The organism is Pseudomonas sp. Fl5BN2, assembly GCF_009908205.1.
Taxonomy (GTDB): domain Bacteria; phylum Pseudomonadota; class Gammaproteobacteria; order Pseudomonadales; family Pseudomonadaceae; genus Aquipseudomonas.
Window position 1 is genome coordinate 57,392 of the sequence record NZ_JAAARL010000007.1, and the last position, 114,379, is coordinate 171,770.

Consider the following 114,379-nt stretch of genomic DNA (forward strand, 5'->3'; position numbering starts at 1 on the left):
GAATCGACGGGGTGTCGTCGATCAACAGAATGCGGCGGTTGCTCAGCTCTTCCATCATTGGCCCTCGGCGCTGATCAGCGGAATGTCCAGGGTAAAGGTGGCGCCCAGGCCCGGTCCGTCACTGTGCACGCTCAGCTGTCCGTCCATTTCCATGGCGGCCAGGGCGCAACTGTGCAGGCCGAAGCCGTGCCCGTCCTTGCGGGTGGTGAAACCGTGGGCAAAGATTCGCGTCAGGTTTTCTGCGGCAATGCCTTCGCCTTCGTCCTTGACGCTGATGCGTAGGGTCTCGCCGTCCACTACCCGGGCGCTCAGGGTCAGGGTCCGTGGGTGATCATCGAGCCCGGACATGGCGTATTTGGCGTTGCTGATCAGGTTGATCAGGATCAGCAGCATGCGGTGCTTGTCGCCCATGACTGCAGGCACTGCGGCGTAGTCCCGGACCACGGTGACTTGATGCCGGGTCAGGGCCCCGGAATTCATCCGCAGGGCATCGTCGATCAACTCGGCGACCTTCAGCGGTTCGACCAGGCGCGACGCCCCGGCATAGGACTGCTGGGTGGCGACGATCTCCTTGATGTGGTCGACGCTGCGGCTCAGTTGGGCCAGCTCTTCGCTCATGCCTTGCTGCTCGCTGGCGATGGCCTGCACCAGCTGGTTGAAGTAACCGGGAAGCAGCTTGCCCTTTTCGTCCTCGCTGAAGAAACGCCCCAGGTCGCTGCCGTGCTGGTTGACCAGTTGCATCGCCTTGCCCAGGCCCAGGGCTTTGCTGGTACGCAGTGTGCGGCTCAGCAGCTCGCTGGAAATGTTGACGCTGTTGAGCACGTTGCCAACGTTGTGCAGCACGTTGGTGGCGATTTCCGCCATCCCGGCCTGACGCGCCGCGTCCAGCAGTTCGCTCTGCACCTCCTTGAGTTCCCGGGTGCGCTCCTCGACCCGCTGCTCCAGGTGTTCATTGGCGCTTTGCAGGGCGGTGTTGACTCGCTGGATGACCGCATAACTGCGCACCAGCCTGACCACCAGGTAGAGGATCAGCAGCACCAGCAACACCGAGAACAGCAGCAGGTACTGGTGCGCCTTCTGGTCTTGCAGGTCGGTCTGGAGCTGGTCCTGGTTGAGCAACTGGGTGATGGCGTCCAGGCGCCCGGCGATCGGGATCGAGGTGATCCGCTCCAGCAGGTCATTGACCACCGGCTGTTCGCGCAGAATCACCGAGACATGGTTGCTGAGAATCTCCACCGGCTGGTGCAGCGGTTCGGGCAGACGCTCCTTGTTGATCGCGAGCTTGTTCAGCCCCAGCAGGATGTCCGCGGCCTTGTCGTCGGTGGAAACCTGGGCGAACTCCAGGCTGCTGAGCAGCAGGTCGTAGGTATCGATGGCGATGTTCTGCTGCGCCAGTCGCTGTTCATCGTCGAGGCTGGCCAACCGCAGTTGGATGTCGTCTTCGGCGGTGGGCAGGAACGCCAGGGAGTTGCGCAGTATGGAGTTGTGGGACTTGAAGCGCTCCACCAGCCCGGCCTTTTCCTGCAGCGCCTCGAGGAATGCCTGATGGCTCGCCTGCCAGGCCGCCGGATCGCTGTGGTCCTGTTTCGAGGCCCGATCGAAGCGGCTCCAGAGCTCATTGATCTGCTGCACCGGGATCACCAGCGGATCGTAGTTGTGGGTGATGGCGATACGTGCCTTGAGCACCTCGGTTTCCCATTGGGCGTTGAGTTGCTTGATGTGGCCGATCAGGTCCCGTGACAGGGCGTAGTTCGAGGTCTGGCCGATCATCGTCTTCAAATACACAAACGCCAGCGCCATCACCAGGCCCAGGGTCAGCAGCGTTGCGGGCAAGCGGCGCGGCAGCTTCATAGGGGCGGGTCCTGCTGTTCGCCCGTAAGGGTCTTGAGAAACTTGACGATCAGGCTGGTATCCAGGGGGTTGGGCAGACGTCCCAGTTGATACTTGAACATCACCTCCACTGCCTGCTCCAGGGTCTGCGCCGAGCCGTCGTGGAAGTACGGGGCGGTGAGCGCAACGTTGCGCAGGCTGGGGACCTTGAAGACATTGCGGTCCTGCTCGTCGCCAGTGATCAGGAAACGCCCGAGGTCGGCCTCGGTGGGGTTGCCCCGGGCCGTGAAGTAATCGCCCATCACTCCGAACTTCTGGAACATGTTGCCGCCGATGTTGACCCCCTGGTGGCAGGCGATGCAGCCGTAGTCCTTGAACCGCTGGTAGCCGTGTTTTTCATCCAGGCTGAGGACCTCGGTGTTGCCTTGCAGGTATTGGTCGAACCGCGAATTGCTGCTCAGCAGGGTCTTTTCGTAGGAGGCCAGGGCGTTCTGCACATTGGCTGTAGTGACGCCATCCGGGTACAGCTCGCCGAAGGACTGGCGGTAGGTGGTGTCGTCACTCAGGGTGCGGAGCAGGTTGGGCCAGTTGTTGCCCATCTCGATGGGGCTCTGCACCACGCTATCGATCTGCGCCTCAAGCGTTTCGGCGCGGCCGTCCCAGAACTGGCGAAAGTTCAGCGCGGCGTTGAACACACTGGGCGCATTGACCCGGGTCGGCTGCCCGAGGAACCCCGGCGAAGTTGCGCGGCCATCGGCGCCGCCCTTGTCCAGTTGATGACAACTGGCGCAGGACAGGCTGCTGTTCAACGACAAGCGCGGCTCATTGAACAGCCGCCGGCCCAGCTCGACCTTTTTGGGATCGAGGGTGGGCGGCGCGGGCAAGGGCTTGAGCGGTTCATCCAGTGCCTCACCGTGGGCGTGCAGGCCAGTACCCAGCAAGGTACTGAGCAGCAGGCAGTTCAGTGCGCGCAGCAGGTGCTTGCGATACTCACGGGTGGCGCTCATGGCCGTGCACCGGACGGGGAGGCGGTCTGTGCACTGAGCAGCCGGGCGAATTCCTCGGCGGGCAGGGCCTTGCTGAAGTAGTAACCCTGGCCTTCCTCACAGCCCTGATGCTGCAGGAATGTCAGTTGTTCCGGGGTTTCCACCCCTTCGGCGATGATACTCAGGTGCAGGCTGCGACCGAGGTTGATGATGGCGCTGACCAGCGCCGCGTCCTTGTGGTCATGGCTCACTCCCTGGACAAAGGACTGGTCGATCTTCAGTACGTCCACGGGAAACTTGCGCAGATAGCTCAGGCTCGAATAGCCGGTGCCAAAATCGTCGATGGCCAGGCGTACTCCCAGGGTCTTGATGGCCTGCAAGATGGCGAGGGTGGCTTCGACGTTCTGCATCAGCACGCCTTCGGTGATTTCCAGCTCCAGTAAGGCGGGGTCCAGGGCGCTGTCACGGAGCGTTGCCTGCAGTTGCTGGAGCAATTGTGGCTGTCTGAAGTCGCTGGCCGAGAGATTCACCGACAGGCGAATGGGTGTCAGGCCGGCGTCCTGCCAGGCCCGGGACTGGCGAGTGGCCTCACCCAGCACCCACTGGCTGATGGCGGTGATCAGGCCGCTGTCTTCGGCCACGGGAATGAACTGCGCGGGGCTGATCCAGCCCTGCTGCGGGTTGTGCCAGCGAATCAACGCCTCGGCGCCCACCACCTGGCCCGAGGCCAGGTGGATTTTCGGCTGGTAGTGCAGGCAAAACTCCTGGCGTTCCAGGGCCTGGCGAATGCCCGATTCCAGGTGTTGCTGTTCCCGGGCCTGGTGGCTCATGTCTTCGGTGAAGAAACCGTAGCTGCCCGGTGCCTGGTCCTTGCTGTTGCGCATGGCCATCTCGGCCTTCTTGATCAGCGACAGGGCATCCTGGCCATCCTCGGGGTACAGACTGATGCCCAGGCTGGCGGTGACCCGCAGGTCGTGCCCGGCGATGTCATGGGGCTGGCCCAGCTTCACCAGGAGTTTTTGCGCGACGACCCGTATCTGGGGCGGTGGGTGCAGGTCATGCACCAGCACCACGAACTCGTCGGAGCCGTAGCGGAACACCGAGTCGGATTCACGCATGCTGTGCTGCAGGCGCTGGGCAATTGCCTTGAGCAGCTCATCGCCCGCCGGGTAACCCAGGGCATTGTTGATCCGCTTGAAGCGGTCCAGGCCGATGAACATCACCGCCACTTGCTTGTCATGGCGTCGGGCCTGGGCCATGGCCTGGTCCAGGCGGTCGCCCAGCAGGGTGCTCGACGGCAGCCCGGTCAACAGGTCGTAGTGCAACAGGTGGGAGACCTTGAGCAGCTCAGCGACTCGATCCTCGATGGTCTGCTGCAGCTCGTTGAGCTTCTGCCGGGCGTCCTGGGCCATCTGCCATTTCCAGGTCAGGGCGTTGGCCATCTGGCGGATTTCCAGGCTGTCGAAAGGCTTTTTCAGGATCAGCAACTGGTCGCCAAACACCAGGCGCTCGGCCATGTCCTCCCAGGAATAGTCGGAGTAGGCGGTGCACAGGGCGATCTGCAGGTCCGGGTCGGCCTGCCACAGGCGTTCGATGGTTTCCAGGCCGTCCCAGCCGGGAGGCATGCGCAGGTCGATGAATGCCATGGCGTAGGGCAGGCCCTGGGCCAGGGCCGATTCGACCTTGGCCAGGGCTTCGCGGCCCTGAAACGCCGAGTCCAGGCTAAAGGTTTGGGCGGCCTGGGTCGGGGCACTGCCGAACAGCTGCTGTTCGGCGAGACCCAGGGCCAAGTCCTGGCGGGGCGCGAGAATCTTCTGGAAGTCGTCATGGATCGAGGGGCTGTCGTCGACGATCAGCACCCGTCGGTTGACCCGCTCAGACAGCGAGCCAGAGGCCTCTTGCGATCTTTTCTGTGCGTCGCAGCCAGCGTCCATAGACCTTCCCTAGTGCTCTGAGCTTGCGTTCAACGCTGTCAGCATAGTCATTGCTAGAGCTCCCCAGAGGCGTTTTTTTTCAGTGCAGGTGGCCGGGTGAAAATAAAAAATCCATCTAGGATTGTCTGGGAAATCCCGCAGTTGCCGAGCGGCCTGTGAGATCCGTCGAGGAAACGCTGTGTCGCCCAGGGAGAAGCTGCATGGAAGATTCGCCACTGCCCGAGTCCGGCCCACGCGCCAGCCTGTTGCTGGTGGATGACGAAGAGTCGATTCTCAGCAGCCTGAAGCGCCTGTTGCGCAGCCAGCCCTATGAGGTGCTGCTGGCCAATAGCGGCGCCAGGGCCCTGGAGATTCTCGCCGAGCGTCCCGTGGACCTGGTCATGAGTGATGCACGCATGCCCAGCATGGATGGCGCCACCTTGCTCGCCCGCGTGCGTGAGGGCTACCCGACCACCCGGCGGATTCTGCTCACCGGGTATGCCGACCTGGAGACCATCGTCAAGGCGGTCAACGAAGGGCAGATCCACCAGTACCTGAGCAAGCCCTGGAATGACGAGGAGCTGCTGCTGATCCTGCGCCAGGTGCTGGAGCACCAGCAGGCGGAGCGTGAGCTCAAGCGCTTGCAGCAGCTGGTCCTGGAGCAGAATCGCCAGCTCAAGGCGAGCAATGTCGGCCTGGAGCAGCGCGTGACCTCGCGCACCGCAGAGTTGCAGCAGACCGCAGATATGCTGGACCTGGCCTACGACGAGCTCAAACACAGTTATGTAACGGCCACCGAGGTGTTTTCACTGCTGGCCAACCTGCGGCTGCCGACGGACAAACAGACCAACCGCAAGGTCATCGACCTGGTGCGTGTCTGTTGCATCAGCCATGGCCTGGACGAAGCCTCCAGCCGCGACCTGGCCATGGCCGCGGCGTTGTACAACATCGGCAAGCTGAGCTGGAGCGATGCCATGCTCAACTCCCCGGCGGACTTGTTGCATCACCTGGAGCGTGATCGCTACCGCGCCTATCCGAAGCAGAGCGAGTCGCTGCTGATGTCCCTGGAGCCCATGCAGGACGCCGCGCGCCTGATCCTCCATCACCAGGAACGCTGGGACGGCAGTGGTTTTCCCGACCACCTCAAGGGCGAGGCCATTCCCTGGGGGGCAAGGTTGCTCAAGCTGGCGGTGGACTTCATCGAGCTGCAGTGCGGGTTGATCCTGGAGCGGCGGATGAACAGCGACGAGGCTTTGCTGTTCATTCGCAAATACGCCGGCCGGTTGTATGACCCTGAGCTGGTGGAGGACTTTGTTCGGAGCTGCGCGGCCTATCTCAGCGATGTCAGCGTCGACGACCCGACGGTCAAGGTACTGGGGACCCGGGAACTGCAGGACGGGATGGTCCTGTCGCGCAATCTGAATGCCGACAACGGCATGTTGCTGCTCAATGCCGGCAAGGTACTCAATGAACCCCTGGTGCAGAAACTCATCGCTTTCGAAGCCATGGAGGGCGCCAAGTACAGCATCTTTGTCCGGGTGCCCGAGGTCGGTGGGGCTAGCCCCGGTATTCCCGGTGGTTGATCGCAACGCTTGATCTGTGGCGCGTTGAACGTCATCTTTTGCCTTCTGCCGGGTGGTCGTGGTGACGCGCGGAGATCACAGCGCCCGACCTGGGCCAGGCCGCGGTGGATTTTCCGGGAGCAATGCGATGGATCTGGCAACCCTTTTTCTCTATATCGTCACGGTGAGTGCGGTCATGATCACCCCGGGGCCGTCGATGCTGCTGGCCTTGAACAACGGCGCGAGCCACGGCCTGCGAGTGGCGGGCTGGGGGATTGCCGGGGCGGCGTTGTCCGACCTGCTGCTGATCGGCGCCGTGGGGTGTGGGCTGGGGGCGTTGCTGCAGGCCTCGGAGCCGCTGTTCGTGGTGGTCAAGAGCTGCGGCGCGGTGTATCTGCTGTACCTCGCCTGGTGCCTGTGGCGTGCCCCGACCCAGGCCCTGGCACGCTCGCTCAACGCTGCCTCGGGCAGCTCCGGGCGCTCGGCCTTTCGCCGGGCGTTGCTGGTGGGGTTGTCGAATCCCAAGGGGTTGTTGTTTTTCTCGGCCTTCGTGCCGCAGTTCGTGCGTCCGCAACAGCCTGTGGCAGAGCAGTACCTGATCCTCGCGCTGGTCAGTGCCCTGGTGGACTGCGTAATGATGAGCCTCTACGCCGTCGGTGGGCGGCGCGCCATGGCGACGTTTTCCGCCCGGGTCATGGGCTGGATCAATCGCAGTTGCGCCGGCCTGCTGGCGCTGTTGGCGGTGGGGGTTGGCCTGTATCGGCGTAGCGATAACCCTGCGCTCTAGGCGGTTCGCTGGTATTTTGTCGCCCCCCCGGCACCTGGCCGGTTTTCCGGGGACGCCATGGCGCCCTTGTCATGTTCCTGCAACGCTCCGCTGCCAAGAAGGTGAGGCTATGTTCAATCCGCTCCACCCCGATGGCGGGGCCAGGACGCTTCGATTCCCCAAGGAGAATTCACGATGAAACAGTTTTTTGCCCTGATGGCGGCCCTGGTGCTGACCCTGGGGATGGTGGGCATCAGCGACGCGCGCCAGCCCAAGCAACAGCGCGACTCGGTAGCAGGAACCTTCGACTATTACCTACTGACCCTGTCCTGGTCGCCGACCTTCTGCCTGATGCACCCGGAGAACCAGCAGTGCACGGGCAAGGGCTACGGTTTTGTCCTGCACGGCCTGTGGCCGCAGTACGCCAAGGGCGGCTGGCCGGAGTCGTGCCCGCCACTGACGCCGCTGAGCCGGGAAGAACGCGCCAAGGGCCTGACCCTGTTCCCCACGGAAAAGCTGCTCAACCACGAATGGACCAAGCATGGCACCTGCAGCGGCCTGGGCGGCATGGGCTACCTGGATGCGGCGGACAAGTCCCTGGCCAAGGTACAGATTCCCGAGGCGCTGCAGCCATCGACGCAGGTGCGCTACTTCGAGGCCTCGGCGATTGCCCAGCAGTTTCGCCAGAGCAATCCGGGGATTGCCGAAAATGGCATTGCCATTCTCTGCAGCGGTCCCGAGCTTTCCGAAGTACGGGTGTGCCTGACCAAGGACCTGGACTTTGGTGCCTGCGGCAAAGGTGTGAAGGACCAGTGCCGCGCGGGCCAGATTCGCGTACCGCCGATTCGCTGAGGGCGTCTTCGCCGGCCAATCGACTGCTGCCGCAGGGCAACTGCAGGCGTTGGCTGGCGGCAAACCGGACCACGCCCGATCGCCGCCAGTAGCAGGGTCTACAGGCTGGCGAGCAGGTTCTGCAGGCGCTCGGCGGTTGCTTGGCCGCAATCCTGCATCGGTGCCCGCAACTGCGGCTCGATCAGCCCTTGATGGGCCAGCAGCGCTTTCACCGGTGCCGGATTGGGCTCGGCGAACAGGGCCTGGATCATCGGCACCAGTTGCAGGAAGGTCGCCCTGGCCGCGTGCAGTTGTTGTGCCTGAACCTGTTGCAGCAGTTGCACGAACCGCTCAGGGCGAATATGCGCCGAGGCCGCAATGGCTCCGCAAGCCCCCAGGCACAAGGCGCTGAACAGCTGCAGATCCTCGCCACAGAGTACTTCCACGTCGCCACTGGCCAGCAGCGCCAGGGTGTTCTCCAGGTTGCCGCCGCAATCCTTGACCGCCTTGATCCGTGGATGGCGGACGATGTTGAGCAAGGTGCTTTGCTGCAGGGTGACCCCGGTGCGGTAGGGAATGTCGTAGACGATGATGGGCACGCTGGAGGCATCGGCGACGCTGTGGAAGAAGCTTTCCAGGGCTGCCTGCGAAGGCCGGATGTAGTAGGGCGCAGGCACCAGCAGGGCCGCCACCGGGCGTTTGAGAATCTGCTGCTGCAGGCTCAGCAATGACTTCAGGTGGTTGCCCGCCAGCCCCATGATCACCCGCCCGGCAGGTGCTGTTTCCAGTACCGCATCGAGTACTGCCAGCTGCTCGTCCTTGTCCAGGGCGGCGGCTTCACCGGTGGTACCGCAGACCACCAGCCCGGCCACGCCACTGTCCAGCAGGTGGCTGCTCAGACGCCGCAGGGCGGCAAAGTCGATGGCGCCGTCGGCGAAGGGGGTGACGATGGGGACCCAGATACCTTGAAACGATGACATGCGTGTTCTCCTGATGGTTGACCGTCGGGTCACGTCAGAAGAGTAGAAGGGCAATCAGCAAAGGGAGGGTGTCCGTAGCGCCTGAGGTCCTGTCAGCTCATCTGACGGGACACAGCGCCCCGGTCACATGAGCGACTGTTTCTTCGATTTAGAGCTGCAAGCCACCCACGCCTCGGCCTTGGCAGACAAGCCAAGGGCGCGAAAGTCGAAGTCAAGGGTGTGGGGCATGGTCAAGACAAGCTCTGAAATCAGGCGCTCAGTTTTAAGAGCCAGCGTGATGTTTGTCAATCCTCGAACACCGCGAATTCGGCGCGCATCCTGCCGTTGTGCTTGGCCCGGTACAGCAGCTTGTCGACCTGCTCGACAAACTCCAGGGCCTTGGCGCCCTCAAGGGCCAGGGTGGTGCCGACCCCAAGGCTCAGGGTCAGCCAGCGGGACACCGTCGAATGTTGGTGGTCGATTTGTTGCTGGCGAATCAACTGCAGGCATTTGTTGGCCACCAGCCGGGCCGACAGCGCGTCGGTCTCCGGCAGCAGCCAGACAAACTCTTCGCCGCCAATGCGGGCAATGAAGTCCCGGGGGCGGTTGGCGGCCAGGGACAGGGTCTGGGCCACCAGGCGCAAGGCTTCATCGCCCTGGAGGTGGCCGTAGTGGTCGTTGTACTGCTTGAAATAGTCGATATCGAGAATGATCAGGCTCAGGGGCAGTTGGCTACGCTGGGCGCTGTTCCATTCGCGTTCGAGCATGGTGTCGAACATCCGCCGGTTGGCAATCGCGGTCAGGCCGTCCTGGAATGAATACTCTTCCAGTTGCTTCTGCAGGCGCACCAGGTGCTCTTCGGTCTGCTTGCGCTCACTGATGTCGAACATGAAGCCGACCAGCGCCTCGACCTCGCCGTCCTTGCGCACCACGTGCACCACATCGCGAATCCACACGTAGTCGCCGTCTTTGGTCAGCGCCCGGTAGTCGGCTTCGTGGTCGACCCCGGCCCGGGACTGCGAGACGCAGAACTCCACCACGTACTCGCGATCGTCCGGGTGCATGCGGCTCACCCAGTCGTCGACGCTGGCCCAACTGTCCGGGGTCCAGCCCAGCAGGTGTTCAATCTGCGGACCGATGTAGCTGAAGGTCATGGTCTTCCAGTCGATGCGCCAGGGAATGGCCTTGGTCGATTCGAGCAGGGTCTTGTACACGTCGTGATTGGGTTCAGCAGGGAGGTTGGCAGAATTCAACACAGTCAGAGCCTCGGCGGAAGAAAAACTGCCGCAGCATGGCGGTGACGGCTAATGAGAATCAAGGGGGGCTGGGGGGCAGATGATGGATGGCTTGGCCGCCGCCGGATTTTACGCCTCGGGCCAGCGATATCGGGTTGCGGGAAGGCCCTGGGCGACGATGGACGCCGGACTGACGTCGGCGAGCAGGGCGCGCCAGAACGCGCCTGCAGGCAGGTTGGCGTCGAAGTGGGTCAACTGCCATGGGCCGCTTGTGCTGGCGAGAAGTTGCTGCGCCACCCGCCGGCCGAAGCCCTGGCGGCGAAAGCGCCGGGCAATGAACAGGTAGCCCAGGTTGCAGCGCGTCGGGCTGTCGCATTGCTGATGGTCGACGACGGCAAAACCGGCCAGTTCGCCATCCACCAGGATCAGCCAGGGCCGAGTAGCGGGGTCGCGCCAGTAGTCGTCCAAGGCCTGGATCGGGTACAGCCCCTGGGCTCCGAGCTTCAGCACCAGCCACTGGCTGAGCTCATAGAGATAGAACTGCATGAGGTTGTCCAGGCAGGGCCAGTCGTCGCGAGCCGCCGGGCGCAGTTCGAGGTGCTTCATCCGCGGGCGTCCTGGGCAACACTGGCCAAGGCCAGCGCCGCGGCATGATCGTCGGCGCTCAGGCGGTACAACAGGCTGGGGGGCAGGCCCGGAAAATCATCCAATTGGCCGTCGAGGGTCAGCCCCAGGCGTTCCAGGACGCGTCTTGACGGCAGGTTGTCGGGGCGCACCAGGCCGGTGATCCGTGGTGCATGCAAGTCTTCGAAGGCCAGTCGCAGGGCGGCCTGGGCCATTTCGCCGGCGTAGCCTTGGCCCCAGGCAGCGGGGCTGAAGCGCAGGTACAGGTTCAGCCCCGGCTCATGGCCGAAATAGGCCTGCATGATGCCGCCGAAACCAATGATTTGTTGCGGCCGGGCCAGCAAGGTAATCGCCCAGTAGCCGAAGCCGTGGCGCTGCCAGTGGTCGATCCAGGTGTGCAGCTTGTCGGCGCTGGCAGCGTCGCTGGCCGGGCCATGAGGGTTGAAACGGTTGGTCTGCGGATCGCCATGGATGGCGCAGACTTGTGGCAGGTCGGCCAGGGTCGGTGCGCGCAACAGCAGGCGGGCGGTTTGGGTGCTGGGAGCAGGCATGGGCAAGGCTCTTTGGCAAAGGCGCTGGGGCAGGATGGGGGTGTTTCACCCGCTGCTGGGGTGATGCCGGATTGGCCGCCAGGCGGCCTGCGCGACCCAGAGAAGGTAGGTGATGACGCGGTGCTTTTCCATCGCTGGCGCGCCGGATGAGGCCAGGCGGCAGAAAGAATATTTCTCAATCACTACCGGGTCTGTCTTTGGTTGTCAGGCTAAGTATTGATCCAGGTCATTAAAGTTTGATCTAGAGTCACTGAAGTCCGAAACACCAATGAATATTCGATGCCCGTATTAATTGTCGTATCTAGACTCGATTCGGCTGGACGCTGAGTGCTTGTTTGTCTGGGCTCGCAAGTTCCAGGAAAGTTCTGCAGGTGCGCAGAAGCAGTCTTCGGGTAATCGCAGGATGCGCAAGTTGCTATTTGATAATGACTGGCAATTCATTACTTTCCTGCGAGGTTTTTCCGATGAAAAACAATCTCCCGGTGACTCAGCGTGAGCGGGTGTTTCCTATTGAGCAACGGCTTATCTCCGCGACCGACATTCGCGGCAAGATTACTTATTGCAACGATGAGTTCGTCGCGGTCAGTGGCTTCAGTCGTGAAGAGCTGATTGGCAGCCCACACAACACGGTGCGCCATCCGGACATGCCCGAAGCGGTGTTCGCCCACATGTGGTCCTACCTCAAGGATGGCAAGAGCTGGATGGGCATTATCAAAAACCGCTGCAACAACGGCGATCACTACTGGGTCAACGCTTATGTCACGCCGATATTCAGCCAGGGCGTGATCGCCGGTTATGAGTCGGTGCGGGTCAAGCCCGAGCGTGAACAGGTGGAGCGGGCCGGCGAGCTGTATCAGCGCCTGCGCGGCAATAACCCGGCGTTGCCCTGGGGCCGCCGGCTGGCCACCGCCAGGAGCTGGGTCCTGCCGCCGCTGCTGGCCCTGGTCGCCACCCTCGGTGGCTATTGGCTGGGTGGCCCCTGGGCCGCGCTGGGTGCCTTGATCCCAAGTGTTGCGGCGTTGCAGGGTTACGCCGTCTATCGCGCACGGCAGATGCTGAGGCGGATCAGTTCGGTGTCCCTGGGCAGTTTTGACAGTGAGTTGATTGCCCGCACCTATACCGATGAACACGGCCCGGTGGCGCAGCTGCAGATGATCCTGATCAGCGAGTCGGCGAAAATCCGTACCGCCCTCAGCCGCCTGGGAGATTACGCCAACCAGGCGGCCGGCCTGGCTTCCACCAGCAAGAAACTGTCCGCCCAGGCGGAGTCGGCGCTGGGCCGGCAACGGGACGAAGCAGACATGGCGGCCACCGCGATGAACCAGATGGCCGCGTCGATTTCCCAGGTCTCGGTGCATATTCATGACACCGCTTCGGCCGCTGACCAGGTCAACAACCTGACCCAGGTGGGCTCCGATGAAGCCCGGAAAACCCGCGCGGTGATCGAAAAGCTGGCTGCCACCGTGGACGCGGTCAGCCAGTCGGTGGAGGGCTTGGCCGAGGAAACCCAGTCGATCCAGCAGGCAGCGAACATGATCCGCTCGATCGCCGAGCAGACCAACCTGCTGGCCCTCAATGCGGCGATCGAGGCCGCCCGCGCCGGCGAGCAGGGCCGTGGTTTTGCGGTGGTGGCCGATGAAGTGCGGGCGCTGGCCTCCAAGACCCAGGAGTCCACCATGAGCATCCAGCGGATCATCCTCGCCCTGCAGGAAGTGGCCAGCCAGGCGGTGGCGGTGGCGCGCCAGGGCAGTGTCGAGGCGCGTTCCGGGGTGGCCCAGGTCATCAGCACCCAACAAGCCCTGGAGGGCATCAACTCGGCGGTGGAGCGCATTCACCAGATGAGCCAGCAAATGGCTGCCGCTTCGGAGCAGCAAGCCCATGTGGCCGAGGAGATTTCCGAGCAGATCACCAACATTGCCCGGGTCTCGGATCAGAACGCGGAAATCGCCGTGCACACATCTACGGTCGGTGGCGATCTTGAGTCCACCGCACTGGAACTTAATGCACTGGTCACGCGGTTTAATAGTTGATCGCCAATGGCAATAAGCATCTTTTATTCAATAGCTGATTGATCTTTTTCAGTTCCGTCGAAGTCGCCTGTGCGGTGTGCAATTGAAGTTGTCAGTAATCGTGCAGGGTGGGTTGTGTAGAATTATCTGGAATGACTGTTATTGCGTTTTAACTGAAATCAGTTGATTGCATTAATGTGTTGAGCTTCGCAGAACTCTTTAAAAGCTCGAAGTTGAATCGGCAGCCCATGTTCGATGAACTAGTGTGTGGCGTTGAGCTCGTCTCAAGTGCATCGATTCGAGACTTGGTCGGGCTCCCCGGCATCCATTGCGAGATCGCCAAGAGAGTGGCAAGGGCGTGCCAGCAGCATTGCGATCTGAGTCACTTGCAGCACCCGGGGTTCTGCCCGAGCCGAGGGTAGTTTTCTGCAATACGCACCACCCACGCTTGCCTAACCTGTCCTGCGGTTGATCCCACCCAGACAGGAGAGGCAAATGATGAGCGTAGTGTTTTCCATGGCGGCCTTTGCCCTGGCAGCGTCGATTACCCCGGGACCGGTGAACATCGTGGCCCTGGGCAGCGGTGCGCGGTTTGGTTTCAAGGCCAGCTTGCGACATGTCGGCGGGGCCACCCTGGGTTTCACCCTGCTGCTGGTCCTGACCGGGTTGGGGCTGCATGAACTGTTGCGGCAGTGGCCGTTCCTGAGCCAGGGCATTCGTCTGTTCGGCGTGGCCTTCCTGCTGTTCATGGCCTGGAAACTGGCCAGTGACGATGGCCGCTTGGATGCCGATGACGAGGCGCGGGCGCCGTCGGCCTGGTCTGGCGCGCTGATGCAATGGCTCAACCCCAAGGCCTGGTTGGCCTGCGTGGCCGGTATGGGGGCCTTCGCGGGTGACGGTGAGGTGCATCGGGTGTGGTTGTTCGCCGGGGTGTACTTCGTCATCTGCTACTTGTCGATTGCCAGCTGGGCCTATGCTGGCGGTTTTCTGCGGCACTGCCTGAGCAACCCGCCAGGCATGCGTCTGTTCAACCGCAGCATGGCGCTGTTGCTGGTTGCCAGTGCGGCCTATCTGCTCATTTGAACGGCAGGTTTCAGCTGTCGCTTGCTGCCTTGAGGCTTGCCGTTCGCGGCTGCCGCCGGTATTGCCCTGGCGTGGCTGCCAGGTGTTGTTTGAAGGCCCGCTGGAAATGCGCCTGATCGGCGAAGCCGGCCTCCAGCGCCACCTCGGCGATCGGCGCGCCGTTGCGCAGGCGGGCCTGGGCAAACTGCACCCGTTGATTGATCAGGTACGCGTGGGGCGGCATGCCGAACTGCTGCTTGAAGGCACGGATCAGGTACGACGCCGAGAGTTGCGCGGCCTGGCAGATATCCTCCAGCGTTAGCGGCGCAGTGCAGTGCTGGCGGATGTACAGAGCCGCCCGCTGAAGTTTGTCATTGCTGATCCGCGGCGCGGGTTGCGCGGGGTTCAGGTGCTGTTGCAGGTCACTGAAGAACACCACCGTGCAGCTGTGTTTGTGCAGGATCTCGGCCTGTTCGTCCACCAGGACCTGGTACAGCTGCTCGAGTTCGGCGAACAGCTGTGGGTCGTGGCTGTGGGTGGTGTCGAAGGGGCGAAACTCCTGCTCTGGGCTGAAGCCCAGTTCGTGCTGCAAACGGGTCAGCCAGGGCGTGTCGACATAGAGCATGCGATAGGCCCAGGGCTGGTCGTCGATGGGGTTGCAGGCATGCACCACGCCGGGGTTCATCAGCACCACGGTGCCGGCGTCGACCCGCCACTGCGATTGTCCGCTCAGGTAGGTGCTGTGGCCGGCAGTGATGCAGCCAATGGAGAACTGGTCATGGGCGTGACGGCTGTAGCAGACCTGGCGCCCGTCGGCGATGGAGCGGGCCTCAATGAACGGCAAGGCCGGGTCACGCCAGAACCGGTGTGCCTGGTCGGTGGGCAGTGCGGGTTTCATCCTTGGGTTTCCATCGTTGCGGGGCTGGCGTGAGTGTATTAGCTGTTACCGTCGAAGGCTCGCGGTAGATGGTTTGTGCCAAAGGAAAGGGACTGGAGGCGTTGCATGGCGTCGGTTCTCAGCGGGTAGAGCGAGCGGTGGAGCGGGGTGGCGAGCCTGGGTGTGAATGGGAACTGGGCGCGGTTAACGCAAAAAGCCCGCGGACCCTGCAAATCATATTGATTCAAGCCTGCGCCGGGTGCTGCCAGCAGCCTGTCGCTCGGCAACGTCGTTCAGCTCTGCAGTGCCCGGGACGATAAAACACCGGGGCGTACTGTATTCAGTGCTTGCTGGCAGGGGTTTCTTCAGTGGTATCTTCGCTTGCATCCCATCGCCATGGCCGGACGCGGCAACGCCATTGCCATGATTCGATAGGGACCGTCTGCGAGATATCGGCGTGCAGTGGCAGAGGGGTAAGGCTGATGCGGCAACTGGGGTACAAGCTGTTTTTCACCCACCGCCTGGCGCTCCTGGCGGGCGCCGAGTCATTGCGCTCGATTCGCGAGGGCCTGCTCTGGCTATTGCCTTGCCTGCTGGTCTCGGCGGTGTTCCTGATCTTTGCTCAATGTGCCCAGGCCCTGGGCGCCCCCAGTACCCTGGTGGAGCTGCTGACCGGCCTGCATACCCGGATCAGTTCGATCATTCCCTTGCTGGTGGCGGCTTCGATCGGCTACATGCTGGCGGTCCAGCACCGGCTACCGCAGTTGCCGGTGGCCTTTCTCTGCCTGTCCCATGTGGTGATCGCCATCTACCTGATGCGCGATTACCCGTTGGCCTCGGCGACCTTCGTCCTGTTCATTGCCATTGCCTCGCCCCTGATCAATGTCCCGGCCATGGCCTGGCTGCACCGTCGGCGCTGGACTCGGCTGGTGGACGAGGGCTTGGTGGGGCACAACCTCAAGGGCACCATCAACATGGTGTTGCCGGGGCTCCTGACGTCCGTGGTGCTGGTGTGCATGCTGCAATTGCTGCTGCAGATCCATGACTTCGCCTACATCCAGCGGCCGATGGAAATCAGTCGCCTGGAAAATCCCTATCTGAACGCGATACTCCTCACCTCCACCAACTCGCTCCTGTGGTTCTTCGGCATTCACGGCACCTACGCGATGCAACCGTTGATGGATGTGATGGATCAGGCGGTGGCGCTGAATGCCGCGGACCAGGCTGCCGGGCAACCGCTGCGGTTTGCCCTCAACAGTGGCCTGCTGGGCTGTTTCGCGTTTATTGGAGGCTCCGGCGGCTCCCTGGCACTGGTGCTGGCGATCCTCGGTTTTTCCAAGAGTCGTTCCATGCGTCTGCTGGCCCTGGCGAGCCTGGGGTTGTCGCTGTTCAACGTCAATGAGCTGCTGCTGTTCGGACTGCCGATCATCCTCAACCCGCGCCTGCTGGTGCCATTCCTGCTGGTGCCGATGGTCAATGTCTGCCTGGCGCTGACGGTGGTGCAACTGGGCTGGGTAAGCCCGGCGCTGGTCAGCGTGCCCTTCACTGCGCCGGTACTGCTCAATGCCTACCTCAGCACCCAGGGCGACTGGGGTGCGGTGGTCCTGCAACTGGTGCTGCTGGGGATCGGTGCGCTGATCTACATGCCCTATGTGCGCAGCATCCAGCGCCAGGGCGAACGCTCCGACCAGGTCTACCTGAAGACCTTCGACACCACCTTCCGTGGCTTGGAGGAGCGCGGCCGGTTGTTCGAGCTGGACCCGGTGGTGGCCTCCTACAAACAGGCGGCCCAGCAATCCTTGCAGCTGGCGCGCATCCAGCAATTGAGCGAGTACGACTTTCACCTGGAATACCAGCCCCAGGTGGCCAAGGGCAGTGGGTTGTGCACTGGCTGCGAGGCATTGATCCGTGCCAGGGACCGTGAGGGCAAGGTGCAGTCGCCCTGGGAGCTGCTGCAATGGCTGGGGCAGGCCAGGATGATGCCCGAGGTGGATTTCTGGGTGGCCTCCCAGGCGGTGCGCCAGCACCTGGCCTGGAGCAGGATCGGCTTTGAGTTGCCGATCACCATCAATATCTCCAGCGCCACCCTGGCCTCGGCGGAGCATGGCCAGCGGCTGCTGGAGATTCTCGCCCGAGCCCGGGGCCAAGTCTCGGTGGAGATCACCGAGGACGCCCTGGTCGGCGACGCGTTGCTGACCCAGCAGTGGATCGGCAAGCTGCATGCCCTCGGCGCCCGGGTCTACATCGATGATTTCGGTACCGGTTTCTCTGCCTTGAGCTACCTGCATCAGTTCCCGGTGGACGGGATCAAGATCGATCGCAGTTTTGTCCTGGCACAACGCGAACCCAAGGGCGCCCAGGTGTTGAATGGCCTGCTGCGTTTTTGCGAGACCCTCAAGCTCAAGGTGGTCGTGGAAGGCGTGGAAACCCGCGAGCAGCTGGAATTTCTGCAGTCCACCTCGGAGCTGATCATCCAGGGCTGGTACTTCAGCAAATCCTTGCCGGGGGAGCAGATTCCCGGTTTTGTCAGTCAGCGGGCACGTAACGCCATGGCCGCCAACGAAGACTGAATCGGGCCTGGCGGGGCCGCAGGTTGCCAGGTCCGTCAGGCTGCGTGCCCCGAATCTCATCGTTTGAAGTCCTATTGACTCTTTTGCGAGTCATTATGACTTTGCCTGCATGTAGTCGTAATGACTCATTTCTGTGCGAGTGCCCGGTTTTCCGGGGGCATTGTCCTGGCATGAAAAGTGATTGTTCTACTGGGCCACTGACTGGCCAAGGAGCCCTGACGATGATTCGCTACTGCAATTGGCCGCTGCCTGTGCCGCGTTTGGCTCAATGTCCTGGGGGAGTCTGCTTGTGACTGTGTCTGAACGTTGGCGGCAATGGGCCGCGCAACCGCTGTGGAGCCTGGGCTTCCGGCCGTTTTTCCTCGCTGGCGCCGGGTTCGCCTGCATTGCCCTGGCGGGCTGGGGCCTGTGGCTGCACGGTTGGACCCGCTGGGAACCGGTTGCCGGAATGCTGGCATGGCACCGTCACGAGATGCTGTTCGGTTTCGCCGTGGCGATCATTGCCGGTTTCCTGCTGACCGCAGTGGCCAACTGGACCGGGCGCCCGGGCCTCAGCCGTACGCCGTTGATTCTGTTGTGGCTGGTTTGGCTGCTGGCACGGCTGGCCTGGTGGCTGCCGATGCCGCCGGCGCTGTTTGTGCTGCTGCAACTGGCGTTCATGCCGTTGCTGGCCGCAGTGGTGGGGCATGAGTTGTGGCGTGCCGGCAAACGTGAAAACTACCCCATGGTGCTGGTGCTGGGATTGCTCGCGGTGTTTCAGGCGCTGGTGATGTGGGGGCTGTTGGGGCAGCACGAGATCTGGCAGCGGCGTGGAGAGTTGGGGGCGCTGTGGCTGGTGGCGACCCTGATGACGGTGATCGGCGGGCGGGTGATTCCGTTTTTCATCCAGCGCGGCCTCAATCTGCCGCCGACCCCTGCGGCGTCGCCCTGGCCAACCCGAGTGCTGTTGATCGGCAGCTTGCTGGCGGCGTTGTCCATGGCCGTCGGCGGCGGTGACGCGCCACGGCTCTGGCTGATGCCTTTGTTTGCCTTGCTGGCGGCCCTGCATTGCTGGCGCTTGTGGCGTTGGCACCAGCCGGGGCTGTGGCGCTTGCCGTTGCTCTGGTCGTTGTACCTGGCGTACCTGTGGCTGGCGCTGGCGACCCTGGGCATGGCGCTCTGGCACCTGGGCTGGCCGCTGCCGCAGAGCCTGGTGACCCATGCCCTGGCAGTGGGCGGCTTGAGCGGGTTGGTGCTGGGCATGGTGGCTCGGGTCAGCCTCGGTCACAGTGGCCGGCCGCTGCAGGTGTCGCGGAGCATGGCGGGTGGTTTTGCGCTGCTGTTCCTGGGGGCTTTGTGTCGGGTCCTGCTGGTGCCGTTCAGTAGCCTGGGGTTGGGGCTTTCGGCACTGCTGGGCGCGTTGGCATTCGCGGTATTCGTTGGCGGCTACGCCCGCATCCTGTTGACGGCGCGGGTCTGAAATTTTCAGTCGTCTGCTGGCCTCCGGACCACATCGTTACCTGCGGGGGGAGCGGTCAAATTGGACTAAGCTTGCGTTCTCAACCGCGAATGGAGTCAGCGATGTTGTATCCAAGCAAACCCAATAATGAGGCCCTGAGGATTCAGACCCTGCGGGAGCTGAACGTCCTCGATACCTCGCCTGAGGAGCGCTTCGACCGCCTGACCCGGCTGGCCAAGCGTCTGTTCAACGTACCCATCGCCCTGGTCAGCCTGGTGGATGCCGAGCGTCAATGGTTCAAGTCCTGCGCGGGCCTGGAGGCCAGCGAAACACCACGGGACATTTCCTTCTGCGGCCACGCGATTCTCGGCGACCAGATCCTCACCGTCTGCGACGCCGAGCTGGATGAGCGTTTCCATGACAACCCGCTGGTGGTGGGTGAACCGGGGATCCGCTTCTACGCCGGTTGCCCGCTGACCGTGCCCAATGGCAGCAAGCTCGGTACCTTGTGCCTGATCGATCTCAAGCCCCGGGACCTGGATGATGAGGACCGTGCGCTGTTGCGGGACCTGGCCCGCATGGCTGAGCAGGAGCTGGCGGCAGTGCAGATGGCCAGCATGGATGAGCTGACCCTGCTGTCCAATCGCCGTGGGTTCGAGGCCCTGGCCCGGCATGCCCTGGGCGTGTGCAAGCGGCTGGAGAAACCGGCGACCCTGCTGTTTTTCGACCTCAACGATTTCAAGCAGATCAACGACACCTACGGTCATGCCGAAGGCGATGCGGCACTCAAGACCTTTGCCGACGTGCTGCGCATCGCCTTTCGCGAGAGCGACGTGATCGGACGCCTGGGCGGGGACGAATTCGTGGCGCTGCTGACTGCCGCCGATCATCTCGAGACTTCGGGGATCGTGAGCCGCCTCGGGGAAATTCTCGATGAGCGTAATGCCACCCTCAAGCGTGGCTATGACATTCGCTTCAGCGTGGGGCAGATCGAATACGACCCGGAGCGCCACGCCGGTATCGAAGAACTGCTGGCCGATGCCGACAAGGCCATGTACCTGCACAAGCAGGCACTGAAGAAAGCCCACTAGGCTTGGGGCGCGAGTCCTTTGCCGACTAATGTGACAGTCGCTTGCCCAGGGCCTGGCCCAGGCTTCATGCCAGGCTGGGCACCTTGGCGCGACGGTTGATGCCTGCGTTGATCAGCAAGCCAACACTGCTCAGGAGCACAAAGCTGATGGCCAGGGTCAACTGCAGGCCATAAGGGCTGAGGTTGACCAGGGCGCTGATCAGCCCGCCGCTGATAAAGATCAGGGTATTGCCCACCGAGGCCGATGTGCCGGCGTAGTCGGCAAACACCTCCATGGCCCTGGAGGTGGCCGCCGGGCGCGCGATGGTGGTGCCTGCGGTGCAGATGATCATGGGTACCAGCACTGTTGCCGGGGTCAGGCCGTACTGGCTCGACAGCAACGCCATGCTCAGCCCGGCGAAGAGAATCAGGTACAGCCCGGTGACGATCTGCGTGGTGGATTGCAGGCGTTTGTTCAGCACCCCCGCGAGGGTGCCGCCCAGGACATAGGCCGCACCATAGAGCAGCAGCATCAGTGAAAACTCATAGCTGCTCATCTGCAGCTGCTCGATGAATATCAGCGGCGAGACCACGATAAAGGAGAAGTGGCAGGCAAACACGATGGCGCAAATGAGCCAGTAGGCCATGAAGCTGAAGTGACTGCAGAGCTGTCGGTAGGCCTTGAAGATCTGGATGCGCTGCGAGGTGAGAGGGACGGGTGGGTTGTCCAGCGATACCAGGGCCCTGAAGAACGCCAGCGCGGCAATGGCACTGAACAGATAGAAGCTGCCTGGCCAGTCCAGCCACTCCTGCAACAGTGTGCCGGCCAGCGGTGAGACGGAAATGCACACCCCACTGGCCGTCACCATGAGGATTCGCAGGCGCTCGCGCTGCTTGCCGATGAACAGGTCCTGGACCAGCGCCTGGGACAGCACGAAACAGCCACAACCCAGCGCCTGGACCAGCCTAAACAGCAGGAAACAAGAGTAGTCCGTGGCCCAGGCGCAGCCCAATGCGCCGACTGTCGAGACCAGCATGCCGGCCAGCAGCAGGCTCTTGCGGCCGAGAGCATCGGACAAGGGGCCAATCAGCAATTGCGAGAGGGAAATGCCGACGGCAAACAGACTGACGGACAAGGCGATGTCCGACGTTGTGGTGCCGAAGTGCCGAGACAAGGAAGGGAAGGAGGGCAGCAGGACGTCAATCGGGAATACACCCAGCATGACCATGGTCATCAGCAGTACCACGGCAGCGAACTTGCTGGTCGCGGGTTGGCAATCCTTTGCTTCAGGCATCGCTAAGTCCTGATTGGTTGAACGTCACGCGGTGGGCATCGCGCTCAAAAAAGCCGCGGCACTTCATCCTTGCACCGGGCCGGGTTTTTGCACCCGCAAGGCCTTGGGCGGTGCCAGCACTGCCCAAGGCCAGCCAGCGAGGGTTACTCTTCGAGGTTGCCCATGGCGGTGGTGTTGAAGCCGCCGTCAACGTACATGATCTCGCCGCTGATGCCGGATGCCAGGTCCGAGCAGAGGAAGGCGCCGGCGTTGCCGACCTCTTCGATGGTGACGTTGCGCCGCAGCGGGGTTTGCGCTTCGTTGGCTGCCAGCATCTTGCGGAAGTTCTTGATCCCCGAGGCGGCCAGGGTGCGGATCGGCCCGGCGGAGACGGCGTTGACCCGGGTGCCTTCAGGGCCCAGGGAGCCGGCCAGGTAGCGCACGCCAGCTTCCAGGGAGGCCTTGGCCATGCCCATCACGTTGTAGTTGGGCATGGTGCGCTCGGCGCCCAGGTAGGACAGGGTCAGCAGGCTGCCGTTGCGGCCCTTCATCAGCTCGCGACCGGCCTTGGCCAGGGCCACGAAGCTGTAGGCGCTGATGTCGTGGGCAATGCGAAAGCCCTCACGGGTGGTGGCGTCGGTGAAGTCGCCTTCGAGCTGGTCGCCGGGAGCAAAACCCACGGAGTGGACGATGCAGTCCAGGCCGTCCCATTGTTTTCCGAGTTCAGTGAAGACCTGGGCGATCTGCTCGTCGCTGGCCACATCGCAAGGGAAGCACAGTTCGGGGCTTGAGCCCCAGCCTGTGGCGAACTCTTCGACCCGGCCCTTGAGTTTGTCGTTCTGATAAGTGAAGACCAGCTCGGCGCCTTCACGGTGCATGGCGGCGGCAATGCCGGAGGCGATCGACAGCTTGCTGGCGACACCGACGATCAGCACACGCTTCCCAGCGAGAAAACCCATAGGTTGCTACTCCTGTTGCAGATTATTCGGCGCTTGCCGGAGCCAGGAAGGCGGCTTCCAGCAATTGCCGTGTGTATGGATGTTGTGGGACGGCAAAGATACTGCGCGCGTCACCCTGTTCCACCACCTGGCCGTGCTTGATCACCATCAACTGGTGGCTCAGGGCCTTGACCACCGCCAGGTCATGGCTGATGAACAAGTAGGTCAGGTTGTATTTGCTCTGCAGCCTGCGCAGCAGTTCCACCACCTGGCGTTGTACGGTGCGATCCAGGGCCGAGGTCGGCTCGTCCAGCAGGATCAGCCGCGGCTTGAGCACCAGGGCTCGGGCGATGGCGATGCGCTGGCGTTGGCCACCGGAAAACTCATGGGGATAGCGGTGCCGGGTTTCCGGGTCCAGTCCCACTTCCTTGAGCGCTTCGATGATCGCGTGTTCCTGCTCCTGTTCGCTGCCTATCTTGTGGATGCGCAAGCCTTCGCCCACGATCTGGCTCACGCTCATGCGCGGGCTGAGGCTGCCATAGGGGTCCTGGAATACCACCTGCATTTCCCGCCGCAGCGGCCGTACCTGTTGCTGGGTCAGGGCATCCAGCTGCTGGCCTTCGAAACGAATCCCACCCTGGCTGGCGATCAACCGCAGGATCGCCAGGCCCAGGGTCGACTTGCCCGAGCCGCTTTCACCGACGATGCCCAGGGTCTGGCCCTGGGGCAGGCTGAAGTGGATGCCGTCCACGGCCTTGACGTGATCCACGGTGCTGCGCAGCAGGCCTTTCTTGATCGGGAACCAGACCTTGAGGTTGTCCACTTCCAGCAGCGGCGGGCCGATTTCATTGGTCGCGGGCAGGCCGCTGGGCTCCGCCGCCAGCAGTTCCCGGGTATAGGGATGCTGCGGCGCACGGAACAGATCTTCACAGGCCGCCTGTTCGACGATGCAACCCTTCTGCATGACGCAGACCCGGTGGGCAATGCGCCGCACCAGATTCAGGTCGTGGCTGATCAGCAGCAGCGCCATGCCCAGGCGCGCCTGCAGCTCCTTGAGCAGCTCGAGGATCTTCAACTGCACGGTGACGTCCAGGGCCGTGGTCGGCTCGTCGGCGATCAGCAGCTCTGGCTCGTTGGCCAGGGCCATGGCGATCATCACCCGTTGCCGCTGGCCGCCGGACAGCTCGTGGGGCAGGGCCTTGAGGCGCTTGTGCGGCTCGGGAATGCCCACCAGCTCCAGCAGTTCCAGGGTGCGTTGGGTGGCGACCTTGCCGCTCAAACCCTTGTGGATGCCCAGAACTTCGTTGATCTGCTTCTCGATCGAGTGCAGTGGGTTCAGCGAGGTCATGGGTTCCTGGAAGATCATCGCGATGCGGTTGCCGCGAATATGCCGCAGGCTCTTCTCGCTCAGGGTCAGCAGGTCATGTCCGGAGTAGTTGATGACGCCGGACGGATGTTGGGCCAGGGGGTAGGGCAACAGGCGCAGGATCGAGTGCGCGGTCACCGATTTGCCGGAGCCGCTTTCACCCACCAGGGCCAGGGTTTCACCGCGTTTGATGTCGAAGCTGATGCCTTCCACCACCCGCTGGCGGTGCTCGCCGGCCACGAACTCGACCGCCAGGTCGCGGACTTCGATCAGGTTGTCCTGGGTCATGTCATTTCCTCGGGTCGAAGGCATCGCGGGCGGACTCGCCGATGAACACCAGCAGGCTGAGCATCAGCGCCAGCACGGCAAACGCGCTCATGCCCAGCCACGGCGCCTGCAGGTTGGATTTGCCCTGGGCCACCAGTTCTCCCAGGGAGGGCGCGCCCGGGGGCAGGCCGAAACCGAGGAAGTCCAGGGCGGTCAGGGTGCCAATGGCGCCAGTGAGGATGAAGGGCATGAAGGTCATGGTGGAGACCATGGCGTTGGGCAGGATGTGGCGAAACATGATGGCGCCGTTCTGCATGCCCAGGGCCCTGGCCGCACGCACGTACTCCAGGTTGCGCCCACGCAGGAACTCGGCGCGCACCACGTCCACCAGGCTCATCCAGGAGAACAGCAGCATGATCCCCAGCAGCCACCAGAAGTTTGGCTGGACGAAGCTGGCGAGGATGATCAGCAGGTAGAGCACCGGCAGCCCGGACCAGATCTCCAGGAAACGCTGGCCCACCAGGTCCACCCAACCGCCGTAGAAACCCTGTAGCGCCCCGGCGATGACGCCGATGATGGAACTGAGGATGGTCAGGGTCAGGGCGAACAGCACCGACACGCGAAAGCCGTAGATCACCCGCGCCAGGACATCGCGGCCCTGGTCGTCGGTGCCCAGCAGGTTGTCCGCCGAGGGCGGTGCCGGCGCTGGTACGCGCAGGTCGTAGTTGATGCTCTGGTAGCTGAAGGGAATCGGCGCCCAGAGCACCCAGGCGTCCTTCTGCGCCAGCAACTCGCGGATGTAGGGGCTCTTGTAGTTGGCTTCCAGGGGGAACTCGCCGCCGAAGGTGGTTTCCGGATAGCGCTTGAGCGCCGGGAAGTACCAGCCGCCTTCGTAGTGCACCACCAGCGGCTTGTCGTTGGCGATCAGCTCGGCGCCCAGGCTCAGGATGAACAGCACCAGGAACAGCCACAGCGACCACCAGCCGCGCTTGTTGGCCTTGAAGCGCTCGAAGCGCCGGCGATTGAGGGGGGACAGGTTCATCTCAATGCTCCCGGCTGTCGAAGTCGATGCGTGGGTCCACCAGGGTGTAGGTCAGGTCGCCGATCAGCTTCACCACCAGCCCCAGCAGGGTGAAGATGAACAGCGTGCCGAACACCACCGGGTAGTCGCGGTTGATCGCCGCTTCGAAGCTCATCAGGCCCAGGCCGTCGAGGGAGAAGATCACTTCCACCAGCAGGGAGCCGGTGAAGAAGATACCGATGAAGGCCGAGGGGAAACCGGCGATCACCAGCAGCATGGCGTTGCGGAACACATGGCCGTAGAGCACCCGGCGCTGGGTCAGGCCCTTGGCCTTGGCGGTGACCACGTATTGCTTGTTGATCTCGTCGAGGAAGCTGTTCTTGGTCAGCAGGGTCATGGTGGCGAAGTGGCCGATCACCAGGGCGGTGACCGGCAGCGCCAGGTGCCAGAAGTAATCGAGGATCTTGCGGCCCCAGCTCAGCTGGTCGAAGTCGTTGGAGGTCAGGCCGCGCAAGGGGAACCAGTTGAAGTAGCTGCCGCCGGCGAACACCACGATCAGCAGGATGGCGAACAGGAAGGCCGGGATCGCGTAACCGACAATGATCGCCGAGCTGGTCCAGACGTCGAAGTGGCTGCCATGGCGGGTGGCCTTGGCGATCCCCAGGGGGATCGACACCAGGTACATGATCAGGGTGCTCCACAACCCCAGGGAGATCGACACCGGGAATTTTTCCTTGATCAGGTCCACCACCTTGGCGTCACGGAAGAAGCTGTTGCCGAAATCCAGGGTGGCGTAGTTCTTGATCATGATCCACAGGCGTTCCGGCGCCGACTTGTCGAAGCCGTACATGTGCTCGATTTCCTTGATCAGGGCCGGGTCCAGGCCCTGGGCGCCGCGGTAGCTGGAGCCGGCCACCGAGACTTCGGCGCCACCGCCGGCGATGCGGCTGGTGGCGCCTTCGAAACCCTCGAGCTTGGCGATCATCTGTTCCACCGGGCCACCGGGGGCGGCCTGGATGATCACGAAGTTGATCAGCAGGATGCCCAGCAGGGTGGGGATGATCAGCAGCAGGCGGCGAACGATATAGGCCAGCATCTCAATACACCGTTTCGGCCGGGGCCGCCTGGTTGTCCGCAGCCGGATCCACGGCCGGCTTGGCGCCGGGCTTGATCCACCAGGTGTTGATGCCGATGTCGTATTTGGGCGCGACTTGCGGGTGGCCGATATGGTCCCAGTAGGCTACGCGCCAGGTCTTGATGTGCCAGTTGGGGATCACGTAGTAGCCCCATTGCAGGACTCGGTCCAGGGCGCGGGCGTGGGCTACCAGGCTCGTGCGCGAGTCGGCGTTGATCAGGCTTTCCACCAGGCTGTCGATGGCCGGGTCCTTGAGGCCGATGTAGTTGCGGCTACCGGGCTTGTCGGCGCTGGAGGACATCCAGAACTCTCGTTGCTCGTTACCCGGGGAGTTGGATTGCGGGAAGCTGCCGACGATCATGTCGAAGTCCCGCGAGCGCACCCGGGTGATGTATTGGGACACGTCGACCCGACGGATCACCAGATCGATCCCCAGGTCGCTGAGGTTGCGCTTGAACGGCAGCAGTACGCGTTCGAACTCGGTCTGGGCCAGGAGGAACTCGATCACCAGCGGTTTGCCCTGGGCGTCCACCATCTTGTCGTCGACGATGTGCCAGCCGGCTTCCTGCAGCAACTGGTAGGCGCGCCGCTGCTGGGCGCGGATCATGCCGCTGCCGTCGCACACCGAGGGGGAGAATGCCTCGTTGAACACCTGTTGGGGAATCTTCTCTCGCAGCGGTTCGAGGATGGCCAGCTCCTCAGGCCCCGGCAGGCCGGTGGCGGCCATTTCCGAGTTCTCGAAGTAGCTGCGGGTACGGGTGTAGGCCCCGTTGAACAGCTGCTTGTTGCTCCACTCGAAGTCCAGCAGCAGGCTCAGGGCATGGCGCACCCGCACATCCTGGAACATCGGGCGCCGGGTGTTGAAGACAAAACCCTGCATGCCGGTGGGGTTGCCGTTGGCGATCTGTTCCTTGATCAGTCGGCCCTGGGCCACGGCGGGGGTGTTGTAGGCGTTGGCCCAGTTCTTCGCACTCATTTCCAGCCAGTAGTCGAACTGGCCGGCCTTGAGGGCTTCCAGGGCCACCGTGTTATCGCGGTAGTAGTCGCTGGTAATGGTGTCGAAGTTGTAGAAACCGCGATTGACCGGCAGGTCCTTGGCCCAGTAGTCCTTGACCCGCTCGTAGCGGATCGAGCGCCCGGCCTTGACCTCGCTCACCCGGTAGGGGCCGCTGCCCAGGGGCACTTCCAGGTTGCTCTTGGCAAAGTCCCGGTGTTCCCACCAGTGCTTGGGCAGGATGGTCAACTGGCCGAGGATCAGCGGCAACTCGCGGTTGTTGTTGTGCTTGAACTTGAACAGCACCCGCAGCGGGTCTTCGGCAATCACCTGGTCGACGTCGGCGTAGTAACCGCGGTACAGCGGCGAGCCGGCGCTCATCAGGGTCTGGAAGCTGAACACCACATCCTCGGCTCGCAGCGGCTGGCCGTCGTTGAAGCGGGCCTCGGGACGCAGGTAGAAGCGCACCCAGCTATTGTCCGGGGCCTTCTCGATCTTGCCCGCCACCAGTCCGTATTCGGTGAACGGCTCATCCAGGCTCTGGGCCATCAGGGTGTCGTAGATCAGGCCGATATTGAGCTCGGGCACGCCCTTGCTGATGAACGGGTTGAGGCTGTCGAAACTGCCAAAGCCGGCCATGCGGAAGGTCCCGCCCTTGGGTGCATCCGGGTTGACGAAGCCGAAGTTCTGGAAGTTCTCCGGGTACTTCGGCGCCTCGCCGTAGAGGGTCAGGGCATGTTGTGGCGCAGCCTGGGCACAGCAGGCGATGACGCCGAACAACAAGCCGCTGGTGCGCAGGAACAGGGCACGCAAAGGCATCATTGGGTGTTCTCCAAAGACTTCAGCCACCAGGCATTGAGCCCCAGGTTGTAGGGCGGCGTGGTGACGAAGGCGAACCGGTTACGGTAGGCCAGGCGGTGATAATTGAGGTACCAGTTAGGAATCATGTAGTGCTGCCACAGCAGCACCCGGTCCAGGGCCCGACCGGCAGCCAGTTGCTCGTCGCGACTCTGGGCCGCCAGCAGTTGCTCCAGCAGGTGATCGACCACCGGGTGATTGATGCCAGCGTAGTTCTTGCTGCCCTTGACCCCGACCTGGCTGGAGTGGAAGTACTGCCATTGCTCCAGTCCCGGGCTCAGGGTCTGGTTGAGGGTCATGAGGATCATGTCGTAGTCGAACTGATCCAGGCGTTGCTTGTACTGCGCCCGGTCCACGGTGCGCAGGCGGGCATCGATGCCGATGCTGGCCAGGTTCTCCACATAGGGTTGGAGAATCCGTTCCAGGTTGGGGTTGACCAGCATCAACTCGAAGCGCAGGGGTTGTCCGGCGCTGTTCTGCAGGCGCTGGCCGTTGAGCTTCCAGCCAGCCTCGGCGAGCAGGCCCAGGGCCCGGCGCAGGGTCTCCCTGGGGATGCCGCGGCCGTCGGTGCGGGGCAGGCTGAAGGCCTGGCTGAAGAGGGCGGCCGGCAGTTGCTCGCGATAGGGCGAGAGCAGGAGCCATTCGTGGCCCACCGGCACTCCGGTGGCGGAGAACTCGCTGTTGGGGTAGTAGCTCAGGGCACGCTGGTAGGCGCCGCTGAACAGGGTGCGGTTGGTCCACTCGAAGTCGAACATCATTCCCAGCGCTTCGCGCACCCGCATGTCGGCGAAGGTGCTGCGCCGGGTGTTCATGAACAGGCCCTGGGTCTGGGTCGGAATCTGGTGCGCGACCTGGGCCTTGATCACATCGCCACGATTGACCGCCGGGAAGTTGTAGCCGTTGGCCCAGTTTTTCGCCTGGTGCTCGATGTAGATGTCGAACTCACCGGCCTTGAAGGCTTCGAAGGCGACGTCGCTGTCGCGGTAGAATTCCACCTCGACCCGATCGAAATTGTTGAAGCCGCGGTTGACCGGTAAATCCTTGCCCCAGTAGTCCTTCACTCGTTCGAACAACAGTTGGCGCCCGGGCTGCACCTGGCTGATGCGATAGGGGCCGCTGCCCAGGGGCGGGGTGAAGGTGGTGGCCTTGAAGTCGCGGTCTTTCCAGTAGTGCTGGGGCAGCACAGGCAGTTCGCCCAGGCGCAGGATCAGCAGGGGGTTGCCGGCGCGCTTGAATACGAAGCGGATGCGTTGCGGGCCGAGGATGTCCACCCGCTGCACTTCTTGCAGGTTGGTGCGGTATTGCGGATGGCCCTCCTTGAGCAGCAGGCGGTAGGAAAACGCCACGTCGTAGGCCGTGATCGGTTTGCCGTCGTGGAAGCGTGCTTCGGGGCGCAGGTTGAACACCACCCAACTGCGGTCCTCGCTGTATTCCACGGAGCGGGCGATCAAGCCGTAGCTGGAAGTGGGTTCGTCGCCAGAAGGCGCGTAGAGGCCGGTGCCGACCATCAACGGCTCATTCAGCTCGTTGACCCCGTACTGCAGGAAGTTCGGCGTGGTGATCGGGCTGGTGCCCTTGAAGGTGTAGGGGTTGAGGGTGTCGAAGGTGCCAAAGGCCATGACCCGCAAGGTGCCACCCTTGGGCGCCACGGGATTGACCCAGTCGAAGTGGGTGAATTTTGTCGGGTACTTGAGCGTGCCAAACTGCGCATAACCATGACTTTCAGTGATCGTTGCGCTTGCAGGAAAGCTCAAGGCCAGACTGATGAAGAGCAGAAGGAGGGGACGCATCGAGTCAGAGATCCGATCCAGGCGACTTGGGCTTTGTGCTCCGTACAGTAACAGCTTGTATCCGCAGGAAAAAGCTCGCTTGCGCAGGCGTTGCGCAATTCCCTTGAGGGGGGCGGTAAAGGCTTGGAAAGGTCTTGCAGGAGCCGGCTTGCCAGCGAACCAGCGGTGCAGCCGCCTGGGTGCTGCGTGGTTCGCCGGCCAGCCAGCGGCTACAGGCTCAAGACCTTAATGCGACAGGTAGACGGTGAGCATCTGGCCTGGTTTGAGGGCTTGGGCGGCACGCGGGTTCCAGCGCTTGAGGTGCTGCATTTCAACGTTGAAACGCTTGGCCACCATATACAGCGAGTCGCCTTGCTTGACCTTGTACTGGGTCGACTTCTTTTTCCCGCTGCTGGCCACGCTGGTTTTCTTGCTGGCGACCTTGCGGGTGTCCTGCATGACCAGGGTCTGGCCGACCTTGAGGTTCTTGCCGCTGAGCTTGTTCCAGCGTTGCAGGTCCTGGACGTCGACCTTGTTGGCCTTGGCGATCAGCGTCAGATTGTCGCCGTTCTTGACCCGATACAGACGCTTGGGCCGCAGCGAGTCACGTCCGTCATCGCGGTCGAACACCGGCTTGAGGGAGCGCTTGCTGATCAGCTCTTCAGGTTTCATCGTGGACAGGCTGGTGGTCAGCAGCTGTGCCTTGGAGGTGGGTACCAAGAGGTGTTGCGGGCCATCGATGGTGGTGCGCTGCTTGAACGCCGGGTTGAGCTGGAACAGCTCGTCCTCGTCAATGTTGGCCACCGCCGCGACCTTGGACAGGTCCATGCGCTGGTTGATTTCCACCACCTGGAAGTAGGGTTCGTTGGCAATCGGGTTGAGATTGACGCCGTAGGCTTCCGGGGTCAGTACCACCTGGGACAAGGCCAGCAGCTTGGGCACGTAAGCCTGGGTTTCTGCCGGCAGCGGCAGGTTCCAGTAGTCGGTGGGCAGGCCGAGCTTCTCGTTGCGCTCGATGGCCCGGCTCACGGTGCCTTCGCCGGCGTTGTAGGCCGCGAGTGCCAGTAGCCAGTCGCCGTTGAACATATCGTGCAGGCGGCTCAGGTAGTCCATGGCCGCGGTGGTCGAGGCGGTGATGTCGCGGCGGCCATCGTAGAAACGGGTCTGGCGCAGGTTGAAGTAGCGGCCGGTGGCCGGGACGAATTGCCACAGGCCCGCTGCATCGGCCCGGGAATAGGCCATCGGGTTGTAGGCGCTTTCGATCACTGGCAGCAAGGCCAGTTCCAGCGGCATGTTGCGCTCTTCGAGGCGCTCGACGATGTAGTGGATATACAAGCTGCCGCGCTCGCCGGCGTTTTCCAGGAAGGAAGGGTTGCTGGCGAACCACAGGCGTTGTTGTTCAATACGCGGGTTGACGCCCAGGCCGTCTTGCAGTTGGAACCCCTGGCGCATGCGTTCCCAGACGTCCTGGGAAACTTGCGGGCTGGGTTCTTTGCTCAGCCAGATGGGTTTTTGCTTGATGCGGGCGTTGAAATTCTGGGTGTGTGTCGCGTCGCTCTGCGGGGCATGGCCGGTGCTTTGGCAGCCCGCAAGAGTCGCTGACACAGCTACCGCGATGGCCTGGGCCAAGCGCGTCAATGCGTCCGAACTGATGGAATAACGAATAGATGACGACATTGGCTGGAAGTAAGTTCCGGGCAAAAATGTCGGGCGATTCTAGGAAGCACCCGGGGTGCGGTCAACCATTCAGAATTTCTGTACCAATCGATAGCCTGCTTAGAACTTATCTTTCCAGGCTCTCAGGGCCGCAAAAACCGCACTCTGCGACGGGTTATCCTGGCCGGTCCGTTCGTCCGCTTTTTGTTTAACAGATGTTTCGCCGGTGCGTAAAAAAGGGTTGGTCAGCTTCTCCAGGGCCAGGGTCGACGGCAGGCTCATCTGCCCGTGCTCACGCATCTGGGTGACCTTCTCCAGGCGCTGGGCGATGTCCGGATTGCTCGGCTCGACCGCCTGGGCGAAGCGCAGGTTGCTCAGGGTGTATTCGTGGGTGCAATAGATCAGGGTGTCGTCCGGCAGCGCGGCGAGGCGGCCGAGGGACTGATGCATCTGTTGCGCCGTGCCTTCGAACAGGCGCCCACAACCGGCGGCGAACAGCGTGTCGCCGCAGAACAGCAGCCCGTGGTGGTAGTAGGCGATATGCCCCAAGGTATGGCCGGGCACGGCGAACACCTCGAAGTCCCAGCCGAGGACGCTGGCGCGGTCGTTGTCGTCCAGGGCCACGTCGCGGCCGGGGATCTTTTCCCGTGCCGGGCCGTACACCGTGGCGCCGCTGTGTTGCTTCAGGCGTTCGACGCCGCCGACGTGATCGTGGTGATGGTGGGTGATCAGGATGTCGCTGAGCACCCAGCCCGGGTGCTGTTCCAGCCAGGCCAGCACCGGTGCCGCATCCCCCGGGTCGACCACTGCGCAGCGTTGGCTGCGGTGATCCTGTAACAACCAGATGTAGTTATCGGTGAAGGCGGGCAGGGCACTGATCTGTATCATCGTCGAATTCGCCAAGCGGAAAACAATGGCGCATCTTAGAGCTTCTTGGCGTGTTGGAGAATGCAATGACCGATAAAGCCTTCGCTCAGGCAGATCCCGACTGGCTGGCCCTGATCAGTGCTGCCCGGGACTGGTTGTCCGGCCCCATTGGGCAACTCCTGCTGGATGAAGAGCGGCGCATGCTTGAAGAAGAGCTTGGGCGCTTCTTCGGCGGCTACCTGGTGCACTACGGGCCTTCGGCGCAAACCCCGCCGTCGGCGCCCCAGGTGCAGCGCAATGTACGGCTGGGTGCGCCGTTGCCCGGGGTCGAGATTGTCTGCGAGGAACAGGCCTGGCCCTTGAGTGAGCACGCTGCCGACGTGGTGGTGCTGCAGCACGGCCTGGACTTCTGCCTGTCGCCTCACGGCCTGTTGCGAGAGGCGGCCAGCAGCGTGCGTCCTGGTGGCCACTTGTTGATTATCGGGATCAACCCCTGGAGCACCTGGGGCTTGCGCCATGTCTTCGCCCATGATGCTTTGCGCCAGGCTCGCTGCATTGCCCCGTCGCGGGTCGGCGACTGGCTCAACCTGCTGGGCTTTGCGCTGGAGAAACGCCGCTTCGGGTGCTATCGTCCGCCGCTTGCGTCGCCAGCATGGCAGGCGCGACTGGCGGGCTGGGAGCGCCGGGCTGGACGCTGGCAACTGTCCGGTGGCGGCTTCTATCTCCTGGTGGCGCGCAAGATTGCCGTGGGCCTGCGTCCGGTCCGCCAGGTGCGGCGCGAACCGATGGGCAAGCTGGTGCCGCTGCCCATGGCCAAGGTCAATCGGCGTAACAGCGAACCCTGATGACCTGTCGAAACCCTCTTTATATAAACCCGGCCGAGCCTCTCGATATAAACCCGGCCGAGCCTCTCGGCCTTGGGCCTTGCCGATTCCGTTCGGCTGGGTCATGGCAATTTTTTGATGGAAGGCGTGAATGAGCGATAGCGTGGAAATCTTTACCGACGGCGCCTGCAAGGGTAATCCCGGCCCGGGTGGCTGGGGCGCATTGCTGGTGTGCAAGGGGATCGAGAAAGAACTCTGGGGTGGCGAGGCCAACACCACCAACAATCGCATGGAGCTGATGGCCGCGATTCGCGGCCTGGAAGAACTCAAGCGTGAGTGCGATGTGTTGCTGGTCACCGACTCGCAGTATGTGATGAAGGGCATCAACGAGTGGATGGCCAACTGGAAGAAGCGCGGCTGGAAGACCGCGGCCAAGGAGCCGGTGAAGAACGCCGACCTGTGGCAGCAACTGGATGAGCAGGTCAACCGCCACAACGTCACCTGGAAATGGGTACGCGGCCACACCGGCCATCACGGCAACGAGCGGGCCGACCAGCTGGCCAACCGCGGCGTTGACGAGGTCCGCGGCTACAAGCAGCCCTGATGCCCTGAGCGGGCAGTCAGTGGCAAGGCAGCGGCCGTTCGAGCCGCTGCCTCATGTCCCTCATCGCCCGGGGCGAATCCACCAGCACGGCATCGATCTTCAGGCAGGCGGCCGCCTGATAGTCCTCGATGGTATTGATGCCGATCGCCAGCATGCGCACCTGGCCCTTCGATTGAAAGCAATCCACCGCGACGGGCGTCCACAGCCGGGCATCGACCCGGGAGCGGGCTTCGCCCAGGGTGAAGCTCTCGACCAACTGCACCGAGCGCCGGTACTCGAAGGCCACCCAAGTGCCTGGAGCGGGCGGCGCGCTGCAGCTGTGGGCGAGGGCTACGCTGGCCAGGCGATCCCGGGTGCTGTCCCTGGATTCGAACAGCCGGGCCTGGGGATAGGCCGCGAAAGCCTGCTGGTAGCTGGCATCGGTGGAATAGATCAGCACCCGGTCCCAGGCCTGCAACTGCTCCAGCAACCGGGCGACGGCCAGGGCCTGGGGAGCGGCCGGCAAGGCCTTCATGTCGAGAATCACCGGTACCGAGTCGGGGATCGCCGCCAGCGCCTGGCGCAATGACGGCAGGCTCACTGGCTGGTCGCGGTAGGGATATGTCACCTGGCCATTGGCCGCTGTCTGCCGGAAGTTCCAGCCGGCGTTCAGCGCCTGCAACTGCGCCAGGGTGTGTTCGTTGACCGCGCCGCGGGCCTGGGTATTGGCGCTCAGGTCCGCGGGACGGTACAGCACCGGCACGCCATCGCGGCTTAGTTGCACCGTCAGCCAAAGCATGTCGGCGCCATTGCGCAAGGCGTTGTCGATGGCCAGCAGGGTGTTCTCGGGAAAGTCCGCGGCGCCGCCACGATGGGCGACGATCAGCGGCCGTTGTCCGGTGTTGCTGTCGGTGGTTGGAGGGGAAGAACAGCCACTGATGCCGGCCAGGGCCAGTAACAGAGGGAGCATCTGTCGAGTCACGAACATGGGCGGACGGTTCCTGGGCATGAGGGCAAGGCCGGGTATCGCCCGTGCGCCTGAGTGAGGCCGTACGGTAGCGCAATGGCCTGGCTCATATAAAGAAACGCCGGGTGTGCGAGACGAATTAGCCCCGTTGGCTGTCAGGAGGCGGCAGGCTCAGAGCGCGAGCATGGCGCTGGCCAGTTGCAGGTCGGTATGGGGCACGGCGCCGAGCCCCTGGCGAATGTGCTGCAGGGCGGCTTCCAGCCGGGCGCTGCGGATCTCGCCGGCGCTGGCGACAAAGGCCGCGGCATCGGTCCTGGCGGCGAGCACGAGTTTGTCGTCCTTGAATGAACTGCTGGCTTTGGAGCTGCCTTGGGTTGAACTCAGGGTCAGGCTCATGCTGATGTCGGTGCTGATCACCAGGGCGCTGGCCTGGGCGAACTCGGCGAACAGGCAGGCACAGAGCACACAGGCCAGTCGGGTTTTGCTGGGGGGCATGGTTGGGCAGGGTCCGTGGAAAATATCGTCGGGCACCCTAGCGCTTTGCTGTGGGAGGAACTGCATGAGCTTTGCGAAGGATTGTTAAAAACTGCGCAGGTTGTTGCCGGTCGAATCGGTCATGCGCGTCATGCCGCCAGAGCGTGCTAAAATCCCGCGCTTTGAAACACTTCCACCGTTGAGAGCTGACCACTGATGGCCACCAGATCTGTTGTACTCGATACCGAAACCACCGGTATGCCGGTGACCGACGGCCACCGGATCATTGAAATCGGCTGCGTCGAGTTGCTCGGTCGGCGCCTGACCGGGCGGCACTTTCACGTTTACCTGCAACCGGATCGCGAGAGCGATGAGGGCGCCATCGGCGTCCACGGCATCACCAACGAGTTCCTGGTGGGCAAGCCGCGTTTCGCCGAAGTCGCCGACGAGTTCTTCGACTTTATCCAGGGCGCGCAGCTGATCATCCACAACGCGGCGTTCGACGTTGGCTTCATCAACAACGAATTCGCCTTGATGGGCCAGCACGAGCGGGCCGACATCACCCAGCACTGCAGCATCCTCGACACCCTGATGATGGCCCGTGAGCGCCATCCGGGGCAGCGCAACAGCCTGGATGCCCTGTGCAAACGCTACGGCGTCGACAACTCCGGCCGTGAACTGCACGGCGCCTTGCTCGACTCGGAGATCCTGGCCGACGTCTACCTGACCATGACCGGCGGCCAGACCAGCCTGTCCCTGGCGGGCAATGCCTCGGACGGCGATGGCATGGGCCGGGCTTCGGAGATCCGCCGCTTGTCTGCCGATCGCCCACATGGCCGGATCATCCAGGCCAGCGCAGCGGAGCTGGCCGAGCACCAGGCTCGCTTGGAGATCATCGCCAAGTCTGCCGGTGCCCCGGCGTTGTGGACCCAGCTGCTTGAAGCCCAGCAGTAAACCATGTGCGGCTTCTGTAGCCGCCAATTGTCCCTGAGCGACGTTTTCTTACACCCTCTCCTTGCCCGGGGTGACACGAAGCGCTCGGAGCTTCTACCCTGAGTTGATTGGCGGGGCCAACCCGCTGCCTCAGGACGTCCAGCCCCATGTATAAAGACCTGCAGTTTCCGATCCTGATCGTGCATCGCGACATCAAGGCCGATACGGTCGCTGGGGATCGGGTACGGGGCATCGTCCAGGAGCTGGAGAAGGACGGATTCAGCATTTTTTCCGCGGTGAACTACGCCGAAGGACGGTTGGTAGCCTCTACTCATCACGGCCTGGCCTGCATGCTGATCGCCGCTGAAGGCGCCGGGGAAAATACCCATCTGCTGCAGAACATGGTGGAGCTGATCCGCCTGGCCCGAGTGCGTGCGCCACTGTTGCCGATCTTCGCCCTGGGGGAGCAGATGACCCTGGAAAACGCCCCCGCCGATGCCATGAGCGAGCTCAACCAGTTGCGGGGCATTCTCTACCTGTTTGAAGACACGGTGCCATTCCTGGCCCGGCAAGTGGCTCGGGCTGCGCGCAATTACCTCGATGGCCTGCTGCCGCCGTTCTTCAAGGCGCTGGTGCAGCACACCGCCGACTCCAACTATTCCTGGCACACTCCGGGGCACGGCGGTGGCGTGGCGTATCGCAAGAGCCCGGTGGGGCAGGCATTTCATCAGTTCTTCGGCGAAAACACCTTGCGTTCGGACCTGTCGGTGTCGGTTCCAGAGCTGGGCTCGCTGCTGGATCACACCGGCCCCCTGGCCGAGGCCGAGGCCCGGGCAGCGCGCAACTTTGGCGCCGATCACACCTTCTTCGTGATCAATGGCACTTCCACCGCCAACAAGATCGTCTGGCACTCGATGGTTGGCCGCGATGACCTGGTGCTGGTGGACCGCAACTGCCACAAGTCGGTGCTGCACTCGATCATCATGACCGGGGCGGTTCCCCTGTACCTGTGTCCTGAACGCAACGAGTTGGGGATCATCGGGCCGATTCCCCTGAGCGAGTTCAGCCCGGAGTCGATCCAGGCCAAGATCGACGCCAACCCTCTGACCCGTGGCCGGGCGCCCAAGGTCAAGTTGGCGGTGGTCACCAACTCGACCTACGACGGCTTGTGCTACAACGCCGAGCTGATCAAGCAAAGCCTGGGCAACAGCGTCGAGGTGCTGCACTTCGACGAGGCCTGGTATGCCTATGCGGCCTTTCACGAGTTTTTCGCCGGGCGCTACGGCATGGGCACTTCGCGTTCGGCCGATAGCCCCCTGGTGTTCACCACCCATTCCACTCACAAACTGTTGGCGGCCTTCAGCCAGGCGTCGATGATCCATGTCCAGGACGGCGGCGCCCGGCAGCTGGACCGGGATCGCTTCAACGAAGCCTTCATGATGCATATCTCGACGTCGCCGCAGTACAGCATCATTGCCTCCCTGGATGTGGCCTCGGCGATGATGGAAGGGCCGGCGGGGCGCTCGCTGTTGCAGGAAATGTTCGATGAGGCCCTGAGCTTCCGACGCGCCCTGGCCAATCTGCGGCAGAACATTGCGGCGGATGACTGGTGGTTCTCGATCTGGCAGCCGGAGCGGGTCGAAGGCATCGATCAGGTACGCACCGGCGACTGGCTGCTGGAGCCCGAAGGCGAGTGGCACGGCTTTGCCGGTGTCACCGACGACTACGTATTGCTTGACCCGATCAAGGTCACCCTGGTGATGCCGGGACTTACCGCAGGCGGGGCCCTGAGCGAGCACGGGATTCCTGCGGCGGTGGTCAGCAAGTTCCTCTGGGAGCGCGGGCTGGTGGTGGAGAAGACCGGGCTGTATTCGTTCCTGGTGCTGTTCTCCATGGGCATTACCAAGGGCAAGTGGAGCACGCTGCTCACCGAATTGCTGGAGTTCAAGCGCAACTACGACGCCAATGCCAGCCTCGCCAACTGCTTGCCCAGCGTGGCTGGCCAGGCCCCAGTGCGGTATCAGGGCATGGGCCTGCAGGACCTGTGCGACCAGTTGCACGCCTGCTACCGCAGCAACGCCACGGCCAAGCACCTCAAGCGCATGTACACGGTGTTGCCGGAGGTGGCGATGAAGCCTGCCGACGCCTACGACCATCTGGTGCGTGGCGAGGTGGAGGCGGTGTCCATCGATCAATTGCAGGGTCGTATTGCCGCGGTGATGCTGGTGCCGTATCCACCGGGCATTCCGCTGATCATGCCCGGCGAGCGCTTTACCGAGTCGACTCGCTCGATCATCGACTACCTGGCGTTTGCCCGGGCGTTTGACCGCAGCTTCCCGGGGTTCGTCGCCGATGTGCACGGGCTGCAACATGACGATCAGGGCGATGGGCGGCAGTACACCGTCGATTGTGTGAAAGCGTGAGGAGTTTTCCAGCCCTGCAACCCGCGGTGAATCCAAAGCATCCGGGCCTGGCGATCCGCGTCGCCGACGAGGGGTTTGCCGCCTATGTATGGGGCAGTGATTTCAGTTTCGAGGTCAGCGCCTATGCCGAGGCCGAGCGTGGCCTGGCGGTGGCTGACTGGCCGTTGCGCAAGATCGTGCCGTATCGCAAATGCTATGGCATTGATCCGGAGGAGTTCGGCAGCTATCGCAACGCTCCGGGCAGCGAGATTTTCATGGCCTATCTCGATGACCAGCCGGTGGGGCACCTGGTGGTCAGTACCAACTGGAACGGTTACGGGCACGTCGACGAGTTGGCGGTGCATGTGCCGGCGCGGCGCCATGGGGTGGCCAAGGCGTTGCTTGAGGTGGCGCAGTTCTGGAGCCGCAAGAAGCAGTTGCCGGGCGTGATGCTCGAGACCCAGAACAACAATCTGGGGGCCTGTCGCCTGTACGAGCGCTGCGGCTATGTGGTGGGAGGCGTGGATCACCTGCGTTATCGCGGCATCGACCCGCAGACCGGCGAGGTGGCGATCTTCTGGTACCGGCTGTTTGCCGATGAGCCCCAGCAAGCCACGCTTTAACCGGCCAGCAGCGCCTCGGCCTGTTCGGTCAGCAACTCCAGCAGGGCGTTGAGCAGGGGCGAGGTGTCGCTGCCGTTGCGTCGCAGGGCATACAGGGTGACGCCAATGGGCGGTGACAATGGGCTGACATCGAGCCCTGCGATACGCGCACCGACAGCGGTAAAGGGATCGACGATGGCCAGCCCTTCACCGGCCTCCACCAGGCTGCGCATCATCTGATAGGTCTGCACCCGGGTCTGGATCACTGGGCTGGGGCGCAGATTCTGCAACTTGCTGGCGAGGATCACGCTCAGCGGATCTTGGCCTTCCAGGCCGACCATGGCCTGGCCGGCCAAATCTTGCAGGGCCACGTATTTCTGCTTCGCCTGCAGCCAGCCATGGGGCGCCAGCAGGAACAGCTTGCCCTGGGCCAGCGGCTGACAGTGGATGTCCGGGTGTTCAGGGTCATGCAGGCTCAGGCCCAGATCGCAGTCACGCAGCAGCAGGCTGTTGACCATATCCCGGGTGCTTTGGCTGAGGAGGCTGCAGGGGGTGTCGGTGAAACGCCGACGCAGGGCGGCAATGCATTGGGGCAGCAGTTGCTGGACCAGGGGCGCAGTGCCGACAATGCGCAAGGGTGGCGCCTGGTGAAACCTCAGGCTGTCGGCCAGGCGTTGCAGGGGGTCGAAGGCGTCATACACTCGGGTGATCGCCGGTTGCAACTCACGGGCTTCGCGAGTGGCTTGCAAGCGCCCGCGGACACTGGCAAACAGCATGAATCCCAACTGGCTTTCAGCATCGCGCAGCACGGCTTCGACCTCGGCCACCGAGAGTTGCAGCAACTCGGCGGCGGTTCCCAGGTGAGCGGTTTGCAGAAGCGCCTGAATCACCTCGATATGACGTAAACGCATGCTTGAAGTCCATCTCCAGCCGTTGAAGAGTCAAGCATCGATCCTACCTCAAGTGCAGGCCGGGAATCTGTAGCGGCTGCCGCCGGGCTGCGAAGGCGCTTTAGCAAGCGTGAGATCACCGCGACCGTTGCACTCGATCGCAGCGGGTGCACAACGTTGCCCGGCATGATCTCTCAAGCGCCACCCGATGCCTGTCGCCGTTACGGCGATCGGCTTGGGCGACACTTCAACGAAGCGGGCGTGAAAACAGACCACAGGGTGTATCAGGATCACTCGGTCACATAAGTCTCGGGTTCACGGACGATGGTTATATCCGACTGCACCAGCAAAAACTGGTTGTCATCGAGCTTCTTGACCCGGTCGCCAATGGCCAGACGGTAAGTGGTCACCGGCTCCGAGCCGGTCGCGCTGTCCTCCGAGGGCATGGATTCCTGGAATTCGTGTACTGAGTACACCCGTCCCTCGGCATCTCTTGCATGGAATTGTCCGACAAGTACTGCTGCCATCTTTTAGAGCCTCTGGAGATAAAACACACAAATTTCGGTGCTGTAGACCCGGCGGGTGCAGGGTAAGTTTTGCCCGGTGAAAAAAATAATCGGTCGGTGCCAATGGTCTCATCCCGGGCCGCAACGGGCTGCAGGGTTTATGCGGGGAAATGGGTTGGGTGGGGTAGCAGGCAACCCCCTGGCTCATCTATAACTAGCATCTTCTTCAAGCCAACGGTTGGAAACTCCAATGAGCAATGTCTACAAGGTTGCAGTGCTGGTCGGTAGTCTGAGAAAACAGTCCTTGAACCGTAAGGTCGCCCTGGCTCTGGCCGAGCTGGCACCGGCCAATCTCCAGCTGAACATCATCGAGATCGGCGACTTGCCGCTCTACAACGAAGACATCGACGTGACTCCACCGGCGGCCTACGGGCAGTTTCGCCAGCAGATCAGCGCTGCCGATGCTGTGCTGTTCGTGACCCCAGAATACAACCGCTCGGTGCCGGCCGCACTGAAGAACGCGATCGACGTTGGTTCGCGTCCTTACGGCAAGAGTGCCTGGAGCGGCAAGCCGGGTGCGGTGATCAGCGTTTCCCCGGGGGCCGTTGGCGGCTTTGGGGCCAACCATCACCTGCGCCAGTCCCTGGTGTTCCTCAATGTCCCGTGCATGCAACAGCCCGAGGCTTACGTGGGCGGCGCCGGCTCGGCGTTCGACGAGTCCGGCAAGCTGTCCGAGGCAACCCGGCCGTTCCTGCAGGGCTTCATCAGCGCCTATGGGCAGTGGATTGAGCAGCAGAAAAAAGTCTGACCACGATCCATGGCCGGCGACCCTGGGCTCCCTGTCCGGGAGCCGGCTTGCTGGCGAAGGCGTGAGCCTGGCATCGGCCTGGCGGGTGCCCGGGCTGATACTCGCAACGCCGTTCGGTTGCTTCTGAGCCCATCAGTTGTGGCTCATGAGGCTCCCGGTAGATGGGGCCAGAGATCGGCAACCAGGAACAACCGCTCGGCTTCTTCCCAGCTGCCTTGGGCATTTTCCTCCAGCCGCACCAGCAATTGTGCGGGGGCGTGCGAGTCAAGATTCGCTCGCCATTGCTGCAGTTGCGCGGCAGTCCAGGTTTGCTCGGCGAGATAGTGGGCCGGGGCCAGCCAGGCTTGGCGAGGCAAGAGCTGCCAGCGCCCTGGCGCGCTCTGGGAGATGAACGCTGGCCAGTCGCGCTGATGCAGCCAGCGTCCGCGCAGGTGCTGCGGATGGGCGCCGCAGGGGGCTGCGGCATGACCCGGCCAGGGATACAGCAGGTAGCCGCCGAGCCACAAGTGCGCGCTGAAGGCCTGGATATCCAGTGCTGCCAGGGCTTCATGGCTTTCATCCCGGGCGGAGATCGGCAACTGATGCTCTTTCAGGTGCGCCAGCTTGCGATCCAGGCGGTCATGACAGCCGGGGCCCAGCCATTGCGCGCGGTCCTCGCCGTCGCCGTTCTGTGGGCCCAGATAGAGCTTGATCGCCAGTTCCAGGTGATGCACCCCGTCGCGGTCACGCAGCAGCATGTCCAGTTCGCCGAGGGTATGTCCGCCCCGGCGGATCGGCAGGTTGGCGGCCAGCAGTTCCACTCCCGGGGCATGGTGCACGGCAAACTGCCAGAGGCGTTCGTAGTACAGGCCCAGGCGTCGGGTTGGACCCTGGCTCAGCCACTGGCGCAGGGCGCGGCAGTCCAGGTCCTGGCACCGCAGCCAGTGGGCCAGCAGTTGCGGCGCCTGCACCCAGTCGCTGCCGGCCAGGGGGTGGCGCTGCGGCCAGGGCGTGTGGCTGAGCATCGGCGGCGCGAGGATGACCCAGGCGAGGTCGCGGACTTCAGGTTGACGCAACTGGCGGGGGAGGCTGACTAAATCCGCGAACAGGAGCATCTTGCGAGCATAGACGCAAACCCATGCCGTTCGCGATAAATGCGTGCCACTCGCAGTTGCCGCTGATGTTCCTAAGCCCTCGTGGCTGAAAGGATTTTGTCTAACGCCGGGTTTCGCCCATAATCCTCTGTTTCGCCCGTACCCGAACCTCGCAGGAGCCCCATGGAGCAATTTCGCAATATCGGCATTATCGGTCGCCTGGGCAGTTCGCAGGTGCTGGACACAGTTCGCCGACTGAAAAAGTTTCTGCTGGCCCGCCACCTGCACGTGATCCTCGAAGACACCATTGCCGAAGTGCTGCCGGGCCACGGCCTGCAGACCTCATCGCGCAAGCTGTTGGGCGAGGTCTGCGACATGGTCATCGTGGTCGGCGGCGACGGCAGCCTGCTGGGCGCCGCCCGGGCCCTGGCGCGGCACAATGTTCCGGTGCTGGGGATCAACCGCGGCAGCCTGGGGTTTCTCACCGACATCCGCCCCGATGAGCTGGAGGTCAAGGTCGCCGAGGTGTTGGACGGCCACTACCTGGTGGAAAACCGCTTCCTGTTGCAGGCCGAAGTCCGTCGCCACGCCGAGGCCATCGGCCAGGGCGATGCGCTGAACGACGTGGTGCTGCACCCGGGCAAGTCGACGCGGATGATCGAATTCGAGATCTACATCGACGGCCAGTTCGTCTGCAGCCAGAAGGCCGACGGCCTGATCGTCGCCACGCCCACCGGTTCCACGGCCTACGCGCTGTCCGCTGGCGGGCCGATCATGCATCCCAAGCTGGATGCCATTGTGATCGTGCCGATGTACCCCCATACCTTGTCTGGAAGACCGATTGTGGTCGATGGCAATAGTGAGCTGAAAATCGTCGTGTCCAAAGATATGCAGATCTATCCGCAAGTCTCCTGTGACGGCCAGAACCACTTTACCTGTGCGCCCGGCGACACCATCACGGTCAGCAAGAAGGCGCAGAAACTGCGCCTGATCCATCCACTGGACCACAACTACTACGAGGTCTGCCGGACCAAGCTCGGCTGGGGCAGCCGACTGGGCGGTGGAGGCGACTGATGCTCGATCCCGCGCGTAGCTACGACCTGATCGGTGACGTGCACGGTTGCGCCTTGACCCTGGAGCACTTGCTGGATCGGCTCGGTTATCACAAGCAGGGCGGCGTCTGGCGGCACCCGTCGCGGATGGCGGTGTTCCTCGGCGACATCATCGACCGCGGCCCGCGTATCCGTGAATCCCTGCACATCGTCCACGACATGGTCGAGGCCGGCCAGGCGCTGTGCATCATGGGTAACCATGAGTTCAACGCTTTGGGCTGGAGCACGCCGGCCGCCGAGGGCAGTGGCAAGCAGTTCGTGCGTGAACACACGCCGCGCCACGCCCGCCTGATCCACGAGACCCTGGCCCAGTTCGAGCAGCACCCCGGCGACTGGCACGACTTTCTCGAGTGGTTCTATGAACTGCCGCTGTTCGTCGATGCCGGGCGTTTTCGGGTGGTACATGCATGCTGGGATGCCGGCCTGATCGCCCCGCTGCGCCAGCAGTACCCGAATGGCTGCATCGATCGCCCATTCCTGCAGGCCTCGGCGTTGCCCGACAGCTTCGCTTGTACGGCCTTTGACCGCCTGCTGCGGGGCACCGACATGCGCCTGCCCCATGGCTTGACCATGACCAGTGGCGACGGCTTGACCCGGGCCTTCTTCCGCACCAAGTTCTGGGAAGACGATCCGCAAACCTATGGCGACATCGTCTTCCAGCCCGATGCGTTGCCCGAGCCGGTGGCGCGCACGCCGCTGTCGCCTGCGGAAAAGAACAGCCTGCTGCGTTATGGCGCCGACGAGCCGATGTTGTTCGTCGGTCACTACTGGCGCAGCGGCAAGCCGGCGCCGATTCTCCCCAACCTGGCATGCCTGGACTACAGCGCGGTGCTCTACGGCAAGCTAGCGGCTTACCGGCTGGACCAGGAAACCCGCCTGGACCCGAATAAATTTGTCTGGGTCGACGTCGAGCGGCCCGAGGTATTGCGATGAGTGCGGTAGCGGTTTTGCGTCTGCCCCTGGCGACGGACCTGAGTGGTTTCGTCAAGTTGCTGCAACGCATGCAGGTGCCCCACCGAGTCAGTGAAGAGGCGGGGGAGCAGGTGCTCTGGGCGCCGGAGTCCATCAGCGAAGATGTGCGGGGCCTGTACCAGCGCTTTCCCCACGGCGATCCGCAACAGCAACTGGATATCCCGCAAGCCGCCACCCCGGCCCGTATCGGCCTGGTCGAACAGTTGCGTCGCAGCCCGGTCACCGCGCTGATCCTGTTGCTGAGCCTGGCGGTCTGCGGCATCACCTTGCTGGGGGGCAATCTGCAAACGCTGGGCTGGTTCACATTCCTCGAGTTCCGGGTGGTCGGCGACTACATCCAGTTCACCCCTCTGGCCGACAGCCTGGCGGCGGGGCAGTGGTGGCGCCTGGTGACCCCGATGCTGATTCACTTCGGCATCCTGCACATCGCCATGAACGGCATGTGGTACTGGGAACTGGGGCGGCGCATCGAGATGCGCCAGGGCAGCATCAACCTGCTGGGCCTGACCCTGTTGTTCAGCCTGGTGTCCAACTACGCACAATATTATTTCAGCGGCCCGACCCTGTTCGGTGGCCTGTCCGGGGTGCTCTACGGCCTGCTCGGGCATTGCTGGATCTACCAACTGCTGTCGCCCAATCCGATCTACCGGCTGCCTCGAGGCGTCCTGGTGATGATGCTGGTGTGGCTGCTGCTGTGCCTGTCCGGGCTGGTCTCGATGATCGGCTTCGGCGAAATCGCCAACGCCGCCCACGTCGGCGGGTTGCTCGTCGGTTGCCTCACCGGCTTGTTGGGCGGCTTGTACAGTCGCCGTAAACTGGCCCTTTAAACGCTGGAGTCTTGAATGTCGTCCTTTGTCGAAATGATCGAAAACATCACCCCCGAGATCTACCAGAGCCTGAAACTGGCGGTAGAAATCGGCAAATGGTCCGATGGCCGCAAACTCACCGCCGAGCAGCGTGAACTGTCCCTGCAGGCGATGATTGCCTGGGAAATGCAGAACTTGCCCGAGGAGCAGCGCACCGGCTACATGGGCCCGCAGGAATGCGCCTCGAAGTCGGCACCGGTGCCGAACCTCCTGTTCAAGTCGGATGCCATCCATTGATCGAGATTGGCCGCGGCTCCATCAGCAAAATGTCGGCGCGCCTTGACGGGCCGGACGTTCAGTACGCTTTTCGCCTGGGTGACAGCGAGGTGCCGGTCAATCCGTTGATCGGCAGCACCTTGCGCCTGGAATACCTGGGGGCGATCCACTGCTCCCACTGCGGACGCAAGACCAAGACCAGCTTCAGCCAGGGCTACTGCTACCCCTGCATGACCAAGCTGGCCCAGTGCGACCTGTGCATCATGAGCCCGGAGCGTTGCCACTATGACGCCGGCACCTGCCGCGATCCGTCCTGGGGCGAGCAGTTCTGCATGACCGATCACGTGGTCTACCTGGCCAACTCCTCGGGGATCAAGGTGGGCATCACCCGCGCCACTCAATTGCCTACCCGCTGGATCGACCAGGGCGCCAGCCAGGCGCTGCCGATCATGCGTGTGGCGACCCGCCAGCAATCCGGTTTCGTCGAGGACCTGTTCCGTTCCCAGGTGGCCGACAAGACCAACTGGCGCGCCTTGCTCAAGGGCGATGCCCAGGCCGTGGACCTGACGCAGGTGCGCGAGCAACTGTTCGAATCCTGCGCCGAAGGCCTGCTGGCCCTGCAGGAGCGTTTCGGCCTGCAGGCCATCCAGGCGGTACGGGACATCGAGCCCCTGGAAATTCGTTACCCGGTCGAGCAGTACCCGGCCAAGATCGTCAGCTTCAATCTGGACAAGAACCCGATTGCCGAAGGCACCCTGATGGGGATCAAGGGCCAGTACCTGATCTTCGACACCGGCGTGATCAACATTCGTAAGTACACGGCCTACCAGCTCGCCGTGCATCAGTAGAAGGAATTCGTCATGCGCACCGACCAACCGAAGATGATCTACCTGAAGGACTATCAGGCCCCCGAGTACCTGATCGACGAGACGCACCTGACCTTCGAGTTGTTCGAGGACCACAGCCTGGTCCATGCGCAGCTGGTGATGCGTCGCAACCCGGCTCGCGGCGCCGGCCTGCCGCCGCTGGTACTGGACGGCCAGCAGTTGGAACTGCTGTCGGTGGCCATGGGCGACCGCGAACTGACGGCGGCGGACTACCAGTTGGACGACAGCCACCTGACCCTGCACCCGAGCAGCGCCAGCTTCACCCTGGATACCAGCGTAAGGATCCATCCGGAAAGCAACACCGCCCTGGAAGGCCTGTACAAGTCCAGCGGCATGTTCTGTACCCAGTGCGAGGCCGAAGGCTTTCGCAAGATCACCTATTACCTCGACCGTCCGGATGTGATGAGCACCTTCACCACCACCGTGGTGGCCGAGCAGCACAGCTACCCGGTGCTGTTGTCCAACGGTAACCCGATCGCCAGCGGCCCCGGTGAAGACGGCCGGCACTGGGCGACCTGGGAAGACCCATTCATGAAGCCGGCGTACCTGTTCGCCCTGGTGGCGGGTGACCTGTGGTGTGTCGAAGACACATTCACCACCATGAGCGGCCGCGATGTAGCGCTGCGCATCTACGTCGAGCCGGAAAACATCGACAAGTGCCAGCACGCCATGAACAGCCTGAAGAAGTCCATGCGCTGGGACGAAGAGACCTATGGCCGGGAATACGACCTGGACATCTTCATGATCGTTGCGGTCAACGACTTCAACATGGGCGCCATGGAAAACAAGGGCCTGAACATCTTCAACTCCAGCGCCGTGCTGGCCCGTGCCGAAACCGCCACCGACGCCGCGCACCAGCGGGTCGAGGCCATCGTCGCCCACGAGTACTTCCACAACTGGTCGGGCAACCGCGTGACCTGCCGCGACTGGTTCCAACTGTCGTTGAAGGAAGGCTTCACGGTGTTCCGTGATGCCGGTTTCTCCGCGGACATGAACTCGGCCACGGTCAAGCGCATCCAGGATGTGGCCTACCTGCGCACCCACCAGTTCGCCGAAGACGGCGGCCCCATGGCCCATGCCGTGCGCCCGGAAAGCTTTATCGAGATTTCCAACTTCTACACCCTGACCGTGTACGAGAAGGGGTCGGAAGTGGTCGGCATGATCCACACCTTGCTCGGCGCCGAAGGCTTCCGTAAGGGCAGCGACCTGTACTTCGAACGCCACGACGGCCAGGCCGTGACCTGCGATGACTTCATCAAGGCCATGGAAGACGCCAATGGCGTCGATCTGACCCAGTTCAAGCGCTGGTACAGCCAGGCCGGTACGCCACGGCTGGCGGTGAGCGAGTCCTACGACGCGGCAGCCAAGACCTACAGCCTGACCTTCCGCCAGAGCTGCCCGCAGACCCCGGACAAGGTCGAGAAACTGCCGTTCGTGATCCCGGTGGAGCTGGGCCTGCTCGATAGCAGCGGTGCCGACATGGCCCTGCGCCTGGCCGGTGAAGCCGCTGCCCAGGGCACGTCCCGCGTGTTGTCGGTGACCGAGGCCGAGCAGACCTTCACCTTAGTCGACATCGCCGAACAGCCGCTGCCGTCGCTGCTGCGGGGCTTCTCGGCCCCGGTGAAGCTGAGCTTCCCCTACAGCCGTGACCAGTTGATGTTCCTCATGCAGCACGACAGCGACGGTTTCAACCGTTGGGACGCCGGCCAGCAATTGTCGGTGCAGGTGTTGCAGGAACTGATCGCCCAGCAGCAGAAGGGCGAGGCCCTGGCGATGGACCCGCGCCTGGTCACGGCGCTGCGCAGCGTATTGACCGACGACCGCCTGGATCAGGCCATGGTCGCGGAAATGCTCTCGCTGCCGGGCGAGGCCTACCTCACCGAAATCAGCGAAGTGGCCGATGTCGAAGCCATCCATGCCGCCCGCGAATTTGCCCGCCGGCAGTTGGCCGACGAGTTGTTCGAACCTTTGTGGCAGCGTTATCAGGCCAACCGCGAAGTGTCCAAGCGCACGCCTTATGTGGCCGAGGCTGAACATTTCGCCCGGCGTGCCTTGCAGAACATTGCCCTGTCGTACGTGATGGTCAGCAGCAAGCCGGAGTTCCTGGTGCCGGCGGCAGCCAAGGAGCAGTTCGAGCACGCCGATAACATGACCGAGCGCCTGACCGCGCTGGCGGTGCTGGTCAATTCCCCTTACGAGGAAGAAAAGGCCTGGGCCCTGGAACTGTTCGCCGAGAACTTCAAGGACAACCCGCTGGTCATGGACCAATGGTTCAGCGTCCAGGCCGGCAGCCCGTTGCCGGGTGGCCTGGCGCGGGTCAAGGCGTTGATGCAGCACCCGGCGTTCAACATCAAGAACCCGAACAAGGTGCGCGCGCTGGTAGGGGCCTTTGCCGGGCAGAACCTGATCAACTTCCACGCGGCGGATGGCTCCGGCTACCGCTTCCTGGCTGACCTGGTGATCGAACTCAACGGCTTCAACCCGCAGATTGCTTCGCGGCAACTGGCGCCATTGACCCGCTGGCGCAAATACGACAGCGCCCGCCAGGCGTTGATGAAAGGCGAGCTGGAGCGCATCCGCGCATCCGGCGAGCTGTCCAGCGACGTCTTCGAAGTGGTCAGCAAAAGCCTCGCCTGAGGCAGCACCGCCTTCGCTGGCAAGCCAGCTCCTACGGCCACGACAACGTTCGCACTGTAGGAGCCGGCTTGCCGGCGAATAGGCCCTCGAGTCATGCACCGCCCTAGCCATCGCCTTCGCTGGCAAGCCAGCTCCTACGGCTGCGGCAACGTTCGCCATTGTAGGAGCCGGCTTGCCGGCGAACAGGCCCTCGAACCTTGCACCGCCCCAGCCATCGCCTTCGCTGGCAAGCCAGCTCCTACGGCCGCGGCAAGGTTCGCACTGTAGGAGCCGGCTTGCCGGCGAACAGGCCCTCGAGCCATGCACCGTCCCAGCCATCGCCTTCGCCGGCAAGCCCGCGCTACGCGAGCGGTGCTGCCGTGGGGGCAGGGGGGATCTCGCTTTGTAGCGCTTCAGTCAGGCCAGGGTGATAGTTCTGCGCGCCAATGGCGTGCAGGATGCCAACCCGCTCAAGCTTGGCATGCACCCTGAGGTTGGCCTCGCAGAGCTTCACCACAATCGCGCGCTTGTGCAGTTGGCCGATCACTTCTTCCAGGGTCTGCAGCCCGGTGATGTCCATGAACGGCACGTGCTGCAGGCGGATGATCAGCACCCGGGGATCACTGTGGGTCTGGGCCAGGGCACGCTCGAAGGTTTCCGCGGCGCCAAAGAACAGCGGCCCTTCAATGGTGTAGACCAGCACGCCTGGCGGCAGATGCCCTCGACCCTTGCCGTGCAACTCGTTGGCCAGGTCCGCTTCCACCACCTGCTGCACCTCCACCGAGGAGGCCATGCGCCGTAGGAAATGCAGCATCGCCAGGACCACCCCTATGTTCACCGCGATCACCAGGTCGCTGAACACCGTCAGGACAAAGGTGCACAGCAGGATCGCCACATCGGCCCGGGGTGCCCGTTGCACCATGCGCTTGAAATGGTGCAGTTCGCTCATGTTGTAGGCCACTACGAACAGGATCGCCGCTAGGGTGCAGAGTGGGATATTGGCTGCCAACGGTGCAAAGAACAGGATGATCAGCACCAGCACCGCCGCGTGGGTAATGCCGGCCAGTGGGCTGTTGCCGCCGTTGCGGATATTGGTGGCGGTGCGGGCAATCGCGCCGGTGGCCGCGAAGCCGCCGAACAGTGGCGCGGCCAGGTTGGCGATGCCCTGGCCGATCAGCTCCTGGTTGGAGTTGTGGCGGGTGCCGGCCATGCCGTCGGCCACCACCGCGGATAACAGCGATTCGATGGCGCCGAGCATGGCGATGGCAAAGGCCGGGCCGATCAGGTCCAGCACCCGGGGCAGGCTGATCGTTGGCAATTGCAGTTGAGGCAGGCCCTGGGGGATGCCGCCGAAGGCGCTGCCGATGGTGGCTACGCCCTGGAACTGGAATAGCGACTGTAGAGCGGTGGCCAGGATCATCGCCACCAGTGGTGCCGGTAGGCGCTTGAGGTGTGGAATCTTCGGCACGCACAGCAACAGCGCCAGGCTGAGCCCGGCCAACGCAGTCGTGGCCAGGTGCAGGTTGGGCAGCGCCTGCAACAGGTGCCAGAGTTTCTGGTGAAAGTATTCGCCCTGGGCGGCGGGCAGGCCGAAGAAATCTTTCCACTGGCTGACCCAGATGATCACCCCGATGCCGGCGGTGAAGCCGAGAATCACCGGGTCCGGAATGAACTTGATCAGGGCCCCCAGGCGACTGATGCCCAGCAGGAACAGGATGATCCCGGCCATCATTGTCGCCAGTTGCAGGCCGTCGACCCCGTATTTGGCGGTAATCCCGGCGAGAATCACGATAAAGGCCCCGGTGGGCCCGGCGATCTGCAAGCGGCTGCCGCCGAACAGTGACACCAGCAGGCCGCCGACGATGGCGGTGTAGATCCCCTGTTCGGGCTTGACCCCGGAAGCGATGGCAAAAGCCATGGCCAGGGGCAGCGCCACCACGCCGACAATCACTCCGGCCACCAGGTTGCGTGCCCAGTGCCGGGGTTTCAGCAACCCGGCCTTCCACGCCTCGCGTATGGCGATCATCGCTCACTCCTGAAGGTCAACGGGGCTGGCAACCCATGCCGCTCATCATAGCCAACAGTAGGGCGCGGGGACTCCTGCTGTGGATCAGCCTTTGCGCGTTTTCCGCAGCAAGGGGCGGCAAACAGGTCCAGCTTCAGCCGAATCGGTGGTTTTTTTGTGGCGGTCCCTGCGGCTTGTCACGGGCTGTGCCGCGATATTGGTCACCCCAGCGAATGCCCGAGCATTCAGGGACTTGGACAGGAGCAGTGATTAACAAAAGATAACGTGGCGTTGATTGTCAGACCTTTCCAAAGCCCGATAGGATAGCCCGCAGCCGAAGGGGCTCTAGATTGCAGGTTTCAGGACGATCATCGAATCGATCCGGCCTTTACAGACCCTGGAAGGCGCCCTGAAAGGTTGAATGACCTGACAATAATAAATGGGGGAATGGTCTATGAGTGAGCCTGTCATGGGTGTGGTTGTTGGCCGCCCGCCGGCGCTGCGCACGTTCGCACTGCTGGCTACAGCGCTCTCGCTGTTGGCTGTCGTGACGCTGTCGACACCGGTCCTGGCCGCAGCCAATGCGGCGCAAACGGTCTATTCCATCGAATCGGCCAAGGCCGCGAAAAGCCTGATGCTCGATGTTGTCCACGCCGGCAAGCGCCTGGTAGCGGTGGGTGATCGCGGGCACATTCTCTACTCCGACGACCAGGGCGTGACCTGGACCCAGGCCAAGGTGCCGACCCGGCAATTGCTCACGGCGGTGTACTTCGTCGATGACCAGCACGGCTGGGCGGTGGGTCACGATGCCCAGGTCCTGGCCAGCAGTGACGGCGGCGCCACCTGGAGCCAGCAATACCAGGACCTCAAGCGCGAAGCGCCGTTGCTCGATGTCTGGTTCAAGGACACTCAGGCCGGCTACGCCATTGGCGCTTATGGCGCACTGCTGGAAACCACGGACGGCGGCCAGCACTGGGAAGACGTCAGCGACCGCCTGGACAACCAGGACCAGTTCCACCTCAACGCCATTGCCGAGGTCAAGGACTCCGGGCTGTTCATTGTCGGTGAGCAGGGCAGCATGTTCCGCTCCGCCGACGGCGGGCAGACCTGGGAACGCCTCGAAGGCCCCTATGAAGGCTCGCTGTTCGGCGTGATCGCCACCGGCCAGCCGGCAACCCTGCTGGTCTATGGCCTGCGCGGCAACCTCTATCGCTCCACGGACTTTGGCGGCACCTGGGAACAGGTGGAGCTCAACGCGGCCCGTGGCGCCCTGGAGTTCGGCCTGTCCGGCGCCACGCTGCTCGACGACGGCTCGCTGGTGATCGTCGGCAATGGTGGCAGCGTGATTCGCAGCACCGACCATGGGCAGACTTTCAGCGTGTTCAATCGTCCCGACCGCATTTCACTCTCGGCGGTAACCGGTGATGGCGACGGCAAGCTGGTGCTGGCCGGGCAGGGCGGGGTACGGGTCTCTGCAGCAACGGGCGCTGAACTTGGCCAATAGGCCGGGCACATAATAAGAAGGTGGGGAATTCCATGAGCAGTCATCACCAGGACAAGGCGAACTTTCTTGAGCGCCTGATTTTCAACAACCGCCCGGCAGTGATTTTCATCTGCCTGCTGGTCAGCACGTTCCTGTTCTGGCAAGCGACCCTGATCCGGCCATCCACCAGCTTCGAAAAGATGATTCCGCTCAAGCACCCGTTCATCGAGCGGATGATGGAGCACCGTAACGACCTGGCCAACCTGGGCAACACCGTGCGCATCTCGGTGGAAGCCAAGGATGGCGAGATCTTCACCAAGGACTACATGGAGACCCTGCGGCAGATCCACGACGAGGTGTTCTACATCTCCGGTGTCGATCGCTCCGGGCTCAAGTCGCTGTGGAGCCCGAGCGTGCGCTGGACCGAAGTCACCGAGGAAGGTTTTGCCGGCGGCGAAGTGATCCCGCAGAGCTACAACGGTTCGGCCGACAGCCTCGAGCAACTGCGCAACAACGTGCTCAAGTCCGGCCAGGTCGGGCGCCTGGTGGCCAACGATTTCAAATCCAGCATCGTCGATATCCCGCTGCTGGAGTCCTACCCGGACCCGCAGGACCAGGGCAAGTTGCTGGCCCTGGATTACCAGAAATTCTCCCACGAGCTGGAAGAAAAGATCCGCGACAAGTTCGAGGCGCAGAACCCCAATGTGAAGATCCACATCGTCGGTTTCGCCAAGAAGGTCGGCGACCTGATCGATGGCCTGATCATGGTGGTGATGTTCTTCGGGGTGGCCTTCATCATCACCCTGGTGCTGCTGTACTGGTTCACCTGGTGCATCCGCAGCACTATCGCCGTGTTGATCACCACCCTGGTTGCGGTGGTCTGGCAGTTGGGGCTGATGCACGCCTTCGGCTTCGGCCTGGACCCATACTCGATGCTGGTGCCGTTCCTGATCTTCGCCATCGGCATTTCCCACGGGGTGCAGAAGATCAACGGCATTGCCTTGCAGTCCAGTGATGCCGACAACGCCCTGACCGCGGCGCGGCGCACCTTCCGCCAGCTGTTCCTGCCGGGGATGATTGCGATCCTCGCCGATGCCGTGGGTTTCATCACCTTGCTGATCATCGATATCGGGGTGATTCGCGAGTTGGCCATCGGCGCCTCCATCGGTGTGGCGGTGATCGTGTTCACCAACCTGATCCTGCTGCCAGTGGCGATTTCCTATGTCGGCATCAGCAAGCGCGCCATCGAGCGCAGCAAGAAGGACGCCTCCCGCGAGCATCCGTTCTGGCGCCTGCTGTCGAACTTTGCCAGTCCGAAAGTCGCGCCAATTTCCGTCGCCCTGGCCCTGGTGGCCTTCGGCGGCGGCCTCTGGTACAGCCAGAACCTGAAGATCGGCGACCTTGACCAGGGCGCGCCGGAGCTGCGTCCCGACTCGCGCTACAACAAGGACAACAACTTCATCATCAGCAACTACTCCACCAGTTCCGATGTGCTGGTGGTGATGGTCAAGACCGCGGCCGAAGGCTGCTCGCGCTACGCCGCCATGGCGCCCATCGACGAGCTGATGTGGAAGATGCAGAACACCGAGGGCGTGCAGTCGGCGATTTCCCTGGTGACTGTGTCCAAGCAGATGATCAAGGGCATGAACGAGGGCAACCTGAAATGGGAAACCCTGTCGCGCAACCCCGACGTGCTCAACAACTCCATCGCCCGGGCCGATGGCCTGTACAACAACAACTGCTCCCTGGCGCCGGTGCTGGTGTTCCTCAATGACCACAAGGCCGCGACCCTGGACCGTGCGGTGCATGCGGTGCAGGAGTTCGCCCGGGAACACAACCAGGATGGCCTGGAGTTCATCCTGGCCGCCGGTAACGCCGGGATCGAGGCCGCCACCAACGAAGTGATCAAGGAGTCCGAGCTGACCATCCTGATCCTGGTGTACATCTGTGTGGCGGGCATGTGCATGATCACCTTCCGCTCCTGGGCGGCGACCCTGTGCATCGTCCTGCCGCTGGTGCTGACCTCGGTGCTGGGCAATGCCCTGATGGCCTTCATGGGGATTGGGGTCAAGGTCGCGACCCTGCCGGTGGTGGCCTTGGGGGTGGGGATCGGTGTCGACTACGGCATCTATATCTACAGTCGCCTGGAAAGCTTCCTGCGGGCCGGGCTGCCGCTGCAAGAGGCCTACTACCAGACCCTGCGTTCCACCGGTAAAGCGGTGCTGTTCACCGGCCTGTGCCTGGCCATTGGCGTGTGCACCTGGATCTTCTCGGCGATCAAGTTCCAGGCCGACATGGGGCTGATGCTGACCTTCATGCTGCTGTGGAACATGTTCGGCGCCCTGTGGCTGCTGCCGGCCCTGGCGCGATTCCTGATCAAGCCCGAGAAGCTCGCCGGGCAGAAGGGCAACTCGCTGTTCGCCCACTGATCCCGCGCTGATCGATCACCCGCCGCAACCCAGGGTTGCGGCTTTTTTATGCCTGGCGATTAACTCGGCAAGAGAGGCTGGCCTTGAGGTGCCGGTGGTGTCTGTCGCAGGTTGTGCCGACGGCACGATCTGCGCTTGCAATCGACCTTCGGCAGATACGCTCTTGACGCTTCAACGGCGGCACATCGCGCTTCAAGACTGCGGCGCAATGCTGGCCCAACCCGCTGGCGCCAATCAGCTATCATTGCGCCTTTCCAATTGATGATTGATCGCTATGACCGCTGCTACCGACACCTTGCTCACCGCCCTTGAAGCCTGCGACATGCTGGAAATCGACGGCCTGCACGCCTTCGATTTCACCCTCGACGAGCAGCGCCTGCTGATCGAGTGCATGGATGGCCGCGCCGCCAAGCGCTGGAGCTTCACCCTGGCCCAACTGCAGGCCGCGACCTTCGACCCGCAGTTGCAGAGCTGGACCCTGGTGGCGGACTCGGGCGAGCACCGCCTGGTGTGCATGAGCGCGTTCAGTGCCCGTGACGAAGAGGAGAGTGAGCATGAAGATGCGTAATTTCTGGCCCCTGTTGATGGCCGGCAGTGTCGGCGCCATGGCGGTCCAGGCCGCTCCGGCCGATAGCCAGGAGTTGTTGGTGGGTTCTTACACCCAGGGGCAGAGCCAGGGCCTGTATCGCTTGCGCTTCAACGAGCGCACCGGGCAGATCGATCCCAAGCCGCTGCAGGTGGTGAAGAGCTCCAACCCCTCCTGGCTGACGCTGTCCAAGGACCTGAAGTTCGTCTTCGCGGTGAATGAGAACAGCCCGGGACAGGCCGACCCCATCGGGCGTGTCAGCAGCTACAGCCTGGCGCCCAAGACCCATCAGCTGAGCCTGATCAACCAGGTGCAGAGCCAGGGCAATGAGCCTACCCATTCGAGCCTCAGCGCCGACGGCAGCTACCTGTTCGTCAGCAACTACTCGGTGGACCCCGATCCAGGTGGCAGCCTGGCGGTGGTGCCGGTCAGCGCTGATGGCCACCTGTCGCCCGTGGTCCAGCTCAGCAGCCATCCGGCCAGCCGGGTGGATGCCGAGCGCCAGCAATCGGCCCACGTGCACTCGTCGGTGTCTTCGCCGGACGGCAAGTTCGTGTTCGCCAACGACCTGGGGGCGGACAAGGTGTTTGTCTATAGCTACGACCCCAAGGCCAATCCCGAGCATCCACTGCGCCCGGCCGATCCGGCGTTCGTCCAGTTGCCCCCTGGCAGTGGCCCGCGTCACCTGCTGTTCAGCGCGGATGGCAAGCACGCCTACCTGACCATGGAAATGAGTGCCCAGGTGGCGGTCTTCGATTATCAGGACGGCAAGCTGACCCAGCGTCAGCTGGTTGACCTGGCGGCGAATGGCGCCAAGGAGAAAAAGGCCGCTGCGGCACTGCACGCGTCCAAGGACGGTCAGTACCTCTACGTCAGCAACCGTGGCACCGCCAACCAGTTGCTGGTGTTCGCCATCGACCAGAGCAATGGTCAGCTCAAGGAGATCCAGCGCCGTTCCGTCGAGGGCGATCATCCGCGGGAGTTCAGCCTCGATCCGAGCAACCGCTATGTGCTGATCGGTAACCAGAAGAGCAACGAGATCGTGGTGATCGAGCGCGACGCCAAGACCGGTTTTCTCGGCAAGACCGTGCAGAAACTGCCCTTTGAAGCGCCCAGCGATATCAAGTTCCTGGTGCGTCAATAGGCCGCAGGCCCCGCCATCCGGGGCCTGACTCCTTCTATTAACGCCGCTGATAATGGCTACTGCCGCAAAGAATTTTTTCCCGCCAACCCTCGGGAGTAAGTTTGCTTCACGGCCCACACGGGCAAGCAAGCCAACTGAATACGAGGGTTACCCACATGAACTTCAATCTCTTCTCCGTGATCGCAGCCTCGGCCATTTCTGCCAGCGTGGTACTGCCTGCCAGCGCCAATGTGGAAATCAGCCAGAAGAAATCTGCCACCAACACCTACACCCAGAAATACCTGCAGCAGAGCGCCAACTTCTACGCCGCCCTGGATCACAAGGTGCAGAGCTGAGACTCAGTGCAGCCTTTGTTCGTCAGGTCCCAAGGTATGCAGGAGCGAAGTCACTGAAGCAGTGATGTCGCTCCTGCATTACCTGTTTGCGACCGAATCCCCGCACCAGGCAAATTTTGCTTGGTAGTATCACATGGCCATATGTTTAAATTTGACGCTGACTTATTGACTCTTTCCCGAGCAAGGATCGATAGCATGGTGATGCGTCTGACTGTGGTTCTGCTGTTGCTCTATTCCACCCCCATCCTGTCCTCGGCGCAGCCGGTGGAAGGTGAACCCGAAACTTCCCGCGAGCGTTTGGCGAGCCTGCTGCAGGACTGAAGCCTCTGGGGTTTCAGGATCAAAAAAATTGATAATGGCCATGGATAAAAACGTCTTTTTATCAGCCTTTGCTTGATGGATTCTCTGGGCACTGCAACTGCCTTCGGAGAACCTCAGCATGGCCCGCTCGCTCCTGACCTCTGCCAAACATGGCGCCTATGTGGCGATTGCCCTGTACCTGACGATGGTGCTGTGGGTCAGTCTGGCCGCCAGTCCATCGCTGGACCGGACGCAGCACCCGCCGCAACAGGCCCGGGGCAGCGAGACGCTGTCGGCCCAGCCCCATGGAGCCGCAGGGTTATGAACGGGAGCAGACTGATGGTCGCCGCCTTCCTGGCCTTCTTGACCAACGGCGCTACCTTGCTGGGAGTGGGGCAGGGGTCGGCGGGCGCACTGGCGCGCAATATCGAATGCAAGCATCTGATTGCCCATCATAGCCAGGCAGCGAAACCCCCGAACCTGCTGGCCGGCACGCCGCCGGTCAAAGCCCGGGGCGCATTTCCCGGACCCTTTGCACTGGAATGCCCGCAGTCACAGCGCTGCCCGGCCATGACGGCCTGAGCCGCGCTCTGCGACGGCAATTACTCCGGGGGAGGGTTAGATCCGTGGTAGGCGGGCCCTGAAATCAGGACCCGCCTGGAGTGGGCTCAGGGTTTGCGTGAGCCGCGGGTTACCAGCTTCATCACCACCACGAAGAACACCGGGACGAAGATCACCGCCAGGGTCGCGGTGATCATGCCGCCGATCACACCAGTGCCGATGGCCTGCTGGCTGGCGGAGCTGGCACCGGTGGCAATGGCCAGGGGCACCACGCCGAGGATGAAGGCCAGGGAGGTCATGACGATCGGGCGCAAGCGCAAGCGGGCGGCCTGCACCGTGGCCTCCAGCAGGTCGTGGCCTTCGTCGTACAGGCTCTTGGCGAACTCGATGATCAGGATCGCGTTCTTCGCCGACAGGCCGATGATGGTGATCAGGCCGACCTTGAAGAACACGTCGTTGGGCATACCGCGCAAGGTCACCGCCAACACCGAACCCAATACCCCCAGTGGCACCACCAGCAGCACCGAGGTGGGAATCGACCAACTCTCGTAGAGCGCCGCCAGGCACAGGAACACAATCAGCAGCGACAGGCCCAGCAGCAACGGCGCCTGACTGCCGGAGAGGCGTTCCTGCAAGGACAGGCCGGTCCATTCCAGGCCCAGGCCGGTGGGCAATTGGGCCACCAGGCGCTCGATTTCCTGCATGGCTTCACCGGTACTGTGGCCGGGTGCCGGTTCGCCGGAAATGGCGATGGCCGGGTAGCCGTTGTAGCGGGTCAGCTGCGCCGGCCCCAGGCTCCAGCTGGCGCGGACGAAGGCCGACAACGGCACCATCTTGCCAGCGCTGTTGCGCACGTTCAGGCGTAACAGGTCTTCCACCTGGCTGCGTTGATCGCCTTCGGCCTGGACCACCACCCGCTGCATCCGTCCCTGGTTGGGGAAGTCGTTGATGTAGGCCGAGCCCAGGGCGGTGGACAACAGGTTGCCGATATCGGCAAAGGACACGCCCAGGGCATTGGCCTGCTTGCGGTCGACTTCCAGTTGCACCTGAGGTGCCTCGGCCAGGGCGCTTTCGCGGACGTTGGCCAGGATCGGGCTGTTTTCCGTTGCCTTCAACAGATCGGTCCGGGCTTGCATCAGCGCCGCATGCCCGAGGCCGCCACGGTCCTGCAGGCGGAATTCGAAGCCGCTGGAGGTGCCCAGGCCATCGATCGGCGGCGGCAGGATCGCGTACACCACCGCGTCCTTGATGGCACTCAGCGCGCCGTTGGCGCGATCGGCAATCGCCATGGCCGAGTCATTGCTGCCCCGTTGCGACCAGTCCTTGAGGGTGGTGAAGGCCAGCGCCGCGTTCTGCCCGCTACCGGAGAAGCTGAAGCCGAGGATGATGGTGCTGTCGCCGACCCCCGGTTCCGAGGCGTTATGCGCCTCGATCTGCTCCACCACCTGCACCGTGCGGTTCTGGCTGGCGCCGGGCGGCAACTGCACATCGGTGATGGTGTAGCCCTGATCCTCGACCGGCAGGAACGAGGAGGGCAGGCGAGTGAACAGCAACGCCATGATCGCCAGCAGGGCGACGTAGATCAGCAGGTAGCGTCCGCTGCGCTTGATCGCGTAGGCCACGCCGCTCTGGTAGCGGTCGCTGAGGCGTTCGAAGCGGCGGTTGAACCAGCCAAAGAAGCCTTTGCGCTCATGGTGTTCGCCCGCTGCGATGGGCTTGAGCAGGGTGGCGCACAGGGCCGGGGTCAGAGTCAGCGCGAGGAACGCCGAGAACAGGATCGAGGTGGCCATGGACAGCGAGAACTGCTGGTAGATCACCCCCACCGAACCAGGCATGAAGGCCATGGGAATGAACACCGCCACCAGCACCAGGGTGATGCCGATGATCGCCCCGGTGATCTGCTTCATCGCCTTGCGCGTGGCCTCCTTGGGCGACAGCCCCTCACTGGCCATGATCCGTTCGACGTTCTCCACCACCACGATGGCATCGTCCACCAGGATGCCGATGGCCAGCACCATGCCGAACATGGTCAGCACGTTGATCGAGAAGCCCAGGGCCAGCATGGTGGCGAAGGTGCCCATCAGTGCCACTGGCACTACCAGGGTCGGAATCAGGGTGTAGCGGATGTTCTGCAGGAACAGGAACATCACCAGGAACACCAGTGCCATGGCTTCGAGCAGGGTGTAGATCACCTTGGTGATCGAGACCTTGACGAAGGGCGAGGTGTCGTAGGGGATCTTGTATTCCACGCCGGCCGGGAAGTAGTTCGACAGCTCGTCCATCTTCGCTCGGATCAGCGTCGCGGTGTTCAGTGCGTTGGCCCCGGGAGACAGCTGTACGCCGACGGCGGTGGACGGCTTGCCGTTCAGGCGAGTGCCGAATTGGTACTCCTGGCTGCCGATTTCCACCCGCGCGACATCACCGATGCGCACCGTGGAACCGTCCGGGTTGGCCCGCAGAACGATGTCGGCGAACTCCTCAGGGGTAGTCAGTTGTCCCTTGACCAGGATCGTCGCGGTGATTTCCTGGCTGGACGGGTTCGGCAGGTCGCCGATACTGCCGGCCGGCACCTGGGCGTTCTGTGCGGCGACGGCGGCATTGACGTCCGCCGGGGTCAGGTTGAAACCGATGAGCTTCTGCGGGTCGAGCCAGATTCGCATGGCCCGCTCGGCGCCATACAGCTGGGCCTTGCCGACGCCGTCGACGCGACGGATCTCGTTCATCACGTTGCGGGCCAGGTAGTCGCTGAGGCCGACATTGCTCAAGCGCCCGTCATTGGAGGTCAGGGTGATCAGCAGCAGGAAACCGGCGGAGACTTTCTCCACCTGCAGGCCTTGCTGGGTCACGGCCTGGGGCAGGCGCGGCTCGACCGCCTTGAGGCGGTTCTGCACGTCGACCTGGGCCAGTTCCGGGTTGGTCCCGGGCTGGAAGGTCGCGGTGATGGTGGCGCTGCCGAGGCTGCTCTGGGAGGAGAAGTACAGCAGGTGGTCGGCACCGTTGAGCTCTTGCTCGATCAGGCTGACCACGGACTCGTCCAGGGTCTGTGCCGAGGCGCCCGGATAGACCGCGTAGATCTCGATCTGCGGCGGCGCCACGGTGGGGTACTGAGCCACCGGCAACTGGGGAATCGCCAGGGCACCACCCAGAAGGATGAAGAAGGCGACCACCCAGGCGAACACCGGGCGATCAATAAAGAATTGCGGCATGTTGTACTACCTACTGGCCAGGATTCTGGGCGAGCGGAACAGGGCTGTCGTCGATCTCGACGCGCTCCCCGGGACGGGCGTGCTGCAGGCCTTCGACGATCACGCGGTCGCCAGGCTTGAGGCCCTCGGTCACGATCCAGCGGTCGTTTTGCACCCCACCCAGTTGCACCGGGTGTTGCGCCACGTGGTTCTCGGCGTCCACCAGCAACACTTGGGCGATGCCGGCGCTGTCGCGCTGGATGGCCCGTTGCGGCACGCTGATGCCCTGCTGGTTGACGGCCTGCTCGAGGCGCACGCGAACGAAGCTGCCGGGCAGCAGGTCGAGGTCCGGGTTGGGGAACTCGCTGCGCAGGATGATCTGTCCGGTGCTCGGGTCGACGCTGATGTCGGCGAACAGCAGCTTGCCCGGCAGCGGATAGAGGCTGCCGTCGTCCTGGATCAGCGTGGCCTTGGCCTGGTCCTTGCCGACTTGCTGCAACTGGCCGGCGCGGAAGGCCCGGCGCAGTTCGTTGAGCTCACGGGTGGACTGGGTCAGGTCGGCATGGATCGGGTCCAGTTGCTGGATCAGCGCCAGCGGTGTGGTTTCGTTCTGGCCTACCAGGGCGCCCTCGGTGACCAGGGCGCGGCCGATACGACCGGAAATCGGCGCGGTAACGGTGGCGTAGCCAAGGTTGAGCTTGGCGCGCTGTACCGCCGCCTGGTTGGCCGCGACTTCGGCGTCGGCCTGGCGCGCAGCGGCCCGGGCGTTGTCGTACTCCTGGCCGCTGATGGCCTGGTCGGCGATCAGCTTGGAATAGCGCTGTTCCTGCAGGCGCGCCTGGAACGCGGTGGCCTCGGCCTTGCGCAGGCTGGCCTGGGCGCTGTCCAGATCGGCCTTGAACGGTGCCGGATCGATGCGAAACAGCACCTCACCCTGCTTGACGTCGGAGCCCTCGCGGAAGGTCCGCTGCAGTACTACCCCGGCAACCCGGGCGCGGACTTCGGCGATCCGCGGTGCGGCGATCCGCCCGCTGAGTTCGCTGGTGATGGACAGTGCCTGGCTCTGGACCGTTTCGATCCGTACCTTGGCCGGAGGTGGTGTCTGCTCGCCCTCGGTTTTACCGCAGGCGCTCAGCGCCGCTGCCAGAACCATCAGGCAGAGTGGCGCAAAGAGTTTATTCGACATGCTGATACCCCAATAATGACCTCGGCATGCTAAGGGCATGGGTCAAGGCCCGCTGTGAAGCTGTGTAGGTGCTGTGTGAAAAAGTGTGAAGCGGGCGCGCCTGGGTGGCCAGTGTTGTATATCCTTGGCGCCTTGCTGGTTTTGCCCGGTGCTTTATAAAGAACGCCGGTATTCTGTACTTCTTCAATAAAGACCTCTCGTCATGCCCAACATTCTTCTCGTCGAAGACGACACCGCGCTCTCCGAACTGATCGCCAGCTACCTGGAACGCAACGGTTATCAGGTCAGCGTGATCAGTCGCGGCGACCAGGTGCGGGAGCGGGCGAAGGTCAGCCCACCGGACCTGGTGATCCTCGACCTGATGCTGCCGGGGCTGGATGGCCTGCAAGTCTGCCGATTATTGCGGGCCGACTCGGCCACCTTGCCGATCCTGATGCTGACCGCCCGCGATGATAGCCACGATCAGGTGCTGGGTCTGGAAATGGGCGCCGACGACTATGTGACAAAACCTTGCGAACCGCGAGTGCTGCTGGCCCGGGTTCGTACGTTATTGCGCCGCAGCAGCCTCAGTGAGCCGCAGAGCGCCAGCGACCAGATCCTCATGGGCAACCTGTGCATCGACCTGTCGGAGCGCACCGTGACCTGGCGCGATCAGTTGGTGGAACTGTCCAGCGGTGAATACAACCTGCTGGTGGTGCTGGCCCGGCATGCCGGCGAGGTGCTGAGCCGCGACCAGATCCTCCAGCGCCTGCGGGGCATCGAGTTCAACGGCACCGATCGCTCGGTGGACGTGGCGATCTCCAAGTTGCGGCGCAAGTTCGACGATCACGCCGGCGAGGCGCGCAAGATCAAGACCGTGTGGGGCAAGGGCTACCTGTTCAGCCGTTCCGAGTGGGAATGCTGATTTCATGCTGCGCATCCTGGTCCGCCTGTACCTGATCACCATTGTTGCCTTCAGTGCCGCGATCTATCTGATTCCCGACCTGGTGATCAAGGTCTTCCATGAGCGTTTCGTGGACTACAACCTGGATCAGTCCCGGGGCTTGCAGGGGCTGATCGTCAAGCAGTTCCGTGCCATACCGGCAGCGCAGTGGCCGTCCCTGGTCAAGGAAATGGACCAGGAGTTCCACCCGCTGCAAGTGGCCCTGGTGCGCATCGACGACCCGGACTTCAGCACCTACGAGCGCGAACGCCTGCAGCGCGGCGAGAAGGTCGTGCGCCTGGGTGATTGGGGGTGGCGCACCTTGGCGGTGTCGCCGCTGGATGAGCAGTTGGCAGTGAAACTGGTGGTGCCGCCGGACCCACTGGACGTCAACCTGCTGTACTGGGCCATTAACGTGCTGATCGTTGCCGTGTTGCTGGCGTGCCTGCTGCTTTGGGTCAGGCCGCACTGGCGTGATCTGGAACGCTTGAAAGGCACCGCTGAGCGCTTCGGCAAAGGCCATCTGAGTGAGCGCACGCAGTTGCCCGCACGCTCCAACATCGGCAGCCTGGCTCGGGTGTTCGACACCATGGCTGGGGACATCGAGAAACTCCTGAACCAGCAGCGCGACCTGCTCAATGCGGTGTCCCACGAGTTGCGCACGCCCCTGACCCGGCTGGATTTCGGCCTGGCCCTGGTGCTCTCCGACGACTTGCCGAGCACCAGCCGCGAGCGTTTGCAGGGGCTGGTGGCGCACATCCGCGAGCTGGATGAACTGGTGCTGGAACTGCTGTCCTACAGCCGCCTGCAGAACCCGGCATGCCTGCCAGAGCAGATCGAGGTGTCCCTGGACGAGTTCATCGACAGCATCCTGGGCAGCCTCGACGATGAACTGGAGTCGGACATCGTCATCGATGTGCTGCTGCATGGCACCCTGGAACGCTTCGCCCTGGACCCACGCTTGACCGCCCGGGCCTTGCAGAACCTGTTGCGCAATGCCACCCGCTACTGCGAGAAACGCATCCAGGTCGGGGTGCTGGTGAGCGATTCCGGATGTGAGATCTGGGTCGACGACGACGGCATCGGCATTCCCGACGATGAGCGCGAGCGGGTGTTCGAACCCTTCTATCGCCTGGATCGCAGTCGCGACCGCTCCACCGGCGGCTTCGGCCTCGGGCTGGCCATCAGCCGTCGAGCGCTGGAGGCCCAGGACGGCACTCTGACAGTGGAAGCGTCGCCGCTGGGGGGCGCACGTTTCCGCCTGAGCCTGCCGTCGCCCAGAGTCTGAATCCACAGCGCACGCCCGTAGGAGCCGGCTTGCCGGCGAAGAGGCCCTTGAGCCTTGCATCGCCTGGGCGGACGCCTTCGCTGGCAAGCCAGCTCCTACGGCTGGCGCAATATCGGCGCCGTCCTTGTAGGAGCCGGCTTGCCGGCGAAGAGGCCCTTGAGCCCTGCATCGCCTGTGCCGACGCCTTCGCTGGCAAGCCAGCTCCTACAGCCAGCTCCTGCAGCGAGGATGCAACTGACAGGAATTTCATGCGGTCTGCTGCAGGTCCGGGTTTATCCTGCCCGCCACTCACCCGCGCTATGAGGAGGTTCACCCATGAACGATCAGGCGATTCATCAGGCGGCGGCCGACGGCTATCAACAGGCCGCCGATACCTATGCGCGCGGTCGGCCGGACTATCCGTCAGCCCTCGACCCCTGGCTGCGGGAGACGCTGGGCCTGGGGCCGGGCAGGGTGGTGGTGGACCTGGGCGCCGGCACCGGCAAGTTCACTGGCCGCTTGCTGGCCACCGGGGCCCAGGTGATCGCCATTGAGCCGGTGACGCAGATGCGCGCGAAACTGGCCGCCGCCCAGCCCGAGGCCCAGGCCCTGGAGGGCAGTGCCGAGTCGCTGCCCCTGAAGGATGCTTCGGTGGACGTGCTGGTCTGTGCCCAGGCCTTCCACTGGTTCGCCAGCCGCGCGGCGCTGGACGAGATTCATCGCGTGCTCAAGCCCGCTGGCAAGCTGGCCCTGGTGTGGAACCTGCGCGATGGCCGGGTGCCCTGGGTGGCGCGCCTGGACGCCATGGTCAATGCCTTGCAGGGCGACACCCCGCGCTATTACACCGGCGCCTGGCGCCAGACCTTTCCCCACCCGGGGTTCGGAGCGTTGCAGGAGCAGCACTTCAGCCAGGGCCACAGCGGCACGCCGGAAGACGTGATCTTCAACCGCGTGCGTTCCACCAGCTTCATCGCCGCCTTGCCCCAGGCCGAGCGCGACGCCGTGGACCGGCAGATCGCCGCGCTGATCGACAGCGAGCCCGATTTGCGCGGCAAGGCCCAAGTCACGGTGCCCTATGAGACCGCCGCCTTCCACTGCATCAAGCAGGGCTGAACCCAGCCGCGAAACCACGGCCAATTGCCCTGGGCGCGGGCTTGCCAGCGACAGGGCCGGAGGCTTGTTCGCCGGCAGCCGGTTCTTGCGGGGCGATGCCCAGTCCCGCTTTTGGCCAATGCGCTGCCTTACGGCTCGCCACTGCCACTTGCTATAGTTCGGCCTCATTTTCTGCCCAGTAAAGGATCACTGCCATGTCCGAATACCAAGCCTTTCGCGTCGAACTCGCTGACAACATCGCCCATGTGCAGATCAACCGCCCGGAAAAGATCAACGCCATGAATGCCGCGTTCTGGAGCGAGATCGTCGAGATCTTCCAATGGATCGACGACACCGATGCCGTGCGGGTGGTGGTACTCAGCGGCGCTGGCAAGCATTTCTCCTCGGGCATCGACCTGATGATGCTGGCCGGCGTGGCCAATGAACTGGGCAAGGATGTGGGGCGCAATGCACGCCTGCTGCGGCGCAAGATCTTCCAGTTGCAGGCTTCCTTCACCGCCGTGGACAACTGCCGCAAGCCGGTGCTGGCGGCGATCCAGGGTTATTGCCTGGGCGGTGCCATCGACCTGATCAGCGCCTGCGACATGCGTTACGCGGCTGATGATGCACAGTTCTCGATCAAGGAAATCGACATCGGCATGGCTGCGGATGTCGGCACGCTGCAACGCTTGCCGCGGATCATCGGCGACGGCATGCTGCGTGAGCTGGCCTACACTGGGCGCACCTTCGGTGCCGAGGAAGCGCGCAACATCGGCCTGGTCAATCGCACCTACAGCGATGCCTCCAGTTTGCTGGACGGGGTCATGGAGATTGCCCGGGAGATTGCCGCCAAGTCGCCGATTGCGATCAGCGGGACCAAGGAAATGCTCAGCTTCATGCGCGACCACCGTATCGATGACGGCCTGGAATATGTCGCCACCTGGAACGCCGCCATGCTGCAGTCCAATGACCTGCGCGTGGCCATCGCCGCCCACATGAGCAAACAGAAACCCGAATTTCTGGATTGATTGACGATGATTGAACGCTGGACCACCGCAGTACTGGATATCGACCTTCCCGGCGGCTGGGCCGTGGCCCGTGGCCCGGACGGTTTTCTCTATGACGACAACGGCGCGCTGTTCCCCCGGCACTGGCTCAAGGGCCAGGACCTGCCGCTGCTGGCGGAACACGGCATCGGCCACTTGGATGGCGAGCCGGTGTACCTGCTGGAGCTGAGCGCCCGCGCCGAGGTGCCGGGTTGCGGCTGGAAAGGCCTGCGGGCCTTCATGCTGGAGGGCGACCATACCCTGTACAAGGTCCTGGGTTATGCCGCGCAGATCGGCACCTGGGCCCGGGAGCATCGTTTCTGCGGCAGTTGTGGCCGGGCCATGGCCCAGGTGCCGGGGGAGCGGGCGATGTATTGCCAGCCTTGCGACCTGCGCGCTTACCCGCGTATCTCACCGAGCATGATCGTGCTGATCACCCGTGGCGACGAAATCCTCCTGGCCCGTTCGCCGCGCTTCGTCACCGGGGTCTACAGCACCCTGGCGGGCTTTGCCGAACCCGGCGAGTCGGCGGAGGATTGCCTGATCCGCGAGGTGCGCGAAGAGGTGAGCATCGAGGTCAAGAATATCCAGTACGTTGGCAGCCAGTGCTGGCCGTTTCCCCACTCGATGATGCTGGGTTTCCATGCCGAATACGCCGGCGGCGACATTGTCCCGCAGGAAGACGAGATCGAGGACGCCCAGTGGTTCAACGTCCACGCGCTGCCGCCGTTGCCGGCCTCGCGCTCGATCGCCCGTTATCTGATCGACCTCTATGTGGCGCGGCGCCTAGGCCACGCTGAACCAGTGCTGCCAGGCTAGGCGCACGGTCAATCCCAGGACCACGGTGATGAACACCGGGCGAATGAACTTGGCACCACCGCTGATGGCGGTGCGTGCACCGAAGAACGCCCCGACCATCACCGACAGGCCCATGCTCAGGCCGATGATCCAGTCCACCTGGCCGGAGAACACGAACACCGACAGCGCCGCAATGTTGCTGACGAAGTTCATGCTGCGGGCCACGCCGCTGGCCTTGACCAGGTCGATGGGGTAGAGCAGCAGGCTGCTGACGGTCCAGAACGCACCGGTGCCCGGGCCTGCCACGCCATCGTAGAAGCCCAGGCTGAAGCCCTGGCTCGACTGCCATTTCTTCTTGATCGGCGCGTCACTGTCCAACGGCGCCTTGGGTGTACCGCCGAACAGCAAGTACAGGCCACAGGCAAAGACAATCACCGGAAGCATCTTGTTCAGCCATTCCGCCGGCAGGTAATGGGCGACGATGGCCCCCGCCAGCGCGCCCACCAGGGTGCCGACGATGGCGTGGGTCCACTGCCTGGGGTGGAACAGCTTGCGGCGATAGAAGGTGAAACTGGCGGTAGCCGAGCCGAAGGTCGAACTGAGCTTGTTGGTGCCCAGCACCAGATGCGGCGGCAAGCCGGCGGTGAGCAGGGCCGGGGTGGTGAGCAGGCCGCCACCACCGGCAATGGCGTCGATGAACCCGGCGATGAAGGCGACGACGGCGAGAATGGCGAGGGTGGTCAGGTCAACGCTGAGTTCGAAAGGCATGGATTCGGCTTATTTTTGGCGGGAAGGGCAAAGGGGGCTGCCCGAACGAGCGCCATATTACCCGCAACCCCGCCCGCTGCGCGACCGCCTCGACCTTGGTCTGATGCCGCCTGAGCCAAGCGCCCGTGCGGATAACGCCTTCGCTGGCAAGCCAGCTCCTACAGAGCGGTGCAACGCGAATTCATTGTAGGAGCCGGCTTGCCGGCGAAGGGGCCCCTGAGCCGAGCGCCTGTGCGGATAACGCCTTCGCTGGCAAGCCAGCTCCTACAGAGCGGTACAGCGCAGATTCATTGCAGGAGCCGGGCCTGAGGTCAGCGCTGCGGGCCGTTGCCGATCTGCCAGACAAAAGGCGGCTCGCTGCCGTTGATCTGCCAGTCGCCGACAATCCGCGCCTTGTAGATCACCGGGTTGTGCGACGACACCGTTCGCGCGTTGCGCCAATGCCGATCCAGGGCCTTGCCCTGGCGAATATCCGAAGCCCCCAGGGCATTGAACAGCTCGCTGGTGGCACGCTGGATCAGTTCGGTCACCACCACCTGGGCGGTGGCCGATTCGATCTCCGCCGCGACATTGGCCTCTCGTTCCTTGAACTCATCCCCGGCAAAGCGCGCCAGGTAGGCCCGTTGTGCCGGCACCGCGGCCCGCAGCGTGGCCGCTTCGGCGGCATACACCAGGGCGGCGATCTCGCCGACCACTTGCTGTACCTGGGCATCGGCGCTGACCCGGGGCGCATTGCCGTGGCTGTAGATGCGCTTGCGCACCCGCACTTCGTGGGTCACGTCACGCACGGCGGCGCGGCCGATCCCGGCCAGGGTCGCCAGCAGCACCAATTGGTAGAAGGCCGTCTGGTATTTGAAGCGGGTGGCGAAGTCGATAAGGTTCTCCGCCTGCACTTCGGCGTCCTTGAAGCGGGCAGTGCCACTGCCGGTGGTGCGCTGGCCGAAGCCATCCCAGTCGTCACTCTGCTCGATCCCCGGCTGGCGGGTACGTACTGCGGCGATCACATCGCCGCCGGTATCGCTGCGCTGGGCATAGACATCGATCCAGTCAGAGAAAATGCTCCCGGTGCTGTAGAACTTTTCGCCGTTGAGGCGCCATTTCTCACCGTCCGGGGTCACCTGAGTGATGACTTGGCCGATCTCCACCGTGCCGATTTCGGTCCAGGCGCAGCCGACGATATCGCCTTCGACAAAACGCTTGAACCACAGGTCCCGGGCCGGTCCTGGCGGAGCGTTGAGGCGGTCCTCGACGAAGGCGAAGTGCCCGCGCAGGGCCTGGGGCAGATTGGCGTCGGCCTCGGCCAACTCGATCAGCAGTTGCAGCAGCTGGGGCAGGGACGCGCCGCCACCGCCATATGCCAGCGGCACGCGCAACGCGCCGAACCCGGATGCCTTGAGCCATTGGATCGGCTCATGGGGCAGGCTGCGGCTGTGCTCGCGTTCCACGGCGCCAGCCGCGATTTTCTGGAATATCGGGCGGAACCGCTCGGCCAGGGCCTCGTAGTCGACCCCAACGGACAGCGGATTGATTACCTGGTGTTCAGTCATGGTGTAGCTCCTGGGTTCGGCAGAAAAAGACAGTGCGCGTCGAGACTGATTGCACACAGCATGCCGCAATGCGCGGGGCCGGTTTACCTGGGGGAGGGTGATGAGGTGTCGCGGGCAACTGTTGCCCCGGCAACAGCCCATCAACAAATCGCCAGGTTTGCGTGGTTGCCTGTCGCCGTTGCCACAGGCCCGGGCCGTGTCCGGATACCCGCGCCGGGCGGCGCTGCGTTGAACAAGGCGTCGCGCTTGCAGCCCTTGGAACAGCCCCCGCAGGGCTTGCCGGCCCGAGCCTGCAACGGCCGCTACAAGGATGTTCAGCGCAAGGTTTCCTGGCGCTGGCACGCTTGCTGCTCAGGTCCTTGCACCTTTCCCAGTCCTGAGGACCGAACCATGAGTCAGCAAGCCGTCAAATTTGCCTATTGGGTGCCCAACGTCAGCGGCGGGCTGGTGGTGAGCAAGATCGAGCAGCGTACCCACTGGGGCATCGACTACAACCGCAAGCTGGCACAGATCGCCGAAGCCGCCGGCTTCGAATACGCCCTGACGCAGATCCGTTTCACCGCCGGTTACGGCGCCGAGTACCAGCATGAGTCGGTGGCCTTCAGTCACGCGTTGCTGGCGGTCACCCGCACGCTCAAGGTCATTGCCGCGATCTTGCCCGGTCCCTGGCAACCAGCCCTGGCGGCCAAGCAACTGGCGACCATCGACCAACTGACTGATGGCCGCATTGCGGTGAACATCGTCAGCGGCTGGTTCAAGGGTGAGTTCCAGGCCATCGGCGAGCACTGGCTGGAGCACGACGAGCGCTATCGCCGTTCCGAGGAGTTCATCCGCTGCCTGCGTGGGGTCTGGAGCGAGGATCACTTCACCTTCAAGGGGGATTTCTACCGTTTCGACCACTACAGCCTCAAACCCAAGCCCCTGGGCCAGCCGGAAATCTTCCAGGGCGGCAGTTCGCGAGCGGCGCGGGACATGGCGGCAAGGGTCTCCGACTGGTACTTCACCAACGGCAACAGCGTCGAGGGAATCAAGGCCCAGGTGGACGACATCCGCGCCAAGGCTGCCGCCAACCAGCATTCGGTGAAGGTCGGGGTGAATGCCTTTGTGATCGCCAGGGACACCGAGGAAGAGGCCCGGGCAGTGCTGCAGGAGATCATCGACCAGGCCGATCCGGAGGCGGTGAATGCCTTTGGCGATGCGGCGAAGCAGGCGGGCAAGGCCTCGCCGGAAGGAGAGGGCAACTGGGCCAAGTCGAGCTTCGAGGACCTGGTGCAATACAACGATGGTTTCAAGACCAACCTGATTGGTACCCCCCAACAGATAGCCCAGCGGATTGTCGCCTTGAAGGCGGTGGGGGTGGATCTGGTGCTGGCGGGCTTCCTGCATTTCCAGGAAGAGGTTGAATATTTTGGCAAGCGCGTACTGCCGCTGGTGCGCGAACTGGAAGCCCAGGCCCGGCTCAAGGACCAGGAAGTCGCCGCCTGATGTGACCCGCCCCGGGCCCGGCTTGCCGGCGCAAGAGCCCCGAAGCCTGGTGCAAGGCTTACAGGCGCCTTCGCTGGCAAGCCAGCTCCTACGGGGGTGGTGGTTGTTGCGCGGGCTATCTGTAGGAGCCGGCTTGCCGGCGAAAGGGCTCGAAAGCCTGGTGCAAGGCATGCGGACGCCTTCGCTGGCAAGCCAGCTCCTACGGGGGTGGTGGTTGTTACACGGGCTATCTGTAGGAGCCGGCTTGCCGGCGAAAGGGCCCGAAAGCTTGGTGCAAGGCATGCAGACGCCTTCGCTGGCAAGCCAGCTCCTACGGGGGGGGTGGTGGTTGCGCGGGCTATCTGTAGGAGCCGGCTTGCCGGCGAAAGGGCCCGAAAGCCTGGTGCAAGGCATGCAGACGCCTTCGCTGGCAAGCCAGCTCCTACGGGGTGGTGGTTGTTACGCGGGCTATCTGTAGGAGCCGGCTTGCCGGCGAAAGGGCCCGAAAGCTTGATGCAAGGCATGCAGACGCCTTCGCTGGCAAGCCAGCTCCTACGGGAGGGTGGTTGTTGCGCGGGCTATTTGTAGGAGCCGGCTTGCCGGCGAAAGGGCCCGAAAGCCTGGTGCAAGGCATGCGGACGCCTTCGCTGGCAAGTCAGCTCCTACAGAGGGTAGGTGTTGCGCGGGTCGGTTACAGGCCCAGATCGGAAAGGCTCGGGTGGTCATCCGGACGGCGACCCAATGGCCAATGGAACTGGCGTTCGCTGGCCTTGATCGGCATGTCGTTGATGCAGGCGAAACGATGGGCCATCAGCCCTTGCTCGTCGAATTCCCAGTTTTCATTGCCGTAGGAACGGAACCAGTTGCCCGAGTCGTCATGCCATTCGTAGGCGTAACGCACGGCGATGCGATTGTCGGTAAAGGCCCAGAGCTCCTTGATCAGCCGATACTCCAGTTCCTTGGCCCATTTGCGACTGAGGAATGCCTTGGCCTCTTCGCGGTTGTGGGCGAACTCGGCGCGGTTGCGCCATTGAGTGTCCAGGGTATAGGCCAGGGATACCCGTTCCGGGTCCCGGGAGTTCCAGCCGTCTTCGGCCAGGCGAATCTTTTCAATGGCCGACTCGCGGGTGAACGGCGGAAGGGGCGGACGCGTTGGTACGTTAGATGACATGACCTGTCTCCAATGAAAGGTGTTGTTCAAACAAACAAGTTGCTCTTGTTTAAAACAATCAGAGGTCCAATAACTTGCGCGCCATGCATTGCGCATTATCAGCAGCACTGTGATCGCCCATGACAAGGGCAACGGTAATGGCGCCATCGATCAGAATCAGCAACTGCGCCGCCAATTGTGAGGGATGCGCTGCGCCATGGTCCTGGCAAAGCTCGCGCACGTAGTCGAGCAGTTTCTGTTTATGCTGTTTCGCCACCTGGCGCACCGGGTCCTGGGGATCACCGGTTTCGCCGCTGGTGTTGATAAAGGCACAGCCGCGGAAACCTTCCGAGTCGAACCATTCCTTGAGCACATCGAACAGCGCCAGTAGGCGCGCCGCTGGGCTCACGGCCTTGTCCACCTCGGTCTTGAACCAGTGCATCCAGCGTTGGTCGCGACGTTCGAGGGCGGCTACCACCAACTCGTCCTTGTTGTTGAAATAGCGATAGACGCTCTTTCGCGAAACCCCGGCGGTTTTCACCAGAAGATCCATGCCGGTGGCGGCAATGCCACTTTTATAGATCAGCTTCTCGGTGACGTCGAGGATGATGTCGCGTGTTTCAGTGGGAGTGATTTCGTTCATGTGGCAAAGAGTAGAACGATCGTTCTCCTTGGTCAATCAAGTTGTTTGTATTTCTCCGAATACTTCTCGCGAGTCATGAAAGTAACCGGCCTGCCAGCGAAAGTGGCGCCTGCTCGGAACAAGGCCCCAAGCCTGTTCGCCAACTCGCCGAGCAGCGCCCGAGTGCTCCTGCGGATAGGCCAGGGATGGCCTTATAAATGCCAAGCAGGGGACTCTGGCCGGCCCATGGTGTAAGCTCTTGCGCTCTTTGGATTTGAGCCACTGCGAGCCCTATGCCGTCGCTTTTCAAACGTTCTTTGCTGCCCAAGCTGCGCAGCTTCCCCCTGGCTGCCGAGGCCTTCACCACGCTGACTGGCGCTGCGGAATTTCGTCGCACGCTGCTGGAGCAAATTGCCCAGGCCACTCGGCGCATCTATATCGTCGCGCTGTACTTGCAACAGGATGAGGCCGGCCAGGAAATCCTCGATGCCCTGCATGCCGCCAAGGCCGCTCGCCCCGAACTGGAGGTGGTGGTCGTGGTGGACTGGCTGCGGGCCCAGCGTGGCCTGATCGGGGCCGGCAAGCAGCCGGGCAACTCAGCCTGGTATCAGGACATGACTCGCACGCATGCCAGCGAAGTACCGATCTACGGTGTGCCGGTGCAGACCCGGGAGTTGTTCGGGGTCTTGCACCTCAAGGGTTTCGTGATCGATGACTGCGTGCTGTACAGCGGCGCCAGCTTGAACAACGTGTACCTGCACAAGTTCGACAAGTACCGTTTCGACCGTTATCACCTGCTGCATAACCAGGCCCTGGCCGACTCCATGCACCACCTGGTAAAGCACGGTCTGGTGGAGTCGCGGGCGGTGCATCGGCTGGACCTGCCGAACCTGCCCAGCACCCGCAGCCTGCGTAACGATATCGGTGACCTGCGCAGCCGTCTCAAGCACGCCACCTATGACACCACCGCCGGTGGCCTGGACAAGAGCGGGCTGTCGGTCAGCCCGTTGCTCGGGGTCGGCAAGGGCAACCCCTTGAACCGGGTGGTCTGCGAACTGATCGCCGGGGCCCAGCAGCAACTGACCATCTGCACCCCGTATTTCAACCTGCCACTAGTCGTCACCCGGGAGATCAACCGTGCCCTGGAGCGTGGGGTGCGGATCGACATCATTGTTGGCGACAAGACCGCCAACGACTTCTATATCCCCCCCAGCCAGCCGTTCAAGGTGATTGCCGCGCTGCCTTATCTGTACGAAATCAGCCTGCGGCGTTTCGCCAAGCGCCACCAGAAGGTGATCGACAGCGGCCAGTTGAACCTGCACCTGTGGCGTGACGGTGACAATACCTACCACCTCAAGGGCATGTGGGTCGACGAGCGTTATACCTTGCTCACCGGCAACAACCTCAACCCGCGAGCGTTTCGCCTGGACCTGGAAAACGCCCTGTTGCTGGATGATCCCAAGGGCGAGTTGCTGGATGCGCGAGGCGCCGAGCAAGAGCAGATCTATCGTCACACCCGGCGCATCGAACACTTCCAGTACCTGGACAGTCTGGTGGACTACCCCGAGGCCGTGGGCAAGTTCCTGCGCCGGGTCAGCCGTGTGCGGATCGAGCGCTTGTTCTACCGCATGCTGTGATCACAGGGGGCTCGGCATTGGCCTGGTAGCCGCTGCCGAGTCGGCGTTCAGTTCCTGGCGCGCGGGTATGGCCAGATCACCACCATGAGCAGCAACACCGCGGCCAGCAGATAGGGCAGGCGTGGTTCGATGGCGTAGATCAGGCTCCCGGCCAACGGTCCGATGACCACGCCGAAACCCTGGGCGGCGCCGATGCTGCCCGCAGTGGCGCCTTGTTCCGAAGCTTCTACGGCATTCGCTGCCAGGGCCGAGAACGAGGGGAAGATACCGCCCATGCCGGCCGCCGAGACAAAGAACGCCAGCCACAGGCCCCAGGCACTGTCCACCAGCATGCTGCCGGCATAACCCACGGCAGACAGCAAGGCGCCGTAGCGGATCATCCGCAGGGGTGGCCACTCCAGCCTGCGCACCACCAACTGCGAGCAGATCAGAGCCACGCCGACCATGGCCAAGGCCACGCCCGCGGTCTGGGCAGCATCGGCCGGGCTCATGTGCAGCCGGTCCAGGGCGTAGAAACTGACGGTGATCTGGGCAATCGACACGCAGAGCATGGCGATGAAGGCCACCACCATTGGCCGGTGCAGCCGCGGGTCGCTCAGGCGGACCCGGGTCGGGGCCTGCCTGAGGTGCAGCTCCTGGCGCGGCAATTTGAAGCGCAGCACCAGGAACGCCAATAACGGCAACACCGCCATGGCGTAGAAGGGCAGGCTCAGGCTGTAGCGGGCCAGCAGCGCGGCCACGGCCGGTCCCACCACCAGGCCTACGGCGTTGGCGGCACCGAGGGTGGCCATGGCGCGGGCCCGGTGCTGCGGTTCGACGTTGTCGGCGATCAGGGCGAAACCGCCCACCGGAATCGCCGCATAGAAGGCACCGATCAGGCCGCGTCCAAGCATCAGGCCGGTAAAGGCCACGGCAATACTGGGCAGCATCTGCAGCGACAGGTCGATGAACAGGCACAGGGCCCAATAGGCCAGGGTGAAGCCGGCGGTGCCCAGCAGCAGCACCCGACGACGGCCGAAGCGATCGCTGGCCCGGCCCCAGGGGCGCGCCAGGAGCATCCAGATCACCCCGGACACGGTGACGGCGGCGCCGGCGTGCCAGGTTTCCAGGTGCAGTGCGCGGGAGATGGGACCGATCAGCGAGACGAAGGCCATCATCGACATGGTGCAAGCCATGTAGGCGACCATCAGCGGCAACAGGGAGAAGGGTGTGGCGGTCAGCTGCGCGGTGGCAGCTGTAGAGCGGGACATAGACGGTCTTCCATGAAGGTCATCGGACGGTGAACGTTATAGGGTTAACGCCAGATAGCCCAGTTTTATCCATGCCGGTGATAGCGATGACCCGCCAGGAGCGACCGGGTGGCGTTGCGCTTGCCAGCGAAGAGCGTCCTGAGTCTTGTCGCACTCTGAAGGCCGCTTTCGCTGACAAGCCCGCTTTTACACGCGCTCGCCCCTGCAGGGAATCAGTTCAGACCCAGTTTGCCGCGCAGGGTGGAGAGGTCCTCCGCCAGGGTGTTGACCGGGCCCACCAAGGCCTTGCGGTCGGCTTCCTTGACCTTGTCGTAGGTCATGAAACCACCGTCCGGGGTTTTGTACTTGGCGAGGATCTTGTTCACCGCGGCGAAGTTCTTGTCGACCTTGGCGACAAAGGCCTTGTCCTGCTTCTCGATTTGCGGACGGAACAGGTCGACGATTTTCTTCGCACCGTCGATGTTGCCCTGGAAGTCGTAGAGGTCGGTGTGGCTGTAGCGATCTTCTTCACCGGAGATCTTGGTCGCGGCCACTTCTTCCAGCAGCGCGGCGGCGCCACCGACGACTTTTTCCGGCGGGAAGGTCAGGCCGGCGACGCGAGCCTGCAAGTCCTTGACGTCCTTGTTCAGGCCGTCGGCCAGCTCGCCCAGGCCTTCGGTGCTGTTTTCCGAGAACAGCGAGTATTCCAGGCGGTGAAAGCCGGTGAAGTCTTCGGCCTTGACGCCTTTTTCATGGTCATTGACCCGGGAGTCGATGGAGGCGTCGAGGTCACTGAAGAGTTCGGCGATCGGCTCGATCGACTCGTAGTAGACCCGGGTCGGCGCGTACAGCTTCTTGGCGGTGGCCAGGTCGCCCTTTTTCACTGCGTCGGTGAATTGCTGGGTGTGGCTGGTCAGCCCATCGAGCTGTTCGGTGACGTAGATCTTGTAGTCGGAGATCGGCCCCACCAGCTCCAGGGGCGCGGTGGCAGCGAATGCCGCAAGCGGAGCATGGAGCAAGCCAAGGGTCAGCAACACAGCGAGAGGCGACTTTTTCATGGGACTTTTCCGTGGGGGTAGTGTTGTTTTTGGTGTTAGGCAGTGATTTTTGCTTGAGTGGCATCGAGCAATGAGCGACCGATGAAATCCTGGTCGCCAGTGACACCCGGCAAGGTGAAGAAATAACCGCCGCCCACAGGCTTCAGGTACTCCTCCAGGGGCTCGCCGTTCAGCCGGGTCTGCACTGCGACAAAGCCTTTTTCCAGGTCCGCCTGGTAGCAGATGAACAGCAGGCCCATGTCCAGCTGGCCGTTCTTGTTGACGCCGTTGGAGTAGTTGAACGGCCGGCGCAGGATCAGGTTCTGCTGGGTCTGTGCGGTGCGTGGGTTGGCCAGGCGGATGTGGGCGTCGAGCTTGGTGACCTTGCCGTGGGGGTCTCGGGCGTAGTCGGGCACCTGGCTTTCCTTCTGGCCGTCCATGGGTGCGCCGCTGGTCTTGACCCGGCCGATGATGCTTTCCTGCTCTTGCAGTGGGGTGCGGTCCCAGCGTTCGACGAAGTTGCGGATGATCCGCACCGCCTGGTAGCTGCCATGGGCCGCCCAGGCCGGTTCGTCACTGCCGGGCTGGACCCAGACGATCTGCTGCATGGCCTTCTGGTCGTTGGAGTCGGGGTTGGCCGAACCGTCGCGAAAACCCAGGAAGTTGCGCGCGCTTTGCGCCGCCTCGCCGGGCTTGGCCGGGGCCTGGGGCGGTACGCTGCCTTCCTGTTTCCAGCGCACCAGCAGCAGGTCAGGCAGGTTCTTCACGATGTCGCGCAGGGCGTGGATGTTGGTGTCGGCGGTGTTGGAACAGATCTGCAGGCTCAGGTCGCCGTGGCAGTTGGCAGGCTCCAGGGCATCGTTGGGAAACCCCACCATGCGCGTCAGGCGCTTGGGTTTGGCTGATTCCAGGCCGAAGCGCTCGTCGAACAGCGACTCGCCCACCGAGACGCTGATGGTCAGGTTGTCCGGGGTCACCACCGGGCCGAGGATGCCCGAATCCAGCGGCGGCAGTTTCGGGTCGACCTGGGTCACCGGGCCGCCGCTCATGAGAAAGGCGATGCGTTCGTTGAGGGTGCGAAACAGCCGCTCCAGGTCATCGCGGTCGCTGGCCAGTACGTCGAAGGACACCAGCATGCCCGAAGCCGGACGTGGGGTGACGATGCCGCTCTGGTGCTGGCCGTGGAAGTCGTGATGATCCTGGGTCTTGTCGCTGCTGGGGGCCTGGGTGACCTGGGCTGCGGCGCTGGCGGCCATGGCCGGGCAGCTCAGGCTGCTGCCGGCCAGGGCTACGCCGGCAGCGCCCATGCCCAGCAACACGCGCCGGCGTTGGGCGGAAAAAGACGGGTTGGACTGGTCTGAATCGTTCATTGAAGGCTCGTCTTGTTACAGGCCGGAGAGGCCGAGTGCGGGATCGATGCGGTCGAGGGCGTCGGCCAGGGCCTTGGCCTTGTCGGCAAGCTCTTTGCGTTGTTCGGCGCTGACCTGGTCGTAGGCGACATAACCGAAGCCATCGCGCAGGCTGTCGAGCCGGGCGGCCAGGGCATTGGCGGCGTTGTCCACCTCGGGCAGCAATTGCGCCGCAGACTTGGCCAGCAAGGGGCGCAGCAGGTCGATGACTTTGCGCGTGGTGTCCAGGTTGGCGGCAAAGCCGTTGAGGTCGCTGTGGCTGTAGCGTTCCTCCTCGCCGCTGCTGGCTCGCAGGTCGGCCAGGCTGCGCATGTTGCGGGCCACGATGCTCACCAGTTGCTCCGGCGGCAGGGTCTGGGCCAACAGCTGCTCCTTGAGGCTGGCCACGTCGCTGGACAAGTGTTGCGCCACCGGGGCCAGGCCCGCCAGGTCGCGCTTCTGGAACAGGCCGTACTCCAGGCGATGGAAGCCGCTGAAGCCCGGGTCCTGTTCACGCTGTTCGAAATAGTCGGCGCGGGCGTTGATGGCGTTGTCCAGTTCGGCCAGGCGCTGGGCCGCGGGAGCCAGGCGCTGATAAGCGGCGCGGGCCGGCAGGTACAGGGCCTGGGCCTGCTTCAGGTCGCCGCTGTCGATGGCTTGCTGCAAGGCGTTCACCGCCTTGATCAGGGCGCTGCCCTGGGTGCTCAGGTAGACCCTGAACTCCGACAGCGGGCCGATGAAGGCCACCATCGACGGCCGCGCCTTGGCCTGGGCATCAGACTCGGCGGTCGGGGTCACGTGCAGGGTGCCGCGGGGGTTGCTCAGCAGCCCGCAGGTGATGGCGTAGTCACCGGGCAGCAGGTTGGCGTTGATCACCTGGCTCAGGCCCGGGGCGATGTTCTCCCGTTCTTCCACCACCAGCACGCCGTCGAGGATTTCCCATTCCACGGCGCGATCCGAGCGGTTGACGATGCGAAAGCTGGTGTGCCCGGCCGAGACCGTCAGCGCATTGGGCTCGCAGCTCTTGGGGTGGATGGTCACGGTGATTTCGCCCTGGTGGGCCTGGCGCTTGCTGGCGGCCAGTTGCGAGGCGTAGTAGAACAGCCCGCCGGCGGCGATCATCACGATCACCGAGCCGGCAACCGCCCAGCGCAATGCGCGGGGAGGCGAGGCCTGGGGAGAGGCTTGCTGGGTCATGGGGAGCCTTACTGACTGGAAACGGAAGACGAAGAGCCGGGCGCCTTGGCGGGGGCGCCACCGGGCAAGAAGAACAGCACCAGGGTTACGGCCAGGTACAGCACATAGGCGCCGAGGGTGCTGACGGTGGGCGCGTCCTGGTAGCCGAACATGCCGGCCAGCACCGAGCCCAGCGGGCCGTCCATGGGCAGGCTGGCGCTGAAGTCGAAGAGCACGGTCTGCAGGTGGTTCCAGATCCCGGCTTCATGCAGCGCCTGCACCGAGTTGGCGAGGATGCCGGCGGCCACCACCAGGATGAACAGACCGGTCCAGCGGAAGAATGCGCCGAGGTTCAGGCGCATGCTGCCGGTATAGATGAGGAAACCGACGATGATTGCCACGATCAGCCCCAGCAGGGCGCCGATGGGCGCGCCGGGGCCTTCGCTCTGCTGGAACACCGCCAGCAGGAAGAACACGGTTTCCAGGCCTTCCCGGGCCACGGCGAAGAACACCATGGCGATCAGCGCTGTGACCTGGTGCTTGGAACCGGTCAGGGCATGGTCCAGTGACACATGCAGGGAGTGCTTGATCGAGCGCGCCACCTTGCGCATCCAGAACACCATGGAACTGAGGATGCCCACGGCCACCAGGCCGACGATGCCCTCGAACAGCTCCTGCTGCTTCTGCGGGAATTCGGCGCTCATCAGCTCCAGGCCACCGCCCACCAGCAGGGCCAGGGCCACGGCGAGGAATACGCCGATCCACACGGCGGGCATCCACTGGCCGCGACCGGTCTGTTTCAGGTAGCTGGCGATGATGCCAACGATGAGCGCGGCTTCAATCCCTTCGCGCAGCATGATCAGAAATGGAACGAGCATTCAGCACCGGCGGGTCAATTTGGCTAGGAAGTAATTTGTAACATAATGATACTCATTGCCAAATGAAGATTGTTACCAACTGCTGAACGGAAGCTGAACGGGATTCGTTTACCAAGGTAAAGGCTTTTGCCGCTCCAGCCTGATGGCTGTAGGAGCCGGCTTGCCGGCGAAGAGGGCCGCAAGATGTGCACTGATCGGCTGGCGCCTTCGCTGGCAAGCCAGCTCCTACGGGGGCGGCGGCTGCGCGACGTGGCTTTTTGTAGGAGCCGGCTTGCCGGCGAAGAGGGCCGCAAGGCATGCACTGATCGGCTGGTGCCTTCGTTGGCAAGCCAGTTCCTACGGGGGCGGCGGCTGCGCGACGTGGCTTTTTGTAGGAGCCGGCTTGCCGGCGAAGAGGGCCGCAAGACGTGTGCTGATCGGCTGGCGCTTTCGCTGGCAAGCCAGCTCCTACGGGGGCGGCGGCTGCGCGATGTGGCTTTTTGTAGGAGCCGGCTTGCCGGCGAGGGGGGCCGCAAGACGTGTGCTGATCGGCTGGCGCTTTCGCTGGCAAGCCAGCTCCTACGGGGGCGGCGGCTGCGCGATGTGGCTTTTTGTAGGAGCCGGCTTGCCGGCGAAGGGGACCGCAAGACGTGCGGCAGTTCGGCTCAGCCGAGGTTCTGTTCGGTCAGCCGTTGCACTGCCAGGCGGCGGTAGTGGGAAGGGGTCATGCCCTTGAGCTGTTGGAAACGCCGGTTGAAGTTGGAGATGTTGTTGAAACCCGACTCGAAGCACACGTCAGTCACCGGCTTGTCGCCATCGGCCAGCAGCTCGCAGGACTTGCTGATTCGCAGGCGATTGACGAACTCGATGAAGCAGCGCCCGGTGGCCTGCTTGAACACCCGGGAGAAGTAGGTGGGCTTCATCCCGAGGTGGTCGGCGACTTCGTCCAGGGTCAACTCCCGGGCGTAGTGGGCAAAGATGTAGTCCACCGCGCGGTTGGTGCGGTCGATGCTGTGCTCATCCGCCAGTTGCACGCGAGTGGCCCCGGACAGCAGTTGGTAGTCGTCGCAGGCGGCGAGCAACTCCATGAGGATGAAAAAGTGGCCGAGGCGGGTGATGCCGGTGGAATCGGCGATGCGCTGCATCAACGGCAGGGCCTGGGCGATGGTGTGCTGGCAGCGAAACTCGATGCCGTATTGCGCGCGCTCCAGCAGCGCTGTGAGGTTTTTCAGCTCGGCGAACACCTGGCTGCCGCTGTCGAACAGTTCATCGGTGAAGTTCACCAGCATGTCGCGCTTGAGCACCACTTCGTCCTCGGCCACCTGGCTGATCCAGTTGTGCGGCAGGTTGGGCCCGGTGAGGAACAGCGTCTGCGGATAGAAGTTGCCGATGTAGTCGCCGATGAACACCTTGCCGGAGCTGGCGACGATCAGGTGCAGCTCGTATTCCTTGTGGAAATGCCAGCGCACCAGGGGGCAGGGGAAACCGTGCTGGCGGTAGATGATGGACAGGCCGTTGTGGTCGTCCATCAACTCATAGGAAGGATCGGTGATCTTGCCGGGTCGACTCATGGCGCAGGTCTGTTTTTGTTGTTGGCCCGGCTGATAATGCCTCGGGACTTGTCCGCGCACCAGTAGCAACGGGTCGCCAGCGAAGGTGGCCCGCTGCCTTGTGCAAGGCTCAAGGGGCTCTTCGCCGGCAAACGCAACAGCGCCCGGCGCGGCTACGAGATCGGGCGGTTTTTTGCTTCGATCCATTGCGCCATGTATTGGGTGCTCTTGTGATGATGGTGACGCAGCATGGCCCCGGTGAAGTTGTCCCGCCGCAGTTGCGCCAGGTGCTCGCGGCCGTGCAGCAGGCGCTGGATCAGCGCCGGGCCGTGGACCTGCTGCCGGTAGCGCGCCTCAAGCAAGCGTGCGCCATCCGCCTGGGCCTGGTTCCACAGGTGCTGATCCTGATACAGGCGCACTGCCGCCGCCGCGATGGCGCTGGCGGACTCTGCCACCACGCCCGGCCAGGGCAGGTTCCCCACGGACATGGATTCGCTGCCCACCGGCGTGGTCACGCTGGGGGTACCACAGAGCATGGCGTCCAGCAGCTTGCCCTTGATCCCGGCGCCGAAACGCAAGGGTGCCAGGCAGACCCGCGCCGCGCTCATGACCTGCAGCGCATCTTCGGCCCAGTTCATGATGTGAAAGCCCTGGGCCGGGTTGTGCAGTGCCGCCGCCTTGGGCGGGGTGTAGGCGCCATATAGATGCAGTTGTGCGCCAGGCAGTTGCTGGCGGATCAACGGCCACACCCGGTTCTTCATCCACAGCACGGCGTCCCAGTTTGGCGCGTGGCGGAAGTTGCCGATGCTCAGGAAGTGCGCCCGCTGGGCAAACGGCACGAACGACTCTGGCAACTGCTCCAGCATCAACGGGCACCAATGCAGCAGGGTCGGCGGCAGGCGGAACTGCTCGACCAGCAGTTCGATCTCCACCTGCGAGATCATCAGGCTCAGGTCGCAGCGGTAGATCGCGGCAATTTCGCGCTTGGCCAGGTCGGTCTCGGCCATGTGCTGGAACTCCTGTTCCGCTGCCTGGGCGAACAGCGCACTGAAGTCATCTTCGTCGGCGTGGCGCTTCAGGTGCTCCTTGAGTCGCTGGTGCCGGGCGTGGCGCAGGCATTGCAGGTCCGAGGTCTCCAGCACCCGCAGGGCATTCGGGCAGTGTTGCTCCACACGCCAGCCGAACTGCTCCTCCATCATGAATTGATCGAACAGCACAATGTCGGGCGCCAGTTCGGCGACGAAACGGTCAAAACTGCTGTTATTGAGCTCGATCGGGCATTCGCGGATGCCCAGGGCGCGCAGGTCTTCCTTGTGTTCGCCTTCGTTGGCCGGGCTGGCGAAGGTCAGCTCCCAGCCCTGCTCGAGAAATCTCTGGAGGATCTGCATCATGTGCCCGCCGGCCGCAGAGGAGCGGGGCTCGGGCCAGACGTAACCAATGATCAGGACTTTGGTTGCGGCAGTGGGACTCATGAGCGGCTATTCCTGGCAGGCGAAGGCAAAAAAAGGCCGCCATTAAACCACAGTGGGCAAGCGGCTGATCCGGCCGCCCGTGGATTCAGCCGAGGATGCTGCGCACCTTGTCCCGCAGTTGATCAATGGAGAAGGGTTTGCCAATCACCGACATGCCGCTGGGTACCTCGATGGATTCGGCGTAGCCGCTGGCGAACAGCACCGGCAATTGTGGAAGCAGTTGGCGTGCACGTTCCGCCAGCTCGCGGCCGTTCATTCCAGGCAGGCCGACATCGGTCATCAGCAGGTCGATGTGTTGCCCGTGCTCTTCCAGGAGCTTGAGCGCGGTGTCGCTGCCATCGGCCTCCAGAACACTGAATTCGAGCTCTTCAAGGACATCGACGATCAACATGCGCACGATGGCATCGTCTTCTACGACTAGGATGGTGGAAGCGCTGTCGGGCATAAGGTCACTCTCGAAAAAATGAATTCGCTGGGCGGCGCAACAGCCGGCCCTGTGCATCAGTAAGTGCCGGGTTGCCACAAGTTCCCGAAGCTGTACAAAAAAATAGGATTGTACAAGCATTGGCAAGAATAACCGCTTCCATTGTCCCAGGGCAGGCCAAATTGCGGTGACACACGCATTGGTTATAAAAAATAGCTGCGGTGACTGAATGTGGGGCAAACTTCGTTTTTTTACCTGCGCCAGGTCCATCAAATGATCCGTCCGTCCTCGGTTGATGAACAGAGTTTCCGCAAACTGCTGACCCGCAACGTCAGCCTGCCGCTGGGCGTAGGCGTGCTCAGCGCGGTTTTTTTCGTCTCGTTGATCACTTACCTGCTCTCGGTGATCCAGTGGGTGCAGCACACCGACCGGGTGATCAACAATCTCAATGAGGCGGCGCGCCTGAGCATCGACCTGGAAACCGGCATGCGCGGCTTCCTGATCACCGGCGACGAACATTTTCTCGACCCTTACGAGGTGGCCAAGCCACGCATCGTCAGTGAGCTGCGCGGCATCCAGGTGCTGGTGGCGGACAACCCGCAGCAAGTGGACCGGCTCAAGCGCCTGGAAGCCTTGCAGGTGGAGTGGAACAGCTTCGCCCAGGGGATGATCGAGCTACGTCGCCAGAACGGTGATTATCGGGCGGTGGTGCAAGCCGGGCGGGGCAAGCGCTTGACCGACGAGATCCGCAAGGAGTACGACGACGCGGTGGACATGGAGCAGCAGTTGCGGGTCAGCCGCAACGCCGACGTCAGTCGCACCACGATTCTCAGCGTGAGCCTCTATCTGCTGTTCGTGGTGGGTATCAGCGGCTTGCTCGCCTATGTCGGGCGCCGTGACCTGCTGGCGCTGTCGAAGAGCTACAGCGACAACCTCGAAGCCCAGGAGCAGAGCTCCCGGCGCCTGGAGCAGCAAGCCTGGTTGCGCAACGGCCAGACCGAGCTGGCCGAGCAAATGCTGGGTCAGCTGACGCTGAACCTGCTGGGGCGCAATATCCTGCAGTTCTGCGCCCAGTACCTGGGCTCGCCGGTGGCGGCGCTGTATGTCCGTGAAGAACATGGCGGCCTCAAGCGCGTGGCGTCTTACGGCTTCTCCCGGGAGCAGGAGGCACAGGAACAGGCGCTGTACGGCGACGAAGGCCTGGTGGGACAGGCCGCGCAGCACAAGCGGTTGATTCGCCTGGACGATGTGCCGGCGGATTATTTCAAGGTCAGCTCCGGCCTTGGCGACGGCGCGCCGCGCAGTGTGCTGGTGATGCCGACCCTGGACGATGGCCGGGTCAACGGGGTGATCGAGCTGGGTTTCCTGCGGGCCTTGAGCGAGCGTGATGTCGAATTGCTGGAGCTGATTGCCAGCAACATCGGCACCTCCATCGAGGCCGCGCGCTATCGCCAGCGGCTGCAGGAAGTCCTGGCTGAAACCCAGCAGCTCAACGAAGAACTGCAGGTGCAGCAGGAAGAACTCAAGACCGCCAACGAAGAGCTGGAAGAGCAGTCGCGGATTCTCAAGGAATCCCAGGCGCACCTGGAAACCCAGCAGGTGGAACTGGAGCAGACCAATGAACAGCTGGCCGAGCAGGCGCAGATCCTGGTGGACCAGCGCGATGCCATGGACCTCAAGAACAGCGAGTTGAACCAGGCGCAGGTGCAGTTGCAAGAGCGTGCCGAAGAGTTGCAGCGCTCCAGCAAGTACAAGTCCGAGTTCCTTGCCAACATGTCCCACGAGCTGCGCACGCCGCTCAACAGTTCGTTGATCCTGGCCAAGTTGCTGGCGGAGAACCCCCAGGAAAATCTCAGCGCCGAGCAGGTCAAGTTCGCTGAGTCGATCTACTCGGCCGGCAATGACCTGCTGAACCTGATCAACGACATCCTCGATATTTCCAAGGTCGAGGCCGGCAAGCTGGAAGTGCGTCCGGAGAATGCCAGCGTGCCGCGCCTGGTGGACGGCCTGCGCAGCCTGTTCCAGCCGTTGACCGCGGACAAGGGCCTGGACTTCAAGGTGGAACTGCAGCCGGGAGTACCGCAGATGCTGTTCACCGATTGCCAGCGGGTCGAGCAGGTCCTCAAGAACCTGCTGTCCAACGCGGTCAAGTTCACCGAGAAGGGCCAGGTCAGCCTGAGCGTGTCCGCCCAGCCGGGGTCGAGGATTGCCTTCGCTGTGCAGGACTCGGGAATCGGCATCGCCGGGGATCAGCAGGAAAGCATTTTCGAAGCCTTCCGCCAGGCCGACGGCACCACCAATCGACGTTACGGCGGCACCGGTTTGGGGCTGTCGATCTCCCGGGACCTGGCAGCCCTGCTTGGTGGCTCCATCAGCGTCAGCAGCGAACCGGGTCGCGGCAGCATTTTCACCTTGGTACTGCCGGAGCAGTACAGCGAAGCGCAGCAACCGGTGCTTGCGCCACGGGTCTCGGCAGTGTCGGTCGTGGCGCCGCAAGTGCTCAGCCCGGCGGCTCCTGTGGCTGAGGTCGAGCCGGTGCAGATTCCGCGCTTCGCCGATGACCGGGACAAGGCTCCGTTCAGCAGTCGCTGCATCCTGGTGGTGGAAGATGAGGCGAACTTTGCACACATTCTCTTCGATCTGGCGCACGAGCTGGGTTACCACTGCCTGGTAGCCCACGGCGCCGATGAAGGCTACAGCCTGGCCGCCGAATTCATTCCCGACGCAATCCTGCTGGACATGCGCTTGCCCGATCACTCGGGCCTGACCGTGCTGCAGCGGCTCAAGGAACATGCCCAAACCCGGCATATCCCGGTGCATGTGATTTCGGTGGAAGACCGGGTCGAAGCGGCGATGCACATGGGCGCCGTGGGCTATGCGGTGAAACCCACCACCCGCGAGGAACTCAAGGATGTCTTCGCCCGCCTGGAAGCCAAGCTGACGCAGAAGGTCAAGCGCGTGCTGCTGGTGGAGGATGACGACCTGCAACGGGACAGCATTGCCCGGCTGATCGGTGACGACGACATCGAGATCACCGCCGTGGGCCTGGCCCAGGATGCCTTGGACCTGCTGCGCGAGAATGTCTACGACTGCATGATCATCGACCTCAAGCTGCCGGACATGCTCGGCAACGACCTGCTCAAGCGCATGTCCACCGAGGATATCCGCTCATTCCCACCGGTGATCGTCTACACCGGGCGCAACCTGACCCGTGACGAAGAGGCCGAGCTGCGTAAGTATTCGCGCTCGATCATCATCAAGGGCGCCCGTTCGCCGGAGCGCCTGCTGGATGAAGTGACTCTTTTTCTGCACAAAGTCGAATCCCAGTTGTCCCATGAGCGGCAGAAGATGCTCAAGACCGCCCGCAGCCGCGACAAGGTGTTCGAGGGGCGCAAGATCCTCCTGGTGGATGACGACGTGCGCAACATCTTCGCCCTGACCAGCGCCCTGGAACACAAGGGCGCGGTGGTGGTCATCGGTCGCAATGGTCATGAAGCCATTGCCAAACTCAATGAGGTCGAGGACATCGACCTGGTGCTGATGGATGTGATGATGCCGGAGATGGACGGTTATGAAGCCACGGTGCAGATCCGCAAGGACCCGCGCTGGCGCAAGCTGCCGATCATCGCGGTTACCGCCAAGGCCATGAAGGACGATCAGGAGCGCTGCCTGCAGGCCGGCTCCAATGATTACCTGGCCAAGCCCATCGACCTTGACCGGCTGTTTTCGCTTATCCGCGTGTGGCTGCCCAAGATGGAAAGAATTTAGTGGAGCGTAATACCGAGATCGAACTGCGTTTGTTGATCGAAGCTATCTATCTGAAATACAGCTACGACTTCCGCGACTACTCCGGCGCTTCGATCAAGCGCCGGGTCAACCACGCCTTGCGCCAGTTCGAGTGCAAGACCATTTCCGCGTTACAGGAACGGGTGCTGCACGACCCGACTGCGTTCATGCAGTTGCTGCAGTTCCTGACCATTCCGGTCAGCGAGATGTTTCGCGACCCGTCGCACTTCCTGGCCATCCGCCAGGAAGTGGTGCCGCTGCTCAAGACCTATCCGTCGATCAAGATCTGGATCGCCGGTTGCAGCACGGGCGAAGAGGTCTATTCCATGGCCATCCTGCTGCGCGAAGAGGGGCTGCTGGAACGCACCATCATCTACGCCACTGACATCAATCCCAGCTCCCTGGAGAAGGCCAAGCAAGGCATCTTCTCCCTGGAGAATGTGCGGGCCTACACCCACAACTACCAGCAGGCCGGCGGCCAGTGCTCCTTTGCCGACTACTACACGGCGGCCTATGACTACGCGATCTTCGACAAGAGCCTGCGGGACAACGTGACCTTTGCCGATCACAGCCTGGCAACCGACAGCGTATTCTCAGAAACTCAGTTAATTTCGTGTCGTAATGTATTGATTTATTTCAATAAAAAATTGCAGGATCGAGCCTTTGGGTTGTTCCATGAGTCGCTCTGCCATCGTGGGTTCCTGGTCCTGGGCAGCAAGGAAACCCTGGATTTTTCCGCCTATGGCAAGCACTTCGAACCCTTGGTCAAACAAGAACGGATCTACCGCAAGACATGAACCAGCAGATTGCCAGCCTGGGTATCTGGCCGCGAGTCGAGGCCATTGTGGTAGGGGCCTCGGCCGGTGGCGTCGAGGCCTTGCTGAGCCTGTTCAGTGGCTTGGCCCAGGGTTTTCGCCTGCCGGTGATCGTGGTCCTGCACCTGCCCGACGAACGTCGCAGCCTGTTGGCGGAGGTTTTCGCCCGACGCCTGGCGCTGCCGGTGAAGGAGGCCGAGGACAAGGAGCAGATCGTCCCGGGCACGCTGTACTTCGCCGCCCCCGGTTATCACCTGTCGGTGGAACAGGATCACAGCCTGTCCCTGAGTCAGGAAGAACGCCTGCACCATTCACGGCCGGCCATTGATTACCTGTTCGAGTCCGCCGCCGATGCCTATGGCGCGCGCCTGGCTGCAGTGCTCCTCACCGGAGCCAGCCAGGACGGCGCCCGGGGGCTGGCCGAGGTCAAGCGCCAGGGCGGCCTGACCATCGTCCAGGACCCCGATGAAGCCCATGTGTCGACCATGCCGGATGCAGCCTTGGCCCTGCACCAGCCGGATTACATCCTCCCTTTGCGCGGCATCAGCCGTCTGCTTGTCGAGCTGGAACGAATCGCATGTTAAGTAATATTCAAGCCAAGCTGCTGATCGTCGACGACCTGCCAGAGAACCTGCTGGCCCTGGAGGCGTTGATCAAGCGTGAGGACCGTACGGTGTACAAGGCACTGTCGGCCGACGAAGCCTTGTCGCTGCTGCTCCAGCATGAGTTCGCCATGGCCATCCTCGACGTGCAGATGCCCGGCATGAACGGTTTCGAGCTGGCTGAGCTGATGCGCGGCACCGAGAAGACCAAGAACATCCCCATCGTGTTTGTCAGCGCTGCCGGGCGCGAGCTCAACTACGCCTTCAAGGGCTACGAGAGCGGGGCGGTGGACTTCCTGCACAAGCCCCTGGATATCCACGCGGTGAAGAGCAAGGTCAACGTCTTCGTTGATCTGTATCGCCAGAGCAAGGCCATGAAGCAGCAGGTCGAGGCCCTGGAGCAGAGCCGGCGTGAACAGGAGACGTTGCTGCAAAAGCTCCAGGCCACGCAGAACGAACTGGAGCAGGCGGTGCGCATGCGCGACGACTTCATGTCCATCGTTGCCCATGAGGTGCGCACGCCGCTCAATGGCCTGATCCTGGAAACCCAGCTGCGCAAGATGCACCTGGCCCGGGAGAACGCTGCGGCCTTCAGCCTGGACAAGATGCATGCCATGGTCGATCGCGACGAGCGCCAGATCAAAAGCCTGATCCGGCTGATCGAGGACATGCTGGATATCTCGCGGATCCGTACCGGCAAGCTGTCGATCCGGCCGTCGCGTTTCGACCTGGCGCAACTGGTGCACGGCCTGGTGGAGAACTTCGCGCCCCAAGTGGAGGCGGCGCAGTGCTCGCTGACCCTGCAGGCCGAGCAGCCACTGGAAGGCAACTGGGATGAGTTTCGCATCGAGCAGGTGGTTTCCAACCTGTTGACCAATGCCTTGCGTTACGGCGCCAAGAGCCCGATCGAAGTCCGGGTGTATGCCGAGGACGGCGAGGCCCGGGTTGAAGTCCGGGATCACGGGATCGGTATCAGCGAAGACAACCAGAAACGTATTTTCCAGCAGTTCGAGCGGGTCAGCGCCAGCCACGTGGCTGCGGGGCTGGGCCTGGGGCTGTTTATTTCCGAGCAGATCGTCACCGCCCACGGTGGCTCGATCCGGGTTGAAAGCCGTATTGGCGAGGGTGCGCTGTTTCGCGTGGGCCTGCCTCTTGGCGGCGCTGGCTTGTCAGTAAATGAGTAAAAACGTCACGCGCACGCAACCTCTGCGTGACCCAATGGTCGTATCTGCAGCAATTGACCGAGCAAAGGTTTTCCATGAGTGAAGATGCACAAGACGTCGTACTGATCGTCGAAGATGAACCGGTGATTCTGATGCTGCTGGCCGACTACCTGTCGGGCCTGGGCTACTGGGTCTTACAAGCCGAAAACGGTGAGCAGGCGTTCGAGATTCTCGCCAGCAAGCCGCACCTGGACCTGATGATCACCGATTACCGGCTGCCAGGCGGGATCACCGGGGTGATGATCGCCGAGCCGGCGGTGAAACTGCGCCCGGACCTCAAGGTGATCTTCATCAGCGGTTATCCCAATGAAATCCTCGAGTGCGGCAGTCCCATTACCCGCAAGGCGCCGATCCTGGCCAAGCCCTTCGACCTCAGTAGCCTGCACGAACAGATCCAGCGCCTGCTGGCCTGAACCGCCGCTCAGTCACCGACCATTTCCCGCACCTTGGGGGGCAGCAGGTCAAAGGTGAAGGGTTTGCTGATCAGCTGCATGCCGGGGTCAAGAAAGCCGCCACGGACGGCCGCGCGCTCGGCATAGCCAGTGATGAACAGGACCTTCAATTGCGGGCGCATCTGCCGCCCGATCTCTGTCAACTGCCGGCCATTCATGCCCGGCAGCCCGACATCGCTGATCAATGGATCAATACGTTGCCCCGAATCGACAATCGGTATCGCGCTGTGCGCGTTGCCAGCCGCGAGGAAGGCGTAGCCGAGTTTGCCGAGTACCGCACAGATTCGCACCCGCACCGCCAAATCGCCCTCGACGATCAGCCCGACTTCGTGATTTCTCGGATGTTTCCTACAGAGTAAATCTCAGCTTGCGTAGTAGGGTCTGCGATTGACTGAAACGCCGAGGGAACATATGCGTTTGCTCAAAAGTACTGATCCTGGAGCACACGATGCTGAGCCGCCACATTCTGCCGAGGCCACGGTCCGTAAGGCGTTGGCGAGCAATCGAGCAAGTCTTGAAGGCCTGGATGAGTTGTTACGCGAGCACTACACCATCAACAGTGATCGGGACATTCTCGATGCCGTTAGAAATGGTGACTGGGTGTTGGTCGAAAACAGCTCTAGCGCAGGAGGCGGCGGCGGTATTGCTCGCCGCGCCTTAGAGTCAGAACCGGTTTACATCCAGAAAGACCAATGGCCTGACCCCAAGCCCCGTACTGAGCTCATCTTCGCCAAATCCATCAGCACTGCGCCCTGGGGCACCACCAAGGCGGGCACCGACAGCGAGCCAGCGGCAAACTTCGGCAAGACCATGGTTCTGGCGTCCTCAACAGCAGAGGTCGGGCTGGGAAAAATTGCCGGAGAGCTCATCCTAAGAAGTTTCGTTTGGTCACTGGAAGCAAGCGGTACGCTGCTAAAAAATGCTGCAGGTCCTATGGGGCGTGTAGTGATTCTGGCAATGACCCCGACCATGCTCGGTGACGGCTCGTTCTACACCGAAAAACAGTTGCAGGACATGCGCGCCGCTACCACGCGGGTTCGTTTCCAGTTCCGCCGCGATGGCCAAGGTGCTCTCCAGATCTATGGCATCCACACCAGCGCCCAGTCAGGACAAGACTCGGTTCCGGTGATCAAAGCCCAATGGAATGCCGAAAAAAGCGCCATGGAAGCCAACCTCGGCACGATCACGATTATCTGGACGCCCAACCACGGGCCGGTGGTGACAACCCCCACCGCTTATCCTGGCGTGACTGACGAACTGGCTAACATCATGGTCCACCCCATCAGCGAAGGGGGTGACAGCAAGATCGAAGGCTCTCCCATTGATGAGCTGAAAGCCAAAGACTGTATTGTCACGTTCCCGGCTGACTCCGGGATCAAGTCGTTGTACCTGGTTTTTGCCAAACCGATGGTCAATCCGTTGGAGGTTGGACCTGCCAATGACCTGTCCAGTAGAAGTGCAAAGGATGGGTTGGATATTGACCACATGCCGTCGAAGAAAGCGCTGGAAACTTTTTTGAAGACAAACGTTCCCGGCATAACTGATACGAGGATAAAAACCGCCCTACGGAAAGCTCCAAGCATCGCCATCCCGCGCACAGTCCACCAGAAATACAGCGAGACATATGGCGGCAGAAACACCAAAGTTCAACAGGCCAAAGATGCCACAGACCTACGCACGGCTGTAGAGACTAATCTCGATGCAATCAAGCCTTATTTGCTCGAAGAAGGCTTTACCGAAGAGCAGATCGAAACGGCACGCACCGAACTGCACAACCTTCATCAGGAACAAGGCTGGTATTGATATGAACGCAGCAATGATTGATGAGCTAGTTAAAAGCCTTGGGCGTACTTACCCCGAAATGATTGCCTCAGGGATGTATCTACCGGGCGGCCCTCCAAAAGGAATCTTCGAAGACAGCGACACCTTATCAATGTCGCCTGGGCCAGGTATAGAACTGGGATTCTGGGCCAGAAATCAACGGTTTGAAGATCTATTTGTCACTTTTCTAAAAGGCTTCGAAGGAGAACAAACTTACACAGGAAGTCTGCCCTACCAACTCAAAACCAAGATGAACCAGGCTTGGGTCAGATCCCAGTATGGCGAACCGCTGGAATCAGGCGCTCCCTATAGAATCCCTGTGCTGGGTATGACTGGCGGGTGGGATTGCTATCGACTCCCAAGCATCTCCAAAGACATCAATGTGTTGTTCAAGTACAACACTGAAATGGAAGTGGATGGAGTCGTCTTTAGGCTGAACGAAAAGTCGCACGTCTAGCATCTGGAGTGATCTTTTGCCGAAGGCGGTCACCGATCGTTGTCCGGGTTGCGCAATCGCCGCAACTCACCTTGAGCGACTTCTTCCAGTAGTGCGAAGGAGTACCGCCCCAACACATGGATGTGCTCGAAGATCAGCAGTGACGCGAATGCGTTGATGTGGCTGCTTGTTCACTGGCCCGCCGAGGGCCAGCACCGTTCAACTGTTGTCGCGGACAGGCATTCGCCGGTGGCTTACAGACCCTGTTGCAATGCCGGGTCGTCGGGGTTCTGCTGCTCCAGCTGGGCCAGCAGCACTTGGACATTCTGCAGTTGGCCGCTTTCTTTCCAGTAGTTGATCAGCAATACCCGCGCCTTGCGGTTGTAAGGCTGGCGCTGGACGATTTCCTCCAGTTGTTTCTGCGCGGCTTCCAGCTCTTGTTCGCTGTACAGGGTGGTGGCCAGGTCGTAACGGTAGGCGGCGTTGTTGGGCTCCAGTTCCACCGCCCGGGACAGGCCCAGCAAGGCAAACTCGCCCTGGTCGTGGTGCAGCAGCCAGAGCCCCAGGGCATGTTGCAGGTAGGCCGAGTCCTGCTGGGCTTGCAGTTGCTTGGCCAGTAGCTGGCGGGCCGCTTCGCTCTGGCCTTGCTTGTCCAGCACTTCGATCTGCAGCACCACCGCCTGCAGGTTGTCCGGGGCCAGGCGCAGGGCCTGTTCCAGGGTCTGCTGGGCTTTGACCAGGTCGGCGTTGTGCAGGTACAGGCGCGCCAGTTGGTACTGCGCCTCGACGTTGTCGCCCCGGGTCTTGAGCACCTGGGTGTATTCGTCGATCACCTGCTGCAATGGGCCGAAGTACAAACCCTGGTCATCCGGGGACAGGCCCAGCAGGGCATCCACTGCGGCAAACCGCACGCTTTGCTCATGATCGTCGAGCAACGGTCCCAGCAGCAGGCTGCGCTGGCCGTTGGGCACCAGACCGAGCACGCTCTTGATCGCGGCTTTGCGCACTTCGGCCGAGGGATGGTAGAGGTCGGCGTCCGCCAGTTTCAGGGCTTGCGGGCTTGGGTAGTTGGGCAGTACGGCCAGCAGGCGGATGCGTTGCGGATCGCTGAGGTCGGGCCGTCCCAGTTGCTGGTAGAGCATCCGGGCCGCGCCCGGCTGGCCGTTGCGGGCCTTTTCCAGGGCCTGGCCATAGCCATGCTTGATGGCCTCGGGCACCGCCGGCGGACTGCTGCGCAGAAAGCTCCAGGCCAGGGCCAGGACGATGACGATAACCAGGCTGATCAGCAGGTAGCGGCGGGGTCGGGTCATGCAGGAGTCCATAGCTGACGACTTTTTGAAGGCGCAAGCTTCGGTCAGGAATCGGTCCGAGTCAAACCCGCGCTCAGGTCAGCACATATTCCTGGGGTTCCAGCGCTGGCGGCAGGTCGCGCTGCCCCAGTGCCGCCAGGACTTCGCGCTCCAGGCCACGCAATAGAGCGCTGCAGGGCAGGTCATTGTCGTCGTAGCCGAAAGGGTCTTCCAGATCGTTGCCGATCTCGTCCAGGCCCAGGAAGGTGTAGCTGATGATGGCGGTGAAGATCGGTGCCAGCCAGCCCAGGGGCTCGGCCATGGCGAATGGCAGGATGATGCAGAACAGGTAGATGGTGCGGTGCAGCAGCAGGGTGTAGGGAAAAGGCAGCGGGGTGTTCTGGATCCGCTCGCAGGAGGCCTGCACCAGGCTCAGGCTGACCAGCCGGGTTTCCAGCTGGGTGTAGCGCCATTCGCTGATCAGCCCTTGCCCGGCCCATTGCGAACAGCGTTGGCCGATGCGCTGCAACTGGGCATCGGCGAGGTTCGGGTGGCCGGGGTCGAGGCTGGCCTGGGCCCAGGGACGCAGGGCGGCGGCCTCGTCTTCATGGCGTAGGCGGGCGATCAGGCTGTGGGCGAAACCGCACAGGTCCCGCAGCAGGCCCTCGCGTTCCGGATTGCTCTCGATCACCAGGCTTTCCCGGATTAGCGAACGCACTTCGATGATCAGTTGACCGAGCTGCTTGCGGCCTTCCCACCAGCGGTCGTAGCAAGCGTTGTTGCGAAAGCTCATGAAGATCGACAGCGACAGCCCCAGCAGGGTGAAGGGCGTGGCGTTGACCTTGGAGAAATAGCTCGGCTCCAGGGTTTCTACCAGCACGATGGCCGAGGCCAGCAGGGTCACCAGCGCGCAGCGCCAGGCAATGCGCTTGGCGATCGAACCCTTGAGGGCGAAGAGGATGCTGATCAGGTTGGGCTTGGGACGGACAATCATCGGGGATGGGCCAGGGCGACTACACGGCGGGTGGAGATTAGGAGCCTGCCGGCGGCCTGTCCAATCGCTATGCCCGACCGCATGATCGACGGTCTCTATCACCACGCCACCTTGTAGGAGCCGGCTTGCCGGCGGAGCGGGCCTTGAGCCGTGTAGCGTTCTAGCGGGCGCCTTCGCTGGCAAGCCAGCTCCTACGGCTGGCAGGGAATGTGCGGATATTTGCAGGAGCCGGCTTGCCGGCGAAGAGGGCCTTGAGCCGTGTAGCGTTCTGGCGGACGCCTTCGCTGGCAAGCCAGCTCCTACGGCTGGCAGGGAATGTGCGGATATTTGTAGGAGCCGGCTTGCCGGCGAAGAGGGCCTTGAGCCGTGTAGCGTTCTGGCGGGCGCCTTCGCTGGCAAGCCAGCTCCTACGGCTGGCAGGGAATGTGCGGATATTTGCAGGAGCCGGCTTGCCGGCGAAGAGGGCCTTGAGCCGTGTAGCGTTCTAGCGGGCGCCTTCGCTGGCAAGCCAGCTCCTACGGCTGGCAGGGAATGTGCGGATATTTGTAGGAGCCGGCTTGCCGGCGAAGCGGGCCTTGAGCTGAGTGGCGTTCTGGCGGGCGCCTTCGCTGGCAAGCCAGCTCCTACGGCTGGCAGGGAATGTGCGGATATTTGCAGGAGCCGGCTTGCCGGCGGAGAGGGTCTTGAGCTGTGTGGCGTTCTGGCGGGCGCCTTCGCTGGCAAGCCAGCGCCTACGGCTGGCAGGGAATGTGCGGATATTTGTAGGAGCCGGCTTGCCGGCGAAGGCGTCCCCGAGACGAGCAAAAAAAGCCCCGCGACCGAATGATCCACGGGGCAAAAATTTGGTTGGTTGCGGCCAACCAAAGGAGCTCGTTGCAAATCCTTACTTGCTGGCCACTGTCTGTGGCTGCCAGCCGCCACCCAGGGCTTTGTAGATGGCGACGATGCCGCGGTACAGGTCGACTTCGGCCAGGGCCTGGGAGTCTTCGGCCGCCAGGCGTTCCCGCTGGGCGTCCAGCAACACCAGGAAGTCCACGGTGCCTTCGCGGTAGCGGATCTCGGCGAGGTCGGCCGCGGCGCGGCTGGACTCGCTCTGGCGGATCAGCGAGATCAGCCGTTGCTGGCGCTTGCCGTAGTCGCTGAAGGCGTTTTCCGACTCTTCCAGGGCCAACAGCACTTGCTGCTCATAGTTGGCCAGGGCGCCATCGGCGTTGGCATCGGCGCCACGCAAGCGGGCCCGCACGCTGCCCAAATCGAAGGCCGCCCAGGTGATGCTCGGGCCCAGGGCCCAGGCATTGGCCGCACTGGAGCCGATCTGCGAACCGCGTCCGGCGGTGAAACCCAGGAAACCGCTGAGGCTGACCCGAGGGAACAGGTCGGCCTTGGCCACGCCGATACGCGCGGTGGCCGCGGCCAGTTTGCGTTCGGCGCTGAGGATGTCCGGGCGCCGTTGCAGCAGTTCGCCCGGATCTCCAATCGGCAGCGCCTTGGCAATCGCCGGCAATTGGGCCGGCGCAAGGTCGACGGTCAGTTTGTCCGGGCGCTCACCCAACAGGGTGGCGATGCGGTTGCGCTGGCGGGTCTGTTCGGCCTGCAGTTGCGGCACGCTGGCTTCCACCGATGCCAGGCGCGCATCGGCGCGGACCACATCGAGCTGGTCGCCCACCCCGGCATCGCGCAGGCTTTCGGTGATCTTGCGCGATGCCTGCTGGTTGTTCAGGTTGGCCAGGGCGATCTTTTCCCGTAACTGGGCGCCACGCAGTTGGCCGTAGGCGTCCACCAGCTCGGCAATCATGGTGACTTGCAACTGGTAGAGATCGGCTTCGGCGGCCTGCTGGTCGGCGTCGGTGGCTTCCAGGTTGCGCTGGATGCGGCCGAACAGGTCCAGCTCCCAGGCCATGTCCAGGCCCAGGTCGTAGCGCTCGCTGTTGACCCGCTTGCTGGTCTGGCCAGGGATCTGCCCCTTGGCCAGGTCGCTGCTGGCGCGGCTGGTGATGGTGGGCATCGCATCGTTGCTGGCGTCATCGCGAATCGCCCGGGCGGCCCGCAGGCGGGCAAAGGCCACGCGCAACTCGCGGTTGCCTTGCAGGGATTGAGTCACCAACTGGTTGAGGGTCGGGTCATCGAACTGCTGCCACCAGATGCCTTCGAAACGTGCACGGTCAAAGTTCTGCTTGGCGCTGCCATCGGCGGCGGCCGTGATGTTGGCCGCCTCCGGGGCCGGGGTCTTGTAGTCCGGGCCAACGGCACAGGCGCTCAGGGCCAGTACCAGGAGGCTCGGCAGGAAGACTTTCAGGCTCATTGTTGCGCCTCCAGTTGCAGGGCACGGGCCGCTTTGCGGGCTTCGCCACGCTCGACGAAATTACGGATCAGGACGTAGAACACCGGGGTCAGCAGCAGGCCGAAGAAGGTCACCCCGAGCATCCCGGAGAACACCGCGACTCCCATGGCGTGACGCATTTCCGCACCGGCACCGCTGGAGAACACCAGGGGCACCACACCCATGATGAAGGCGAACGAGGTCATCAGGATCGGCCGCAGACGCAGGCGGCAGGCTTCCAGCACCGCCGCCAGCGGGTCGAGGCCTTCCTGCTGTTTATCCTTGGCGAACTCGACGATCAGAATCGCGTTCTTGCACGCCAGGCCCACCAGTACGATCAGGCCGATCTGGGTAAAGATGTTGTTGTCGCCACCGGACATGATCACCCCGGTGATCGCCGACAGCAGGGTCATCGGCACGATCAGGATCACCGCCAGCGGCAGGCTCCAGCTCTCGTATTGCGCGGCCAGTACCAGGAAGGCCAGGAGCACGCAGAGCGGGAACACGAACAGCGCGGTGTTGCCGGAAAGGATCTGCTGGTAGGTCAGCTCGGTCCATTCGTAGGTCATGCCGTTGGGCAGTTCTTCCTTGAGCAGTTTCTCGATCGCCGCTTCAGCCTGGCCGGAGCTGTAGCCGGGGGCAGCGGCGCCGTTGATTTCAGCGGTGACAAAGCCGTTGTAGTGCATCACCCGGTCCGGGCCCGAGGTGTCGCTGACCTTGATGAAGGTCGCCAGCGGGATCATCTCGCCCTTGTTGTTACGCACTTTCAGTTGGCCGATCTGCTCGGACTCCAGGCGGAACTGCTGCTCGGCCTGAACGTTGACCTGATAGGTGCGCCCAAAGCGGTTGAAGTCGTTGGCATACAGCGAACCCAGGTAGATCTGCAGGGTGTCGAAGATGTCGCTGATCGCCACGCCGTGGGTCTTGGCCTTTTCCCGGTCGATGGCGGCATCGACCTGCGGCACGTTGACCTGGTAGCTGGTGAACAGGCCGGCCAGTTCCGGCACGCTACGGCTTTTGGTAATGACGTTCTGCACTTCCTTGTACAGCTCCTCGTAACCCAGGCCGCTGCGGTCCTCGACTTGCAGGCGGAAGCCGCCAATGGTGCCCAGGCCCTGTACCGGCGGCGGTGGGAAGATCGCCATGTAAGCTTCCTGGATGTCGGCGTACTTGCCGTTCAGGGCACCGGCGATGGCCCCGGCGGACATGCTCGGGTCCTTGCGCTCGTTGAACGGTTTCAGGGTCACGAAGACGATGCCGTTGTTCGGGCTGTTGGTGAAGCCGTTGATCGACAGGCCTGGGAAGGCCACTGCGCTTTCCACGCCCGGCTGTTTCAGGGCCAGGTCGGACATGCGCTTGATCACCTCTTCGGTACGGTCCAGGCTCGCGGCGTCCGGCAGTTGGGCGAAGGCCACCAGGTACTGTTTGTCCTGGGGTGGAACGAAGCCGGTCGGGGTATGGGCGAAGCCGAACCAGGTCAGCACCATCAGGCCGGCATACAGGAACAGGGCGATGCCGCTGCCACGGATGACCCGGCGCACAGTCCCCACGTAACCATGGCTTGCTCGTTCGAAGAAGCGGTTGAACGGGCGGAACAGCCAGCCGCCGAAGAGCGTGTCGAGCAACTTGGAGAAACGGTCTTTTGGCGCGTCGTGGCCCTTGAGCAATACCGCCGCCAGAGCCGGCGACAGGGTCAGCGAGTTGAATGCCGATATCACCGTGGAAATGGCAATGGTCAGGGCGAACTGCTTGTAGAACTGGCCGGTCAGGCCGCTGATGAAGGCGGCAGGAATGAACACCGCGCACAGCACCAGGGCCGTGGCGATGATCGGGCCGGTCACTTCACGCATGGCACGCTTGGTGGCTTCGATCGGGGTCAGGCCCAGCTCGATGTTGCGCTCGACGTTCTCCACCACGACGATGGCGTCGTCCACCACGATACCGATGGCCAACACCAGTCCGAACAGCGACAGGGCGTTGAGCGAGAAGCCGAACATGTGCATGACGGCAAAGGTACCGATCAATGACACCGGAACCGCCACCAGCGGGATGATCGAGGCGCGCCAGGTCTGCAGGAACAGGATCACCACCAGCACTACCAGGATCAGTGCTTCGAACAGGGTGTGCACCACCGCTTCGATGGAACCGCGGACGAAGATGGTCGGGTCGTAGACGATGCTGAAGTCCATGCCTTCGGGGAAGCTCTGCTTCAGTTCGGCCATCTTGGCCCGCACTTCATTGGAGATCTCGATGGCATTCGAGCCCGGGCGCTGGAAGATCGGGATCGCCACCGCCGGCTGGTTGTTCAGCAAGGAGCGCAGGGCGTACTGGCTGGAACCCAGCTCGACCCGGGCAATGTCCTTGAGGCGGGTGATTTCACCATTGTCGCCTGCGCGAATGATGATGTTCTCGAACTCTTCCTCGGTGACCAGACGCCCTTGGGTGTTGACCGACAGCTGGAAGCTGGTGGCGTTGGGGGCCGGGGGCGTACCCAGGGCGCCGGCCGCGACCTGGCGGTTCTGCTCGCGGATCGCGGTGACCACGTCAGTGGCGGTGAGGTTGCGCGAAGCGGTCTTGTTCGGATCGAGCCAGACCCGCAGCGAGTAGTCGCCCATGCCGAACAGCTGCACATCACCGACACCGCCCAGGCGCGCCAGCTCATCCTTGATGTTGAGCAGGGCGTAGTTGGACAGGTAGAGCATGTCGTAGCGTTTGTCCGGCGAGGTCAAGTGCACAACCATGGTCAGGTCGGGCGAGGCCTTGTCGACGGTGATGCCGATGCGTGTCACTTCCTCCGGCAACTTCGGTTGGGTCCGGGTCACGCGGTTCTGTACCTGTACCTGCGCATTGTCCAGGTCGGTGCCCAGGGCGAAGGTGATGGTCAGGGTGATCTTGCCATCAGCGGTGGATTGCGAGGACATGTAGAGCATGTTCTCGACCCCGGTGATCGCCTGTTCCAGTGGCGCGGCCACGGTTTCACCGATGACCTTGGGGTTGGCCCCCGGGAAGTTGGCACGTACCACCACGGTCGGTGGCACCACTTCCGGGTATTCGCTGATCGGCAGCTGGAACAGCGAGATGGCGCCGGCGATCAGGATCAGCAGCGACAGTACCGCGGCGAAGATCGGCCTTGAAATGAAGAACTGGGAAAAATTCATCTTGAGAGTCGTCCCTTAACCGCGCGGTGTCGCAGCGGCGAGTTTCACAGCCGGAGCCGCCTTGGCAGGGGTGACCTGCGGCAGGTTGCTGGCTTCCAGTGCTTGGCGTTGTTGGGCCAGGGCGGCGAGGGTTTCCTTGCTGGCCATGGGGATCACTTCAGGCGTGACCGGTGCGCCCGGGCGTGCCCGCTGCAAACCCTTGACGATGATCGTGTCGTCCTTGCTCAGGCCGTTGCGCACGATGCGCAGGCCTTCGATCTTCGGCCCCAGTTCGACGGCGCGGTAGGCCGGCTTGTTGTCGGCGTCCATCACCAGTACGAACTTCTTGCCCAGGTCGGTGCCCACCGCTTCGTCGTTGATCAGCATTGCCGAATAGGTGCCGCTGCCCACCAGTTTCAGGCGCGCATAGAGGCCCGGGGTGTAGCTGCCTTCGCTGTTGTCGAACACCGCGCGACCACGGATGGTGCCGGTCTTGGGGTTGACCTGGTTGTCGACGAAGTTCATTTGCCCCTGGTGCGGATGGCCTTCTTCATTGGACAGGCCCAGGTACACCGGCGTGGTCTGGCCGCGCTGGCCCTGGCGGGCGAGCTGGGTGTACTTGAGGTATACGCGCTCATCCGCATCGAAGTAGGCGTAGACCTTGTCGGTGGAGACCAGGCTGGTGAGCGGGGTGGTGTCGGCGGTCACCAGGTTGCCGGCGGTGATCTGTGCGCGGCTGACGCGACCGCTGATGGGCGCAACCACGCGGGTGAAGCTCAGGTTGAGCTTGGCTACGTCCAGTTGCGCCTGGATTGCGTCGACCCCGGCGCGGGCTTCCTGGGCGGCGCTGGTGCGGGTGTCGGCAAGTTCGGCGGAGATCGCGTTGCTGCTCAGCAGGCGCTGGCCGCGCTGGGCTTCGTTGGCACTGCGGGTTGCGCCGGCCCGGGCTTGTTGCAACTGGGCTTCCAGGCGCCGTACTTCGGCCTGGAACGGCCGAGGGTCGATCTGGAACAGCAGGTCGCCTTTCTTCACCAAGGCGCCTTCGGTGAACGCCACCTGATCGATCTGGCCTGAGACCCGCGGGCGAATCTCGACGGTTTCCGGGGCTTCCAGGCGTCCGGTGAACTCATCCCATTCGTTGACCGGTTGTTCTAGCACCTTGGCCACGCTGACTTTGGCAGCCGGTGGGGCGGAGGCGGTTTCCGGGGCTTTGCCACAAGCGCTCAGCACCAGCACGGCAAGCGCGGCCAGTGGAAAGCGTAAGAGTTTGACTGACTGGTCCATGGTGCATCCGCCAAGGTAATTTAAGATGGGCGGATGATGCTCGGCGGGGGTGGTATCTCACGAATCGAATGAAGCGAAGGTAACTATCATTCGGAATGATATAAGACCCAAGCAAGCCCTCTAGCATGCACCTTTAGTTAGGTTGCTATCAATTGCTGGGAATGCAATTCAATGTTTCCGTGCCGGTAACAGCGGCCGGGGGAAATGCCTGCTGGATCGGTTCCTCTCTTTACCCGCACCGCTGACAATGCCCATCATGGATCCCGCCGGGTATCACCGGCGCTGGCTTCATCGCGGCCAGCAAGATCACCCTCAATCCAGCGCCGCAGCCCCAGAGACCATCATGCGAATCCACGTCAGTTTCCACGACCGCGTCGGCATTACCCAGGAAGTCCTGGCCTTGCTCGGCGCGCGCAATCTCAACCTGGACGCGGTGGAGATGATCCCGCCGAACGTCTACATCGACGCCCCGGACCTGAGCCAGGCGGTACTCGATGAGCTCAACTACGCGTTACTGCGGGTGGAAGGGGTCAAGGCCGTCGAACGGGTGGACTTGCTGCCAGGCCAGCGTCGGCACCTGCAACTGGACGCGTTGCTGGCCGCCATGAGTGACCCGGTGCTGGCAGTCGATCCTGCGGGCTATGTGTTGTTGGCCAACCCCAAGCTGGTGGAATTGTGCGGTCGCGAGCCGGCGGGGGAGCCGCTGTCGCAGTTGTTCGCCGAATCGGTGCTGGCGCAGACCCTGATCGACAAGGGCTTTCGCCTGCCGATGTGCGAGGTCAACTTCATGGGGCAGGACTTGCTGCTGGATGCCACTCCCATTACCGGTGGGGCACAGCACCGACGGTTGTTGGCCGGCGGGCTGCTGACCCTGTATCCGCCGAGCCGTATCGGCGAGCGCCTGGCCTCGTTGCACCACGATCACGCCGAAGGCCTCGATGCCTTGCTGGGCAAGTCCGCGGCGCTCAAGCAACTCAAGGCCCGCCTGCACAAAGTGGCTGGCCTCGATGCACCCTTGTTGATCCAGGGCGAAACCGGCACCGGCAAAGAGCTGGTAGCGCGCGCCTGCCATGCCTTGAGCGCGCGCCGTGACGCGCCGTTCCTGGCGCTGAACTGTGCGGCGCTCCCCGAAAGCCTGGCCGAGAGCGAGTTGTTCGGCTATTCCGCGGGGGCCTTTACCGGGGCCCAGCGTGGCGGCAAGCCGGGGTTGCTGGAGCTGTCGGACAGCGGCACGGTGTTTCTCGATGAAGTGGGGGAAATGTCGCCTTACCTGCAGGCCAAGCTCCTGCGGTTTCTCAGCGACGGCTGTTTCCGCCGCGTCGGTGGCGACCGTGAAGTGCAGGTCAATGTCCGGGTGTTGTGCGCCACGCACCGCAACCTCGAGCGCATGGTGGCGGAAGGCAGTTTCCGCGAGGATCTGTATTACCGTCTCAACGTGCTCAACCTGATGGTCCCGGCGCTGCGCGAACGTGGCCAGGACATCATCCTCTTGGCCGAGCACTTCCTGCGTCAAGCCTGCACCCAGATCCAGCGTGCGCCTTGCCACCTGGCCCTGGCGACATACCCGCTGCTGCTGGGCAATCGCTGGGCAGGCAATGTGCGGCAATTGCAGAACGTGATTTTCCGCGCGGCGGCGATTTGCGAAGGCGCGGTGATCGATTGCGACGGGCTGGAGCTGGCCGGGACCGCGCTGGTCAGCCAGCAGGTCGGCCCCGAGGAGGTTTCCAGCCTCGAGGCGGCGATGCAGGGGTACGAGAAATCCTTGCTGGAGCGCTTCTACGCAGCCTATCCCTCGACCCGCCAACTGGCCCAGCGCCTGCAGACGTCTCACACAGCCATTGGCCAGCGGTTGCGCAAATACGGGATTTCCTCTCGGTCCCTGGAGTGACGGCGGGGCGGGTGGTTCGATTGTGCTCCAGTGGAGCGATTTCGCTCCGCTTGTGCGTCAGCCATGCTTGGCTGCGGTTGCGCCCGGCCAGGCCGCGGGATGTGCTTGAACCCCTGGAGCGATTTCGCTCCAGGGGTTCACCGGCAAGTTGCCGAAATCTTAATTAACTCATTGATAGTCAAGCATTTACTTCTATTGGCATCCGCCTTGCTCTTGTTCATCCAGCCGAGCCGTTTGCACGCTCGCCTGTTCGTCCTGCCCCAGGACACACTGATAACAAGAGGAAGATTCATGAGCACGCTGCGTTTTACTCTCGAGCATGAATGGCTGCGCCTGGAAGACTCCGGCGAGCTGACGGTCGGCATCACCACCTTTGCCCAGGAGGCCCTGGGCGATGTGGTGTTCGTCCAGTTGCCGGAACCAGGTGCCTATGAGGAAGGCTACGAAGTGGCGGTGGTGGAGTCGGTGAAGGCCGCCAGCGCGATCAGCATGCCGCTGACCGGCGAGGTGGTGGCGGTGAACCAGGCACTGAGCGAGACCCCGGAGCTGGTCAACGCTTCACCGATGGCGGAGGGCTGGTTCCTGCGCATCCGCATCGACGACCTCGCGGCCCTCGACGGCCTGCTGGACCAGGACGGCTACGACCGTTTCCTGGCCGATAACGCCTGAGCCGGGGTGCTGACATGAGCAGAGCACAGACCCCGTCCGCCACCGACAACGAGTTCATTGCCCGGCATATCGGCCCGCGCCAGGATGACGAGCAGGCCATGCTGGCGGTGATCGGCCATGAGTCGCTGGCGGCGCTGATCGCCAGCATCATCCCCGACAGCATCAAGGGCACCAGCGTACTGGAGCTGGGCCACGGCCAGAGCGAAGCCCAGGCCCTGGCCTCGATCAAGGCCATCGCCGCCAACAACCAGCTGTTCAAGACCTACATCGGCCAGGGTTACTACAGCTGCCACACGCCATCGCCGATCCTGCGCAACCTCCTGGAAAACCCGGCCTGGTACACCGCCTACACCCCGTACCAACCGGAAATCTCCCAGGGCCGCCTGGAAGCGCTGCTGAACTTCCAGACCTTGATCAGCGACCTCAGCGGCCTGCCGATCGCCAACGCCTCGCTGCTCGATGAAGGCACCGCCGCCGCCGAAGCCATGACCTTCTGCCAGCGCCTGAGCAAGAACAAGGGCAGCCACGCGTTCTTCGCCTCGGTGCATTGCCACCCGCAAACCCTCGACGTGCTACGCACCCGGGCCGAGCCCCTGGGGATCAAGGTGGTGGTGGGTGATGAGCGCCAGCTGACTGACCTCAGCCCGTTCTTCGGCGCGCTGCTGCAATACCCGGCGAGCAACGGCGACCTGTTCGACTACCGCGAACTGACCGAACGCTTCCATGCCGCCAACGCCCTGGTGGCGGTGGCCGCCGACCTGCTGGCCCTGACCCTGCTGACCCCGCCCGGTGAGTTCGGCGCCGACGTGGCCATCGGCAGCGCCCAGCGCTTCGGTGTACCGCTGGGCTTCGGTGGCCCGCACGCGGCTTACTTCGCCACTCGCGATGCCTTCAAGCGCGACATGCCCGGCCGCCTGGTGGGCGTCTCTGTAGACCGTTTCGGCAAGCCGGCCCTGCGCCTGGCGATGCAGACCCGCGAGCAGCACATCCGCCGCGAGAAGGCCACCAGCAACATCTGCACCGCCCAGGTGCTGCTGGCCAACATTGCCAGCATGTACGCCGTGTACCACGGTCCCAAGGGCCTGATCCAGATTGCCCAGCGCATCCACCAGTTGACCGCGATCCTGGCCAAAGGCCTGAACGATCTGGGTCTGGTCGTGGAGCAGCAGAACTTCTTCGACACCCTGAGCCTGCACACCGCCGGCCGCACCGCCGCACTGCACGACAAGGCTCGCGCCCAAGGCATCAACCTGCGGGTGATCGATGCCGAGCGCCTGGGTCTGTCCCTGGACGAAACCACCACTGCGGCCGACGTTGAAACCCTGTGGAGCCTGCTGGCCGACGACAAGCCCGCGCCAGACTTCGCCGCGCTGGCGGCTTCGGTCACCAGCAGCATCCCCGCAGCCCTGGTGCGCCAGTCGGCGATCCTCAGCCACCCGGTGTTCAACCGCTATCACTCGGAAACCGAGCTGATGCGCTACCTGCGCAAGCTGGCGGACAAGGACCTGGCCCTGGATCGCACCATGATCCCGCTGGGCTCCTGCACCATGAAGCTCAACGCCGCCAGCGAAATGATCCCGATCACCTGGGCCGAGTTCGGCGCGCTGCATCCGTTCGCCCCGGCCGAGCAAAGTGCCGGCTACCAGCAACTGACCACTGAGCTGGAAGCCATGCTCTGCGCCGCCACCGGCTACGACGCGGTGTCGCTGCAGCCCAACGCCGGCTCCCAGGGCGAGTACGCCGGCCTGCTGGCCATTCGTGCCTATCACCAGAGCCGTGGCGACGACCGTCGCGATATCTGCCTGATTCCATCGTCGGCCCACGGCACCAACCCGGCCACCGCCAACATGGCCGGCATGCGCGTGGTGGTCACCGCCTGCGACGCCCGCGGCAACGTCGACATCGAGGACCTGCGGGCCAAGGCCATCGAGCACCGCGAACACCTCGCCGCGCTGATGATCACCTACCCCTCGACCCACGGCGTGTTCGAGGAAGGCATCCGCGAAATCTGCGGGATCATTCATGACAACGGCGGCCAGGTGTACATCGACGGCGCCAACATGAATGCGATGGTCGGCCTCTGCGCGCCGGGCAAGTTCGGCGGCGACGTATCGCACCTGAACCTGCACAAGACCTTCTGCATTCCCCACGGCGGTGGCGGTCCGGGCGTCGGCCCGATCGGCGTCAAGTCGCACCTGGCGCCGTTCCTGCCCGGCCACGCCGCGCTGGAAAACAAGAAGGGCGCGGTCTGTGCCGCACCGTTCGGCAGCGCCAGCATCCTGCCGATCACCTGGATGTACATCCGCATGATGGGTGGCGCCGGCCTCAAGCGCGCCTCGCAATTGGCGATCCTCAATGCCAACTACATCTCGCGGCGCCTGGAAGAGCATTACCCGGTGCTCTACACCGGCAGCAACGGCCTGGTGGCCCACGAATGCATCCTCGACCTGCGCCCGCTGAAAGACAGCAGCGGTATCAGTGTCGATGACGTGGCCAAGCGCCTGATCGACTTTGGTTTCCACGCCCCGACCATGTCGTTCCCGGTGGCCGGCACGCTGATGATCGAGCCCACCGAAAGTGAATCCAGGCAAGAGCTGGATCGTTTTTGCGACGCGATGATCCGCATCCGCGAGGAAATCCGTGCGGTGGAAAGCGGCCTGCTGGACAAGGACGACAACCCACTGAAAAACGCCCCGCACACTGCGGCCGAGCTGGTGGGGGAATGGTCCCATCCGTACAGCCGCGAACAGGCGGTGTACCCGGTGGCGTCGCTGGTCGATGGCAAGTACTGGCCGCCGGTGGGCCGGATCGACAACGTGTTCGGCGACCGCAACCTGGTGTGTGCCTGCCCGTCGATCGAAAGCTACCAGGACGCCTGAAGGCAAGGCCCGGACTTGCGCCGGGCCCTACACCCAGCTCCAGCCCCATTACCCGAATAAAAAAGGAAACCGAGCATGTTCCATACCCACCTGACCCTGGCCGATTTTGACCCAGCACTGGCCTCTGCCATTCGCGGTGAAGCCCGCCGCCAGGAAGACCATATCGAGCTGATTGCCTCGGAAAACTACACCAGCCCCCAGGTGATGCAGGCCCAGGGCAGCGAGCTGACCAACAAGTACGCCGAAGGTTATCCAGGCAAGCGCTACTACGGTGGTTGCGAGCATGTCGATGTGGTCGAACAACTGGCCATCGACCGCGCCAAGCAGTTGTTCGGCGCCGGTTATGCCAACGTCCAGCCGCACTCCGGCAGCCAGGCCAACGCCGCGGTGTTCCTCGCCCTGTTGCAGGCCGGCGACACCGTGCTGGGCATGAGCCTGGCCCACGGCGGGCACCTGACCCACGGCGCCAAGGTGAGTTTCTCCGGCAAGCTGTACAACGCGGTGCAGTACGGTATCGACACCGCCACCGGGCTGATCGACTACAACGAGGTCGAGCGCCTGGCGGTGGAACACCAGCCGAAAATGATCATCGCGGGCTTCTCCGCTTACTCGAAGACCCTGGACTTCCCGCGTTTCCGGCAAATCGCCGACAAGGTCGGGGCCTATCTGTTTGTCGATATGGCGCACGTCGCCGGCCTGGTCGCTGCCGGCCTGTATCCCAACCCGCTGCCTTACGCCGACGTGGTTACCAGCACCACCCACAAGACCCTGCGTGGCCCACGCGGTGGCCTGATCCTGGCCAAGGCCGATCCGGAGCTGGAGAAGAAACTCAACTCGGCGGTGTTCCCAGGCGGGCAGGGCGGGCCGCTGATGCATGTGATCGCGGCCAAGGCGGTGTGCTTCAAGGAGGCCCTGGACCCCGGCTTCAAGCAGTATCAGGCGCAGGTTATCGAGAACGCCCAGGCCATGGCCGAGGTGTTTATCCAGAGAGGCTACGACGTGATCTCCGGCGGTACCGACAACCACTTGTTCCTGGTCAGCCTGATTCGCCAGGGCATCACCGGCAAGGACGCGGACGCTGCATTGGGCCGCGCGCACATCACGGTGAACAAGAACGCCGTGCCCAACGACCCGCAGTCGCCGTTCGTCACTTCCGGCCTGCGCATCGGCACGCCGGCGGTGACCACCCGTGGCTTCAAGGTGGCGCAGTGCCGGGCCCTGGCGACCTGGATCTGCGACATTCTCGACCACCTCGGTGATGCCGATGTCGAGGCCAATGTCGCCCGCCAGGTGGCGACCCTGTGCGCCGATTTCCCGGTCTACGCGGCCTGATCGTGGCGCTGGGCGCCGGCGATCAGCGTCGGCCCGGCGCAGCGTGGCCAATGCCCGCAGGCGTGTGCGCTGTAGCCGGCATCGCGCAGCAGCGCAGGCGCGGGGGCCGGTTCAACTTACTCAAGGAGTCTCCATGTCCAATCCACAACTGCTGCACACCCCGTTGCATGCCCTGCACCTGGAGCTTGGCGCACGCATGGTGCCGTTCGCCGGCTACGCCATGCCGGTCCAGTACCCGCTGGGGGTGATGAAGGAGCATTTGCACACCCGCGAACAGGCGGGCCTGTTCGACGTCTCGCACATGGGCCAGATCCGCCTGCACGGTGCCGGGGCGGCGCAGGCCCTGGAAAGCCTGGTGCCGGTGGACATCATCGACCTGCCCGTGGGCATGCAGCGCTATGCCCTGTTCACCAACAGCGAGGGCGGTATTCTCGATGACCTGATGGTCGCCAACCTGGGCAACGACGAACTGTTGCTGGTGGTCAACGCCGGCTGCAAGGAGCAGGACCTGGCGCATCTGCAGCAGCATCTGCAAGGGCGTTGCGAGGTGGAATCACTGTTCGCCAGCCGGGCCTTGCTCGCCCTGCAGGGGCCGCAGGCTGCCCAGGTGCTGGGGCGCCTGGCGCCACAGGTGCAAGCCATGACCTTCATGCAGTTCGCCGAGGTCCGGGTGCGGGGGATCCCGTGCTATGTCAGCCGCTCTGGCTACACCGGCGAGGATGGCTACGAGATTTCCGTGCCGGTGGCCGGGGCCGAGGCCCTGGCGCGTGCGTTGCTGGCCGAGCCCGAGGTGCAGGCCATCGGTCTGGGCGCACGGGACTCGTTGCGCCTGGAAGCGGGCCTGTGCCTGTACGGCCACGACATGGATGCGCAACTCACTCCAATCGAGGCCAGCCTCGCCTGGGCCCTGTCCAAGGCACGTCGTCCTGGAGGGGCACGCGCAGGTGGTTTTCCCGGTGCCGAGCGGATCTTCGCCCAGCAGGAGCAGGGTGTGCCGAGCAAGCGCGTCGGCCTGCTGCCCAGCGAGCGCACGCCGGTGCGTGAAGGCGCGCAGATCGTCAATGCGCAGCAGCGGGTGATCGGCAGGGTCACCAGCGGCGGCTTCGGCCCGAGCCTCGACGGTCCCTTGGCCATCGGTTATGTCGAGAGCGGCTACAGTGCGCTGGAGACCGAGGTCTTCGCCCTGGTACGTGGCAAGGCGTTGCCGATGCACGTGGTCAAGACGCCCTTTGTACCGCAGCGCTATTACCGTGGTTGAGCACGCGCGCGAGCCGTGGCAGGCCGCGCCTTATTCTGGAGCCCAGACATGACCCAAAGTCCGTTGACCTCTGCCGGGCCGCAGCCGCTGCAACCCGGAGTGAAACTGCGCGGGGCCGAGAAGGTGGCGCGGATTCCGGTGAAGATCCTGCCCACCGAAGACCTGCCGCGCAAACCCGAGTGGATTCGCGTGGCCATCCCGGTCTCGCCCGAGGTGGCGCGGATCAAGCAACTGCTGCGCAAGCACAAGCTGCACAGCGTCTGTGAAGAGGCCGCCTGCCCGAATCTGGGGGAGTGTTTCTCCGGCGGTACGGCGACCTTCATGATCATGGGCGACATCTGCACCCGCCGTTGCCCGTTCTGCGATGTCGGCCATGGCCGGCCCAGGCCGCTGGACGCCGACGAGCCGAAGAACCTGGCGATTGCCATCGCCGACCTGCGCCTGAAGTACGTGGTGATCACGTCGGTGGACCGTGACGACCTGCGCGATGGCGGTGCCGGGCACTTTGTCGATTGCCTGCGGGAAATCCGCAAGCGGTCGCCGGGGATCCAATTGGAGACCCTGGTGCCGGACTACCGTGGGCGCATGGAGGTCGCGTTGGCCCTCACCGAGCAGGAGCCGCCGGACGTGTTCAACCACAACCTGGAAACCGTGCCGCGCCTGTACCGGGCCGCACGGCCGGGCTCGGACTTCGAGTGGTCGCTGGACTTGCTGCAGGGCTTCAAGCTGCGAGTGCCGCAAGTGCCGACCAAGTCCGGGCTGATGCTCGGCCTGGGGGAAACCGACGATGAAGTGCTTGAGGTGATGCAGCGCCTGCGCGAGCATCAGGTCGACATGCTCACCCTGGGCCAGTACCTGCAGCCTTCGCGCAGCCATCTGCCGGTGCAGCGTTTCGTGCACCCGGAGACTTTTGCGTGGTTTGCCCAAGAGGGGGCGAGGATGGGTTTCAGCAACGTGGCGTCCGGCCCGCTGGTGCGCTCTTCCTATCACGCCGAGCAGCAGGTGCGGGGCGGCGGGAACGGCTGAGCCGTCCCTCTTCTCCTTGTGCTCAGGTCCTGAGCAGGGTCCGTGAACAGGCTGCCAGGTCCTCCAGGAACGTCTGCAGGATCGGCGGCGGTGCGCTGCTGCGTCGGGTGATGACGTCGAACGGCGACAGCAGCCCCATGCTCACCGGCGCCAGTTGCTGCATTTCTCCAGTGGTCACCCACTGGGCGGCGAAGTGCATCGGCAGGAAACCGACATAGGCCCCCGAGATGATCAGGATCGCCAGCGCCTCGATGTTGTCCACCGTCGCCGCGGCCTTGCTCACGCCCAGGTGCTCCAGGTCGTATTGCTGCATGTAGCCGCGCACCACGATCCGGCTATGGGCCAGCTCGTCCAGCAGGGCGGGCTGCTCGACCTTGCTGCCGAACAGCGGGTGGCGCCGCCCGCAATACAACCCCAGTGCCTCGTGATACAGCAGCGCGTGCAACAGCCCCGGAACCCGGGTCGGGAAGTGCCCGATGGCCAGGTGCAGGCGCCCGTCGAGCACCCGTTCCTCCAGCTCCGCCGGGCTGCCGACGTAGACGTTGAGGTGCACATCGTGCCCACGGGAGACAAAGCGCTGGGTGGTCCTGGGCAGCGGCGAATCCGGGTCGGTGATGGTGGTGTCGATGATGCCCAGGTTGAGCTGGCCGCTGATGTGCTGCTTGAGCACGTCAGCATCCAGGCAGAAGTGCTCCACCGCCGAGAGCAGGCGCTGGGTCGCCTCGTGGATCGCCACCCCTTGCTCGGTCAGGCGAAAGCCGCTGCGACCGCGCAGGCAGAGCTTGACCCCGAGCCGGGTCTCCAGGTGAGTCATCTGTTCACTGATGGTCGACTGGCCGACATTCAGCGCCGCCTGGGCCGCGGAAAAGCCTCCGCATTTGACGATTGCCGCAAACACCCTGAGCAGTTTCAGGTCGACATCATGCAGTTGAATCACTCCCCACCTCCGGCAGCTCGTTACATCGTGCGAGCCGATATGAATATCTGATATTGCGCATTTTCTCCATGAATAGCAGCGCCCATAGTCCCTCCAGCGACGGTTGGCCCTGGGCCTGGCCGTCCACCTAAAAACAATAATCGGAGTGACACCACTATGTCGAAGAATGGCTATGAATCCGGTCGCCTGAACCTGCCCTTCGTCGGGCACTGCACCTTTGCCAAATCCCCGCCGTGTACTGACTGGGACACCCTCAAGGCTGATGTTGCGGTCCTTGGTGCACCCAATGACATGGGCACCCAGTGGCGCTCGGGCGCCCGTTTCGGGCCACGGGGCATCCGCGAGGCATCGACGCTGTTCTCCTTCGGCCACTCCGGTGCCTACGATCATGAAGACGATGTGCTGTACCTGACCGCCGATGACATGACCATGGTCGATGTCGGCGATGCCGATATCGTCCACACCGATATGCAAGCCAGTAACGACAACATCGAATACGCCGTGCGCAAGATCCTCGATGCCGGTGCCATGCCCGTGGTACTGGGTGGCGACCACTCGGTGCACGCCCCGGTGATCAAGGCATACGAGGGGCGGGGGCCGATCCACATCATCCACTTCGACGCGCACCTGGACTTCGTCGATGAGCGCCATGGCGTGCGTTATGGCCACGGCAACCCACTGCGCCGTGCCTCGGAGATGGAGCACATTGTCGGCATGACCCAGATGGGCATCCGCAACGTCTCCTCGTCCAACCGTGACGACTATGAAGCGGCCCATGCCGCCGGCTCGAAAATCCTCTCGGTGCGCGACGTCCGCCGGCTTGGCACCGACGGCGTGCTGGAGTTGATCCCCCAGGGCGTGAACTACTACATCACCATCGACATTGACGGCTTCGACCCGTCCATCGCACCAGGTACGGGCACCCCCAGCCATGGCGGCTTCCTCTACTACGAGGTGCTGGAAATCATCCAGGCCCTGGCCAAGCGCTGCCAGGGCAACATCGTCGGCATGGACCTGGTGGAGGTTGCCCCGGTCTACGACCCGGCGGGCGTGACCTCGATCCTTGCCGCCCAGCTCCTGCTCAACAGCCTTGGCTTCATCTTCCACGAGCGCGCCCAGGCCCGCTTGCGCTAAGCCGCGCGCACACCGGGTATTGAGCCCCGGTACGAGCCGATCATCGAGCAACCGACCGCGCTGACCAGCGCCGTCCGGAGACAGTCAGAATGGACGTAATCGTCAAGCAGTACCTGCAGCAATACGGTGTCCTGGAGGCCACTCAGGCTTTCCTTTCCAAGCCACAAAGAATGTTCATCGGTGGCCAGTGGGTCGAGGCCAGCGATGGTCAGACCTCCGAGGTCATCGAGCCTTCGACCGAAGGCCGGATCACCTGCATCCCGATGGGCACCACGGACGATCTGGATCGGGCCGTCAAGGCCGCCCGCGAGCAGTTCGACGGTGGTGCCTGGCGCCAGGCCAAACCCCAGGAGCGTGAGCGCATGCTGCACCGCCTGGCCGACCTGATCGAGGCCAATGCCCTGGAGCTGGCGCAGATCGAATCGATCGACATGGGCAAGTCGGTGGTTGCCGCGCAAGAGGTCGACCTGCAGGGCACGGTGGACACCCTGCGCTATTTCGCCGGCTGGGCGACAAAGATTCACGGGCGCACCGTCGAGCCTTCGCTGCCAGGCAATTACCTGGCTTATACCCGCAAGGAACCGGTCGGCGTGGTGGGGGCCATCGTGCCCTGGAACTTCCCGTTGCAGACCATGGCCTGGAAACTCGGCGCCGCCCTGGCCACCGGCTGCACCGCGGTGGTCAAGCCGGCCGAGCTGACCTCGCTGTCCGCCCTGCGTTTTGCCGAACTGGTGCAGGCAGCGGGCATTCCGGATGGAGTGATCAACATCGTCACTGGGCGCGGCAGCGTGGTGGGTGCCGCGATGTCGAGCCATCCAGGCATCGACAAGCTGACCTTCACCGGCTCGACCCCGGTAGGGCGCACCGTCGGGCGTGCCGCGGTGGATGAAATGAAGCGCCTGACGCTAGAGCTGGGCGGCAAGTCGCCGGTCATCGTATTTGCCGATGCCGACCTGCCAGCTGCCGCCCGGGCCGTGGCCAACGGGGTATTCTTCAATTCTGGACAGGTCTGCGATGCCGGCACTCGTGCCTATATCCACCGCAGCGTCTATGACTCGTTCCTCCGCGAACTGGTGGCCTACACCAGGACCTTGAAGATGGCTCCCGGCATGGATCCCGAGTGCTTCATCAGCCCGATGGTTTCGGCGCTGCAGAAGGAGCGGGTGATGGACTATATCGAGATCGGCAAGCGCGAAGGCGCTGAGCTCTACTACGGTGGCAACCCGGTCGCCGGGCCTGGCTACTTCGTCGAACCGACGATCTTCGCCCATTGCCGCAA

At 63.1% G+C, this 114,379-nt stretch carries 94 protein-coding genes and 2 pseudogenes (2 of these 96 cut by a window edge); 51 read left to right on the forward strand and 45 right to left on the reverse strand.

The window, feature by feature from the left end:
- The 4 genes in view from GV819_RS11755 to GV819_RS11770 are tightly spaced (each overlapping or abutting the next) and all read right to left on the reverse strand, a layout consistent with a single transcriptional unit that may run on beyond the window.
- A protein-coding gene (locus GV819_RS11755; protein ID WP_161756421.1) for an ATP-binding protein crosses the window boundary here: on the reverse strand, positions 1 to 55 show its 5' end (the start). Its footprint begins 1,367 nt before the window's first position; only the first 55 of its 1,422 coding nucleotides appear in the window; it begins with the start codon at positions 53 to 55; its stop codon lies off the left edge, out of view.
- Entirely contained in the window at positions 55 to 1,851 is a 1,797-nt protein-coding gene (locus GV819_RS11760) for a DAHL domain-containing protein (protein ID WP_161756251.1), read from the reverse strand. Before GV819_RS11760 ends, GV819_RS11755 begins: the two co-directional genes overlap by 1 nt.
- Positions 1,848 to 2,837: a cytochrome-c peroxidase gene (locus GV819_RS11765; protein WP_161756252.1), complete on the reverse strand. Its 990-nt coding sequence runs from the start codon at positions 2,835 to 2,837 to the stop codon at positions 1,848 to 1,850. Before GV819_RS11765 ends, GV819_RS11760 begins: the two co-directional genes overlap by 4 nt.
- A complete protein-coding gene (locus tag GV819_RS11770) occupies positions 2,834 to 4,750 on the reverse strand; it encodes a putative bifunctional diguanylate cyclase/phosphodiesterase (protein ID WP_161756253.1) in 1,917 nt (638 codons plus the stop codon). Before GV819_RS11770 ends, GV819_RS11765 begins: the two co-directional genes overlap by 4 nt.
- Positions 4,751 to 4,950: 200 nt before the next feature.
- Between GV819_RS11770 and GV819_RS11775 the strand changes: the two genes are divergently transcribed.
- From GV819_RS11775 to GV819_RS11785, 3 genes are all read left to right on the forward strand, one after another.
- On the forward strand, positions 4,951 to 6,312 hold the full coding sequence (locus GV819_RS11775; RefSeq protein WP_161756254.1) for an HD domain-containing phosphohydrolase: 1,362 nt from the start codon (positions 4,951 to 4,953) through the stop codon (positions 6,310 to 6,312).
- Positions 6,313 to 6,439: 127 nt separating this feature from the next.
- Positions 6,440 to 7,078, forward strand: a complete 639-nt coding sequence (locus tag GV819_RS11780) for a LysE family translocator (RefSeq protein ID WP_161756255.1) — start codon at positions 6,440 to 6,442, stop codon at positions 7,076 to 7,078.
- 174 nt (positions 7,079 to 7,252) lie between these two features.
- On the forward strand, positions 7,253 to 7,909 hold the full coding sequence (locus tag GV819_RS11785) for a ribonuclease T2 family protein (RefSeq protein WP_161756256.1): 657 nt from the start codon (positions 7,253 to 7,255) through the stop codon (positions 7,907 to 7,909).
- Positions 7,910 to 8,007: 98 nt separating this feature from the next.
- Here the strand turns inward: GV819_RS11785 and dapA are convergent, their stop codons facing one another.
- The 4 genes from dapA to GV819_RS11805 form a co-directional block, all read right to left on the reverse strand.
- Positions 8,008 to 8,868, reverse strand: coding sequence for a 4-hydroxy-tetrahydrodipicolinate synthase (gene dapA, locus GV819_RS11790; protein WP_161756257.1), 861 nt, complete (start codon positions 8,866 to 8,868; stop codon positions 8,008 to 8,010).
- 284 nt (positions 8,869 to 9,152) lie between these two features.
- Positions 9,153 to 10,103, reverse strand: a complete 951-nt coding sequence (locus GV819_RS11795) for a sensor domain-containing diguanylate cyclase (RefSeq protein ID WP_368668891.1) — start codon at positions 10,101 to 10,103, stop codon at positions 9,153 to 9,155.
- Positions 10,104 to 10,211: 108 nt separating this feature from the next.
- Complete coding sequence (locus tag GV819_RS11800; protein WP_161756258.1) at positions 10,212 to 10,688, reverse strand: GNAT family N-acetyltransferase; 477 nt, start codon at positions 10,686 to 10,688, stop codon at positions 10,212 to 10,214.
- Positions 10,685 to 11,257 (reverse strand): GNAT family N-acetyltransferase, encoded by a 573-nt coding sequence (locus GV819_RS11805; RefSeq protein ID WP_161756259.1) that lies wholly within the window; start codon positions 11,255 to 11,257, stop codon positions 10,685 to 10,687. Before GV819_RS11805 ends, GV819_RS11800 begins: the two co-directional genes overlap by 4 nt.
- 464 nt (positions 11,258 to 11,721) lie before the next feature.
- Here GV819_RS11805 and GV819_RS33740 point away from each other — a divergent pair.
- The 3 genes and pseudogenes from GV819_RS33740 to GV819_RS11815 form a co-directional block, all read left to right on the forward strand.
- Positions 11,722 to 12,036: pseudogene (locus GV819_RS33740) on the forward strand (PAS domain-containing protein); the annotation flags it as partial.
- 51 nt (positions 12,037 to 12,087) lie between these two features.
- Positions 12,088 to 13,287, forward strand: coding sequence for a methyl-accepting chemotaxis protein (locus GV819_RS11810; protein ID WP_434738427.1), 1,200 nt, complete (start codon positions 12,088 to 12,090; stop codon positions 13,285 to 13,287).
- Between the two features lie 477 nt (positions 13,288 to 13,764).
- The gene (locus GV819_RS11815) at positions 13,765 to 14,349 is read left to right on the forward strand and encodes a LysE family translocator (protein WP_161756261.1); all 585 of its coding nucleotides are present in this window, start codon (positions 13,765 to 13,767) and stop codon (positions 14,347 to 14,349) included.
- Positions 14,350 to 14,359: 10 nt separating this feature from the next.
- Here the strand turns inward: GV819_RS11815 and GV819_RS11820 are convergent, their stop codons facing one another.
- Positions 14,360 to 15,226, reverse strand: a complete 867-nt coding sequence (locus GV819_RS11820) for an AraC family transcriptional regulator (RefSeq protein ID WP_161756262.1) — start codon at positions 15,224 to 15,226, stop codon at positions 14,360 to 14,362.
- Positions 15,227 to 15,687: 461 nt separating this feature from the next.
- On the opposite strand from GV819_RS11820, the gene GV819_RS11825 reads away from it, so the two are divergent.
- The 3 genes from GV819_RS11825 to GV819_RS11835 all read left to right on the forward strand — a co-directional run bounded on the left by GV819_RS11825 (position 15,688) and on the right by GV819_RS11835 (position 20,304).
- The gene (locus GV819_RS11825; RefSeq protein WP_161756263.1) at positions 15,688 to 17,775 is read left to right on the forward strand and encodes a PTS sugar transporter subunit IIC/EAL domain-containing protein; all 2,088 of its coding nucleotides are present in this window, start codon (positions 15,688 to 15,690) and stop codon (positions 17,773 to 17,775) included.
- Between the two features lie 268 nt (positions 17,776 to 18,043).
- Positions 18,044 to 19,234, forward strand: coding sequence for an NnrS family protein (locus GV819_RS11830; protein ID WP_178125987.1), 1,191 nt, complete (start codon positions 18,044 to 18,046; stop codon positions 19,232 to 19,234).
- A 101-nt stretch (positions 19,235 to 19,335) separates the two neighbouring features.
- A complete protein-coding gene (locus GV819_RS11835; RefSeq protein ID WP_161756265.1) occupies positions 19,336 to 20,304 on the forward strand; it encodes a GGDEF domain-containing protein in 969 nt (322 codons plus the stop codon).
- 64 nt (positions 20,305 to 20,368) lie between these two features.
- Here the strand turns inward: GV819_RS11835 and GV819_RS11840 are convergent, their stop codons facing one another.
- From GV819_RS11840 to gloB, 9 genes are all read right to left on the reverse strand, one after another.
- Complete coding sequence (locus GV819_RS11840) at positions 20,369 to 21,577, reverse strand: MFS transporter (RefSeq protein WP_161756266.1); 1,209 nt, start codon at positions 21,575 to 21,577, stop codon at positions 20,369 to 20,371.
- Between the two features lie 143 nt (positions 21,578 to 21,720).
- Positions 21,721 to 22,515 carry an enoyl-ACP reductase FabI gene (gene fabI, locus GV819_RS11845; RefSeq protein WP_161756267.1) on the reverse strand — a complete coding sequence of 265 codons (795 nt, stop codon included), beginning with the start codon at positions 22,513 to 22,515 and terminating at the stop codon, positions 21,721 to 21,723.
- Positions 22,516 to 22,537: 22 nt separating this feature from the next.
- Positions 22,538 to 24,148, reverse strand: a complete 1,611-nt coding sequence (locus tag GV819_RS11850) for an ABC transporter ATP-binding protein (RefSeq protein WP_161756268.1) — start codon at positions 24,146 to 24,148, stop codon at positions 22,538 to 22,540.
- Position 24,149: 1 nt separating this feature from the next.
- A complete protein-coding gene (locus GV819_RS11855; RefSeq protein ID WP_161756269.1) occupies positions 24,150 to 25,169 on the reverse strand; it encodes an ABC transporter permease in 1,020 nt (339 codons plus the stop codon).
- 1 nt (position 25,170) lies between these two features.
- Positions 25,171 to 26,244 (reverse strand): microcin C ABC transporter permease YejB, encoded by a 1,074-nt coding sequence (locus GV819_RS11860; protein ID WP_161756270.1) that lies wholly within the window; start codon positions 26,242 to 26,244, stop codon positions 25,171 to 25,173.
- A 1-nt stretch (position 26,245) separates the two neighbouring features.
- Positions 26,246 to 28,099, reverse strand: a complete 1,854-nt coding sequence (locus GV819_RS11865) for an extracellular solute-binding protein (RefSeq protein WP_161756271.1) — start codon at positions 28,097 to 28,099, stop codon at positions 26,246 to 26,248.
- Complete coding sequence (locus tag GV819_RS11870) at positions 28,096 to 29,925, reverse strand: extracellular solute-binding protein (protein ID WP_161756272.1); 1,830 nt, start codon at positions 29,923 to 29,925, stop codon at positions 28,096 to 28,098. The genes GV819_RS11865 and GV819_RS11870 overlap by 4 nt, the downstream gene beginning before the upstream one ends.
- 225 nt (positions 29,926 to 30,150) lie before the next feature.
- Entirely contained in the window at positions 30,151 to 31,581 is a 1,431-nt protein-coding gene (locus tag GV819_RS11875; RefSeq protein WP_161756273.1) for a transglycosylase SLT domain-containing protein, read from the reverse strand.
- Between the two features lie 99 nt (positions 31,582 to 31,680).
- A complete protein-coding gene (gene gloB / locus GV819_RS11880) occupies positions 31,681 to 32,448 on the reverse strand; it encodes a hydroxyacylglutathione hydrolase (RefSeq protein ID WP_161756274.1) in 768 nt (255 codons plus the stop codon).
- A 65-nt stretch (positions 32,449 to 32,513) separates the two neighbouring features.
- Between gloB and GV819_RS11885 the strand changes: the two genes are divergently transcribed.
- Together GV819_RS11885 and rnhA are read left to right on the forward strand one after the other, a co-directional pair.
- Positions 32,514 to 33,272 (forward strand): methyltransferase domain-containing protein, encoded by a 759-nt coding sequence (locus GV819_RS11885; RefSeq protein WP_161756275.1) that lies wholly within the window; start codon positions 32,514 to 32,516, stop codon positions 33,270 to 33,272.
- 130 nt (positions 33,273 to 33,402) lie between these two features.
- Positions 33,403 to 33,855 (forward strand): ribonuclease HI, encoded by a 453-nt coding sequence (gene rnhA / locus GV819_RS11890; protein WP_161756276.1) that lies wholly within the window; start codon positions 33,403 to 33,405, stop codon positions 33,853 to 33,855.
- A 16-nt stretch (positions 33,856 to 33,871) separates the two neighbouring features.
- On the opposite strand, the gene GV819_RS11895 is transcribed toward rnhA, so the two are convergent.
- On the reverse strand, positions 33,872 to 34,822 hold the full coding sequence (locus GV819_RS11895; RefSeq protein ID WP_161756277.1) for a glycerophosphodiester phosphodiesterase family protein: 951 nt from the start codon (positions 34,820 to 34,822) through the stop codon (positions 33,872 to 33,874).
- Positions 34,823 to 34,972: 150 nt separating this feature from the next.
- The gene (locus tag GV819_RS11900) at positions 34,973 to 35,296 is read right to left on the reverse strand and encodes a DUF2388 domain-containing protein (protein WP_161756278.1); all 324 of its coding nucleotides are present in this window, start codon (positions 35,294 to 35,296) and stop codon (positions 34,973 to 34,975) included.
- Positions 35,297 to 35,491: 195 nt separating this feature from the next.
- Between GV819_RS11900 and dnaQ the strand changes: the two genes are divergently transcribed.
- From dnaQ to GV819_RS11915, 3 genes are all read left to right on the forward strand, one after another.
- A complete protein-coding gene (gene dnaQ, locus GV819_RS11905; protein WP_161756279.1) occupies positions 35,492 to 36,229 on the forward strand; it encodes a DNA polymerase III subunit epsilon in 738 nt (245 codons plus the stop codon).
- Positions 36,230 to 36,375: 146 nt separating this feature from the next.
- The gene (locus tag GV819_RS11910) at positions 36,376 to 38,631 is read left to right on the forward strand and encodes an Orn/Lys/Arg decarboxylase N-terminal domain-containing protein (protein ID WP_161756280.1); all 2,256 of its coding nucleotides are present in this window, start codon (positions 36,376 to 36,378) and stop codon (positions 38,629 to 38,631) included.
- A gap of 14 nt (positions 38,632 to 38,645) precedes the next feature.
- Positions 38,646 to 39,233, forward strand: a complete 588-nt coding sequence (locus GV819_RS11915; RefSeq protein ID WP_161756423.1) for a GNAT family N-acetyltransferase — start codon at positions 38,646 to 38,648, stop codon at positions 39,231 to 39,233.
- Here GV819_RS11915 and GV819_RS11920 read toward each other — a convergent pair.
- Together GV819_RS11920 and GV819_RS11925 are read right to left on the reverse strand one after the other, a co-directional pair.
- Positions 39,230 to 40,123 carry a LysR family transcriptional regulator gene (locus GV819_RS11920; protein ID WP_161756281.1) on the reverse strand — a complete coding sequence of 298 codons (894 nt, stop codon included), beginning with the start codon at positions 40,121 to 40,123 and terminating at the stop codon, positions 39,230 to 39,232. The two genes, GV819_RS11915 and GV819_RS11920, sit on opposite strands and share 4 nt — an antisense overlap.
- A 269-nt stretch (positions 40,124 to 40,392) precedes the next feature.
- On the reverse strand, positions 40,393 to 40,629 hold the full coding sequence (locus GV819_RS11925) for a hypothetical protein (RefSeq protein ID WP_161756282.1): 237 nt from the start codon (positions 40,627 to 40,629) through the stop codon (positions 40,393 to 40,395).
- Positions 40,630 to 40,858: 229 nt separating this feature from the next.
- Here GV819_RS11925 and GV819_RS11930 point away from each other — a divergent pair, with 229 nt between their 5' ends.
- Positions 40,859 to 41,416, forward strand: coding sequence for an NADPH-dependent FMN reductase (locus GV819_RS11930; RefSeq protein ID WP_161756283.1), 558 nt, complete (start codon positions 40,859 to 40,861; stop codon positions 41,414 to 41,416).
- Positions 41,417 to 41,559: 143 nt separating this feature from the next.
- Here GV819_RS11930 and GV819_RS11935 read toward each other — a convergent pair whose 3' ends face one another.
- Entirely contained in the window at positions 41,560 to 42,510 is a 951-nt protein-coding gene (locus GV819_RS11935) for a DUF1853 family protein (RefSeq protein WP_178125988.1), read from the reverse strand.
- 162 nt (positions 42,511 to 42,672) lie between these two features.
- Between GV819_RS11935 and GV819_RS11940 the strand changes: the two genes are divergently transcribed.
- Genes GV819_RS11940 through pepN form a run of 6 tightly spaced genes read left to right on the forward strand, consistent with a single transcriptional unit; the run spans position 42,673 to position 49,179 of the window.
- The gene (locus GV819_RS11940; RefSeq protein WP_161756285.1) at positions 42,673 to 43,563 is read left to right on the forward strand and encodes an NAD(+) kinase; all 891 of its coding nucleotides are present in this window, start codon (positions 42,673 to 42,675) and stop codon (positions 43,561 to 43,563) included.
- Positions 43,560 to 44,534, forward strand: coding sequence for a metallophosphoesterase (locus GV819_RS11945; RefSeq protein ID WP_178125146.1), 975 nt, complete (start codon positions 43,560 to 43,562; stop codon positions 44,532 to 44,534). Before GV819_RS11940 ends, GV819_RS11945 begins: the two co-directional genes overlap by 4 nt.
- Positions 44,531 to 45,400 carry a rhomboid family intramembrane serine protease gene (locus tag GV819_RS11950; protein ID WP_161756287.1) on the forward strand — a complete coding sequence of 290 codons (870 nt, stop codon included), beginning with the start codon at positions 44,531 to 44,533 and terminating at the stop codon, positions 45,398 to 45,400. The genes GV819_RS11945 and GV819_RS11950 overlap by 4 nt, the downstream gene beginning before the upstream one ends.
- Before the next feature lie 15 nt (positions 45,401 to 45,415).
- Positions 45,416 to 45,676 (forward strand): YeaC family protein, encoded by a 261-nt coding sequence (locus GV819_RS11955; protein WP_161756288.1) that lies wholly within the window; start codon positions 45,416 to 45,418, stop codon positions 45,674 to 45,676.
- Positions 45,673 to 46,503, forward strand: coding sequence for a DUF2797 domain-containing protein (locus tag GV819_RS11960; RefSeq protein ID WP_161756289.1), 831 nt, complete (start codon positions 45,673 to 45,675; stop codon positions 46,501 to 46,503). Before GV819_RS11955 ends, GV819_RS11960 begins: the two co-directional genes overlap by 4 nt.
- Before the next feature lie 12 nt (positions 46,504 to 46,515).
- A complete protein-coding gene (gene pepN, locus GV819_RS11965; RefSeq protein ID WP_161756290.1) occupies positions 46,516 to 49,179 on the forward strand; it encodes an aminopeptidase N in 2,664 nt (887 codons plus the stop codon).
- Between the two features lie 340 nt (positions 49,180 to 49,519).
- Here pepN and GV819_RS11970 read toward each other — a convergent pair whose 3' ends face one another.
- Positions 49,520 to 51,184, reverse strand: coding sequence for a SulP family inorganic anion transporter (locus GV819_RS11970; RefSeq protein ID WP_161756291.1), 1,665 nt, complete (start codon positions 51,182 to 51,184; stop codon positions 49,520 to 49,522).
- Positions 51,185 to 51,617: 433 nt separating this feature from the next.
- On the opposite strand from GV819_RS11970, the gene GV819_RS11975 reads away from it, so the two are divergent.
- The 8 genes from GV819_RS11975 to GV819_RS12005 all read left to right on the forward strand — a co-directional run bounded on the left by GV819_RS11975 (position 51,618) and on the right by GV819_RS12005 (position 58,022).
- Positions 51,618 to 52,667 carry a WD40/YVTN/BNR-like repeat-containing protein gene (locus GV819_RS11975; protein WP_161756292.1) on the forward strand — a complete coding sequence of 350 codons (1,050 nt, stop codon included), beginning with the start codon at positions 51,618 to 51,620 and terminating at the stop codon, positions 52,665 to 52,667.
- Positions 52,668 to 52,699: 32 nt separating this feature from the next.
- A complete protein-coding gene (locus GV819_RS11980) occupies positions 52,700 to 55,075 on the forward strand; it encodes an efflux RND transporter permease subunit (protein ID WP_161756293.1) in 2,376 nt (791 codons plus the stop codon).
- A gap of 274 nt (positions 55,076 to 55,349) precedes the next feature.
- Positions 55,350 to 55,643, forward strand: a complete 294-nt coding sequence (locus tag GV819_RS11985) for a DUF5629 family protein (protein ID WP_161756294.1) — start codon at positions 55,350 to 55,352, stop codon at positions 55,641 to 55,643.
- Positions 55,630 to 56,805 carry a lactonase family protein gene (locus GV819_RS11990; protein ID WP_161756295.1) on the forward strand — a complete coding sequence of 392 codons (1,176 nt, stop codon included), beginning with the start codon at positions 55,630 to 55,632 and terminating at the stop codon, positions 56,803 to 56,805. The genes GV819_RS11985 and GV819_RS11990 overlap by 14 nt, the downstream gene beginning before the upstream one ends.
- 155 nt (positions 56,806 to 56,960) lie before the next feature.
- Complete coding sequence (locus GV819_RS11995) at positions 56,961 to 57,140, forward strand: hypothetical protein (protein WP_161756296.1); 180 nt, start codon at positions 56,961 to 56,963, stop codon at positions 57,138 to 57,140.
- Positions 57,141 to 57,335: 195 nt separating this feature from the next.
- Positions 57,336 to 57,461, forward strand: coding sequence for a hypothetical protein (locus tag GV819_RS33175; RefSeq protein ID WP_256667472.1), 126 nt, complete (start codon positions 57,336 to 57,338; stop codon positions 57,459 to 57,461).
- Positions 57,462 to 57,579: 118 nt separating this feature from the next.
- Positions 57,580 to 57,765, forward strand: a complete 186-nt coding sequence (locus tag GV819_RS12000) for a hypothetical protein (protein ID WP_161756297.1) — start codon at positions 57,580 to 57,582, stop codon at positions 57,763 to 57,765.
- The gene (locus tag GV819_RS12005) at positions 57,762 to 58,022 is read left to right on the forward strand and encodes a hypothetical protein (protein WP_161756298.1); all 261 of its coding nucleotides are present in this window, start codon (positions 57,762 to 57,764) and stop codon (positions 58,020 to 58,022) included. Before GV819_RS12000 ends, GV819_RS12005 begins: the two co-directional genes overlap by 4 nt.
- Positions 58,023 to 58,108: 86 nt before the next feature.
- Here GV819_RS12005 and GV819_RS12010 read toward each other — a convergent pair whose 3' ends face one another.
- Together GV819_RS12010 and GV819_RS12015 are read right to left on the reverse strand one after the other, a co-directional pair.
- Positions 58,109 to 61,207: an efflux RND transporter permease subunit gene (locus GV819_RS12010; RefSeq protein ID WP_161756299.1), complete on the reverse strand. Its 3,099-nt coding sequence runs from the start codon at positions 61,205 to 61,207 to the stop codon at positions 58,109 to 58,111.
- A gap of 10 nt (positions 61,208 to 61,217) precedes the next feature.
- A complete protein-coding gene (locus GV819_RS12015; protein ID WP_161756300.1) occupies positions 61,218 to 62,372 on the reverse strand; it encodes an efflux RND transporter periplasmic adaptor subunit in 1,155 nt (384 codons plus the stop codon).
- Between the two features lie 202 nt (positions 62,373 to 62,574).
- On the opposite strand from GV819_RS12015, the gene GV819_RS12020 reads away from it, so the two are divergent.
- The 5 genes from GV819_RS12020 (at position 62,575) to nudC (ending at position 67,518) form a co-directional block, all read left to right on the forward strand.
- The gene (locus tag GV819_RS12020; RefSeq protein ID WP_161756301.1) at positions 62,575 to 63,276 is read left to right on the forward strand and encodes a response regulator transcription factor; all 702 of its coding nucleotides are present in this window, start codon (positions 62,575 to 62,577) and stop codon (positions 63,274 to 63,276) included.
- 4 nt (positions 63,277 to 63,280) lie between these two features.
- Positions 63,281 to 64,582 carry an ATP-binding protein gene (locus GV819_RS12025; protein WP_161756302.1) on the forward strand — a complete coding sequence of 434 codons (1,302 nt, stop codon included), beginning with the start codon at positions 63,281 to 63,283 and terminating at the stop codon, positions 64,580 to 64,582.
- 315 nt (positions 64,583 to 64,897) lie between these two features.
- The gene (locus GV819_RS12030) at positions 64,898 to 65,674 is read left to right on the forward strand and encodes a class I SAM-dependent methyltransferase (protein ID WP_161756303.1); all 777 of its coding nucleotides are present in this window, start codon (positions 64,898 to 64,900) and stop codon (positions 65,672 to 65,674) included.
- 194 nt (positions 65,675 to 65,868) lie between these two features.
- Positions 65,869 to 66,681: a crotonase/enoyl-CoA hydratase family protein gene (locus GV819_RS12035; protein WP_161756304.1), complete on the forward strand. Its 813-nt coding sequence runs from the start codon at positions 65,869 to 65,871 to the stop codon at positions 66,679 to 66,681.
- A 6-nt stretch (positions 66,682 to 66,687) separates the two neighbouring features.
- Positions 66,688 to 67,518: an NAD(+) diphosphatase gene (nudC, locus tag GV819_RS12040; RefSeq protein WP_161756305.1), complete on the forward strand. Its 831-nt coding sequence runs from the start codon at positions 66,688 to 66,690 to the stop codon at positions 67,516 to 67,518.
- Here nudC and GV819_RS12045 read toward each other — a convergent pair.
- Positions 67,486 to 68,265: a TSUP family transporter gene (locus tag GV819_RS12045; protein WP_161756306.1), complete on the reverse strand. Its 780-nt coding sequence runs from the start codon at positions 68,263 to 68,265 to the stop codon at positions 67,486 to 67,488. The two genes, nudC and GV819_RS12045, sit on opposite strands and share 33 nt — an antisense overlap.
- Positions 68,266 to 68,576: 311 nt before the next feature.
- Complete coding sequence (locus tag GV819_RS12050) at positions 68,577 to 69,812, reverse strand: acyl-CoA dehydrogenase family protein (protein WP_161756307.1); 1,236 nt, start codon at positions 69,810 to 69,812, stop codon at positions 68,577 to 68,579.
- 390 nt (positions 69,813 to 70,202) lie between these two features.
- On the opposite strand from GV819_RS12050, the gene sfnG reads away from it, so the two are divergent.
- Complete coding sequence (gene sfnG / locus GV819_RS12055; RefSeq protein ID WP_161756308.1) at positions 70,203 to 71,297, forward strand: dimethylsulfone monooxygenase SfnG; 1,095 nt, start codon at positions 70,203 to 70,205, stop codon at positions 71,295 to 71,297.
- Between the two features lie 670 nt (positions 71,298 to 71,967).
- Here the strand turns inward: sfnG and GV819_RS12060 are convergent.
- Positions 71,968 to 72,447, reverse strand: a complete 480-nt coding sequence (locus tag GV819_RS12060; protein WP_161756309.1) for a DUF1348 family protein — start codon at positions 72,445 to 72,447, stop codon at positions 71,968 to 71,970.
- A gap of 58 nt (positions 72,448 to 72,505) precedes the next feature.
- The gene (locus tag GV819_RS12065) at positions 72,506 to 73,069 is read right to left on the reverse strand and encodes a TetR/AcrR family transcriptional regulator (protein WP_161756310.1); all 564 of its coding nucleotides are present in this window, start codon (positions 73,067 to 73,069) and stop codon (positions 72,506 to 72,508) included.
- A gap of 272 nt (positions 73,070 to 73,341) precedes the next feature.
- Between GV819_RS12065 and pssA the strand changes: the two genes are divergently transcribed.
- On the forward strand, positions 73,342 to 74,685 hold the full coding sequence (pssA, locus tag GV819_RS12070; protein WP_161756311.1) for a CDP-diacylglycerol--serine O-phosphatidyltransferase: 1,344 nt from the start codon (positions 73,342 to 73,344) through the stop codon (positions 74,683 to 74,685).
- Between the two features lie 47 nt (positions 74,686 to 74,732).
- On the opposite strand, the gene GV819_RS12075 is transcribed toward pssA, so the two are convergent.
- From GV819_RS12075 to GV819_RS12110, 8 genes are all read right to left on the reverse strand, one after another.
- Positions 74,733 to 75,935 (reverse strand): MFS transporter, encoded by a 1,203-nt coding sequence (locus GV819_RS12075; RefSeq protein WP_161756312.1) that lies wholly within the window; start codon positions 75,933 to 75,935, stop codon positions 74,733 to 74,735.
- A 212-nt stretch (positions 75,936 to 76,147) separates the two neighbouring features.
- Positions 76,148 to 76,972, reverse strand: a complete 825-nt coding sequence (gene efeO, locus GV819_RS12080) for an iron uptake system protein EfeO (protein ID WP_161756313.1) — start codon at positions 76,970 to 76,972, stop codon at positions 76,148 to 76,150.
- A gap of 35 nt (positions 76,973 to 77,007) precedes the next feature.
- Positions 77,008 to 78,321 (reverse strand): iron uptake transporter deferrochelatase/peroxidase subunit, encoded by a 1,314-nt coding sequence (gene efeB, locus GV819_RS12085; protein ID WP_161756314.1) that lies wholly within the window; start codon positions 78,319 to 78,321, stop codon positions 77,008 to 77,010.
- Positions 78,322 to 78,336: 15 nt separating this feature from the next.
- Positions 78,337 to 79,536, reverse strand: coding sequence for an iron uptake system protein EfeO (gene efeO / locus GV819_RS12090; RefSeq protein ID WP_161756315.1), 1,200 nt, complete (start codon positions 79,534 to 79,536; stop codon positions 78,337 to 78,339).
- Positions 79,537 to 79,544: 8 nt separating this feature from the next.
- Complete coding sequence (efeU, locus tag GV819_RS12095; protein ID WP_161756316.1) at positions 79,545 to 80,393, reverse strand: iron uptake transporter permease EfeU; 849 nt, start codon at positions 80,391 to 80,393, stop codon at positions 79,545 to 79,547.
- Between the two features lie 644 nt (positions 80,394 to 81,037).
- Positions 81,038 to 81,943 carry an AraC family transcriptional regulator gene (locus GV819_RS12100; protein ID WP_161756317.1) on the reverse strand — a complete coding sequence of 302 codons (906 nt, stop codon included), beginning with the start codon at positions 81,941 to 81,943 and terminating at the stop codon, positions 81,038 to 81,040.
- 152 nt (positions 81,944 to 82,095) lie between these two features.
- Positions 82,096 to 83,394, reverse strand: coding sequence for a glycosyltransferase (locus tag GV819_RS12105; RefSeq protein WP_161756318.1), 1,299 nt, complete (start codon positions 83,392 to 83,394; stop codon positions 82,096 to 82,098).
- A gap of 85 nt (positions 83,395 to 83,479) precedes the next feature.
- On the reverse strand, positions 83,480 to 83,839 hold the full coding sequence (locus GV819_RS12110; RefSeq protein ID WP_161756319.1) for a response regulator: 360 nt from the start codon (positions 83,837 to 83,839) through the stop codon (positions 83,480 to 83,482).
- 252 nt (positions 83,840 to 84,091) lie between these two features.
- Between GV819_RS12110 and GV819_RS12115 the strand changes: the two genes are divergently transcribed.
- The 5 genes from GV819_RS12115 (at position 84,092) to GV819_RS12135 (ending at position 90,657) form a co-directional block, all read left to right on the forward strand.
- Complete coding sequence (locus GV819_RS12115; RefSeq protein ID WP_161756320.1) at positions 84,092 to 87,586, forward strand: response regulator; 3,495 nt, start codon at positions 84,092 to 84,094, stop codon at positions 87,584 to 87,586.
- Positions 87,586 to 88,401 (forward strand): CheR family methyltransferase, encoded by an 816-nt coding sequence (locus GV819_RS12120; RefSeq protein ID WP_161756321.1) that lies wholly within the window; start codon positions 87,586 to 87,588, stop codon positions 88,399 to 88,401. The genes GV819_RS12115 and GV819_RS12120 overlap by 1 nt, the downstream gene beginning before the upstream one ends.
- Entirely contained in the window at positions 88,398 to 89,003 is a 606-nt protein-coding gene (locus GV819_RS12125; protein ID WP_161756322.1) for a chemotaxis protein CheB, read from the forward strand. Before GV819_RS12120 ends, GV819_RS12125 begins: the two co-directional genes overlap by 4 nt.
- Positions 88,997 to 90,205 carry a hybrid sensor histidine kinase/response regulator gene (locus GV819_RS12130; RefSeq protein ID WP_161756323.1) on the forward strand — a complete coding sequence of 403 codons (1,209 nt, stop codon included), beginning with the start codon at positions 88,997 to 88,999 and terminating at the stop codon, positions 90,203 to 90,205. Before GV819_RS12125 ends, GV819_RS12130 begins: the two co-directional genes overlap by 7 nt.
- A 74-nt stretch (positions 90,206 to 90,279) precedes the next feature.
- Positions 90,280 to 90,657, forward strand: coding sequence for a response regulator (locus tag GV819_RS12135; RefSeq protein WP_161756324.1), 378 nt, complete (start codon positions 90,280 to 90,282; stop codon positions 90,655 to 90,657).
- Between the two features lie 8 nt (positions 90,658 to 90,665).
- Here GV819_RS12135 and GV819_RS12140 read toward each other — a convergent pair.
- A pseudogene (locus GV819_RS12140) lies at positions 90,666 to 91,025 on the reverse strand (response regulator); the annotation flags it as partial.
- 82 nt (positions 91,026 to 91,107) lie between these two features.
- Here GV819_RS12140 and GV819_RS12145 point away from each other — a divergent pair.
- Both GV819_RS12145 and GV819_RS12150 read left to right on the forward strand, forming a co-directional pair.
- The gene (locus tag GV819_RS12145) at positions 91,108 to 92,499 is read left to right on the forward strand and encodes an S-type pyocin domain-containing protein (RefSeq protein WP_161756325.1); all 1,392 of its coding nucleotides are present in this window, start codon (positions 91,108 to 91,110) and stop codon (positions 92,497 to 92,499) included.
- A gap of 13 nt (positions 92,500 to 92,512) precedes the next feature.
- Positions 92,513 to 92,974, forward strand: coding sequence for a DUF6392 family protein (locus GV819_RS12150; protein ID WP_161756326.1), 462 nt, complete (start codon positions 92,513 to 92,515; stop codon positions 92,972 to 92,974).
- Positions 92,975 to 93,207: 233 nt separating this feature from the next.
- On the opposite strand, the gene GV819_RS12155 is transcribed toward GV819_RS12150, so the two are convergent.
- The 5 genes from GV819_RS12155 to mexE form a co-directional block, all read right to left on the reverse strand.
- Positions 93,208 to 94,263, reverse strand: a complete 1,056-nt coding sequence (locus GV819_RS12155; RefSeq protein WP_161756327.1) for a tetratricopeptide repeat protein — start codon at positions 94,261 to 94,263, stop codon at positions 93,208 to 93,210.
- 73 nt (positions 94,264 to 94,336) lie between these two features.
- Positions 94,337 to 95,236 carry a bestrophin family protein gene (locus GV819_RS12160; RefSeq protein WP_161756328.1) on the reverse strand — a complete coding sequence of 300 codons (900 nt, stop codon included), beginning with the start codon at positions 95,234 to 95,236 and terminating at the stop codon, positions 94,337 to 94,339.
- A gap of 883 nt (positions 95,237 to 96,119) precedes the next feature.
- The gene (locus tag GV819_RS12165; protein ID WP_161756329.1) at positions 96,120 to 97,538 is read right to left on the reverse strand and encodes an efflux transporter outer membrane subunit; all 1,419 of its coding nucleotides are present in this window, start codon (positions 97,536 to 97,538) and stop codon (positions 96,120 to 96,122) included.
- On the reverse strand, positions 97,535 to 100,714 hold the full coding sequence (locus GV819_RS12170; protein ID WP_161756330.1) for an efflux RND transporter permease subunit: 3,180 nt from the start codon (positions 100,712 to 100,714) through the stop codon (positions 97,535 to 97,537). The genes GV819_RS12165 and GV819_RS12170 overlap by 4 nt, the downstream gene beginning before the upstream one ends.
- A 15-nt stretch (positions 100,715 to 100,729) precedes the next feature.
- Positions 100,730 to 101,977: a multidrug efflux RND transporter periplasmic adaptor subunit MexE gene (gene mexE, locus GV819_RS12175; protein WP_161756331.1), complete on the reverse strand. Its 1,248-nt coding sequence runs from the start codon at positions 101,975 to 101,977 to the stop codon at positions 100,730 to 100,732.
- 343 nt (positions 101,978 to 102,320) lie between these two features.
- Between mexE and GV819_RS12180 the strand changes: the two genes are divergently transcribed.
- From GV819_RS12180 to lipA, 6 genes are all read left to right on the forward strand, one after another.
- Positions 102,321 to 103,865, forward strand: coding sequence for a sigma-54-dependent transcriptional regulator (locus GV819_RS12180; RefSeq protein WP_161756332.1), 1,545 nt, complete (start codon positions 102,321 to 102,323; stop codon positions 103,863 to 103,865).
- A gap of 291 nt (positions 103,866 to 104,156) precedes the next feature.
- Entirely contained in the window at positions 104,157 to 104,534 is a 378-nt protein-coding gene (gene gcvH / locus GV819_RS12185) for a glycine cleavage system protein GcvH (protein WP_161756333.1), read from the forward strand.
- A 14-nt stretch (positions 104,535 to 104,548) separates the two neighbouring features.
- Positions 104,549 to 107,413 (forward strand): aminomethyl-transferring glycine dehydrogenase, encoded by a 2,865-nt coding sequence (gcvP, locus tag GV819_RS12190; protein WP_161756334.1) that lies wholly within the window; start codon positions 104,549 to 104,551, stop codon positions 107,411 to 107,413.
- Positions 107,414 to 107,488: 75 nt separating this feature from the next.
- Positions 107,489 to 108,745, forward strand: coding sequence for a serine hydroxymethyltransferase (glyA, locus tag GV819_RS12195; protein WP_161756335.1), 1,257 nt, complete (start codon positions 107,489 to 107,491; stop codon positions 108,743 to 108,745).
- A 133-nt stretch (positions 108,746 to 108,878) separates the two neighbouring features.
- Positions 108,879 to 110,003: a glycine cleavage system aminomethyltransferase GcvT gene (gene gcvT / locus GV819_RS12200; RefSeq protein ID WP_161756336.1), complete on the forward strand. Its 1,125-nt coding sequence runs from the start codon at positions 108,879 to 108,881 to the stop codon at positions 110,001 to 110,003.
- Positions 110,004 to 110,051: 48 nt separating this feature from the next.
- A complete protein-coding gene (gene lipA / locus GV819_RS12205) occupies positions 110,052 to 111,029 on the forward strand; it encodes a lipoyl synthase (RefSeq protein ID WP_161756337.1) in 978 nt (325 codons plus the stop codon).
- Between the two features lie 22 nt (positions 111,030 to 111,051).
- On the opposite strand, the gene GV819_RS12210 is transcribed toward lipA, so the two are convergent.
- Positions 111,052 to 111,966: a LysR family transcriptional regulator gene (locus tag GV819_RS12210; RefSeq protein ID WP_161756338.1), complete on the reverse strand. Its 915-nt coding sequence runs from the start codon at positions 111,964 to 111,966 to the stop codon at positions 111,052 to 111,054.
- 156 nt (positions 111,967 to 112,122) lie between these two features.
- Between GV819_RS12210 and speB the strand changes: the two genes are divergently transcribed.
- Both speB and GV819_RS12220 read left to right on the forward strand, forming a co-directional pair.
- On the forward strand, positions 112,123 to 113,100 hold the full coding sequence (speB, locus tag GV819_RS12215) for an agmatinase (RefSeq protein WP_161756339.1): 978 nt from the start codon (positions 112,123 to 112,125) through the stop codon (positions 113,098 to 113,100).
- Positions 113,101 to 113,189: 89 nt separating this feature from the next.
- On the forward strand, positions 113,190 to 114,379 hold the 5' portion of the coding sequence (locus GV819_RS12220; protein WP_161756340.1) for an aldehyde dehydrogenase family protein. Its footprint extends 319 nt past the window's final position; 1,190 of the gene's 1,509 nt are visible here — the first part of the coding sequence; the start codon lies at positions 113,190 to 113,192; its stop codon lies off the right edge, out of view.

What these genes read in the sequence shown, in the direction of transcription:
- GV819_RS11760 (WP_161756251.1), bottom strand. Translation starts at nt 1,851, where the DNA reads ATGAAGCTGCCGCGCCGCTTGCCCGCAACGCTGCTGACCCTGGGCCTG.
- GV819_RS11765 (WP_161756252.1), bottom strand. Translation starts at nt 2,837, where the DNA reads ATGAGCGCCACCCGTGAGTATCGCAAGCACCTGCTGCGCGCACTGAAC.
- GV819_RS11770 (WP_161756253.1), bottom strand. Translation starts at nt 4,750, where the DNA reads ATGGACGCTGGCTGCGACGCACAGAAAAGATCGCAAGAGGCCTCTGGC.
- GV819_RS11775 (WP_161756254.1), top strand. Translation starts at nt 4,951, where the DNA reads ATGGAAGATTCGCCACTGCCCGAGTCCGGCCCACGCGCCAGCCTGTTG.
- GV819_RS11780 (WP_161756255.1), top strand. Translation starts at nt 6,440, where the DNA reads ATGGATCTGGCAACCCTTTTTCTCTATATCGTCACGGTGAGTGCGGTC.
- GV819_RS11785 (WP_161756256.1), top strand. Translation starts at nt 7,253, where the DNA reads ATGAAACAGTTTTTTGCCCTGATGGCGGCCCTGGTGCTGACCCTGGGG.
- dapA (WP_161756257.1), bottom strand. Translation starts at nt 8,868, where the DNA reads ATGTCATCGTTTCAAGGTATCTGGGTCCCCATCGTCACCCCCTTCGCC.
- GV819_RS11800 (WP_161756258.1), bottom strand. Translation starts at nt 10,688, where the DNA reads ATGAAGCACCTCGAACTGCGCCCGGCGGCTCGCGACGACTGGCCCTGC.
- GV819_RS11805 (WP_161756259.1), bottom strand. Translation starts at nt 11,257, where the DNA reads ATGCCTGCTCCCAGCACCCAAACCGCCCGCCTGCTGTTGCGCGCACCG.
- GV819_RS11815 (WP_161756261.1), top strand. Translation starts at nt 13,765, where the DNA reads ATGAGCGTAGTGTTTTCCATGGCGGCCTTTGCCCTGGCAGCGTCGATT.
- GV819_RS11820 (WP_161756262.1), bottom strand. Translation starts at nt 15,226, where the DNA reads ATGAAACCCGCACTGCCCACCGACCAGGCACACCGGTTCTGGCGTGAC.
- GV819_RS11825 (WP_161756263.1), top strand. Translation starts at nt 15,688, where the DNA reads ATGCGGCAACTGGGGTACAAGCTGTTTTTCACCCACCGCCTGGCGCTC.
- GV819_RS11830 (WP_178125987.1), top strand. Translation starts at nt 18,044, where the DNA reads ATGTCCTGGGGGAGTCTGCTTGTGACTGTGTCTGAACGTTGGCGGCAA.
- GV819_RS11835 (WP_161756265.1), top strand. Translation starts at nt 19,336, where the DNA reads ATGTTGTATCCAAGCAAACCCAATAATGAGGCCCTGAGGATTCAGACC.
- GV819_RS11840 (WP_161756266.1), bottom strand. Translation starts at nt 21,577, where the DNA reads ATGCCTGAAGCAAAGGATTGCCAACCCGCGACCAGCAAGTTCGCTGCC.
- fabI (WP_161756267.1), bottom strand. Translation starts at nt 22,515, where the DNA reads ATGGGTTTTCTCGCTGGGAAGCGTGTGCTGATCGTCGGTGTCGCCAGC.
- GV819_RS11850 (WP_161756268.1), bottom strand. Translation starts at nt 24,148, where the DNA reads ATGACCCAGGACAACCTGATCGAAGTCCGCGACCTGGCGGTCGAGTTC.
- GV819_RS11855 (WP_161756269.1), bottom strand. Translation starts at nt 25,169, where the DNA reads ATGAACCTGTCCCCCCTCAATCGCCGGCGCTTCGAGCGCTTCAAGGCC.
- GV819_RS11860 (WP_161756270.1), bottom strand. Translation starts at nt 26,244, where the DNA reads ATGCTGGCCTATATCGTTCGCCGCCTGCTGCTGATCATCCCCACCCTG.
- GV819_RS11865 (WP_161756271.1), bottom strand. Translation starts at nt 28,099, where the DNA reads ATGATGCCTTTGCGTGCCCTGTTCCTGCGCACCAGCGGCTTGTTGTTC.
- GV819_RS11870 (WP_161756272.1), bottom strand. Translation starts at nt 29,925, where the DNA reads ATGCGTCCCCTCCTTCTGCTCTTCATCAGTCTGGCCTTGAGCTTTCCT.
- GV819_RS11875 (WP_161756273.1), bottom strand. Translation starts at nt 31,581, where the DNA reads ATGTCGTCATCTATTCGTTATTCCATCAGTTCGGACGCATTGACGCGC.
- gloB (WP_161756274.1), bottom strand. Translation starts at nt 32,448, where the DNA reads ATGATACAGATCAGTGCCCTGCCCGCCTTCACCGATAACTACATCTGG.
- GV819_RS11885 (WP_161756275.1), top strand. Translation starts at nt 32,514, where the DNA reads ATGACCGATAAAGCCTTCGCTCAGGCAGATCCCGACTGGCTGGCCCTG.
- rnhA (WP_161756276.1), top strand. Translation starts at nt 33,403, where the DNA reads ATGAGCGATAGCGTGGAAATCTTTACCGACGGCGCCTGCAAGGGTAAT.
- GV819_RS11895 (WP_161756277.1), bottom strand. Translation starts at nt 34,822, where the DNA reads ATGTTCGTGACTCGACAGATGCTCCCTCTGTTACTGGCCCTGGCCGGC.
- GV819_RS11900 (WP_161756278.1), bottom strand. Translation starts at nt 35,296, where the DNA reads ATGCCCCCCAGCAAAACCCGACTGGCCTGTGTGCTCTGTGCCTGCCTG.
- dnaQ (WP_161756279.1), top strand. Translation starts at nt 35,492, where the DNA reads ATGGCCACCAGATCTGTTGTACTCGATACCGAAACCACCGGTATGCCG.
- GV819_RS11910 (WP_161756280.1), top strand. Translation starts at nt 36,376, where the DNA reads ATGTATAAAGACCTGCAGTTTCCGATCCTGATCGTGCATCGCGACATC.
- GV819_RS11920 (WP_161756281.1), bottom strand. Translation starts at nt 40,123, where the DNA reads ATGCGTTTACGTCATATCGAGGTGATTCAGGCGCTTCTGCAAACCGCT.
- GV819_RS11925 (WP_161756282.1), bottom strand. Translation starts at nt 40,629, where the DNA reads ATGGCAGCAGTACTTGTCGGACAATTCCATGCAAGAGATGCCGAGGGA.
- GV819_RS11930 (WP_161756283.1), top strand. Translation starts at nt 40,859, where the DNA reads ATGAGCAATGTCTACAAGGTTGCAGTGCTGGTCGGTAGTCTGAGAAAA.
- GV819_RS11935 (WP_178125988.1), bottom strand. Translation starts at nt 42,510, where the DNA reads ATGCTCCTGTTCGCGGATTTAGTCAGCCTCCCCCGCCAGTTGCGTCAA.
- GV819_RS11940 (WP_161756285.1), top strand. Translation starts at nt 42,673, where the DNA reads ATGGAGCAATTTCGCAATATCGGCATTATCGGTCGCCTGGGCAGTTCG.
- GV819_RS11950 (WP_161756287.1), top strand. Translation starts at nt 44,531, where the DNA reads ATGAGTGCGGTAGCGGTTTTGCGTCTGCCCCTGGCGACGGACCTGAGT.
- GV819_RS11955 (WP_161756288.1), top strand. Translation starts at nt 45,416, where the DNA reads ATGTCGTCCTTTGTCGAAATGATCGAAAACATCACCCCCGAGATCTAC.
- pepN (WP_161756290.1), top strand. Translation starts at nt 46,516, where the DNA reads ATGCGCACCGACCAACCGAAGATGATCTACCTGAAGGACTATCAGGCC.
- GV819_RS11970 (WP_161756291.1), bottom strand. Translation starts at nt 51,184, where the DNA reads ATGATCGCCATACGCGAGGCGTGGAAGGCCGGGTTGCTGAAACCCCGG.
- GV819_RS11975 (WP_161756292.1), top strand. Translation starts at nt 51,618, where the DNA reads ATGAGTGAGCCTGTCATGGGTGTGGTTGTTGGCCGCCCGCCGGCGCTG.
- GV819_RS11980 (WP_161756293.1), top strand. Translation starts at nt 52,700, where the DNA reads ATGAGCAGTCATCACCAGGACAAGGCGAACTTTCTTGAGCGCCTGATT.
- GV819_RS11985 (WP_161756294.1), top strand. Translation starts at nt 55,350, where the DNA reads ATGACCGCTGCTACCGACACCTTGCTCACCGCCCTTGAAGCCTGCGAC.
- GV819_RS11990 (WP_161756295.1), top strand. Translation starts at nt 55,630, where the DNA reads ATGAAGATGCGTAATTTCTGGCCCCTGTTGATGGCCGGCAGTGTCGGC.
- GV819_RS11995 (WP_161756296.1), top strand. Translation starts at nt 56,961, where the DNA reads ATGAACTTCAATCTCTTCTCCGTGATCGCAGCCTCGGCCATTTCTGCC.
- GV819_RS33175 (WP_256667472.1), top strand. Translation starts at nt 57,336, where the DNA reads ATGGTGATGCGTCTGACTGTGGTTCTGCTGTTGCTCTATTCCACCCCC.
- GV819_RS12000 (WP_161756297.1), top strand. Translation starts at nt 57,580, where the DNA reads ATGGCCCGCTCGCTCCTGACCTCTGCCAAACATGGCGCCTATGTGGCG.
- GV819_RS12005 (WP_161756298.1), top strand. Translation starts at nt 57,762, where the DNA reads ATGAACGGGAGCAGACTGATGGTCGCCGCCTTCCTGGCCTTCTTGACC.
- GV819_RS12010 (WP_161756299.1), bottom strand. Translation starts at nt 61,207, where the DNA reads ATGCCGCAATTCTTTATTGATCGCCCGGTGTTCGCCTGGGTGGTCGCC.
- GV819_RS12015 (WP_161756300.1), bottom strand. Translation starts at nt 62,372, where the DNA reads ATGTCGAATAAACTCTTTGCGCCACTCTGCCTGATGGTTCTGGCAGCG.
- GV819_RS12020 (WP_161756301.1), top strand. Translation starts at nt 62,575, where the DNA reads ATGCCCAACATTCTTCTCGTCGAAGACGACACCGCGCTCTCCGAACTG.
- GV819_RS12025 (WP_161756302.1), top strand. Translation starts at nt 63,281, where the DNA reads ATGCTGCGCATCCTGGTCCGCCTGTACCTGATCACCATTGTTGCCTTC.
- GV819_RS12030 (WP_161756303.1), top strand. Translation starts at nt 64,898, where the DNA reads ATGAACGATCAGGCGATTCATCAGGCGGCGGCCGACGGCTATCAACAG.
- GV819_RS12035 (WP_161756304.1), top strand. Translation starts at nt 65,869, where the DNA reads ATGTCCGAATACCAAGCCTTTCGCGTCGAACTCGCTGACAACATCGCC.
- nudC (WP_161756305.1), top strand. Translation starts at nt 66,688, where the DNA reads ATGATTGAACGCTGGACCACCGCAGTACTGGATATCGACCTTCCCGGC.
- GV819_RS12045 (WP_161756306.1), bottom strand. Translation starts at nt 68,265, where the DNA reads ATGCCTTTCGAACTCAGCGTTGACCTGACCACCCTCGCCATTCTCGCC.
- GV819_RS12050 (WP_161756307.1), bottom strand. Translation starts at nt 69,812, where the DNA reads ATGACTGAACACCAGGTAATCAATCCGCTGTCCGTTGGGGTCGACTAC.
- sfnG (WP_161756308.1), top strand. Translation starts at nt 70,203, where the DNA reads ATGAGTCAGCAAGCCGTCAAATTTGCCTATTGGGTGCCCAACGTCAGC.
- GV819_RS12060 (WP_161756309.1), bottom strand. Translation starts at nt 72,447, where the DNA reads ATGTCATCTAACGTACCAACGCGTCCGCCCCTTCCGCCGTTCACCCGC.
- GV819_RS12065 (WP_161756310.1), bottom strand. Translation starts at nt 73,069, where the DNA reads ATGAACGAAATCACTCCCACTGAAACACGCGACATCATCCTCGACGTC.
- pssA (WP_161756311.1), top strand. Translation starts at nt 73,342, where the DNA reads ATGCCGTCGCTTTTCAAACGTTCTTTGCTGCCCAAGCTGCGCAGCTTC.
- GV819_RS12075 (WP_161756312.1), bottom strand. Translation starts at nt 75,935, where the DNA reads ATGTCCCGCTCTACAGCTGCCACCGCGCAGCTGACCGCCACACCCTTC.
- efeO (WP_161756313.1), bottom strand. Translation starts at nt 76,972, where the DNA reads ATGAAAAAGTCGCCTCTCGCTGTGTTGCTGACCCTTGGCTTGCTCCAT.
- efeB (WP_161756314.1), bottom strand. Translation starts at nt 78,321, where the DNA reads ATGAACGATTCAGACCAGTCCAACCCGTCTTTTTCCGCCCAACGCCGG.
- efeO (WP_161756315.1), bottom strand. Translation starts at nt 79,536, where the DNA reads ATGACCCAGCAAGCCTCTCCCCAGGCCTCGCCTCCCCGCGCATTGCGC.
- efeU (WP_161756316.1), bottom strand. Translation starts at nt 80,393, where the DNA reads ATGCTCGTTCCATTTCTGATCATGCTGCGCGAAGGGATTGAAGCCGCG.
- GV819_RS12100 (WP_161756317.1), bottom strand. Translation starts at nt 81,943, where the DNA reads ATGAGTCGACCCGGCAAGATCACCGATCCTTCCTATGAGTTGATGGAC.
- GV819_RS12105 (WP_161756318.1), bottom strand. Translation starts at nt 83,394, where the DNA reads ATGAGTCCCACTGCCGCAACCAAAGTCCTGATCATTGGTTACGTCTGG.
- GV819_RS12110 (WP_161756319.1), bottom strand. Translation starts at nt 83,839, where the DNA reads ATGCCCGACAGCGCTTCCACCATCCTAGTCGTAGAAGACGATGCCATC.
- GV819_RS12115 (WP_161756320.1), top strand. Translation starts at nt 84,092, where the DNA reads ATGATCCGTCCGTCCTCGGTTGATGAACAGAGTTTCCGCAAACTGCTG.
- GV819_RS12125 (WP_161756322.1), top strand. Translation starts at nt 88,398, where the DNA reads ATGAACCAGCAGATTGCCAGCCTGGGTATCTGGCCGCGAGTCGAGGCC.
- GV819_RS12130 (WP_161756323.1), top strand. Translation starts at nt 88,997, where the DNA reads ATGTTAAGTAATATTCAAGCCAAGCTGCTGATCGTCGACGACCTGCCA.
- GV819_RS12135 (WP_161756324.1), top strand. Translation starts at nt 90,280, where the DNA reads ATGAGTGAAGATGCACAAGACGTCGTACTGATCGTCGAAGATGAACCG.
- GV819_RS12145 (WP_161756325.1), top strand. Translation starts at nt 91,108, where the DNA reads ATGCGTTTGCTCAAAAGTACTGATCCTGGAGCACACGATGCTGAGCCG.
- GV819_RS12150 (WP_161756326.1), top strand. Translation starts at nt 92,513, where the DNA reads ATGATTGATGAGCTAGTTAAAAGCCTTGGGCGTACTTACCCCGAAATG.
- GV819_RS12155 (WP_161756327.1), bottom strand. Translation starts at nt 94,263, where the DNA reads ATGACCCGACCCCGCCGCTACCTGCTGATCAGCCTGGTTATCGTCATC.
- GV819_RS12160 (WP_161756328.1), bottom strand. Translation starts at nt 95,236, where the DNA reads ATGATTGTCCGTCCCAAGCCCAACCTGATCAGCATCCTCTTCGCCCTC.
- GV819_RS12165 (WP_161756329.1), bottom strand. Translation starts at nt 97,538, where the DNA reads ATGAGCCTGAAAGTCTTCCTGCCGAGCCTCCTGGTACTGGCCCTGAGC.
- GV819_RS12170 (WP_161756330.1), bottom strand. Translation starts at nt 100,714, where the DNA reads ATGAATTTTTCCCAGTTCTTCATTTCAAGGCCGATCTTCGCCGCGGTA.
- mexE (WP_161756331.1), bottom strand. Translation starts at nt 101,977, where the DNA reads ATGGACCAGTCAGTCAAACTCTTACGCTTTCCACTGGCCGCGCTTGCC.
- GV819_RS12180 (WP_161756332.1), top strand. Translation starts at nt 102,321, where the DNA reads ATGCGAATCCACGTCAGTTTCCACGACCGCGTCGGCATTACCCAGGAA.
- gcvH (WP_161756333.1), top strand. Translation starts at nt 104,157, where the DNA reads ATGAGCACGCTGCGTTTTACTCTCGAGCATGAATGGCTGCGCCTGGAA.
- gcvP (WP_161756334.1), top strand. Translation starts at nt 104,549, where the DNA reads ATGAGCAGAGCACAGACCCCGTCCGCCACCGACAACGAGTTCATTGCC.
- glyA (WP_161756335.1), top strand. Translation starts at nt 107,489, where the DNA reads ATGTTCCATACCCACCTGACCCTGGCCGATTTTGACCCAGCACTGGCC.
- gcvT (WP_161756336.1), top strand. Translation starts at nt 108,879, where the DNA reads ATGTCCAATCCACAACTGCTGCACACCCCGTTGCATGCCCTGCACCTG.
- lipA (WP_161756337.1), top strand. Translation starts at nt 110,052, where the DNA reads ATGACCCAAAGTCCGTTGACCTCTGCCGGGCCGCAGCCGCTGCAACCC.
- speB (WP_161756339.1), top strand. Translation starts at nt 112,123, where the DNA reads ATGTCGAAGAATGGCTATGAATCCGGTCGCCTGAACCTGCCCTTCGTC.